This window comes from Pseudomonas sp. Leaf127 (assembly GCF_001423155.1).
Lineage (GTDB): Bacteria > Pseudomonadota > Gammaproteobacteria > Pseudomonadales > Pseudomonadaceae > Aquipseudomonas > Aquipseudomonas ovata.
Map to the genome: position 1 here is coordinate 283,415 of NZ_LMOA01000021.1, position 115,343 is coordinate 398,757.

Here is a 115,343-nt window from a genome sequence, read left to right on the forward strand (position 1 = left end):
CGTGGTGACCAAGGCCAATCTGTCCGATGCCCTGAAGCTGGCGTTGACCCGCCTGGGCATCAATCTCAACAAAGCAGTCTGACCATGGATAAGATCCCGATCCTGCGCATGGGCGAGTTTCTGCTGGTGACCATTCAGGTCGACATGCATGACCAACTGGCCATGGCGCTGCAAGACGACCTGGCCGAATTGATCAGCAAGACTTCGGCGCGTGGCGTGCTGATCGACATCTCGGCACTGGACATGGTCGACTCCTTCATCGGCCGCATGATCGGCACCATCGCCGGCCTGTCGCGGATCATGGACGCCGAGACCATGCTGGTCGGCATGCAGCCGGCCGTGGCGATCACCCTGGTCGAGCTGGGCATGGACCTGCCCGGCGTCAGCACTGCGCTGAACGTCGAGCGCGGCATGCAACGGTTGCGCGAGCGAGTGAATCTTCGATGATCGAGCGCAGCAGCGGTACCCAGCCGATTGCCGTCGAGCAGGACGTGGTCCTGGCCCGCCAGACCGCGCGCAAGCTGGCCACCGAATGCGGCATGCGCCTGGTCGACCTGACCAAGATGGTCACCGCTGTCAGCGAACTGGCGCGCAATACCGTGGTGTACGGCGGCGGTGGCGACATGGACTGGCAGATCCTCGACGACAGCACCCGGGTCGGCCTGCGCCTGACCTTCCGTGACGAAGGCCCCGGCATTCCCGACCTCAAGCTGGCCCTCACCGACGGCTGGACCTCCGGCGGCGGCCTGGGCCTGGGCCTGACCGGTGCCCGGCGGCTGGTGGATGAATTCGAACTGGACACCGCACCCGGCCAGGGCACCCGCATAACGATTACCCGATGGACATGACCCTCAGCGGCACCCTGACCTGGGTCCTGCCGATTGATGACAGCAGCCAGGTCGGCCATGCAAGGCGCAGCGCCCAGGCCCTCGCCCAGGAGCATGGCTTCAACGAGACCGACGCCGGCCGTGTGGCACTGGTGGCCACGGAACTGACCAGCAACCTGCTCAAGCACGCAGCCCGTGGCGAGCTGCACCTGCGCGCCTTGCCGCGCTTCAATGGTTTCGGCATCGAACTGCTGGCCGTGGACCGCGGCCAGGGCTTTGACCTGCCGGCCTGCCTGACCGATGGCTTCTCCACCGGTGGTACCCAAGGCATCGGCCTGGGCGCGGTGTCGCGCCTGGCCGACGTGTTCGATGTGCATGCCGACGCGCGTGGTGCGGTGGTGCTTGCGCGCCTGTACCGACGTGACGACAAGGCCCGCGACCTGGCCTTCGGCGTCAGCCAGCACTCGCTGCACAACGATCCGGCCTGTGGTGATGTCTGGCACCTGAGTCTCAAGGGTGGCGACCTCAGCGTGCTGGTCATCGACGGGCTCGGCCACGGGCCCGACGCCGAACTGGCCGGTCGGGCCGGCGAGTCAGCCTTTGCCCAGGCACCCTTCGCGGCACCGACCCTGCTGATGGACGATCTGCACCATGCCATGGGCGGTACCCGGGGCGGCGCGGTGGCGATCGCGCAATACCAGGCCGCTGACGGACACCTGAGGTTTACCGGCATCGGCAATATCGGTGCCAGCCTGATCAATGCCGAGCGTGCTCGGGGCCTGGCCTCACACCCGGGCATCGTCGGTGTCCAGTACCGTAAAGCGCAATCCTTCGACTTTACCCCTGTGAATGGACACCTTTTGATTCTGTACAGCGATGGCTTGCAGTCACGCTGGAACCTGAGCGATTACCCGGGCCTGGTACATCGCCACCCTGCGGTGATCGCCGCCGTCCTGCACCGCGACTACTGCCGCGGTCGCGACGATGTGACGGTCATCGCGCTGAAACTGGAGACGCAGCATGACTGACCTTGCCAATAACCAGGCCGCGTTGATCAAGCGACTGCAAGCTGAAAACGACGCCCTGCGCGCCGAACTGGATGAGACCAACCAGGGTGTACTGGCGCTGTATTCGGAACTCGACAATCAGGCTGACCAGTTGCGCCAGGCGTCGGACCTCAAGAGCCGCTTCCTGTCGTACATGAGCCATGAGTTCCGCACGCCGCTGGGCTCGATCCTGAGCATCACCAGCCTGTTGAGCGATGAACTCGACGGCCCGCTGGGCGTGGAGCAGCACAAACAAGTGGCGTTCATCAGCACCGCCACCCGCGAACTGAGCAACATGGTCGACGACCTGCTGGACCTGGCCAAGATCGAGGCCGGGCGCATCACGATTTCCCCGGACTGGTTCGACATGCTCGACCTGTTCGCGGCCCTGCGCGGCATGTTCCGCCCCATCGTCGACACCGGTAACGTCGACCTGATCTTCGAAGAACCCAAAGGCTTGCCACAGCTGTTCACCGACGACAAGAAGCTGGCGCAGATCCTGCGCAACTTCATTGCCAACTCACTCAAGTTCACCTCCCAGGGCGAAGTGCGGGTTTCGGCAAGGCTGGAGGGCGCAAACCAGATCCGCTTTGCGGTCAGCGACACCGGTATCGGCATCGCGTCCGAGTTGCACGACACGCTCTTCGAAGACTTCTCCCAGGTCGACTCGCCGCTGCAGAAGCGCCTGCGCGGCACCGGGCTGGGCCTGTCGCTGTGCAAGCGCTTTGCGACGTTGCTTGGCGGCCGGGTCGGTGTCGAGAGCACCCCGGGGGTCGGGTCGACGTTCTTTGTGAGCATTCCGCTGGCGCTCGATGAGGATGGCGCCGATGAAGCGTGATACGCGCCTGCTGATCGTTGACGACAATGTCGCCACCCGCTATGCCCTGCGCCGGCGCCTGGAAAAGCACGGTTACCTGGTCAAGGAAGCCGGCACCGGTGGCGAAGGCCTTGAGCTGATCGACACCGAGCAGCCCGATGCGCTGATCCTGGACGTCAACCTGCCAGACATGAGCGGCTTCGACATTGTGCGGCGCCTGCGCGCCGACCCGTTCACCGCCCTGCTGCCAGTGATCCATGTCTCGGCCGCCTCGATCCAGACCGGCGACATCATCACCGGCCTGAACGCCGGCGCCGACGCCTACCTGATTCACCCGGTCGACCCGGATGTGCTGCTGGCGACCCTGCGCACGCTGTTGCGGGTGCGCGACACCGAATATGCCTTGCGTGAAAGCGAGGCGCGCTTTCGGGAAATCTTCGTCAATGTGTCGGCGCCCATTGCCGTGCTGGACGCGCAACTGAAGGTGCATGAATGCAACCGCGCCTTCAGCCAGTTGATCCAGGACAATCGCAACCCCGTGGGCCTGGAGGAATGTTTTGCCGCCGGCCAGAGCGCGCTGCTTGATGAACTGCGCCTGCGCCTGGCCGACGGCGAACGCTGGCAAGGCTCGCTGACCCTGCGCGTGCAGGGCCAGTTGCGCGAAACCGAATGGCAACTGTCACCCTATCGCACGCCGGGCCTGAGCCTGGTGTTCATCGAGGACGTGACCGAGCATCGCCACCGTGAACGCTCGCATCTTGCACAACTGGACACCGCCAACACCCAATTGGCGATCGAGGTGGCCGAACGTGCCCGTACCGAGGCGCAATTGCTGCAAGTGCAGAAGATGGACGCCCTGGGCAACCTCACCGGCGGCATCGCCCATGACTTCAATAACCTGTTGACCGGCATCATTACCAGCCTGGAACTGATTCAGAAACGCGTTGCCGACGCGCGGCTCGACAAGGTGCAAATCTATGCCGAGGCCGCCCTGAGCTCGGCCATGAGCGCCGCGTCCCTGACCCACCGCTTGCTGGCCTTTGCCCGCAAGCAACCGCTCGATACCCGCCCGGTCAACGTCAATGAACGCGTGCGCTCGCTTGAAGAGCTGCTGCAGCGCACCATCGGTGAACGCATCGCCCTGCAATTGGAACTGAGTCCCCATGCCGCTGTGGCTCTGGTCGACCCCAGCCAGCTCGAAAGTGCCGTGCTCAATCTGGTGATCAACGCCCGCGATGCCTTGCCCATGGGAGGCAATATCTGGATCGCCACCTACATGGCCCACTCCAGCGGCGACCCGAACCTGGCCGATGGCGCCTACGTGGCCCTGAGCGTGCGCGATGACGGCACCGGCATCGACCATACCCTGATCGACAAGGTGTTCGACCCGTTCTTTACCACCAAGCCGCTGGGCCAGGGCACCGGGCTCGGGCTGTCGAGCATCTACGGTTTCGCCCGCCAGTCGGCCGGCAATGCGAGCATTCGCAGCGTGTCCGGGCGTGGCACTGAAGTCACCATCATGCTGCCGGCCAGCGAAGAGCCTGAAAACCTCGCGCGTGTGCCGCAACCAGCCATTCGCCAAAGTGCTGGCGAGCATGTGCTGATCGTCGAGGACGTCGCTCCGGTGCGTCTGTTCGTCACCGAAGTACTGGCCGACGCCGGTTACCGCTGTACACCGTGCGGCGATATCGAGAGCGCATTGCAACACCTGCAGCATGATCCCTCGATCGACCTGCTGCTCACCGATGTCGGCCTGCCGCGCATGAACGGCCGCGAACTGGCCGAACGGGCACGTGTCTGGCGCGCGCACCTGCCGATCCTGTTCATGACCGGGTATGCAGCCGGCGCCCTCAACCGGCAGATGTTTCTGGGCGAGCGCATGGACATGCTGGTCAAGCCGTTCCAGATCAACGAACTGCTGGAAAAGGTGGGTTGCATCCTTACAGAAGGCTGATCAGTCACCGAACCCCACCTTTGCCGTCGTAGGAGCGCGCTTGCCCGCGACCGAGTGCGCAGCGCTCGCAGAAATCTCGGAAACGCTGAGGATTTACGGCTGTAAATCTGCGAAACGCTGAAGATTTACGGCTGTAAATCTACGAAACGCTGAAAATTTACGGCTGTAACTCTGCGAAACGCTGAGGATTTACGACTGCTAACGCAGCCGGTCGCGGGCAAGCGCGCTCCTACAAGCGCCTTTTAACCGTTATCAATGAGGTCGATCCGTGTCAACAGGCAACAACACCGCGCCCAGCGCCGGACTGCGTTTCTGGATTCTGCTGGCCCTGTCGATGGGCAGCTTTGCCATCGGCACCAGCGAATTCGTCATCATGGGCCTGCTGCCCGAAATCGCCCGCGGGCTTGAGGTCAACGAACAGCAAGTCGGCCACCTGATCAGCGCCTATGCACTGGGCGTGGTGGTCGGTGCACCGGTGCTGGCCATGCTGGGCAGCAAATTGCGACGCAAGACCCTGCTGGTCGCGCTGATGCTGTTCTACGCCAGCGCCAACCTGGCCAGCGCCCTGGTCACTGACTACCACGGAGCCATGCTCGCGCGCTTTGTCAGCGGCCTGCCGCACGGCGCCTACTTTGGCGTCGCGGCCCTGGCCGCCGCCTCGATCAGCCCCCTGCACAAGCGCGGCGCGGCGGTGAGCACCGTGCTGATGGGCCTGACCGTGGCCATGCTGATCGGCAACCCGCTGGCCACCTGGCTGGGCCAGTTGCTCGACTGGCGTTATGCGTTCGTGGTCGTGGCCATTCTCGCCGGCCTGACCTGCATCCTGGTGCAGTGCCTGCTGCCGGCCGGCGACAAGCCTCAGGCCAGCAGTGTCCGTCACGAGCTCAAAGCCTTCTGCCAGCCGCAGATCGGCCTGCTGTTGTTGATTGCCGCCATTGGTTTTGCCGGCATGTTCTGCGTGTTCAGCTACCTGGCTCCGACCCTGCTGCAGGTGGCCGGTGCCGCGCAAAGCTGGATCCCCTTCGCCCTGGCCTGCTTTGGCGGCGGTGCGGTGATCGGCAACATCGTCGGCGGCCGTCTGTTCGACCGTTTCGGCGCCCAGGCCATCGGCATCGTGCTGGCGTGGTCGATCGTCGTGCTGCTGGCCTTTCCCTTTGCGGCGCATTCGATCTGGACCCTGTTGCCGGCCATCGGCTGCGTCGGCACCATGATCGCCCTGGGCCCGGTGCTGCAAACCCGCCTGATGGACATCGCCAAGGGTGCACAGACCCTGGCGGCGGCGTCCAATCATGCGGCCTTCAACCTGGCCAACGCGCTGGGACCCTGGCTGGGCGGGATGGCCATTGCCGCAGGCTGGGGCTGGACCTCGACCGGGTATGTGGGGGCCGCGATGGCCGTGCTGGGGCTGGTGGTGTATGTGGTCGGGGTAAGGGGCAAGCAAGGCTGACGCGCATCGAAAACATTTACGCAGGAGCGACCAACGGTCGCGAATCTGCCCATGAATGATGCAGGGGCTTTCGCGACCGCGGGTCGCTCCTGCAGCCGGATTTCAGGCCCGGAATCCGGCGCTACATCCCGTCCCGGTGCACAAAACACAGCTTGTTCCCTTCAGGATCCCGGCAATACGCGCCGTAGTAGTCCGGCGAATAATGCTCGCGGATCCCTGGCTCGCCTTCATCACTGCCGCCCTGCTCGATAGCCGCCTGCCAGGCCGCACGCACCTGCTCCCGGGAACCGGCGGCAAAGCTGACCTGCACACCATTGCCCCAGGTCGCCGGCAAACCGTTGAAAGGCAGTTGCACATAGAACAGCGGGTACTGCGTGCCTGGCGTGTGCCAGCCGGCCCCGGCGGGACCGCCGTCGGATTCTGCGTCCATGCGCACCAGCCCCAGCGGCGCCAGTACCGCATCGTAGAAAGCAATCAGGCGCTCAAGGTCGCGGGCGCCGATCTGAATGTGACTGAACATACGCTCTTCTCCTGGGTGGCAATCTGCCGTGGCAGAGTGATACGGGGCCGGCTTAGAATGACGGCACGGCTTTGTTCACAAGGAATGTCTGCCATGGGCTGTCCACACGTTTGTTCCGGCGCCACGCTGCAATGCAGTTTCGGTGTAGCGCCCTCGATGCTGATGGTGTTGCCGATCAACCGCATGCTGGTGTCCAACATGCCGGCCGCCAACATCATGGACAACATTCCGCTGCTCAATATCCTGCCGTTCGGCATGTGCCAGAGCATGGCCAACCCGATGGTGATTGCGGCCACGGCCGCCGCACTGGGGGTGCCGACCCCCATGCCCTGCATCCCGGCGACAGTGGCACCGTGGATTACCGGCGCGCCGACAATGTTGCTGGGCTCGATGCCGGCGCTGGATGCCAATAGCACATTGATGTGCATGTGGGCCGGGGTGATCAAGGTCGCGTTTGCAGGGCAGGTCCAACTGCTGATTCCGTAGCGGGCCGTGTCACTGCGGTCCCTGCTGCCACTTCACCCACCAGGCCTTCCAGCGCCTCAAGGGCCGGCCATAGGCATCCAGCGGCCGTCCGTCGCGGCTGAACTCACAGGCTCGCTGCAACAGCTTGCCCCGATCATATTCCATCCGCGCTGCCACATTGCCGTTGCTGTGAAAACGCTGGCTGATGCCGTGCATCTGCCCCAGCCGAAAGTGCTCGCGTGCGGCCAGGCTGCCGTCTTCGAAGTAAGTGTTGGTCACGCCATGCAGCAGGCCGGCCTGGTAATTCGCCTCGCGGATCAGCGGCCCCTGCGGGCTGTAGAACTGCGCCGGGCCGTGCAGTTTGTCCAGGCGGTAATGCAGCCGTGCGCTGACCACGCCGTTGCTGTGGTACAGCACCATCGGCCCGTCAAGCTGGCCGTTGCGGTAGGTCAGCGCCGCTTGCGGACGGCCGGTTTCGGTGATGTGCGCCGGGCCTTCCAGGCGCCCGTCAAGCAGTGCGGTGCGCAGGTGGCTTTCGGCGCGCTTGAGGTCGACCTTGACGACGTTGTCCATCACACAGCCCTCAATTGACTTTCACCAGGCCGCCCTTGATGGTCAGCATCGCGCCGCCATCGACAGTCTGCTCGGCGCCGCCCTTGTTGGTCAGGCTGACGCCGGCGTCATTGGTCAGGCTGGTGCCGGCCTTGTTGGTCAAGGTGGTGCCGCCCTGATTGGTGAGGCTGGTGCCGGCTTTATTGGTCAGCGAAGTGCCGGCCTGGTGGGTGACGCTGGCACTGCTCTTGGCAGTCAGGTCACCGTCGCTTTGCAAGGTCAGGGTGCCGGTGACCTTGATGGTCAGGTTGCCCTCGACGGTCAATGAATAATTGCCCGACACAGTGTGGCTGTAGTTGCCTTTGGTGGTGTGGGTCTGGTTGCCGCCGACCTTGAGCGTGCGGTTGGCTGTCACGTCCAGGGTGTCGCTGCCCGCTTGCAGGGTCACGCTGCGGTTGCCCTGCTCCAGCGTGACCGTCTCGTTGCCCTCCTTCACCGTGCGGGTGCGGTCGTTCTGCACGGTAAGGGTTTCATCGTGACCGACCGTGGCGCTGGTGTCGTTGAGGACGTTGATGGCCAGGTCTTTCTGGGCCTGCAGAAACACCTGCTCGGCGTCCTTCTTGTCTTCAAAACGCAGTTCATTGAAGCCTGCACCGCCTTTGGACGACTGGGTCTTGAGGCCGGACTGGGTCTGGTTGGCCGGCAAGGCATACGGCAGCGCATTGTCGCCATTGTACAGACAGCCGGTCACCAGCGGCCGGTCCGGGTCACCATCGATGAAGGTGACCACCACTTCCTGGCCAATGCGCGGAATGAACTGCATGCCAAAGCCCTTGCCGGTCCAGCCCTGGGCCACGCGCACCCAGCACGAGCTGTTTTCGTCGGACGCACCGTCGCGGTCCCAGGGGAACTGGATCTTGATGCGCCCGTTCGCGTCGGTCCAGATCTCTTCGCCGGCCTTGCCCACGACCTTGGCAATCTGGGTGTGCATCACCGGTTTGGGCGTCAGGCGTGGCGGACGATAATTGACGCTTTTGGGGATGGCTTCGAACCGGTTGAGGTAACGCTCGTGGCTGATGTCCTGCGCCACCGAGGTGACCACCCAGTCGATGTTCAGGCTGCTGTCGTCATGCCCGCTCAGGGTGAACCAGTGCCCCGGCACCAGCCAGCGACAGTCGCTTTCACCGACAAAGCGTTGTTGCTGAGTGCGCAAGGCGTCGATGCGCTGTTTGGTCAACGCATCGCCACGGGCCTTGGTGCCATAGCCTCCGGGATGTTCGTACATCACCAAGGGGCCGGCACTGGCCTGGGCCTGGCTGTACAGCGAGGTACTCGGGGTGGCAAAGGCATAGTCGGTGGCGCTGAACACCCCGGACACCGCCTGCAGCACCTGCTGCCCGGAGCGAATACCGTGCAGTTCGCGCAGGCCCGTTCCTTGGCCCAGGTACTTGACGGCAGGCCCGTTGGGGATTTGCACAAAGGCATCGTTGCTGTCGCCCAGCACCAGCGTGTGAACCCCCGATTCATGAGTGAAAAACCAGAAGATGCCCTCTTCTTCGAGCAGGCGCGACACAAAGGCAAAGTCGGTCTCGCCGTACTGCACGCAGTATTCGCGCGGGCTGTAGCTGGCCGTCAGCGACAGCTTGAACGCGGTAAAGCCGTGGGCCTTGAAAATCGTGGTGACGATGTCCGAGGTCGCCAGGTTCTGGAACACCCGGTTATTGCTCGCCAGGGTCAGCCACCACAACCACGGGCGCAGGACCACCTGATAGCGGTCGGCCGTGGCATCGGCAGGCAACTGGCGGATCTGCGCCACCAGCAGGTCCAGCGGTCGCTGCAGGGCATCGTTATGCAGGGTCAGGGTCACATGGCTGGCAATCGCCGAAGCAAGCGTCAACGGCGTATCGCACTGGCCGTGCAGCGTCAGCGACCCCGTCGAATTGAGCGCTTCATCGCCACTGACCGACTCTGGATAGAGCGCGGCCAGGGCCGAAGCCGTCAACGACAGGCTGGTGTTGGTGTCGGTGAAACGGGGCATTGAGAAGGCTCAGACGGCGACTGGGTTGATAATAATGCTGAGCGCTCCTTGAAGCCGGTAGACGCTTGGCATGCCACGTTCAATTGCTGAAATCCATGCCACTGAGATCAAGGCATGGATTATTCAATTCACCGTTGAACAAAGTGTTGGCATAACGGCTCTCGCCGACAAGCCTTTCAGCAGGCAGCACCGGCCTGTGACCTGCGCCCTGACCTTTCACACGAGTATCATTGACAGGCAGTTGCAAACGCACGTCATATTTCATCAGCATCCAACGCTTGTAGAAGTCAATCCATGCTTCACAGAACAGGCAGGTCCTTTTCAAACCGCCCAAGGTATAACGTTGTGTCGTCCGCGAAAGGGCACCGGTCATGTACCCAACCGTCAACACTTTCAACAGTTTCAATTCCGCATGCACCTTGCTGACATCGGTAATAATAAAAATCTCATTCGCCTTTGAGGGGTAGCTCTTGCTCTCGCCCCAACCCTGCAGCGGCAATCGGGTATGAAGGTTCGGTCCAGGGGTTTTCTTTACACCTGCGAATTTTTTCAGAAACCAGGCCAGGCGACGTTTCTCCATATTGGGCGAGACCGAGTCTTGCTGCACCAACGTTTTGGCCTCAATGATCTGAGCATGGGAAAGCTGAGGAAAAATCATGCCGCTGGTTCTTGCAAAACTCAGGGTCAATTTCTCTTGATCACTAAATGTGTAGTCAAAGCCGATCCCGAAGGTGTCCTTTCGACCGCTCTCGGTATTGAGCAACGTGTAGCAGTATTTCAGCAGCAACAGAAACGATGCATGATTGACGACACCAAAAGCACTGAACAGCTTCTGGATTGACAGGTGTTCCTCACCATTGGCAGCGATAAACAAAACCTCGCCAATCTGGAGCATCTGTACCTCTTGCACCGGCGCACCCGGTGACTCTCTGGCATTTTTAGCCAATAACTCTGACCCCCAATCAAGCATGCAGGCCGCTCGTGCAATGATGGTGGAGAAAACAGCAAGTTCTACCGCTTCATATTTTGGTACCGGCATGGTTATCCCCGTCTGTCTGGCCTTCAATCAATTTACTCAGCCTTGGCCGACCTGCCCTGTTGAGCGGAAGGGGCCGAATGCTGACAATTTTTCTTGTGCCCAAGGCTTGGCAAAGGGCCGCCATGGTGTGTGTCAAACAGCGCATGCGCTCACTCCAGCACCCACTGCGCCAACTGGCCTGTCACCTCACGCATCAACACATTCTCGATATCCCGTGCCCCTGCGCCCTGGCACTGCAAAAGCACCGCATGGACGATGCGCGGCTCAACCTTGAACGCTTTACCGGTCGCGGCCGTGTAGCGGGCCTGCAGCTTTTCCAGCCTGGCCAGCACGATGGCCTGCAACGTCGCCTCATCAAGCGGGCGATAAGGCACCACGGTCAGGCGCGCCAGAAAGGCCGGGCGAAAGGTGTGCAGCAAGACCTGATGCAGGCGCAGATGAAAGCCATCGCTGTCCAGCTCGGTCGCGGGCGTGTCGAGAATCAGTTCGGCGCCGGCATTGCTGGTGGCCAGGATCACGGTGTTCCTGAAGTCCACCACCAGGCCGGTGCCATCCTCCATCACGCCCTTGTCGAAGACGTTATAGAAGGCCTCAAGCACATCGGGGTGGGCCTTTTCGATTTCGTCCAGCAGCACCACGCTGTAGGGCTTGCGCCTGACCGCTTCGGTGAGCACCCCACCCTGGCCGTAGCCGACGTAGCCGGGCGGTGCGCCCTTGAGCTGGCTGACGGTGTGCGCTTCCTGGTATTCGGAGAGGTTGATGCTGATCAGGTTGCGCTCGCCGCCATACAGGGCATCGGCCAGCGCGTAGGCGGTTTCGGTCTTGCCGACACCGGTAGGGCCGGACAGCAGAAACACCCCGACCGGCTTGTGCGGGTCGGTGAGGCCGGCGCGGTAAGCCTGCAAGCGTTGGGCGATGGCCGCCAGGGCCACGCCCTGCCCCATGACCCGCTGTCCCAGACGCTGCGCCAGCGTACGCAAGGCGTAGGCTTCGTCAGCGAGCATCTTGCCCAGCGGAATGCCGGTCCAGCCGGCGATCACCGCCGCCACGGTCCTGGAGTCCACCTGCTCGGGCACCAGCGGGTCGTCTTGGCGAATCACCGACAGGCCACTGTCCAGATGCTCCAGGCGAGCGGCCAGTTCATCGAGGCGCAGGTCCAGTTCGACATCGATCAGGCCCGGGTCGAGCGTGTCATTCAGGGCCAGCAATTGCTCGCGGATACCGGCGCGCTCGCGCACGGCACTGCGCTCCTGGTGCCAGCGGGTTTCCAGCTCCAGGACGGCCAGACCGCTGTCGTGTTCTTCACGCTCCAGCGCCTCGATACGCAGGCGATGGTCCTGGCCGGTGACCTGCTCACGGCGCAGGCGCTGCAGTTCATCAAGGGCCGCGGCCTGGCGGTGGCGCAAGGCTTCCAGGGCCGGTGGCACATCGTGCTGGGCCAGCGAAACCCGCGCGCAGGCGGTGTCCAGTACGCTGATGGCCTTGTCCGGCAGTTGCCTGCCCGAGATGTAGCGCATGCTGAGCTTGACCGCATCGACAATGGCACTGTCGAGCACCTCGACACCGTGGTGCTGTTCCAGCCGGGCGGTGACCGCGCGCAGCATCTGCACGGCGGTGTGCTCATCGGGCTCTTCAACGTGCACAAGCTGGAAGCGCCGGGCCAGGGCCGGGTCCTTTTCGACGTACTTCTTGTATTCCAGCCAGGTCGTGGCCGCCAGGGTGTGCAGCTCACCGCGGGCCAGGGCCGGCTTGAGCAGGTTGGCCGCGTCGCTCTGGCCTTCGGCGGCACCGGCACCGATCAGGGTATGGGCCTCGTCGATGAACAGCAGCACTTTGCCGGCGGCCTGGCGCACGCCTTCGATCACGCCCTTGAGGCGTTTCTCGAACTCGCCCTTGACCCCCGCACCGGCCTGCAGCAGGCCCAGGTCCAGCGTGCGCAGGATGACGCCCTGCAACAGCGGCGGTACGTCACCGCAGGCGATGCGCAGCGCCAGCCCCTCGACCACGGCGGTCTTGCCCACCCCCGGAGCCCCGACCAGGATGGGGTTGTTCTGGCGGCGACGCAGCAGGATATCGATGCACTGACGGATCTCGCCATCGCGGCCAATGATCGGGTCAAGACGCCCGGCGCGGGCATCGGCGGTCAGATCGTGGGTGTACTGCTCGAGCACCGAGCCGTGCCAGGCGCCATCGGCAGCCCCTGCACCTGGCAGGTCCCGGCCCGGCACAGCCGACTCGACCGACGGTTCAAGGCAGGCCGGCAACTGCTGGCGCAACGCATGCACCGACACGTTGAGCAGCGACGGCATGCTGGCGGGCAACAGCACCCGCTGTTCGTCACGATCCAGCAAGGCCAGCAGCAGCAAGGCCGAGCGCACACGCGCAAAACCGAACGTACGCGCCTCAAGATCGGCGGCCTCGATCAGGCCCAGCAGCGGCTGCGACAGCACCGGACTGGCGTGATGGCCATCCTTGAAGCGCTCCAGCGTACGCTGGATTTCAGCCCGCAACGGCTCGCGGGCCACACCCAGCACCGGCAGCACGAAACTCAGGTCGCCGCCGGGCATGTCCAGCAGCTCGAGCAGCAGGTGCTCGACCTCGACCACCGCCTGGTTGCTTTGCCAGGCCCGCTGCGCAGCGCGCTCCAGGGCCTGGTGGCAATGTGTATTGAGCTGCGCGACCAGCGTGGCGATGTCCATGTCAGGCGCCCTCGCCGTTCAGGTCCAGATCGATACTGTAGGCGCCATGACGGGGCTCGCGGTTCAGCCGGCTGCCCAGCCCCAGCCCCGGTTGTGGCCAGTGCGCACGCCCCAGGTACAGCCGCCCGCTGTGCTGGACATGCAGGCGCAAACTGCAATGCAGGTCGGCGGCCAGGTAGAAGGTCACCAGCGCCGCCAGTTCCCGATGGGCAGCGCCGTGCGGCATGAAACTGTCGAGCCGCTCAGGTTCCAGCGGGCCGATGTCCAGGCGCACGCCACGCTGTTGGTCCCAGGCGCGGGAACCACACAAGGCGGTGCGGCCCAGGGCAAGATTGCGTCCGCCCAGGCCCAGTACGGTTTGCTTGGCGTCGGGAATCTCGCGCCAGCCCCCCTGAAAGCCTTCGACACGGATGCGCATCTCGAAATGATGGCTGAGTAGGCTTTGCAGGCCGGCCAGCGAGCGGCGACCGTTGGCCAGCAGACCGGTGCGGGAAATCAGCGCTTTTTCCGGCACTACCGGCTTCATGCCTGAAGGCTGGCGCACCAGGCCGCACAGCGCCTGCAACTGCTGGTACACCGGGCTTTTCTCGCCACGGGTGTAGGGCAAGGCAATGCGCTGCTTGAGTTGTACCCGATACAGCAGGCTCAGCAGCCGGTGCTGGAACAGGTCCAGAAACGCCATGGTGCCGCGGTCCTTGACCCGTGCCCGTTGCTGCAGCCACTCCTGATAGGCATAGGGCAAGGGACCGTCCGGGCCGCCGAGACCAAACACCGGGGTGTGCAAGGTCAGCCGTGGCGGGCGGTGACGGTTATGAGGCAACAACGGTGCACGCACCGGCACCAGGGGACCGATCAGGCGCGGCAACAGGCGCAGGCTGGTGATCTGGCTGGCCGAAAAGACCGGCAACAAGGGCCCGCGCAGGCGCACCACTTCCTGTTGCGGGTCGTTGCTGCAGCCCAGCGGCGGCAGCTGCGGCTGCTCGCGCTCGAGAATCTGCAAGGCCTGGAGCAACTCGAAGCGCTGCGGCACCTGCCGCAGCAGCGCGCCTAGAGTGCCAATGTCGGGACGCTGTCGGGCAGCCATGTCTTGATTACCTCATCGCCTTCGATCAGCACCGTACGCACAAAGCAGTTGGCATTGGCGTACAGCGCGAAAAAATGGGCCAGCACCGCGCAGAACATCACCCGGCTGTGACCGGCAGCGTGCCGGGCATCGAGCGTCAGGCGCACCTCCAGGCCATTGCGCCAGCCGCGCCAGGCATCAGGGCCGACGCGGTCGACGACGCGTGTGGTCTGCAGGTCGGTGATGCTCTTGATCAACTGGCTGATCGCCGGGTCGTCACGCAGATTGTGCAGGGTCAGCATTTCCTTGAGCGACGCCAGCGCCCTGGGGCCTTCGACCAGAGAGGTGTGGTTGAGGTTGAGCTGCGACACCAGGCGCCAGCGCGCACCGCCGTCCAGGTCCGGCATCGACTGGCGCGTGGGGCTCTTGAGCAGCAGGATATCGGCCACCGGCCCGCTGCTCTCGAACTGCAGGCGGGTCAGTGGCGGCAAGGTCTCGGCCAGGTGACGGTTGGTGCACAGCACGGTGGCCGTGAAACTGCGCCCGGGCAGTTCGCGGGCCGGCTGGAACTGGCTGTCGACCAGGCTGATCATCAGGTCGGTGCCGGGCCGGTTGGCGCGCAGGCCATTGATGCGCCGCGCATGCCAGAACAGACCGTTGCGCGCGGCACGGTGCTGGTCGCCGTAATACGGCGCCACCGGCTTGATGCCGTCGGCCCCGCTGGACACCAGGCGCTTGATGCTGTGGATTTCCAGGCTGTCGTCGCGGTGTGAGTCTGCCACCAGCAAGTGCTCGCTGTGGGTGCCGTCCGGGCGCAGCGTCTCGGCCGTGCGCGCAAACAGATTGATCAGCGGTGCACAACCCAGGGCAATGTCCTCGCGCTGCAGGCTGACCCGGCGATCAGGCGGCTTGTTGAACGCGACGTACACCAGCAGGCGCTCGCCGGTCTGCACCGGGATCTGCAGCGGAATATCGAAAAAGGCGAATTTTTCGGCAAAGGTGAAATATTCCACCAGCAACCGCAGCGCCGGGTGCACACCGTCCTCTTCGGGCAACAGGCTTTCGTGCTCGGCAAACCCCACCGCCTCGGGCAGCCGATGCTCGGGCAAGACCAGCGGCGGCCCGCCGGGCACGGCGCACACCACCTTGATGCTGTGGGCGGCGAGCAGGTCGTAGAGCATGGCCCGGTGAATCGGCGAGCCGGACAAATGAATACGCAGGTGCGTCAGGGTGCCGGGCAGTTGTGACCACTGGGTTTCGCCGCTGCAGCTCAGTTGCAGGCACAAGGAGGAATGCGCCTCGCTGATACCGGTCAGAAACTGGGTGCGATCGGCATCGAGCAGGGTCACCTCATCGACCACGATCGGCCAGAGCATCACGCTGGCGCTGGTGCGAAAGTAGATGCTCTCGGTGTGTTTCTTGTCCGGCGCCCTGAACACCGAGGTGCCACGGACCAGCGGGTAACCGTTGGCAATGTTGCCCTGGGCGGTGTCGGGCACGAAATGGCCGATGGCGCACGAAGGCATCGGCCGCAGCGCCAAGGGGTAGAGCTGTTCGAGCAAGGCATTGCTGAAATCGGCGTAACCGTCGTCCAGACGCCGTTGCAGGCGGGCAGTCAGCAGCGCAAAGCTTTCAAGCAGACGCTCGACATGCGGGTCCTGGGAGCCGGCGGCGGACAGTTTGAGGTGGCCGGCCAGGGCCGGATGGCTGGCGGCAAAATCCACCCCGGCACGGTGCAGCCAGGTCAATTCACGCTGGTAATAGTCCAGCAGTTCGGCATCAATCGAATCGCTCATGCCTGACCTCGAAGCCACCGTCGCCCAGATTCATCACAAACGCCATGCTTGGCGCCGATTCCAGGCCGCGAACATGCCCGATCGCGCGTACGGTCATGCGGGTTCGCTGGCCGGGAATGGCCTGCACATCGACGCTGTCGAGCACCAGCCGCGGCTCGAAATGCACGATGGCATTGCGCACTTCACGAATCAATTGCCGGTGATCCTGCTCGCGGTCGGCATACAGCGTGCTCCAGTCGGCGATGCCGTAATCGATCACGCTGGGCGTGATGCGATGAACGCGCTCGGTGCGACGGGTGTTGAGCAGGCGCTCAAGCTCCCGACGCACCGATTCGCCGATCCGGCGCGCATCGCTGGCGTCGAAATCTGCGGCCTGACCACCGGCCAGAAGGTCGAAAAGGGCAACACGCATGCAAACACTCCAGCCGGCGCCAGGCGATCAAGCCGTCAGGACTTGATGATTTTGTTGGACGCCAGGTCCCAGGTGGTGGCTGCCGTGCCTTCCTTGGTGCCGTCGTCTTTCTGGGTGGTCAGCTCCCACTTGATCTTGGTGAAGTTCAGCGACAGGGTTTCCACCGGTTTGCCACCGGTGCCGCCGCTGACGCTGACGTTGGAAATGACCACGTTGGTCAGGGTGTAGACGATGAACGGCATGATCTGCCCGTTCTCTTCCGAAGCGTTGCGACCGATGGTGATCTTGGCTTCAGGGATCGGCTTGCCCGAGCAGCAATAGCTGTTGAGGTCAGGCGTGGAAGAGTCGATGAACTTGGTCATCACGAACTCACCGATGTGCGGCTTGCCCGAGGTACGCTCCGAGTTACTGACGTCGTTGGTAACCTGCATGGCCACGTTGTGGCTGTAGGACATGATTTCGATCTTGTCGACGTAGCCTTCGATCAGCGAGTCGCCTTTGATCGTACTGCCCAGGTCCAGAATGATTGCATCCATCGGGTGTATTCCTTAGTACGGCATAGAGAGGTTGATGGCCCGCCATGATCGGCGGGCCTGCGCAATCAGGCAGCAGCCGATGGCGGCAGCGCGGCGACCAGGCGGATCGAGGCGGTCAGCTCTTCAAGCTGGAAGTGCGGACGCAGGAAAACCGTGGCGCGGTAGCTGCCCGGACGGCCAGGCACCTCGGTGACGTCGACACGCGCTTCGCGCAGCGGGTACTGCGCCTTGATGTCCTGCGGCGCGTTGTCGTTGATCAGCACATAGTCGGCAATCCAGTTGTTCAGGTAGCTCTGGACATTGTCGCGGGTCGAGAAGCTGCCGACCTTGTCGCGCATGATGACCTTGAGGTAATGGGCAAAGCGCGAAGCGGCCAGCACATACGGCAACATGCTCGACACCCGTGCGTTGGCGTTGGCCTCGAAGGTCTTGTAGGCCTGTGGCTTGTTGGTGGTCTGGCCACCGAAGAACACCGCATCGTTGCTGTTCTTGCGGTGACACAGGGCAATGAAACCCAGGCTGTCGAGTTCTTTCTCGCGGCGGTCGGTGATCGCCACTTCGGTCGGGCAATTGATGGCCTGGTCGCCTGCGGTGGTCAGGAACTGATACAGCGGCAGGCCGGCCACCACGCCACCGCCTTCAGGGCCGCGAATCGCGGCGCACCAGCGGTAATGAGCGAATGCATCAGTGATGCGCTGGGTCAGCAGCCAGGCCGCATTGCCCCACAGGAATTTGTCCGGGTCGGTCTTGTTCTCGCCGATGTCGGCAAACTTGATGGCATTGCCTTTGTCGTCACGGGTCACCGCGTCGTCACCCAGGTGCACGTTTTCGGTGAAGCTGGCCAGGCCCGGTACCGGTGCATTGATCGGGTCGTAGGGCTGGCGTGCCAGGTAGTGTGGCAGCACCATCGAGACATAGCGCGAATCTTCGGTCTCGCGGAACTTGTTCCACTCGATCAGCGCGGTGCTTTCGAAGACCTTGGCCAGATCACGCGGTACGCCCAGGTCGGCAAAGCTCTTGAGGTCGAACAACAGCGGGCTGGCGGCGGTGATCAGCGGCGCATGCGCGGCAGCGGCGACATTCGACAGTTTGGTCAACAGCTTGATGTCCGGCACGCTGCGGCCGAACTCGTAGTCACCCATCAGCACGCTGAACGGGTTGCCGCCAAAGGTGCCGTACTCTTCTTCGTAGACTTTCTTGAACAGAGCGCTCTGGTCGAATTCGATGGCCTTTTCCAGGTCCTTGGCCAGCTCCTCCTTGGTGGCGTTGAGCAGGCGCAGCTTGAGCGAGGTGCCGGTCTCGGTGTTGGACACCAGTTGGTGCAGGCCACGCCAGGACGCTTCAAGCTTTTGCAGCGGCCTGGCATGCAGGATGCGGTTGAGCTTGGCGCTGATCTGATCGTCGAGTTCCTTGATCCGCTCACTGATGTAGTGACGTGGGTCCTGGCCCGGCTCTGGCTGCCTGTTTTCGACCTGACCGGCCAGCACTTCCAGCATCTCGCGGGCCTGGGATTCTTCGGCCTGGCGCTGGTGGGCATCAGCGGCCATGGTCATGTTGGAGACGATGCGATCGAGCAACAGATCGTTCTGCGTCTGGGTGGTTTCGGATGAAGCGGTGGACTCATTAGCCATGGATTATTCCTCCGTGGATGGGCGCAGATCGGGATTAGGACTGTTTTTCAGGCGTGTCGCTGCTGTCGTCCGCGCCACTGGCAGAGGTGTCCGGCGTGTCCTTGGGAGCGGGCAGTTTGCCCTTGAGTTCGCTCTGGAACTGAGCAATGTTCTTTTTGCTCGACAGGCCGAGCCCCAGGCTCTTGTCCAGCGCTTCGTTGCCGTCGAGCTTGATCAGCAGGTCCTGAAGAATGCGACGCTTCTCGAACAGGTCCTTCAGGTCATCGACCTGACCGACAATGCGCTCCGGGCTGAAGTCATCGATACTATTGAATTGCAGTTTGATGACCGCACTGTCCGAAGGGTCAAGTTTGAAACTCAAGGAAGGCTGAATCTTTGCCAGAACAGTGTCGAAACTGTCGCGATCAATGTCGACGAAGCTGCGTTTATCCAGCGAAGCCCTGTCGACTGGAATGTCGCCAGACAGGTCGGAAATAATTCCAACAACCAATGGCAACTCTTTGTTCTCAAGAGCGTTGCCAATTTCAACGTCGTAGGTAATCTGCACTCGCGGCGGGCGGTTACGGCCCAGATAATGCTGTTTGCTTTCCTGTTTCGCTGCCATGCCTTACTCCTTTGGTGGCCTCGCCGGTCGGCGCCAGGCACACACTGTCGACAATTTCTGACTGCCAGGCGGAAATCCCGTAGGAAAGCTGGCTGTGCAAAACATTAGAAGAAGGCTATAAGAATGCAAGACATTTCTTACAAAACTTGTATTGGAATCGTATGTATTTAATAAAGTTCCTGACAATGAAAAGAGTGCTTGTGATAACGGCCGCTTTTCTGATAAACGGTTGCAGCCTGTTTGCGCCCAGTGTCCAGTTAAATACCGTGCGCATCGATGTCGAACTCAAGGCCAACAATGACACCCCGGTGGCATTGGACTTTGTAGCCGCCAGCGATGTGCTCATGCTTGAACGCCTCAAGTCCACCACGGCCAGCCAGTGGTTCGAACAACGCCAGCAACTGCAACGCGATTACCCGGGCGGTGTGCGGATCTGGAGCCTGGAGGTGGTGCCGGGGCAGTTGCTGGATGTGAGCAACATCCCGCTGCACGGCCGCAAGGCCGAGGGGGTGTTGATTTTTGCCCGCTACAGCACACCGGGTGCGCACCGTTTGCTGCTGCAGGCGCAACACAGCATCTGGCTGAAACTGGGCAACCGCGAGATGCGGCTGCTCGACGCCAAGGGGCAATAACGCCGTTTATCTTCACCAGGAGTCAAGGATGCGCAGTACCCCGGATGCAGTTTGCTGGAGCGATGGCATGCACTTGCTGCCCCAGCATTTCCAGTTGCAGAGCTTGCGCGCCGAAGGCCTGAGTGCCCAACTGGCAGAAAATGCCCGCCCCTGGTACTGGGGCGTGCGGCACCTGCAGATCGACAGCCTGGCGCTCGGCACCGGCACCGTACAGATCAAGGCGCTCAACGCGGTGTTGCCCGATGGCCTGCTGGTGGATTTCGACCCGGTCAAGGACAAGGGTTTTGCCCCGCAACTGAAAATCACCCCGCAGGATTTCGGTGACCAGCGCCAACTGCTGGTGTACCTGGCCGTAGACCCCCTGTGGAGCGCAGGCCAACTGGTTTCGCTGGCAGGCCGCCTGCGGTCGGACAACACCGCAGGCGTACTCGACCTGAGCTGCGGCCTGCACCCTGAAAATGTCACGGTCTGGCGCCCGCACTTGCGCCTGGTGCTGGCCGCCGGGCGTTCGGACTCGGTGTGCCTGCCGCTGCTGCGCCTGGGCTGCGAAGACAATACCATCAGCCTGTTGCCCTACACGCCGCCCTGCCCGCTGCTGCTGCCCGACTCCCCCATTGGCACGCGCATCGGCGAGCTGTGCCAGTTGGTGCGGCGCAAATGCGAATTCCTCAGCGGTCGCTGGCGCCAGGCCCATGAACTCGGCAAGCATAACGACAGTGCCGAACTGCGCTTGCAAATGACCGCGCTCTGGGCGCGCCTGCCGGAATTGCAGGCCAATCTGGAAACCGGCGTTGCCACACCGGCCTCTTTGTACCTGCAACTGACCGGCATGGCCGGTGCCGTGGCCAGCCTGCAACCGGAACTGGGCGTACGTGCCTTCGCACCGCTGGACTTCGAAGACCTGCAGGCCGGTTTCGACGAAGTGCTGCAATGGCTGGAGTCACATGTGCAGATCATCCGCAGCGGCTATGACCGGCGTCCGTTCAGCAAGACCCAGAATGTCTTTTTCATCACCCTCACCGACACCCGCAAAGCGGCCCAGCACCTAGTCATGGGCCTGCGCATGCCGTCCGGCTCGGCCCCCCAGGCGGCGCGCGAGTGGCTGGAACAGGCCAATATTGCCTCGCGCGAACACCTGCCCGTGCTGCAGCGCCAGCGCGGCGGCGGCCTGGCGTTCCGGCCCTTGCAGCGCCAGGACCAGGTGGCCTATGGGGTCGACGAAAACATCCAGTTGTTCACCGTGGATGCCCAGGGCCAATGGTTTCGCCCCGATCATGAGCTGTGCCTGTACATGCCGCCGAACGGCACCAAGGTCGCGCCCGTTGAAATCGTCATGCTCGACAAAAGCCAACCGGACTGAACTGCCTCAGGGATTGACCGCACATGTTTGAGAATGACGCATCGCTGCACGGCACTCCCTACGACAGCGCACCGTTGAGCGCGGCACTCAACAAGGCCTGGATCGAGTGGCTGGTGTTCTGGCAGGACCTGCCTGACACCCTGGCAGTCGAAGACCAGGTCGCTCGTGTGGCCGAGCAATTGAGCCTGATCTCGCGCCGCCTGTGGCGTAACAGTTATGCGGCCGTCGGCGAAGCCCATGGCGACCAGGCCAAGGACACGCTGTCGGCCTTCGTGGCACTGGTCGATGAGTTCCTGCTGTTCAACTCATGGGCCGGGCAATCGCTGTGGATCGAGCAGCCGATGGAGAGCCGGCTGTTCAAGACCCGCATGGCCGGCGATCATGTCCCCGTTAAAATCAAGAAGCTGCTCGACACCCGCGACCCGGCCCAGCGTGACCTGGCCCGGGTCTACCTGTTGTGCCTGAACCTGGGTTTCCAGGGCCGGTTGCGCAGTGGCAACGGCCAGGGCCTGCATGAGAAATGGCGTCGTGCCCTGTTCACGTTCATCTATCAGCGCCCGCCATCGCTTGATGACGTCCAGGCGCAGATGGAGCAACTGGGCGCACGCCCTGCCCAGCAATTGCCACAACGCAGCAGCCTGCCCGACGGCTACCGGCTGGCGCTGGCCTTGAGCCTGGGACTGATCCTGCTGATCCTTTTGGGTCAAGGCCTGTGGTGGAACATCGAACAGCGCGTCGACCCCAGCCTGACGCTCAGGCTGACCCCGCCTGCGACGGAGCAGAGCCTTTGATCAACTACATGGACCTGATCGTGGCCGGCCTGGTACTGCTGGCCATCGTGGCGTTCTTCGTCTGGCGGTTCTGCGCCGTGCACCTGAGCGGCGCCAGCCGCAGCTTTTACCAGGCCGTGCGCGAATGGGAACTCAACCTGGGCGTCAATGACCGCTACGAAACGCCCTGGCTGCTGATGGTCGGCGATGACGAGCTGGCCACCCCTCTGCTGCAAGGCTGGGGCCTGCAAAGCACAGCGCGCCCGGCCTGGTTCGGTCGCTGGTGGTACGGTCCTGACGGTGCGGTGCTGGTGGTCCCCGCCGCCCTGTTCAATCATGGCGAAAACGCCAGCGTGCAACTCAAGCTGTGGCGTCAGTTGGTCGGCCTGTTACTGCAAAGCCGGGCGCGACGCCCGCTGGATGCACTGATCTGGCTCAGCGATGTAGAACGCCTGCTCGACGATCAGCACAGCGTCAACATTGCCCAGGCGGCGCGGCGCAAATTCATCGACCTGCAACAGCGCCTCGGGCTGAGTCTGCCGGTGTACATGGTGTTTGGTGGCGGCGAAGCGGTGCACGGGCTGGTGAACCTGATCCATGTGCTGCCCACCAGCACCCACGACCTGCCGCTGGGCTGGACCTCGCCCCACAGCGTGCAGACCGCCTGGCACCCGAACTGGATCACCCAGGCGGTCGGCCAGATGCAGCACACGCTGGAAAGCCTGATCGTCGAACTGGGCACCCTGCGCGGCGAGATCAATCCGGATCTTTACCGGCTGCCGCAGCACCTGCAGGACCTGCACGACCCTCTGCAAACCCTGTGCGATCCGGTTTTTCAAGGCAATGCCCTGGGCGAGGCACCCCGCCTGCGAGGGATTTATTTCTGTGTGGCCGGCAATGCCGTGGCGCACGCCCAGCGTCCGGATGAAACCGATCCGTTTGCCGATGAAAACGAGCGCACTGCCGAGCCTCCCCTGTTCACCCGACGTCTATGGCGCCAGCGTATCGTTGCCGAACAAGGCCTGGCGCAGCCGATCAGCCGCATCCTGCAATTGCGTGAGCGCTGGCAGCGCGTGCTGGGCGCCAGTGCGCTGGTGCTCGGGGTGATCTGGTTGCTGGGCATGGCCTGGATGTGGAATGTGCGCAGCAACGATGCCGAGCGCCTGGCCCGGATGCTCGATGAGAATCGTGGACTGGTCGCACAAGGCCAGGACGACGAAGTCGCACGCCAGCGCATCAAGGGGTTCTGGCACCTGCTCGAGGCGACACCACGCTGGCAATTGAGCACAGCCGTACTGCCCGGCTCGCGCTTCTACGGCCTGGACCTGCGCCTGGAGCAGACCCTGCAAGAGCGCGCCCGGGAACAATTGTTCGGCCCCCTTCGCCAGCGCCTGCAAAACGACCTGAATCAGCTCGGGATGCCTCAGGGCATTGCCCCCAACAACACGGGCAACAGTGACGATGCCTGGCTGCAAGCAACACGTCTCGTCGATGACGCGCAGAACCTGGAGCGACGCAGCAACCTGTTCAATCAAGGCCTCGAGCTGAGCGAGCGGCCGCTGGACGAAGCCAGCCTGCTGGCCAACGAACTGTTCGGCATGGCCCTGCAACCGCGCAACCTGGCGCTGGACAGCCAATACCAGCGCATACTCAACGATCCCGAGCGCCCCCTGGCCACACCACTGGACCTGACACCGATCAAGAACCAGGTCGCCCGCCGCTACCAGGACGCCATGCGCGTATGGCTCGACACGCTGTTTGCCAGTGCCGACTTCGGCCAACTGGCCAAGGTGCTCACCAACAACCTGGGCAAGCTGCAAGCCGGCCAGCGCGCCAGCCTGGCTGAACTGGAAGAAATCGATGCGTCCATCGACCGCCTGCGCCTGTTGTTGACCCAGACCAGCGCCGCCTGGAGCCAGAACGGTTCGGTGGAGTTGACCTCCGGCTACAAGGAAGTCATGCAGCGTGCCCGGCAAAGCAGCCTGATCGGCCCGGCAGCGGTCGATCAGGTCGAAAACTACGCCAAGGTCACCAAGCGAACCTTTTATGACCGCTGGCTGGAACGCGGCGATCAGCAACAAGGCATTCTGCGCCAGCAGAGCAGTGGCAGCCTGGAGCTGCAAACCAACCTGGAGAAACTCGACCAGAGCATCCAGATCCTGATGCGCGAGGATTTCATCCAGGCGGCGATGAGTCAGACCAACCCGCAGATCAAATCTGCGGAGGGTCTGCGCAATATCGACAGCAATGGCGTGGCAGCGGTCTTGCAGTACTACGCCAGCTACCAGAACTTTATCAATCAACAAATAACCGAGTTGCCGCCGGTGTATCGCAAGGGCCTGCTGGCCTCGGCACGCTGGGCTGTGGATGTGGCCATGTGGCAACGCTTGACGACCCGCGCCGACACGACACGCAACTGGAGTAGCAGCATCGGCCAGAGCTTCGACCTGCCCCTGGACAAAGCCTTGCAACTGCTGCAGGCGGTGGCCGATGTCGGTGATAACCGCCAGGTCGAACTGCTGCGCCAGGAGTTCAACACCCGTGCCCTCAATGAGTTGAGGCGCACTGTCGAGGATCTGCAGAACCTGCCGGTATTGCGTTCGCCCATCGACTTCAGCCGCTGGGACGGCACACGCAACCTGGCCCTGCGCAGTTACCGCGAACCGGACGTGGCGTCGCTCAAACAATCCATGAGTCGCCAGTACACCCTGATCATCGATGCGCTGAGCCAGATCAACCCGTCCATCGAATGGCTCGCCAGCCAACGCGAGTTTCTGTCGGGCAGTGATCTGGACCTGGTCGACAGCATCGGCGACACCGTGCGCTCGATGAAAAAATTCAGCGAGCAGAACCCTACCAGCCCGGCCTTGATGTACCAGCAACTGGTGACCCACGAATTCAACGAAATGGACATGAGCAACTGCAGCACGCTGCTCACCACCTCGTTGCTGCCTCAGGAAACCGGGCGTTTCTCGGTGCTGGCCCGCACCTCCTGGGATCAGGCCCGGCTGCGCTGCTCGGCCCTGCAAAACTACACCTCGGCGGTGGCCTGGCAACAGCTGTCGGTGTATTTCACCACCTACCTGGCCGGACGCTTTCCGTTCAGCAACAAGGAAAGCTCGGTGGATGCCAACCCCGACCGGGTGCGCGAGTTCCTCGAGCTGACGGACAAGTACCTGCCCGATGCCTATAAGGGCCTGCCTGACAGCCTGTCGAGCAACAGTGGTGCTGCAGCCGAGTTTCTATTCAACCTGCAAAAAGCACGCGCCTGGCTGGGACCGCTGCTGATTCGCGATAAGGAAGGCTTGCGCGGCATGGACCTGGAGGTGCGTTGGCGCAGCGACCGTGAAGAAGAACGTGGCGCCGACCAGATCATCGACTGGAGCCTGGAAACCGGCCCGCGCCTGGTCAGCTACCCGGCCGAAGCGATCAGTCACGCCAACTGGACGGTCGGCGAGCCGGTAAGCCTGACCCTGCGCTGGGCCCAGGGCAGCAATCAGCGCCCGCAGGATGACCCACGCCAGACGGCCCTGGCGGTCACCGATCTGAGCGCCCGCTGGTCTTATGAGGGGCCTTGGGCGCTGCTGCGCATGATTCGCGCCAATCAGGCGATCAACCACTTTACCTCACAAGGTGATGGCGACCGGCCGCTGGCCCTGCAACTGCCGCTGCAGACGTCGGGCCGTAACGCCGGCGCCCTGATGTTCATGCGCTTTTCGCTCAAGGCCATCGGTGGCAAACAACCGTTGACCTTGAGTGAATTGCCGGTGCGCATACCACCTTCGCCCTACCCGACCATCGACCCGTTGCCTGCCCTGACGACCACCACTGCCGAGTTCACACCATGACCGACGCCCTTTCCCTTGACAGCCTGCGCGAGGCGCTGCCGGACCTGCTCGCGGCCATTCCCGGCGATGAACCCGCCGGGCACAGCCTCAAGGACTCCAATGAAGTCGATCGGTTGCGCGAGGCGCGCCGTGAAGACGACGCCAGCCTGCCACGAGGCGTGTGGGAGCATGATCTCAAGCGCAGCAACTGGCCCAAGGTCGAACTGCTGGCCAGCGAACTGCTGCGCCGGCGCAGCAAAGACCTGATGGTCGCGGTGTGGCTGGGCGAAGCCTGGCTGCAGCGTTACCGGCTGACGGGCCTGTGCGTGGCGCTGGAGTTGCTTGTCGAACTGGGCGAGCGCTACGGCGGCCATCTGTATCCGCGCTCGGAAGATGCAGACCCCAGTTGGCTCGCGCCGCCGCTGGCCTGGGCTGCACGCAATTACAGTGAAGTCCTCAATGTGCGCATGCCCATGCTGGTGATCCAGGCCCGCGATGTCGAAGGCCTGACCCTGGCGCAGTGGACACATGCGCAAAAGCTGCGGCGCAACACCAGTGAAAACAAGCGCATCCAGGCCGAAGCCAAGCAAGCCGAAGACCTCTTGCGCCAATGGGCCGAGGCGGTACTGCAAGTGCCTGCGCGCGACATTGCCCAACAGATCCAGATGCTGACCATTTGCCTGGTCAACCTGGAGCGTCTCAACCGCTGGAGCGACCAGCATCTGGGCGAGGACGCCCCCAGTTTCATTGCCTTGCAGCACGCCCTGGAGCTTCAGCGCCAGGCCCAACAGGAATTCTTGTCCATGCACCCCGAACCCGTCCCGGAACCCGAGCCGGTGCCTGTCGCCGTGCCAGTGCCGGCCAGCGTCGCCGCACCCGCAGCGGCTGCACCTGCACCCTTGCCGGCCGGCACACCGCAATCACGCGAAGCGGCCTATCAGCAGTTGAAGGTAATTTCCGCTTACCTGGCCAGGATCGAGCCGCACAGCCCGGTGCCTTATCTGATCGACCGTGGCATCGAATGGGGTAACAAACCGCTGCGCGAGCTGCTGGGTGAACTGGTCAATGCCGATGTCGACACAAGGCGTATCTGGTCGGTGCTTGGGGTGTTGCCGTAGCGGACCGGTCGGGTGGCGAGCCGCTTTGGCTGGAAAGCCGGGTGCACACGAAAGGGTGCTGGCACCCTCGCCCGGCTAAAGCGGCCCTCACACCGCATTGACCGACCTGATTATCAACCTTTCCAGTTACCACCCTCGACAATCACATCTTCAGGTCTGGTGTCAGCGGCCAGTTCCTTGCGCACATACTGGTCGTAGAGCTTGAGCAGGTATTTATCCTGGCCGAGCCTGGCCAGTTCGCCATTGACCCAGTCGCGCAGTTCGATGTTGCCTTTCTTTACCGCCGGAGCAATCGGGGCCTCGCCACCGAGTTTCTCTGGCAGGGTGCGGTAGCCGGGGTTCTGTTTGGCCCAGCTGAAAAGCACCAGATTGTCCTGGGCGTAGGCATCGCCACGACCGTTGGCCAGGGCTTGAAGAGACTCGGAGTTCTTCTCGAACTTGAGCAGCTTCCAGTCCGGGTGGTTTTTGGTCAGCCACACATCAGCGGTGGTGCCGGTCGTGACGATAATGGTCTTGTCGGCAAGGTCATCGAGCTTTTGCACCGGGCTGTTGTCCGGCACCAAAGCCTGGACGGCGACTTTCAGATTGGGGTTGGTAAAGTCCACCGCTTCCTTGCGCTCGGGGGTCACGGTCATGTTGGCCAGAATAATATCGACCTTGTCGCTTTGCAGGAACGGAATGCGGCTGGCCGGCTCCACCGCGACGAATTCGACCTTGCTGGCGTCGCCCAGCAACGACCTGGCCAATTCACGGCCAATATCGGTATCGAACCCGGCGTATTGGCCTTTCTCATCGACAAAGCCAAAGGGCGGCTTGTCGGTAAACACGCCAACGATCAGTTTGTCGCGGGCCTTGATCTTGTCCAGGTAGCTGGCCGGTGCCACTGCGGCGACGGGCGTGGTCGCCGCCGGTTTGGCTGGCGGCTCGCCATTGCCGCAGCCGGCCAGCAGGCCAAGTCCGAAAAGGGGCAACAGGAACAGGGATCGAGCGGTTTTAAACATGGCAGTGGTCATGCGATTTCCTTGGGCTCTGGGGGCTTTCAATTGACAGTTGTCCTGGGCGCGGTGTGCTTGCCCGGCAGGTTTTCAACGTAAGAGAACTTCTCCAGAAACTGCTGCGCACGTGCGCTCGAAGGATGGGTGAAGAAAGACTCGGGGTCGCGTTGTTCAAGGATGCGGCCGGCTTCCATGAACACGATGCGGTCGGCCACGGCGCGGGCAAAGCCCATTTCATGGGTGACGATGAGCATGGTCATGCCGCCCCGGGCCAGGTCGAGGATCACCTCCAGTACTTCCTTGACCATCTCCGGGTCAAGGGCGGCGGTGACTTCATCGAACAACATGACCTTGGGATTCATGCACAACGAACGGACGATGGCGATACGTTGCTGCTGGCCGCCTGACAACTGCCGGGGAAAGGCATCGCGCTTGTCCGCCAGACCGACCCGCGCCAACAATGCCTCGGCCTGGGCCAAAGCTTCCTGGCGCGAGCGGCGCTGTACCTTCAACGGGCCGAGCAGGATGTTGTCGAGCACGGTCATGTGTGGAAACAGGTGGTAGCTCTGGAACACCATGCCAATGTCCTGGCGGACCTTGCGCCAGTCAGTGCCGGGAGCCAGCAGTTGCCGTCCGGCAAAATACAGCTCGCCGCCCTGGGCCTGCTCCAGGCCATTGAGGCAACGCAGCAACGTGCTCTTGCCGCAACCGCTGGGGCCCAGGACTACGATGACTTCGCCGGTCGCGACCTGCAGGTCGACCTCTTTGAGCACCTGATGGCTGCCGAAAAACTTGTTGAAACCCTTGAACTCGATCAATGCGCTCATGCTTGTGTCCAGCGCCGCTCCAGCACGCGCGAGGCGAGCGACAGCGGGTAGCAGATAAAAAAGAAAAACAGGAACAGAGCGCCGTAGATCAGCACCGATTCGTAGGTGCGCTCGATGATCTGCTGGCCGACCTTGATCACGTCCACCACCCCGATCAGCACGGCCAGTGAGCTGGTCTTGATGATGCGCGTGTAGATATTGATGGTCGGCGGCGTCATGCGTTTGAGCGCCTGAGGTACCAGTACATGGCCATACAGCTGCACCGCCGACAGGCCGATCGACAGCCCGGCCTCACGCTGACCACGGGGCAATGACTTGAGCGCACCACGGGCCACCTCGCCCACTTCGCTGGCGCCCCACAGGCTCAGCACCAGCACCGCGCACCAGAAGCTGGGGATGCTCAAGCCAAAGAAAATCGGCAGGCCGAAAAACAGCAGGTACAGCCATACCAGCACCGGAATGGCTCGAAACAGCTCCAGGTACACCCTCAGCACAGCGTTGAGCCAAGTGATGCCCAGGGTGCTCAGTGAGCCATACAGCAGCCCGCCGGCGGTGCTGAACACAATGCCCAGCGCCGAAATCGACAAGGTCCGGGCCGCGCCTTCTGCCAGCAGTGGCAGCGAGACCCAGAGCAGCTCAAGACCCGAACTGGCCATGTTGCAACCTCCGTTCCAGGCGGCTGAGCAGCAGCGACAAAGGCAGAAACAGCAATACGCAGATCAGGGTCAGCACCGTGAGCATCTCGTAGGTCTTGTAGTACAGGGCGATGTAGCTCTTGGTCGTGTAGAGAATCTCCGGCACCGCCACGGCCGAGACCACCGTGGTTTCCTTGAGCAGGAAGATAAAGTTGGCAAACAAGGCCGGCAGGCTGAGCAGGCCGGCCTGGGGCAGGATCACATGACGCAGCAGTTGCCAGTCCGACAGGCCGATGGACCGGCCCGACTCCAGCTGCGCTGCAGGCACCGCCTCGATTCCGGCGCGCAGGACCTCGGTCAGGTAGGCACCGCCCAGAAAAGTCATGGTAATGATCGCGGCGCTGAAGCCTGAAACCTTGATACCCAGGGTCGGCAGCGCGAAATAGATGAAGAACAGCTGGATCAGCAGGGGGGTGTTGCGCGCCAGTTCGACATACAGGCCGATCAGGCGATACAGCACCGGGGTGCGAAACATCAGAATGACGTTATTGAGCAGCGCAACCAGCAAGGAGGTACAGATCGCGATAAGCCCTACCTGCAAGGTGACGCCAACGGCTTTTACAAAGGTCGGGAGAGTGCTAAGGATAAAAGGATAATCAAGAGTCATTACAAAGGCTTGGCAGGCATGCGAAGGACGGCTTGTGGCCGGTTACATATAGCCTAATGAAGTTAAAGACATAAAAATAAATAACCTTATCGCATAAGCATAGGCCTGATTTCTTTTCAGCGACCTTGTGCAAGATCGGGGGACGAAGGCGTATTTCCCGATTGCAATGGATCGCTGCCCAACCCGTCCTGCTGGAAGAAGTGTCAGACAGCTTTAATTCCTTAATGGAATTACCAAATGTGAATTCAGTATTTCTAGGACTATCGGTAAATCGCTACTGTGGTTCCACTTACCCCGCACCGAGAGCCTGCCATGCAAGCCACTGCCCGTATCCTGGACCTCACCCGCTACCGCAAACGCCGTGAAGCACAGCGTCAGGCCGAGCTGATGTGGGCGATGTACAGCGCTCGGGCAAACCTTGCCAGCTGGGCGGCGATGCACGCCGAACCGGGTCCGGGTGTTGCCAGGGTCCGGCCATGACCCTGCTGCGCAGGGCGATGGCGGCGCCGCTCGAAACGCCGCCGGCAAGCGAGTGCGCAACCGCTGACGATGACCTGATCGGTGAGCGCGTTGCCCAGAACCTGCAGCGCCTGCGCAGCAAGCGCTACCTGTCGCTGGATGCCCTGGCCCGCGTGAGCGGGGTCAGCCGGGCCATGCTGGCGCAGATCGAATCCGGACGCAGCGTGCCGTCGATCAAAGTGCTGTGCAAGATTGCCAAGGGGCTGAAGGTCTCGGTGGCCGCCTTTCTGGAGACCCGCGCCTTCGAAGGCGTGGAACTGCTGCCGGCGCAACAGAGCAAGCGCCTGGTCAGTCCTGATGGCAGCTTTGTCAGCCGTGCGCTGTTTCCGTTCGACCGTTCGCGCCAGAGCGAATTCTACGAGATCCGCTTGCGCGGCCTGAGCGAGGAAGTCTCTCAGGGGCATGCTGCCGGCGTGCAGGAAAACCTGGTTGTGGCCCAGGGTGTGCTGCAGATCAGCGTCAACGAGGCACGCTATCTGCTGTCTCCGGGCGACTCGATCCTGTTCTACGCCGATCAGCCGCACCGCTATTACAACCCGGCCGACAGCGAGGCGGTGGCGTACCTGGTGATCACCCATCCCGAGCGCCTGGACTGAAAAAACCCCGACGGTCTGTACCGGCGGGGCCTGGGTGTTGCTCAGTATACGATCAGCAGGTGCAGCACATCATCGGCATGCCGTTGCAGCTCATCATCATCGGCATGCTGCAGTCGTTCATCATTTTCATCAGCAGCATGCAGGCGTTGTTCATCATGTCCATGGTCATGCCCGGCATCGGCATCATCATGCACTTCATGCAATCGGCTTCGACGGTGCAGGTCATCATGCACTTCATCATGGGCATGGGCATGCCCATCGGCATCATCATGGGCATGTTCATGCCGCCCATCATGTTCATCATCGCCATGCCGCTCTCGGACATGCACATGATCGACATGTTGGCGCAATGCATCATCATCGGCATGCCGCAGTTCATCATCATCGCCATCATTTCGGCGTTGTTCCTGAACATGGCCATGTCCATGCCGGCCGCAGGCTTCATGGTGCACATCATGGCGTCGGCCATCATTTCGCATTCCATGGTCGCCATCATCATCGGCATGCCCATCATCGGCATCATCGGCATCTGGCTGTTCATCGGCATCTGCATCTGCATGGCATTCATCATGATCGAAACTCCATTATCGAAAGGCGGGGTAACTGCTTGATGGCGCCGATTCTAGAGTCCGGGCGCGATTGCACAAGCCGCCGGCGTTGCAGCCTGGAACACTACATTGGCCTCGCAAACAGGGGCTTTGACAGGCCGATATCACGCCATGACAACCCTATCGCTGCGATTGCAGACCTTTGAGCGGCGTTACCGGCAATAGCGACGTCATGGATATGCCCTTAAGGCATGGTTACCTGCCTTTTGCGCATAAACGGTCTAACCGTTCCAGGATTTAGCCGGCCTACCGCGTCATGCCGGTAGGCCTGCGCCCTGCCCGCGCAAGGCCATGATGTCGCGCTTGGGCGGCACGCCGAACAGGCGACCATATTCACGGCTGAATTGCGAAGGGCTTTCATAACCCACCTTGAACGCAGCACTCGACACATCCAGGTGCTCACTGAGCATCAAGCGCCGGGCCTCGGTCAGGCGCAGCCATTTCTGGTATTGCAGCGGACTCATGGCGGTGAGCTGGCGAAAGTGGTGATGAAAGGTCGGCGGGCTCATCTGCACCCGTGCCGCGAGGTCTTCGACGCGCAAGGCGGCGGCATAGTTGAGCTTGAGCCAGTCGATGGCCCGGGCAATGCGGTGCCCCTGGCCGTCGACCGAGGCGATCTGCCGCAACCGCACAGCCTGGTCGCCTTGTAGCAGCCGGTAGTGGATTTCGCGCTGGATCATTGGCGCCATGACCGCGATCGCCTCGGGTTCGTCGAGCAGTTCCAGCAGGCGGATCAGCGGGGCCAGGATGGTCGGCGTGGCCGAGCCGATGCCCACGCTTCTGCCGGCCGTCTTGTCACGAACCGGTGGCAGCCCATCCTGGGCGATCAGCTCGGCCAGCATGCGCACGTCAAGCTTGAGCGTCAGGCCCAGGCAGGGCCGATCCGGGCTGGCTTCGATCACCTCGGAGTTGGCCGGCAGGTCCAGCGATGTCACCAGAAAGCGCGAGACGTCATAAGGAAACCCTTCACCACCGGCCCACATCTGCTTGGCACCCTGGGCGACCAGCACAATGCTGGGCGGCACCATGCACACCACCGGCGGTGCAGGATGGTCACGACGGTAGAGGCCTACGTCTGCGATGGCCGTGCGGTAATCGCCGGGCTTGTCGATCTGGCGGTCGATCAGCCGTGCGAGGGTGGCCTGGAGGGGCATGTCGTTCATGGAAAGGCCTGGCTGGCGGATGGGTTAAGGTCAATAGTAATCAGCGCTAACGTTCACGGCCCAGGCCGTTCCTGCGCCTATGGCGCTTCGGTTGCCATTGATGGCAGTGGTACAGCCCCTGCGTGTGTGGCGACTTGAAGGACGTCATCGCGGGCAAGCCCCCTCCCACAGGTGCAATGAGCCTTCAGGTTTCACGCCTGGCACAAAACCGGGGGAAGCGGCCTCAAGGGCGCTATCGCGGGCAGAGCCCCCTCCCACAGGTGCAATGAGCCTTCAGGTTTCATGCCCGGCACAAAACCGTCGCAGGCGGCTGGCAGTCGCCACTATAGCTCGCGGCGCAAGGCGCTCCTATGCACCAAGGGGCAAGCTCAGCGGATCAGGCAAGAAATCCAGTGGAATGCGTTATCGCCACGCGGGACATACCCGGAAAATGAGCGATAACCCAATCATGGCAGGAATCTTTCATGAAACGCTTAATGCTCGCCGCCGGGCTGATGATTGCCTCGTTCGCCACCCTGGGCGCGACACCGCCCGAAGGCGCCGACAACTTCTACAAGAGCGACAAGGTGACCGTGGAAAAAGTCAGTTTCAACAACCAGTACGGCATGAAAGTCGCCGGCAACCTGTTCAAGCCCAAGGGCCTGGATCCTCAGGTCAAGAACGCCGCCATCATCGTCGGCCACCCCATGGGCGCGGTGAAGGAACAGAGCGCCAACCTGTACGCCACCAAAATGGCCGAACAAGGCTTCGTGACCCTGTCGCTGGACCTGTCATTCTGGGGCGAAAGCGAAGGCTTGCCGCGCAACGCGGTATTGCCGGACCTGTACGTCGAAGACTTCAGCGCCGCTGTGGACTTTCTCGGCACCCGCCCCTTCATCAACCGTGAGCGCATCGGCGTGATCGGCGTGTGTGGCAGCGGCAGTTTCGCCATCGCCGCGGCCAAGATTGATCCGCGCCTGAAGGCCATCGCCACCGTCAGCATGTATGACATGGGCGCCGCCAACCGTAACGGTCTCAAGAAAGCCGTGACCGCCGAGCAACGCCAGCAGGTGCTGCGCGAGGCGGCCGAACAGCGCTATGCCGAGTTCCAGGGCGGCGCGGTCAAGTACACCGGTGGCACACCGCTGACCCTGACCGGCAATGCCATTGGCGACGAGTTCTTCGATTTCTACCGCACCCCACGCGGCGAGGTGACGCCGGCCGGGGCTTCGAAGCAGACCACCACCATGCCGACGCTGACCAGTAACGTGAAGTTCATGAACTTCTACCCGTTCAACGACATCGAGACGGTCTCGCCGCGCCCCATGCTGTTCATTGCCGGCAGCGAGGCGCATTCACGCGAGTTCAGCGAAGACGCTTACCAGCGTGCCGCTCAGCCCAAGGAGTTGGTGATCATTGCGGGTGCCGGTCATGTCGACCTGTACGACCGGGTCAACCTGATCCCCTTCGATACGCTGGGCAAGTTCTTCCTGACCCATCTGCACTAGGCTCTGTGCGTAAAGTGGCTGCGCTCGGCCATGCTGCGTTAAAAAGCGACTCGCAATGCTCATTGACACATGTCAACTGCGCTTGCTCGCCGCTTTTTGCCTTGCCTGACCTTCGCTCACCGACTTTTCGTACAGAGCCTAGGTCTTTTGCCGTTGCACAGGATTGTTCTGATGACTGATACCCCTGCCACATCAACGCCCGCCTGGGGCGCCGTGCTGGCCATGGCGCTGGCGGCCTTTGCGCTGGTCGCCTCTGAATTCATGCCGGTCAGCCTGCTGACGCCGATGGCTGCCGATCTGAACGTCAGCGAAGGCCAGGCCGGCCAGGGCATCGCCGTTTCCGGGCTGTTTGCCTTGATCACCAGTCTGTTGATTGCAGCCGTGGTCACCCGGGTGGAGCGCAAGGCCCTGCTGCTGTCACTGACGGTGCTGATGATCGTCTCCGGCACCGTGGTGGCCTTTGCGCCCGATTACCGGATATTCATGCTTGGCCGTGCGCTGATCGGCGTGGCCATTGGCGGCTTCTGGTCGCTGTCGGCGGCCACGGCCATGCGCCTGGTGCCCGAGGCGAACGTGCCGCGGGCGCTGGCCATCGTCAATGGCGGCAACGCCCTGGCCACGGTGATCGCCGCACCGCTGGGCAGTTTTCTCGGCGGCCTGATCGGCTGGCGCGGTGCGTTCCTGTGCGTGGTGCCGGTGGCTGTTCTCGCGCTGACCTGGCTATGGCGCAGCATGCCGAGGATCACGCCCCCAAACAGGCCGCCCCAAGGCAACCCGCTGTGTTTGCTGGGCAGGGCACCGATTGCCTTGGGTCTGCTGGCGGCCAGCCTGTTCTTCATGGGTCAGTTCATGCTCTTTACCTACCTGCGCCCGTTTCTGGAGTCGGTGCCGAAGGTCGGGGTTTCGGGGCTGTCGCTGCTGCTGCTGGTGCTGGGCGTGGCCGGTTTCATCGGCACCTTCCTGATCGAAGGCCTTATCAAGCAGGGTCTGTATCGCACCTTGACCCTCATCCCGTTGCTGATGGCGGTCATTGCCCTGGCGCTGGTCAGCTTTGGCACTTCGGTGGCGATCACCACGGTGTTGCTGGGCCTCTGGGGCCTGGTGGCGACAGCGGCGCCCGTAGGCTGGTGGACCTGGCTAGCCCGTAGCCTGCCCGATGACGCCGAAGCCGGTGGCGGCCTGATGGTGGCCATCGTCCAGTTGGCAATTGCCTTGGGCGCCACGCTGGGCGGGCTGCTTTATGACGTCGACGGTTACCGGGCCACCTTCGAATCCAGCGCCGCGCTGCTGGTGATGGCCGGCATCATGGCCGCCCTGGCCGGGCGTGTGGCACTGCGCAAGCAGGCCCTGTCGGCAACGGCTGAAATGCCCGGCTGATTTCACCCGCAGTAGGAGCGCGCTTGCCCGCGACCGGCTGCGTCAGCAGTCGTAAATTTGCAGCGTTTCGCAAATTTTGAATGTATTCACAGCCATGAATTTGTGGCATTTCATCAATTTTGCGACTGCTGCCCACTCGATCGCGAGCAAGCTCCCTCCCACAGGTCTGCTGTTTGATGCGCGACAGCGTGCCGCCTTGGCGCGGTGTCAGTGACACAGGGTAATCTCCTACAGGCCGTATCAGGCAAGGGATCAGAGGCTGTAGGGCTGTGACAGGTCGGCAAGGCATTGCACATCGCGGCAGCGCTTGCCGGGCCGCTTTTCAACAGCGGCCATCAAGGCCAGCAAGACCTGCCTTTCCTGCTCCAGGGCCTGGTCGGCGTCGTAATGCTCATCCTGCTCGTAATGTAGCAGGTCGATGTTTTCCAACTGCATGGCAAGGCTGCGCTCAAGCCCGGCAGGGTCCTGGGTTTGTACAAAGTCCAGAAAGTACATCAGCGCAATCAACAGGTTTTGCGCATAGGCGCCCTCTTGCGCCGGATACACTTCGGTGTCAGGTATGCACTGTTCGACCTGCTGGCGCAGACGCTGCAAGGCCTGGTCATCATCAAGCAACAATGCACTGTACAAGGCCTGGATAAACAGGCCCGTGGCCTGTTCGGCGTAGAGCTGATCGAACGCTTCAATCAGGCGCCGCTGGCGATAGAGGTATGCTGCCATCACCAGTACTTGATGGTACAAATCCAGCGTGGTGAACGCTGCGTTGATCCGAGGGTCGTCCAGCATAAGGCGGCTCCGCAAGGGCTGTCGTTGATCAGACGGCATACCGATCGACAAAGGCGGCAAACACGCCAGGGTCGTTGAGTTGTTCGGCGCAGGCCAGCTCGATCGCTTCGGCCTGGTCGTCATCGGTGGAGGTGACAAACAACACGGCGCCTTCAAAGGCATCCGCGCGCCGGAAGAAGCCTTCCTCCGCCAGTCGTTTCAGCACGCCGGTCATCGCCTGTACCAGCCTGAGCTTGAAGGGCTCGAAGCGGGCGTGCTCCAGCGCGTCCCTGACCTGGCGATTGATGTCCATGAAATGCTCACCGCCACACCCTTCATACACCCACTCCGATGAACACCAGGTGTAATAGGCCGCCGTCTGCAGGTCATCGTCCTCGACCTCTTGCGCCAGCTTGCGCTGCAAACCAGCGGTGGAGTTGACCGCCACGCACACGGTCATGGCACCGCTGTCGGTGTAGAGCGCACAGGCATAGAAGGTTTCGTCCGGGTGCGCCTGGACGAGTTCCGTCAAGGTTTGCCGGGTGGCCTCGTATACACGCTGTTCAAAATCAAGCCAATCCATCGAGTGCCTCACAAAAGAATCCCGGGTTCGCCGCTTTGGCCACATCTGTTGGCCAGCGTTCCCGATGCCCGGCTAAGATAGCGCCGATTCTCGCTCATCAGAAAGGCTGGCGTGATGCAGACCTGTTTCGATCCGCTGATTCACGTCGACTGGAAAATACCCGGCGGCGAACTGCTGACGCTGTTCCAGCATTACTACCCCCAGATGACGGTGTTTTGTGGCCCGGCCTTCGAGGCCTTGCTCGATGAGCTCAGCCATGAAATGCCCGAGGTCTGCTTTCAGGCCCTGGCGCCGCTGCTGGCCGCCCAGGGCCATGACCTGTGGAACCTGGACGCCGGCGCAGATGATTACCGGCCGGTCATCGTGCCGGTCGCACAACGCCAGGCGTTTGCCCGCCACTGGCAGAACGCGCCAGGTGAGCTGCGGTTCAGCGCCATACGGATCGAGGCGCCTGAACCTGAACCTGCCGTAGCGCCTTCCCGGTCCAGAAAACACACGCTCGACTGGTTACAGGACCGACACGACTACCCCGGCCCCACCTACATCAATGACGACCAATACCATCAGGGCATGGCCGCCATCACCGAGCAGGACGAAGACCGCTGGCTGTGTTTTGTCATCGACTACAACCCGTGGCCGCCGGTCGAGCACGACATGCTTGAGCACCGCACCGACGACGTCGATGGCGCCGACCTGCAATTGCTTGATGTCCAGGGTGCGCGCACGCTGTGGAAACGGCGTGTGGTGCGCGGCCAGCGGCACGGCGAGGACCGTTACCGGTACGAAACCTGCGAAGGCCAGACAATTGAGTCGTTCGGTCCGATGCAGGTGCAATGGCCGGAATTCGAGTCCGGCGCCCACGTCATCGACGCCGGGATTTTCGAGCGTCAACGCCTCTATGAACCCGGGCACCTGACCCGCCTCTGGCGGATCACGGCCAGCACCAGCGAAGTCATCTTCGAATACCCGGACGAGCTGACCCTGCTGCCTGTTGGCGAGCGACGCCTGCTGATCCTGCAACATAACGGCCTGCGGTGCTGGCTCTGGCACCAGGACCCGCCCCATGCCCTGGTCAGCCTTCACCCGCTGCCGGTACAGGGCGCCAGACTGACCGACGCGGCAGTGCATCTGGGCGGCGACGAGGTGCTGTTGTTCAGCGAAGGTGCACGGCCGAACCTTGAGGATGCGGGCTACCAGGAAACCGTGCTGCTGGCCTGGCGCTTCAATTTCCTGACCGGTGCACACCGCCGTGCGGTGCTGGACGGTTTTGGCAGCGAGGTGCGTCAGGAAACCCGGATGCTGGTCACCCAGCCCAGCCACCGCATCACCTTGCGCACCTTTCATGGGCAAGTGCAGGCCAGGCGCGGGCACGGTGCCTGGTGGGTCTGGACCTACCACAGCCAGACGCCGGGCACGCAGACGCTGGCCTGGTTCTGGAATCAGGACAGTCACCAGGTGCTGAAACTGTCGAGCCGCGACATTCCACGCATTCGGCCCCATGTGCGCTATGTCGCGGCGCAGGATCGCTACCTGGCCTTCGACACCGACTTTGTCGCACGCCTGCCGCCCTTCGAGCGGATGCTTGAAGCCAAGGGCTGCGACCTACTGACCTTCGAGCCTGTGCAATGAATGACACCGAGCTGAACATGGACGACTGGGCGCCGCTGGCGCTGGAATGGCACGCCGACCTGGCCTTTATGGAGGGTGTGCTGCTGGGCGACGGGCACGTGCCTGACGTGTACATCATGCTCGACCCCGACGGCCTGCCCCCGCAGGAGGTGGTGCAACGTGCCGCTGGCGCAGGTTACCCACCCTCGCCGCTGCTGGCCGGCCAACCGGTCTGGCGCCATCGCGAGCACCCCGGCCTGTTGCGCGATGCCCGCAGCGATTACTACCTGCTGCCGCACTACCCGGAGCGCTACGGCTATCACGTCGTTTGCGCCCTGCCGTTCCGGTTCGGCCCAGGCTTGCAGGACCTGGGCTACCAGTATTGGCGCGACGACCGCCGGGCCTACTGGTTCGACGACTATTCAATCGTGGCCATGACGGACGTGCAGCCGAAGCACCTGGCCCTGCTCGAGGCATCGCCGGCGTCGATCAACCCCGCGTCGGCGCTGTTCAGCGATGGCGCGACGGTGTTTCTCCAGGGCAAGGCCATCGCCAGTGCCGAGGTGCCGGTGCACTATTGCAATCATCCGTCTTATCGCGTCATCGACGGCCAGGTGTGCCGAGGCACCCGGCCACTCTGGCAAAAGGACGGCACGCCGCTGCCGATCGCTCATCCTTACGCGTTTCGCATGCTGGCGCGGCGCTGGGGCACGGATGGCGAGTCGATCATCGTCCAGGCGCAACAAGGCGCCAGCGTGGCGTACGAGTACTTCTACCGCATCGACAAGGCCGACCTGGCCAGCTTTACCGTGCTCAACGAGCGCTACGCCAGGGATCGGCAGCGCGGCTACTACATCACCGGCAAGACCCTGCGCTGCACCGGCGAACTGCGCTTGCTCGAATGCTGGCAGCCGCAGTTCGACGCCTGTGGCCGGTTGACTGGCGCCAGCGTCAGCGAAGACGAGTGGTTTGCCGTGGACGATCAACACGTCTATGCCGCCGGCACGCGCCTGCGCGGCGCGCATGGCCCTGATTTTCGCCACCTGGGCTTTGGTTTCTACCGTGACAACCAGCACGCCTACCAGCAGAACAAACGCCTGGACGTCGACCTCGACAGCTTCGTGGTGACCCAATTGTACCGGGGCGAACAGGAATACTCGCCCGTACTGGTCGGGGACCGGCGCGGGCCGTTGGGCGCCGGCGGCGTCGTGGATGCCACAGTGCAGGCCGAGTGGGCGCCCTTTTTTGAGGCCCATCCGCACTTGCAGGATTACTGGTGGCATCGGCTCCAGGCCCCGCACGCCAATACCAGCGAAGAGAAACAGGTGCTGGGCAGTGGCTTTGAGGTGGGGGCACAGGTGTACTTTCACGGCCGTGCGGTCACAGGGCTGGATGCCGCCAGCTTCAGGCTGCTCGACACCCATCTGTGTGGCGATGCCAACGGCTTGTACCTGATCCCGTTCCATAACGCCGAAACCCGCGTACCCGAGCGGTTTTCCGCCGCACCAGCCGAGCAATACCGGTCCTTGGGCGCGCCGTATCTGACCGACGGTGAACGGGTGTTCTGCCACGGGGTGTTCTATCAAGCCCCGGAACCGATGCACAAGGCCGACCTGGCCAGCTTCGAGTCCTGCGGGCATGGCTGGGCCAGGGACCGGCAAACGGTGTATTACTACGGCCAGGCCAAGCAACGGCTGGACCCGGCCACGACACGCATCCTCGGCACCTACGCCATCGGCCCCGAGGTGATCTTGGCGCAAGGCAAACCGCTGGACGTGCCGTTCAGCCCCGAGGAAGTGCGCGTGCCGCACCCGGCCTTTCTGCAGTTAGGGACGCGCAAGTTGTTCTTCCTGCGCAAGCCCATCAGCGCCAAGCGGGTCGACCTGCACAGCCTGGTGTTCGTGAGCGATCGGTATGCGCGTGATCAGTATCGACGCTATGAATATGACGGCTACGCTGGACTGAACGAGGTGTCCGAGGACGCCTGGCCCAACGACCTGGAATAACCTTCGCCTTATCAGGATGCGCCCATGCAATCGCCCTTTTTATTGACGGTCGTCGACCATGAACACTCCACCACGTTGCGAGAGCGGATGGACGCCGCCGGCTGTGTGTTTGAGTTTGTCGTCTTCAGCCCGGCCCCCGGGGCGCCGGTGGATGAAACACTGCACCGGCAGGCGCTGGCGGGCATGGGCTGTTTTCTGGCGGCCAGCCGTGAAAACCGGCAGGCCGCCCAGACCGGCCACTACCTGCCCGAGGTCTATGACCCGCAAGCCGACAGCGATTGGCAAGTGCACAAGGCCAGCGCAACAGCGCTTTCCCCTGCCCAGCGACGCAACCTGACCCTGAGCGAGGATTACGCCAACGATTTACTCGCCCTCTACGCCCCCTTCAGCAACCCGCCTTATGGGACGCGCTTCAAGGACGGTGAAGCCCAGTCCCGCGCGACCTTTCAAGAGTGGCTTGATGTGCTCGGGCTGCAAGACCGGGACAATGTGGTCGTGCTCGACTGGGTCAACGGCTATACCTTCAACTGGATTGGCACGACCGAAAGTCCGTTGCCGGAGTGGGAACCGTGGTCCGAGTATTTCGAGGATGGACTCGAATGGTGGGGCATCTGGTGCCTGACCGTGTGGAATCCAGAGCGCAATACCTTGAGTGTGCTGGTGGCCAGTGCTACCGATTGAGTCGCTGGGACCTGGCCAGGATCAAGACACAGCTTCATGCCTTGATCCATGGACGTCCAGCGCCTGCATTACAGGGTCACTTGTTCATCATGCTCACGGCCTGCTCGGTTGCCTCGGTGGTGCGTGTCGCCAGCTTGCGCACTTCATCGGCCACCACGGCAAAGCCGCGACCGGCTTCGCCGGCACGCGCCGCTTCAATGGCCGCGTTCAGCGCCAGCAGGTTGGTCTGGCTGGCGATACTTTGAATCGTGGTCACGATCTGCGAGAGCTGGGCCAGGTTTTCTTCCAGCTCACGCTGATGCAGTGTCTGCGACTCGTGCAGTGCTTGCTGCTCATGCTGTAGGTGCACATCGACCAGCGCACCGACCACCCGCAGCGGGGCGCCCGAAGGGTCGCGCCGCGTCTGCCCGCGGGCGCGGAACCAGCGGTATTCGCCGCTTTTCATCTTCAGGCGGTATTCGATGTCGAAGGGTGTCTTGCCGCTGCGGTCCATCAGGTGCGCACCGAACGCATCCAGGCTTCGCGCCTTGTCCTCGGGGTGCAGCCTGGAGGCCCAGCTGTCGAGCACATCCGGAAACTCCTCGACCGTTTCAAAGCCCAGCAGCCGGCGAAACTGCGGCGACCACCAGAAGGGGTTGCGCGGGTTGACCGGGTCGCCGGCAATCACTTCCATGTCCCACAGGCCATCGGAGAGCATCTCACGCGCCAGTTCGAAGCGGGTGATGATCACATCGTGCAGGCGGTCGCGCTCAAGCTCTTCATGAATATCACGCAAGGAACCGGCGACACGCACCGGCGTGCCACGCTCATCACGCAAGGTTTCGCCCTGGGCATAGAACCATCGATAGGTGCCATTCTTCATGGCCAGGCGGTTCTTGACCTTGTAAGGGGTGTGGCCAGACTTGTCGTTGAGGTGCCGGGCAAAGGCATCCAGCGTGGCCTGCTTGTCTTCGGGGTGCAGCCGGTCGGCCCAGCTCGCCAGGACGTTGGGGAAGTCACGTTCGTCATTGAACCCCAGCAGCTTGCGAAGCTGTTGCGACCACCAGAACCGGTTCTTGGGATTGACCGGATCACCGGCAATCACCTCCATATCCCACAGCCCCTCACTGGAGGCGCGATTGACCAGATCGAACCTGACCTCATGAACGGCCGCGCTGGCAGCCGCCTCACCGAGCAGCAGACGGGCGGATTCGAGTTCGGCTTCCAGGGCATGGGTATGTTCTTGAGCCCCCTGCCGGCTCGCCTGCACGGCTCTCCAGGCTTCAAGCACCTTCGGGGCTTCGGCACAGCCGGCCACCTCAGGTTCACGACCGGTATGGATGGCTGAAATCAATTGATCCAGCGCGGCGCGATCACGTCGCGAAAAGGGCAAAAATGACATGGCAGACTCACTGAATTGGCGGGAGGGCCTCATCCATGGCACCTTGCCATTTCTATCGGCGGCGGCTCATAAAGCTTAAGACCCCGCGCAGACATTCAGGACGATGCAACATCCCCCGCGCGCATGCCCGGCTGTAGGAGCGCGCTCTGCCCGCGACCGAGCGCGTAGCGGTCGCAAAATCTATGAAACGCCACAAATTTACGACTGCTAACGCAGCCGGTCGCGGGCAGAGCGCGCTCCTACCGCCCCCCAGAAACGCGTGATTGGCGGGCCTTGGGTGGTGGTGGTTGAGGAAGACGGCTATGACATCGCGACACTGGATGAAAACGCATCACGCTTTTTCGATGGCCTGACCGCCTGAGCCTTCATCGCCGGCTCAGGCCGGCATGAATGCCATCCATTGCCGCCCCAGGAACAGCCAGTCGACCCAGAACGCCTGATGGATGATCACGATCAGCCAGAACACCGCCTGATACGACAGTTTGCGGGTCTTGTGGCGAAACAGCTGCTGGGCCAGCAAGGCGCCGGGCCAGCCGCCCAGCAGCTCGACGGCATGCAGCGCATTTTCCGGGGTGCGCTGGCCACCCTGCCCGGCCTGGCGTTTATCGTGGCGGTACAGCGCCACGGCCAGCAGGCTGGGCACCACGTAGCCCAGGGCGGCCAGGGGCAGGCCGTGCTCGCGCCAGAGGCTGAACAGGCCGGCCGCTGGCAGTGCGCACAAAACCAGCCATACCAGCAGCTTGAGGGTCGGCGCGCGCAGGGGCTGGCGCGCCGGTGTGGCAGGACGCGGGCGCGCCATCAGCCTTGCGCCGTGGACCAGTCGACCCAGCCGAACAGCCAGGTGGCCAGGATCAGCAGGCCGAAGGCAATGCGGTACCAGGCGAACAACGCGTAGCTGTGGCTGGCGATGAACTTGAGCAGGCCGCGCACGGCAATCATGGCGAAAATGAACGACACCACGAAGCCAACGGCAAACACCGAGAAGTCGTCCGGCTGGAACAGATCGCGGTACTTATAGCCCGAATACACCGCAGCACCGACCATGGTCGGCATGGCCAGAAAGAACGAGAACTCGGTGGCCGCCTTGCGCGACAGGCCGAACAGCAGGCCGCCGATGATGGTCGAGCCGGACCGCGAAGTGCCGGGAATCATCGCCAGGCACTGGGCGAAGCCGATCTTCAGGGCGTCCTTCCAGGTCATGTCGTCGACCTCTTGCACCTTGATCACATGCTCGCGGCGCTCGGCCCAGAGCATGATGATGCCGCCGACCACCAGTGCCACGGCCACGGTGATGGGGTTGAACAGGTAATGGTGGATCCAGTCGGCCAACAGCACGCCCAGCACCACGGCCGGCAGGAACGCCAGCAGCAGGTTACCGGTAAAACGCTGCGCCTGGCGCTGACGGGGCAAGCCCAGCACCACTTCGAAAATCTTGCTGCGAAATTCCCAGACCACGGCCAGGATCGCGCCGAGCTGAATAATGATGTTGAACGCCATCGCCCGTTCGCCACCGAAGCCGATCAGGTCGGCCACGATAATCTGGTGGCCGGTACTCGAAATCGGCAAGAACTCCGTCAACCCTTCCACAATGCCCAGTATCAACGCCTGGACAGCGACCCATGCATCCATTTTTCCCCCGTTACGGCGCGGCCATCGGCGCACCGGTCAGTCTTGTGGTTGGTCAATCGATCCGCGAAGACGATGCGTTTCGCGAAGGGCGCAAATGCTAGCAGACCCCGTTCAAGCGCGCCTGTCTGTTGCCTGTACGGTGCGCCCTGCCGCCCGGGCTCCCCGCGCGGCGCAGATGCGCTTACAATCGCCGCCCTATCGTCTCCCCCTACTCAGGAACCCCCATGTCAGAGGTTGAACTGTTCGGTGCCGCACTGGGCGTGCTCGCGGTCATACTGACCATCCGGCAGAATCCGTGGTGCTGGCCGATCGGCCTGGTCATGGTGGCGATCTATAGCTGGCTTTTCTTCGGCGTGAAGCTGTATTCGCAGGTGCTCCTGCAACTGATCTACGCGGTGCTGCAGCTGTATGGCTGGTGGCAATGGACCCGTCATGGCGACAACGTGCCTGCCCGCGCGGTGACCACGTTGCAGGACCGCTCGGTCCTCGGCGGCCTGGCTGTGGGTGCCCTGCTCGGTGCCGCCCTGGGCGCGGGTATGGCGCACTTCACCGATGCCGCCCAGCCATGGCTGGATGCAGCCCTGACCAGCTTCAGCCTGGTGGCCCAGCTATGGATGGCGCAAAAACGCCTGCAATGCTGGCCGTTGTGGATCGTGCTGAACGTGATTTCCGTCGGGCTGTTCCTGCACCAGGCGCTGCACGCGATGGCGGCGGTGTATGCCCTGTTTACCCTGCTGGCCATTCTGGGCTGGCGTGAGTGGCGCGTGGCCCTGGTGCCGGCCCGATGAAAGTGCTGGTCCTGGCAGGCCCTGAATCGAGCGGCAAGAGCTGGCTGTCCACGGAAATCCGCAATCGTTTCGGCGGTGTGCTGGTCGGCGAATACGTGCGTCATTTCATCGACGAGCAGGCACGCGACACCGTGTATGCCGACATCACGCCCATCGCCCAGGGACAACTGGCCTGGGAAGATGCCGCCCGCGCTACCGCCCCCGAGCTGCTGATTCTCGACACGCACTTGCTGAGCAACATGCTCTGGAGCCGCACGCTGTTCGGCGATTGCCCGGCCTGGCTGGAAGCACAGTTGCTGGCACGGCATTACGACCTGCACCTGCTGCTCAGCCCGCAAGGCGTGCACTGGACCCAGGACGGCCAACGCTGCCAGCCGGCGCTTGAGGACCGCATGGCGTTCTTCAAGGCCAGCCGCGACTGGCTGCAGGGCCATCAGCAGCCGTATCAAGTGATCGAAGGTGACTGGGCACAGCGGCTTGAAGCGGTGATGCAGGCGGTCGAACAGTTATTGATCACGCCTGCGCAGCACTGACAAAACGCCATTGCCCGGCAAATACCGGGCTGGGTGTAGGAGCGCGCTTGCCCGCGACCGAGTGCGTTAGCGCTCGCAAAATCTGCGAAACGCTGCAAATTTACAGCTGTAAATCTGCGAAACGCCACAAATTTACGATTGTAAATCTGCGAAACGCCACAAATTTACGGCTGTAAATCTGCGAAACGCTACAAATTTACGGCTGTAAATCTGCGAAACGCCACAAATTTACGGCTGTAAATCTGCGAAACGCTACAAATTTACGGCTGTAAATCTGCGAAACGCCACAAATTTACGGCTGTAAATCTGCGAAACGCTACAAATTTACGGCTGTAAATCTGCGAAACGCTACAAATTTACGGCTGCTAACGCAGCCGGTCGCGGGCAGAGCGCGCTCCTACAGGGCTGGATTTAACACTCAATAAAATCGGTCAACTGTCTCATCTGATCTGGTGCTTGTGCAATAACCGGTAGAACGTTGGCCGGGAGATGCCCAGCACCTTGGCGGCCACGCTGAGGTTGTCGCTGTGCCGGGTCAGTACATCACACAGCGCCTGGCGCTCGGCGCGGGATTTGTATTCGTCCAGGGTGCTCATGCTGCTGGTCAGTTCCTCTTCGCCCAGCAACCCCAGATCACTGGCTTCGATCTGTCGACCCTCGGCCAGCACCAGCCCGCGGCGCACGCGGTTGGCCAGTTCGCGGACATTGCCGGGCCAGTCATGCTTGCCCATGGCAATCAGCGCATCCTGGCTGAAGTTGCGTGCCCGACGTCCGGTTTCCTGGCTATAGAAATGCGCAAAATGATTGGCAAGCATCGCCAGGTCACCGTGGCGCTCACGCAAGGGCGCGGTGCCGACCTGCAGCACATTGAGCCGGTAATACAGGTCTTCGCGAAAGCGCTTCTTGCGAATGGCCGCTTCCAGGTCGACATGCGTGGCAGCGAGCATGCGTACATCCACGGCAATCGGCTCGCTGCCACCGATGCGCTCGATCTGGCGGTCCTGCAGAAAGCGTAACAGATGCCCCTGCGCCTCCAGTGAGAGGTCACCGATTTCATCAAGGAACAAGGTGCCGCCATCGGCCGCTTCGATACGGCCGATACGCCGCTCTTGTGCACCGTTGAACGCGCCTGGCTCATGGCCGAACAGTTCGGCATGGATCAGGTGCTCGGCAATCGCACCGCAGTGCACGACCACGAACGGCTTGTTGCGTCGCTGCGACTGGTTATGCAGGGTGCGCGCCACCAGCTCCTTGCCGGTGCCACGCTCGCCGCGGATCAATACGGGCGATTCGGTGGGCGCCAGCTTGCTCAACAGGCGCCGCAGCTCACGAATCGGCCGGCTTTCGCCGAGCATTTCCTGATCCGGACCTGGCGGCACCGGCACCGTCCCCTGGGCGCGCAGGCGGGCCATGCCGTACGCACGGCCCAGCGTGACCTGCATGCGTGCGACATCGAATGGCAGGGTATGAAAGTCAAAGAACCATTCGCAGACAAAATCACCGATCTTTTCGCGGCGCAGGTCATCAGGCGTCAGCACCGCAATCCATTCGGTGTTGCTGCGGGTAATAAGCTCGCGAACCACCTCGGGGTGCTCGAAGTGATAAGGCATCAGACGAATCAGACCGACATCACACCCCATATTGAGTGCCGATTCCAGCGAGCTGCTGTCGACCGACCAGCCAGCGGCGTGCAGCACGGGAATCAACTGGTGACAATCGTCACAGGGGTCCACAATCAAAAGACGTCGCGAGGGGGCCGTTTCAGGCATGAGGGTCTTCCTTGGCGCACGGCGGCGATGCAATTGATCTAAAAACGTTTATAAACAGCGTGTTGGCGTTTACGCCTGTTACGTTAGCAAATATTTGACACTGCCTTGTACCGTTTGCGTCTAAGCCCTATAACCAGACACGCGTCAAACGTTACAGCGAACTTTTCGCCGCTGCTGGCGACTGCCGGAAAGTGCCCGGGACAGGCCATAAAGTTGCGTAGGATTACTACATTGCGCCATACCTGTAAAAAATCATGAAATTATCGAGCAGGTGTGTGACTCCTCTTCTCGCGCCGGCATCAACACAAGTAACCAGCCGGACGGTAAGCCCGCCGACGAGACTGTACTGGACTGAATGGGCACCTTGAGGAAATGACCATGAACGCCCCACTGCGCTTCAATGATGCACTGCTGATCGCTGGCAAAGCCTTCCATCCCTTCCAGTGCGTGGCCTGGGCCCCACAGGATGGCAACGGCGAACTCAGCCTGACCGTGCTCGACCGCTTCAGCGCACGCATTGGCCGCCAGCAACTTCCGCGTGGCACTTATTCTGACCCTGTGCAACTGGCCAATGCCTTGCAACAGGCGCGCGAAGAACTAAGCCGCGAGGGTTACAGTCTTCAGCCGTGGACCATGCCGGCCTGATCATTCGCGTTGCACTGCACTGTCTTTTTGCATGAATGTGGCTCTTTGCTTGATCAGGCGGAGCCACTTTCTTTTATAAGTCCGCCGGCTTTACCAGACCCGTAAAGATCACGGTAGTACGTCGTTGACTGCCATTTTTCACGCGAAAACTGGATAACCACCCAGTCCTTCTTGTACCTTTGCTCCTCTTGCCGCCCAGGCCAGTCCAAGGAGCACTCCCTTGCTGCATACCCTTGCCGTCGAAAACTATCGCTCCCTGCATGATCTGCAGCTGTCGCTGGGCCGTCTGACCGTGGTCACCGGGGCCAATGGCAGCGGCAAGTCCAATCTGTATCGCGCTTTGCGGCTGCTGGCCGACACCGCCCGGGAAGGCGTGGTGCAAGGCATTGCCCGTGAAGGTGGGCTGGACTCATGCTTCTGGGCAGGACCCGAGCAGTTTTCAGCCGCCGTATTGCGCGGCGAACAGCCGGTGCAAGGCCTGCATCGGCGCACGCCACAGCGCATGCGTCTGGGCTTTGCCGGTGAGCATTTCAGTTATGCATTGAGCCTTGGCTTGCCTGAGCCCAGCCCCGGCGAGTCGCCGCAGCGGCCCTCGCTGTTCGGGCGCGACCCGCAGATCAAGCGTGAAGTCATCTGGGCCGGACCGGTCTATCGACCCGCCAGCGTGCTGGTCGAGCGCAAGGGGCCGAGCGTGCGTATGCGCAACGCGCGCGAATGGCGCACCCTGACCACACGCCTGCCCGATTTCTACAGCCTGTTCGACACCGGCGGCGCCCTCGACTGCCCGGAGATTGAAACCCTGCGCAGCAGCGTGCGCGACTGGCGCTTTTACGATCACTTTCGCACCGATGCCACAGCCCCAGCACGTCAACCACAAGTAGGCACACGCACCCCGGTGCTGCACCACAGCGGGCGCGACCTGGCCGCCGCCCTGCAGACCATCCGTGAAATCGGCGACCCGCAGGCACTGGATGCCGCCATCGACGACGCCTTTCCCGGCTCGAGCATGCACATTGACGTGCGCGACGGGCTGTTCGGCCTGGCCCTGCAACAACCCGGCATGCTGCGACCCTTGCTGGTCAGCGAACTGTCCGACGGCACCTTGCGCTACCTGCTGCTGGTCGCCGCCCTGCTCACCCCGCGCCCACCGGCACTGATGGTGCTGAACGAACCGGAGAGCAGCCTGCACCCGGACCTGCTGCCGGCACTGGCACGTCTGATCGGCCAGGCCGCCGACCGTGGGCAGGTGTGGGTGGTGTCGCACGCCAGTCGCCTGGTCGCGGCACTCGAACCGTTACCGGCGTGCGTAAGCGTGGTGCTGGAAAAACCCTTTGGCCAGACTCAGGTCAGGGGCCAGCAAGGCCTGCTGGACGGGCCGGCATGGCAGTGGCCCACGTAGGAGCGACCAACGGTCGCGAAAGGGTTATTGCAGGCACGACATTGTCCGCGCCTGGCCATCCACCTTCGCGACCGCTGGTCGCTCCTACCGTGTCAGGCCAGAGGACACAAGGTCTGCAGGGCCCCTCTAAAAACTACCTGCGTTGTCAGTACCGGAAAAATATTTCGGCCAGATCAGATCAGGGACCGGCATGGCAGTGGCACTCGTAGGCGCGACCAACGGCCGCGAAAGGGTTATTGCGGGCACGACATTGTCCGCGCCTGGCATCCATAAGGGCTGCCGGGCTTGATCAGGCCGTCACTTCACGATTGATGGCAACCATCTGCTCATGTGTGAGCTGACCGCCAGAAGCCATGTACCTGGCCATGAATGCATCCAGGTTTCCACGCGCCCTCTTCTTGTCGGCCGCCTGCAAGGCCACTTTCAACGCTGGCATCGTGAGTTCCGTGCAGTAGCCAGGCGTTCCCGGCTGCTGGCGCCATGAGTCCTCAAGACGACCTGCGGCCAGCGCGGTAAAGCCGGTTTCCTCCACCAGGTCCTGTGCAACGGCCTCAGCCTTGACGTCATCGCCAGCCACAGGCAGGGCGATGCGCGAGTCAGATCCAGCGGGTTGACCGTTATTGGCAAGCGTCGACGCGAGGACGGCATTCCATGCCTTGATGACCGGACGGCCAATCTGCTCGCTGACCCAAATGCTCTCGGGCTTGCCGTCGTCCACCTCCTTGATCGCCCCGTCGCGTGCCGGGTAGTAATTGGACGTATCAATGACAACGACGCTCTGCGGTACATCCTTCAGGATCTGGCGCAGGTCCGGATACCTGGCAAAGGGAATGGAGAGAATGACGACTTCAACATCAAGCACCGCCTCCTCCCGGGTCACGGCGCGTACGCCGATCTCATCGGCCAGCGCCTGAAGGGTCTGAGGGCTTTTGGAGTTTGCCAGTTTGACGTCATGACCGCGCGCCGCAAACTTGCGGGCCAGGGTAGCGCCAATATTGCCTGCACCGATAATGCCGATTTTCATTTGACTGACCTCTTAGGTAAATACGTTTGAAGTGAAGGATGTTTCAGTCAGTGGCGGGATGGCCGAGCGCATCCAGGGTGTGACGCAACTCATCGATACCTTGCTCGTCGAACTGGCAGGCTGACTTGATCTGCCGGGTCACGCCACGGATCTCGGCTTCCAGTTGGCGGCTGTGGGCCGTCAGGTCAACCATCACACGGCGCTCATCGGCAGGATCGCGTGTGCGGGTCACGAATCCGGCCGCCTCAAGGCGCTTGAGCAGCGGCGTGATGGTGCCTGCGTCCATCGCCAGGCAGGTGCCGAGCGCGCCCACGGAAAGTGGCGAACCGTTCAACAGCTCCAGAATGACCAGATACTGTGGAAAGGTCAGGCCCAGCGGTTCAAGAAAAGGCTTGTGCAGTCGCACCATGCGATTGGCCGCCGCATAAAGCGAAAACGACAGTTGGGTGCCTACCCGTTCCCGGCTCGAAGACATTAGATAGCTCGCTATTGCATAGTGCGCTATATATTCGACAAGCCTGCTGCTGATGTCAACCGCCGTCTCGGCCGGCAGCGGATACAGCGCCCTGAATGAATTTATACGACCGGCAGTGCTTCCACATGCTGATAGTCGATGCCCAGGCCTTGCGCCAGCGCCTTGGCCCTGCCCAATCGGATGGGCCCGGTTTCGATATCGATCAACACGCCGGGGCAATCGAACACAGGCAAGGTCGGCAGTGTTGCCAGGCGGCCGTCGGTCAGCACCAGTAAACGCTGGCTTTCAGCGGGGTAGCGTTTACGTCTTTCTATCAACCATTGCGCGGCCTGCTGCAACGCCTGACCCAAAGGTGTGCCGCCACCGGCGCCCAGACTGTCGAGCCAGGGCTGCAAGGCACGCGAAGCCTTGAGGCCCTGGTGCTGCCAGCGCGGCTGGTTGCCGCTGGCAGTAAGCAACGCCAGACGGGCACGACTGCGATAGGCGTCGTCGAACGCCTGGGCCAGCACCCCTTTGGCCAGGCTCAGGCCCTGATTGCGCCGGGTGGATGCCGAAGCATCAACCACGACTAACAGTAGTTCTTGCGGGCGCTGGCTACGCGGCTGGCGAATCAGGTCGCGGAGCTTTTGCGGCCGGCCACGCAGCAAGGTCGGCGGCCAGGCAATCGGGCCGCCCTGCCCGGGCCGCGTCGCCCCCAGTCGACCGCCAGCGAGCTTGCCTTGTCGAGGGCTGGCATCCGCCCCCTTGGCTGGACGGGGGCGGATGCCTAGGGCTTTTTTGGCCAGTTCGGGATCTGGCGGCGCGAAGCCGTGGCAACGCTTTGGGCTGGCAGCTCGCCCCAGTTGCCCTGCCCCTCGTTTTGATGACTGCTTTGTGTGTCAGTAGAAGGTGGCCGTTGTTCAGGTGGCATTGAGTTAGGGGTGGTATTGTTTCGACGATGACGCAAGGCAAATTCGGCCACCGCGTCAATATCTTCCAGCGCAATGGCGTCGCTGCCGCGCCAGGCCGCATGGGCGCGGGCGGCACGCAGCCACACAAGGTCAGCACGTAGCCCGTCGACACCAGCGGCGAAACAGCGCTCGTTGATCAGGGTCAGGCTGGTCTCGTCCAGCGGGATGCTGGCCAGACGCTGACGGGCCTGGGCGCAGCGTTGCTGCAAAGCCTGCTGTGCGGGTTGCCACTGTTCGATAAAGGCCTGCGGGTCGCTGTCGAAGGCCAGGCGGCGACGAATGATCTGCCCGCGCTCGGCCGGCAGGGTCTGTCCGCTGAGGGCGACATTGAGGCCGAAGCGGTCAAGCAGTTGCGGGCGCAACTCACCCTCTTCAGGGTTCATGGTGCCGATCAGAATGAAGCGCGCCGCGTGACGATGGGAAATACCGTCACGCTCGACCAGGTTGGTGCCGCTGGCGGCGACGTCGAGCAGCAGGTCGACCAGGTGATCGGCCAGCAGGTTGACCTCATCGACATACAACACACCACCATCGGCCTTGGCCAGCACGCCTGGAGAAAACGTTACCCTGCCCTCGCCCAGTGCCGCATCCAGGTCCAGCGTACCTACCAGTCGTTCTTCGCTGGCGCCCAAGGGCAAGGTGACGAAAGCGGCACCCTCGATCAGGTCGGCCAGGCCACGGGCCAGGGTCGATTTGGCCATGCCGCGCGGCCCCTCGATCAGCACCCCGCCGATCTTCGGATCGATGGCGGTCAGGCACAGCGCCAGCTTGAGTGCGTCGGCGCCGACAACGGCCGCCAGGGGAAAATGCGCAGCATCATAGGGGGTGGTATCAGACACGATTCAATTCTCTTCAATGTCCAGCAGCAAGGTTTCCAGCGCCTCGCGATACTCGCCCGGTTCCTGCCACAGGCCACGTTGCTGGGCTTCGAGCAAGCGCTCGGTCATGTCGCGCAGGGCATCGGGGTTGTGCTGCTGGATAAACTCGCGGGTGTCGCCATCGAGCAGGTAGGCGTCAGCCAGCAGTTCATACTGGTGGTCGTCGATCAGTTCGGTGGTGGCATCGAAGCCAAACAGGAAGTCCACCGTGGCGGCCATTTCGAAAGCGCCTTTATAGCCGTGGCGCTTGACCCCTTCGATCCACTTGGGGTTGGCCGCCCGCGAGCGGATCACCCGGTTGAGCTCTTCCTTGAGGGTGCGGATTTTCGGCAGGTCCGGCTGGCTGTGATCGCCGTGATAGCTGGCGGTCTTTTCGCCGCTCAGGCTGTCAGCTGCGGCGAGCATGCCGCCCTGGAACTGGTAATAATCGTTGGAATCGAGCAGGTCATGCTCGCGGTTGTCCTGGTTCTGCAGCACCGCCTGTACCCTGGACAGGCGCTGGGCGAAGTGCTGACGCGCCGGAGTACCATCGTCCTGGCCGCCATAGGCGTAGCCGCCCCAGTTCAGGTAAACCTCGGCCAGGTCTTCGCGGCTTTGCCATACGCGGCCATCAATGGCGCCCTGCACGCCTGCACCATAGGCGCCGGGCTTGGCGCCGAACACCCGCCAGCCGGCCTGGCGCCGGGCATCGTCTTCACTGATGCCCTTGGCTTGCAGCTCAAGGCGCTCCTGGCGCACGCGGGCCGCCAGTGGATTGAGGTCGTCTGGCTCATCAAGGGCCGCCACCGCTTGTACCGCGGCGTCAAACAGGCGAATCAGGCTGGCGAAGGCGTCGCGAAAGAATCCTGACACCCGCAGGGTCACATCGACACGGGGCCGATCCAGAAGGCTCACCGGCAGGATCTCGAAATCGTCGACCCGCTGGCTGCCGGTCGCCCAGACCGGGCGCACGCCCATCAGGGCCATGGCCTGGGCAATGTCATCACCGCCGGTGCGCATGGTCGCAGTGCCCCACACCGACAGGCCAAGCTGGCGCAAATGATCGCCATGATCTTGCAGGTGACGTTCCAGCAACAGGCTGGTCGAATGAAAACCGATGCGCCAGGCCGTAGGGGTCGGCAGGTTGCGTACATCGACGCTGAAAAAATTGCGCCCGGTGGGCAGCACGTCCAGCCGCCCGCGACTCGGTGCCCCACTGGGACCGGCCGGTACGAAACGCCCGGCCAGGGCATCGAGCAGACCCTGCATCTCGGCCGGGCCGCAGGCGTCCAGACACGGTGCCACGATCTCACGCAGGTGCTCGATGATCAGGTGCAAGTCTTGGTGAGCGGGTACGTCAGCCAGGCTTTCATTTCTGATGACACGCTCGATCAACTGCGCCGCATACAGCTCCAGCCGCTCACGGCTGTCACCCTGTGTGCGCCAGGGCTCCTGGCTCACCGCCTGCAAGAGCGCCGGTTTTTCCGGGGCGCATGGCTCGGCGAGGGCGCAGTCCAGCGGGTCGAAGTCCAGGGCAAAGGCCTTGGCCAAGGCCCGCAGCAGGCTCGAATGCGCCCCGCGGCCGTCGCCACGCGGGATGCGCAGCAGGGCCAGCAAGGTGTCGATGCGCAGCCGTCCGCTCGGCGACTCGCCGAACACGTGCAAGCCGTCGCGAATCTGCGATTCCTTCAGGTCACACAGGTAGGTGTCCAGGCGCGGCAGCCAGACGGCGGCATCGGCGTCGGCATTGAGCGAAGCATCCAGTTGCAGCTCCAGGTCGAGCCGGCTGTCGCGCACCTGTTGCAGGATTTCACGTTGCAGCTCACGGGCGCGGCGCGGGTCGAGCAACTGCGCTTCGTAATACTCGTCGGCCAGTCGCTCCAGGTCGCGCAGCGGTCCGTAGGTTTCGGCGCGGGTCAACGGTGGCATCAGGTGGTCGATAATCACCGCCTGGGTACGGCGCTTGGCCTGGGCGCCCTCGCCCGGGTCATTGACGATAAATGGGTAGATGTTGGGCAACGGGCCAAGGATAGCGTCCGGCCAGCACGTCGCCGACAGCCCGACCCCCTTGCCCGGCAGCCACTCCAGGTTGCCGTGCTTGCCCACATGGATCACCGCCTGGGCGCCATAGGCAAAACGCAGCCAGAAGTAGAACGCCAGGTAACCATGGGGTGGTATTAAATCGGGGTCGTGGTACACCGCACTGGGGTCGACCTGGTAACCGCGGGCCGGCTGGATGCCGACAAAGGTCAGGCCCAGGCGCAGCCCGGCGACCATCATGCGCCCGCCACGAAACATCGGGTCGGCTTCAGGCGCCCCCCAGCGCTGGATCACCGCCTCACGATTGGCCTCTGGCAAGGTGGCAAACGCCGTCAGGTAGTCTTGCAGTGCCAGGCTTTGCTGGCACGGCCGCAGATCGAGGCTGTCCAGGTCGTTGGTCACCCCGCCCAGCAATTGCTGGATCAGCGCGGTGCCGCTGTCGGGCAGCCCCTCGACCGGATAGCCTTGCTGTTGCATGGCGCGCAGGATATTCAGCGCCGCCGCTGGCGTGTCCAGCCCCACCCCATTGCCGATACGGCCGTCGCGGGTGGGGTAGTTGGCCAGGATCAGGGCGATGCGCTTGTCGGCATTGTTGCGCCGCGCCAGCTCGATCCAGTTGCGCGCCAGGTGCGCGACGAAGTCCATGCGCTCGGGCTGGGCGCGGTAGCAGACCACGTCCGACTGGCTGCGCTCGCTGTGCCAGGCCAGGTCCTTGAAGCTGATCGGCCGGCTGATGATGCGCCCGTCCAGCTCCGGCAAGGCGATGTGCATGGCCAGGTCACGGGCACCCAGGCCCAGGTCGCTGGCCTGCCAGGCCGGCTCGTTGTCCTGGGCGCAGATGGCCTGGATCACCGGGACATCGCGCCGGAACGGCCGCAAGTGCGGCGTTTCCGGGCTCGACTGGGCAAAGCCTGTGGTGTTGAGAATCAACGCGGCATCGGCCTCGTCCAGCCAGTCTTCGACGGCCGTCAGACAGCCGGCTTCCTTGAGGCTGGCCACGGCGATCGGCAGCGGGTTGAGGCCCTGGGCCTGCAAGCGCTGGCAGAACACGTCGATGAACGAAGTGTTGGCCGCCTGCAAGTGCGAGCGGTAGAAGATCAAGGCCGCTACCGGTGCGTCGGCGGCCCAGTCGGTTTGCCAATCGGCCAGTTGCGCCCGGGTCTTGTGCGGATGGTAGATGACGGCACGTGGCAGGGCCTGGGGCTCTTGCCAGGCGTAGTCGCGCCCCAGCCACTGGCTGGCCATGCAGTTGAACAGGTTCAGGGCATTGTCCAGCCCGCCCTGGCGTAAAAACTGCCAGAGCCGCTCGCCCTCGGCGGCCGGCACCGTGCTGAAATCGGATAATTCCGGGTCCGGGCGATCGCAGCCCGGCACCAGGATCACCTGCACACCACGCGCCGCCAGCTCCAGCAGGCGCTGCACGCCGTAGCGCCAGTAGCCGATGCCGCCGTGCAGCGAGAGCAGGATGACCCGCGCATGCTGCAGCACTTCTTCGACATACAGGTCGACCGAGGCGTGATTCTGCACCTGCATCGGGTTGGCCAGGCGCAGGCTCGGGTAGTCGTCCGGCAATTGCTGCGCAGCCTCGGCCAGCAAGGCCAGGCTGGAGTCGCCGCTGCAGAGAATCACCAGGTCGGCGGGGGTTTGCCCCAGGTCGGCAATGCTGTCGTCCGTTACGAAACCACCGGGCTGGGTTCTCAGCAGGTGCATGGCTTAACCGGCCAATGCCGCGTGCAAGCGCGCTTCAAGCACCGCCGCATCCAGTTCCTGGCCGATCAGCACCAGGTGCGTGGCGCGCTCTTCATCTGCGCGCCAAGCGCGGTCGAAATGCTTGTCGAAGCGGGTGCCGACGCCTTGCACCAACAGGCGCATCGGCTTGCCGGGGATGGCCACGAAGCCCTTGACCCGCAGGATGCCGTGCTCGACCACCAGTTGCGTCAGGGCCGCGAGCAGGCGCGCTTCTTCAGCCTCGGGCAGCTTGATCGAGATCGAGTCGAAAGCGTCGTGATCGTGGTCGTCGTGGTCATCACCTTCGTGATGGTCATGATGGGTCTTGCGCCCGTCGATGTGCCGCTCGGACTCGGCGCCGACCCCCAGCAGCACGCTCAGTGGCAAGCGGCCGTTACTGGCCTCGATCACCTTGACCGCCGGCGGCAGCTCTTCGGCGACTTCGGCGCGCACGGCGGCCAGGCCCTCGGCGTCGATCATGTCGGCCTTGTTGAGGATCACCAGGTCGGCGCTGGCCAGTTGGTCGGCGAACAGCTCGTGCAGCGGCGATTCGTGGTCCAGGTTGGGGTCCAGCTTGCGCTGCGCGTCGACCTGGTCCGGGTAGGCGGCGAAGGTGCCGGCCTTGACTGCCGGGCTGTCGACCACGGTGATCACGGCATCAACGGTGCAGGCGGTGCGGATTTCCGGCCACTGGAAGGCCTGCACCAGCGGCTTGGGCAAGGCCAGGCCGCTGGTTTCGATCAGAATGTGGTCCAGTTCGCCACGGCGCTCGACCAGCTCGCGCATCACCGGGAAGAACTCTTCCTGCACGGTGCAGCACAGGCAGCCGTTGGCCAGTTCGAAAATGCGGCCATTGGCTTCTTCTTCGGTACAGCCGATGGTGCATTGCTTGAGGATTTCACCGTCGATGCCCAGCTCGCCGAACTCGTTGACGATCACCGCGATGCGCCGGCCTTCGGCGTTATCAAGCATGTGGCGCAGCAAGGTGGTTTTGCCCGAGCCCAGAAAGCCGGTGACGATGGTGACGGGAAGCTTGGACTGCGTTTTCATCGGATGCCCTTTGGTCATGCGGCGGGCAAACAGGACGACAGCCGCGCGCCGGGCGCACAGTGCGAATCGCCACCGGATCACCCCGCCCGGTTGTAGTGAGAATTCGGTTGAGGCAGGTCTCCTGGCTGGCGGCGTGGCCATGGCCTGCTGGCCAGGCCGTTCGCCGCGCCTTCCCGCCCAGGGCAGTGGCTGTGCGACGAACAGGACCGTTTACAGTTGCGGGGGCAGCTACGGCTCGACCGTATTCCCGTCTTAGCCTTGCGCCATTTGCACAAGGAACCTCAGACCGGCAAGGCTACGCAGTGGCTGGGCAAGGGTCAATGTCAAGATTGACGTCATGCATGGCTCATGCTCTGCTACACACCTTGTTACGGGTGCCCTTCACAGGGTGAAACGGGAAACCGGTGCTGTCGTCCGCCTGCCAATGGGCTGACACAAAGTCCGGTGCTGCCCCCGCAACGGTAAGCGAGCGAAGGGTCTATCCACTGTGCCACGGCATGGGAAGGCGATCCTTGCATGACGTCCTGAACGTCCCTCGCCAGCCCGGAGACCGGCCCGCTATCTATTTCTCTGACAACCCCGCGGTGGGCGGGCGCAGTCGATACGGGCCGATGTTCGTCGCCCCGCGTCCATGCGCCTGCCTGCCCTTTTGAAAACAAGAGGCAAGCCGTATGTCGATCATCAGCAGCAGCCACCCCGCCGCCACTCCCACCACCCTCAGCCAGCGCCTGACGGCCGCCATCGGCGCGGTATTGCTCGGTTGCAGCCTGGTGTATTTCGCCGGCTTCTCGCACATCGACGCGGTGCACAATGCCGCCCACGACACCCGGCACAGCGCCGCCTTTCCTTGCCATTGAGGCCTGACCATGTTCAAGCGAATTGTGCAGACCGCAGGTTTCAGCGGCCTGCTGGCCGCCCTGCTGCTGACCCTGGTGCAGAGCCTGTGGCTGACGCCACTGATTCTTGAAGCGGAAACCTTCGAGCAGGCACCGGCCACCCAGGAACACACCCACGCGCCGGGCGCTGCCGCCCATGTGCATGCGCACGACGACGAGGCCTGGGCACCGGCCGATGGCTGGCAGCGCTTGCTGTCGACCACCGGTGGCAATCTGGTGGTGGCCGTGGGCTTTGCCCTGATGCTGGCCGGGCTCTACACCCTGCGTGCGCCGGGCAGCACGCTGCAGGGCCTGTTCTGGGGACTGGCCGGGTTTGCGGTGTTTGTCCTGGCGCCTACCCTGGGGCTGCCTCCGGAATTGCCGGGGACGGCAGCGGCCGAACTGGGCCTGCGCCAGAACTGGTGGATTTCCACCGCCGCCGCCACGGCTGCGGGCCTGGCGCTGATCGTGTTCGGCCGCGGCACCTTGCTCAAACTGCTGGGGGTGGCCGTGCTGGTGGTGCCGCATGTGATCGGCGCACCTCAACCGGAACAGCATGCGAGCCTGGCACCCGAGGCGCTGGCGTCGCAGTTCATCGTTGCGTCGTTGGTGACCAATGCACTGTTCTGGGCCGCCCTGGGGGCCATCAGCGCCTGGCTGTTCCGCCGCAGCCGGCATGCCGGTCAGTACTGACCGGCCGTGGCTGGCCCTGGGCCTGGGCTGCCGACACAGCTGCCCGGCCGAGGTGCTGCTGGCGCTGATCACACAGAGCCTGCATGACCATGGCCTGGGTATCGGGGCGGTCAGTGCGCTGGCTTCCATCGACAGCAAGTGCGACGAGCCGGGCTTGTGGCAGGCTGCCGAACAACTCGGCCTGCCGCTGGTGTTTTTCAGTGCAGCACAGCTCCAGGCCTATGAAGGCCAGTTGACTCACCACTCGGCGCTGGCCTTCGAGCGCACCGGCTGTCGTGGCGTGGCCGAAAGCACGGCGCTGGCACTGGCCAGCCAGTTGAGCGGCAAGCCTGCCTGGTTGCGCATCACCTACCGGAAAAACGATCAGGCCACATTGGCCTTGGCCAGCAGCCCTGTTACAGGCAGATAATACCGGCTTTATTGCGACCTTATTTCTTGCACGTCTCTGGAGTGTTCATTGACTGTTTATTTCATCGGTGCCGGCCCCGGCGATCCCGAGCTGATCACCGTCAAGGGCCAGCGCCTGATTCGCACGTGCCCGGTCATTATCTATGCCGGCTCGCTGGTCCCCCTGGCCGTGCTGGAGGGCCATAGCGCCCATCAAGTGGTCAACAGCGCCGAGTTACACCTGGAACAGATCATCGCCTTGATGAAATCGGCTCATGCACAAGGCCAGGATGTGGCCCGGGTGCATTCCGGCGACCCGAGCCTGTACGGGGCGATCGGCGAGCAGATTCGCTGCCTGCGCGAACTGGATATTGCGTTTCAGATCGTTCCCGGTGTCACCGCCACGGCCGCTTGCGCGGCCCTGCTGGAAAGCGAGCTGACCCTGCCGGACGTGGCCCAGAGCGTGATCCTGACCCGCTTTGCCGACAGCAGCCCCATGCCGGCCGGTGAAGCCTTGGGTGACCTGGCACGGCATGGCACGACCATGGCCATTCATCTGGGGATCAAGCATATCGGGGCGATCGTGGCCGAGCTGTTGCCACATTACGGGACCGACTGCCCGATTGCCGTGGTGCACCGCGCCAGCTGGCCGGACCAGGACTGGGTGCTGGGCACGCTGGCCGACATCGAAGACAAGGTAAAGGCCAAGGGCTTCAGGCGCACGGCGCTGATTCTGGTCGGGCGGGTACTGGCAACGGACACGTTTGCCGAGTCATCGCTGTATCGGGCGGGGCATGCGCATTTGTACAGGCCAGTGTAGGAGCCCGCTTGCCGGCGACCGAGTGCGCAGCGCTCGCAAAAATCTCGAAAACACCACAAATTTACGACTGCTGCGCAGCCGGTCACGGGTAGGAGCGCGCTTGCCGGAATGCCGGACCACCGCGACCGAGTGCGCAGCGCTCGCAGAAATCTCGGAAACACCACAAATTTACGACTGCTGCGCAGCCGGTCGCAGGTAGGAGCCCGCTTGCCGGCGACCGAGTGCGCAGCGCTCGCAGAAATCTCGAAAACACCACAACTTTACGACTGCTGCGCAGCCGGTCGCGGGTAGGAGCGCGCTTGCCCGCGACCGAGTGCGCAGCGCTCGCAAAAATCTCGAAAACACCACAACTTTACGACTGCTGCGCAGCCGGTCGCGGTGGTCCGGCATTCCGGCAGAGCGCGACCAGGGAGTGCGCGAGTTGATCAGTAGTAGGCGTTTTCTTTCTGGGTATGGTCGGTTACGTCACGCACGCCGTGCAGCTCGGGGATGCGCTCGAGCAGGGTGCGCTCGATGCCTTCCTTGAGCGTCACGTCGGCCTGGCCGCAGCCCTGGCAGCCGCCGCCGAACTGCAGGACGGCGATGCTCTGCTCGCCCTCCTCGACCACGTCGATCAGGCTGACCTGGCCGCCATGGCTGGCAAGTCCCGGATTGATCTCGGTTTGCAGGTAGTAGTTGATGCGCTCGTTGATCGGGCTGTCGGCATTGACGGTCGGCACCTTGGCATTGGGGGCCTTGATGGTCAACTGGCCGCCCATGCGGTCGGTGGCGTAGTCGACCACGGCATCGTCCAGGAAGGCCTCGCTGAAGCCGTCGATCCAGGCGGTGAAGCGCGCCAGGCCGATGGCCTTGTCTTCGGGCTTTTCTTCGCCCGGCTTGCAGTAGGCAATGCAGGTTTCAGCGTATTGGGTGCCGGGCTGGGTAATGAATACCCGGATGCCGATGCCTGGGGTGTTCTGCTTTTCCAGCAGATCGGCCAGGTAGTCGTGGGCAGCATCGGTAATGGTGATAGCGGTCATGAAATTTCCTCGCAGACGTGCTGGCAGTTTACGCCAATCGGTGGCGCCGCACAAAACCCAGTATTTTTGTCAGGATAGCGCAACCGAGCGGCGCGCGGCCCTGCGCGCGTCCAGCCAGCCCTTCATGCGCACGTACAACCCCTTCTCGATCCACTCGTAACTGATCCAGGCACCAATGGCGATCACCGGTACACAGAAGGCAAACACCAGATACGGGTCGAGCCCGTAGCGTTGCGCCACCAGCAGGCCGCCATAGAGCACCAGCACATGCAGCAGGTACACCGAATACGAACAATCCCCCAGCACCTTGAGCAGCTTGCTGCCGCGAAACAGCGGCTCCAGCGAAATGCAGCACAGCACGATCAAGGCGCTGGGCAGGCCCCAGTTGAGCAACCGTTGGCTGTTGTCCAGATGCTGGATCAGCATCAGCGCCGCCACGATACCGGCCAGGGGCAGCCACACCGCCTGCCGGATCCAGCCGCGCTGGTAGATCATGGCAATGGCAATGCCGAGCAGGAATTCATAAATGATGTCATTGCCGTAAAAACGGCTGATCAGCCCCGTGCCCGCCAGCACCTCGGTGACCACGAACAGCGCGCTGGCAATGATCAGCACCCGGTGCCGGCGCTCGAACAGAAACACCAGCGAGAACAAGACATAGAACAGCATCTCGTAATTGAGCGTCCAGCCCACGTTGAGTGTGGGATACAGGCCATAGCCGCCGGGGTTTTCCGAGGGAATGAACGCCAGCGACAGCAGGAAATTCTGCCAGCCGATCACCTGGTGCGGCAGCCACGGCGCGGCCCACAGCAACAGCAGGCCCATGGCCAGGGTGTACAGCCAGTACGCCGGCACGATACGAAACAATCGATAGGCAATGAAGCGCGAGGCGGGGATGTCGCGCTCGCAGGTGGACAGGTAGATCACCAGGCCACTGATGACGAAGAAGATGTCGACGCCCACGGCGCCCTTGGAAACAAAAAACTCACCAATCGGCCCGCTGGCCTTGAAGTCGAAAAAGATCTGCATGAAGTGATGGCACACCACTACCCATGCTGCAAATGCCCGCAGGGCCTGAACCGAAATCAGCATTCCTGAACCTCTTTTTTACGTGTCTTTCACTGGTCGTCCACACCCGAACCGGGGGAACACGCAGAGAAACAGACCGTAATAACGCGCAAAAGATCGGCAGAAAGGGGCTTGATCACGATGACAGATAATGGCTGCAGGCCACATCCGGTGCGGTCTGCAGCCTGAAAGCCCTTTGTCAGAGGTTCTCGTAGCGGTTCATGTCCAGCACACCCGCCTCACGCGGATCCTGCTCCTTGATGTAGCGATTGAGGTCATGAAACCAGGTCCAGAACTGCGGATGAGTGCGACGGATGCCCCAACGCTCGACGATTTTTTCAAAGGCCTGCGGGTCGCTGGCCTGCTGCATGGCGTCGACGAACGCTGCCACCTCGGCGGCCGGCACATTGAACATGAAGTTCGGGTAGCTGCTCAGTACGCCCGGGTAGATTGTCAGCGTGTCGAGCCGTGACTGGTAGCGGTACGACTCGCCCAACAGAAACGCCACGTTGCTGTGCGCCCGGTTGCGCAACAGGCTGTAGACCTCACGCCGCCCGCTGCTGTCTTCGATGCGCAGCATCGTGGCTTCCGGCAATTGGTCAATGACCTTGAGCCGGGCTGCCGGCAGCGCCGCCAGACGGCTGAGGCGTTGCTCGGCGTCGGCCAGGGCGGGCGACAGGCCCGGCCGCGAGCATTGACCACCAGCGGCCAGGTAGCAGCGATTGATCGGGTCAGGCGCGGCATTGAGCGCCCCTGCGTGGCGCAGCAATTGTTCGGCAAAATCGCGCATCGGCCGCTTTTTATCGAGTCCGAGGCTGCTGGCGGTGTCGTCGTCGATGCGCTGGTAGTCCAGCCACAGCTTGATCTTGCCGGCGTTTTCGTAAAGACCATCGAGCAGGTCCTCGCGGCGCTCGGCCGGCATCAGGCGCAGGAAGTTGATCTCCGCGCCGTTGCGGATCAGGTCGAAATACAGCCGGGTCTGCGCCTGATGAGCCACGTTGCCGTACACATCGAAGTTGACCACCAGTTGATAGTAGGTGCGCTCCAGCAGCGGGTAATCGAACAGCCACATCGATTGCGGTACATCGCCGATCAGGCCCTTGTTTACTGTGGCGCTGTCGTAATGGCGAAAGACGGTCAGCCAGGCATTGTCGTTGCCGGCCCACAGGCTCGGCCAGTCCGGTGTCGGGGCCTTGGCGTAGTGGTCGCGGCGCAGGTCTTCATAGGCATTGCGCCGGTCGCGGTACGACAGCCACAGGCTCAGGATGCTGCCGACATTGTCGTTCTGTCCCGGCATGGCCAGCAACGGCGTGGCCTGGCCCTGATAACGGGCATCGGACAGGTACAAGTCGCTGGACGGGTCCTGGAACAGCACCCAGAACTGGTCGCGAATCACATCGGTCGCAATCTGCCCGCGGCACACCGGGCCGCGAATGAAGCTGCGCACGAAGTACTCGGCGTTATCAAGCATGAACTGGTAGCGCGCCTTGGCCGGGATGGCCTCGAAGGTCAGGAACGGGTTGGCGCGGTGCCCGGGGCCATAGCCGGGCACGGCCTGGGCTTGCCAGTCATTGGCGTAGAACAGCTCGCGTACCCGTTGCAGTTTTTTCGGCCCCACCGGGTAGGTGATGTGGGTCTTGTGCACGATCACGCCCTGTACCGGCACCAGGCGGTAGTAGAACTCGCGACGACCCGGATCATCGTTGGGGCGGCGGGTGGCAATGATGTCGACCGGCTGGCCGCTGGGCGTGCGCGAGCGCACCCACTGGAAGAAGTGCCCAGGCTCGCCGCCCTCGAAGTAGATATGCGCCAGAAACAGATGCTCATAAAGCCAGCGCCCGACCAGCGCCTGGCGGGCACCGGGCAGGTTCAACTGCGCTTCCCATGTGGCGATCTGCGAAGCTTCGGCAGCGTTGGGCTGCAGCGGCTGCTGGTCCACCGGCGCCCCGGCTGCCATCCAGCGTTGCAGGGTCTGATACTCGGCCTCGCTCAGCCCGGTCACGGCCAGCGGCATGCCCTGGGTGGCGTGTGCAGCGGCGTAGGCGTTGAATTCTTCGGGCAACGGGCAGACGTTTTCGCGGTTGATGCCCAGCGCAATGCTGTCGGGCAGCTTGCTGTTGGGCGGCAACGGTGCCTGCTGGCCCAGCTCCAGCATACGGGTCATCAAGGCGGCCTGGCCGCCACGTGGTTCAAGCACCGAATAGAAGCCCTTGCGTTGCCAGGCCGATACGCCATTGGCGTCGTAGAACAAGCGCGTCGGGTCAACAGCCTGGGAGCGTTCGCCCTGGTAGACCGGCACCTTGTTGGCGCCGCGCAGCAGGCCCTCGGCACTGCCCAGGTTGAGCTGGCACGGCGCATCGTTGCAGGCATGGCAGGCCACGCACTTTTCAGTGAGGATCGGCTGGATGTCGCGGGTATAGGAAACAGGCGCAGGCAGGTCACCGGCCTGGAGCGTGCAGCAGGACAGCAACAAGGTAAGGCCTGCCAACAGACGGTACGGCATATCCGGTGTATTCCCCAGGGCAAATGGCCACGAGTTTATCGTGGTTGGCGCGCCGCAACATGAGCGTTTTTCATGCAAAAGCCCAGGCAACACTAAAACGGTTGGGGTTTGTTATGATTTCGGCCTTCCCAGGCGGCACCAAAACCGGGTCGAGCGCGCTTGCCAGCCCCTCCCCGGTTTTTCCGCCGCCCGTTCTGTTTAGGCCTTTTCAAGGTAATACGTCCCATGTCTGATCGCAGCGCCCGCCATCAAGCTCTTCTGAATGCTCTCCAACAGCGGATCCTGATCCTCGATGGCGGCATGGGCACCATGATCCAGAGCTATCGGCTTGAAGAAAAGGATTACCGAGGCGAGCGCTTCGCCGACTGGCCAAGCGACGTCAAGGGCAACAACGACCTGTTGATCCTGACCCGTCCGGATGTGATTGGTGCCATCGAGAAGGCCTACCTGGACGCCGGCGCCGACATTCTGGAAACCAACACCTTCAACGCCACCCAGGTCTCCCAGGCCGACTACGGCATGGAAGCGCTGGTGTATGAGCTGAACGTCGAAGGCGCGCGCATCGCCCGCCAGGTCGCGGACGCCAAGACCCTGGAAACCCCGGATCGTCCGCGCTTCGTCGCCGGCGTGCTCGGCCCGACCAGCCGCACCTGCTCGATCTCCCCCGACGTCAACGACCCCGGCTATCGCAACGTGACCTTCGACGAACTGGTCGAAAACTACATCGAGGCCACCCGCGGGCTGATCGAAGGCGGCGCCGACCTGATTCTGATCGAGACCATCTTCGACACCCTCAACGCCAAGGCGGCGATTTTCGCCGTGCAGCAAGTGTTCGAAGACGACGGCATCGAATTGCCGATCATGATCAGCGGCACCATCACCGATGCCTCGGGCCGCACGCTGTCCGGACAGACCACCGAAGCCTTCTGGAACTCGGTGCGCCATGCCAACCCGATTTCGGTGGGCCTGAACTGCGCGCTGGGCGCCAAGGACCTGCGTCCGTACCTTGAGGAGCTGTCCGTCAAGGCCGGCACCCATGTCTCGGCGCACCCCAACGCCGGCCTGCCCAACGCCTTTGGCGAGTACGACGAAACGCCTGCGCAAATGGCCGAAGTGGTCGAAGAATTCGCCGCCAGCGGCTTTCTCAACATCATTGGCGGTTGCTGCGGCAGCACGCCGGCACACATCAAGGCCATCGCTGAAGCGGTGGCCAAATACCCGCCGCGCGCCATCCCCGAGATTCCCAAGGCTTGCCGCCTGTCGGGCCTGGAGCCATTCACCATTGATCGCAACTCGCTGTTCATCAACGTCGGCGAGCGCACCAACATCACCGGCTCCGCCAGGTTCGCCCGGCTGATCCGCGAAGAGAACTACACCGAGGCGCTGGAAGTGGCGCTGCAGCAGGTCGAGGCCGGCGCCCAGGTGATCGACATCAACATGGACGAAGGGATGCTCGACTCCCAGGCGGCCATGGTGCGCTTTCTCAACCTGATTGCCGGCGAGCCGGACATCTCGCGCGTGCCGATCATGATCGACTCCTCCAAGTGGGAAGTGATCGAGGCCGGCCTCAAGTGCATCCAGGGCAAGGGCATCGTCAACTCGATTTCCATGAAGGAAGGCGTCGAGGCGTTCAAGCACCATGCGCGCCTGTGCAAGCGCTACGGGGCCGCTGTGGTGGTCATGGCCTTCGACGAAGCCGGCCAGGCCGACACCGCCGCACGCAAGCGTGAAATCTGCCAGCGCAGCTATGACATCCTGGTCAATGAAGTGAACTTCCCGCCGGAAGACATTATCTTCGACCCGAACATCTTTGCCGTCGCCACGGGTATCGAAGAGCATAACAACTATGCCGTGGACTTCATCGAAGCCTGCGCCTATATCCGCGACCACCTGCCCTACGCCCTGACCTCGGGCGGGGTGTCCAACGTGTCGTTCTCGTTCCGCGGCAACAACCCGGTGCGCGAGGCCATCCACTCGGTGTTCCTGTACCACGCGATCCAGAACGGCCTGACCATGGGCATCGTCAACGCCGGCCAGCTGGAAATCTACGACGAAATCCCGGCCAAACTGCGTGAAAAGGTCGAGGACGTGGTGCTCAACCGCACCCCGGAAGGCACCGACGCGCTGCTGGCGATTGCCGACGAATACAAGGGCGACGGCAGCGTCAAGGAAGCCGAGACCGAAGAGTGGCGCGGCTGGCCGGTCAACCAGCGCCTGGAACATGCACTGGTCAAGGGCATCACCGCCTACATCGTCGAAGACACCGAAGAATCGCGCCTGTCGTTCAAGCGCCCCATCGAGGTCATCGAAGGCCCGCTGATGGCGGGCATGAACACCGTGGGCGACCTGTTCGGTTCGGGCAAGATGTTCCTGCCACAGGTGGTGAAGTCGGCGCGGGTCATGAAACAGGCCGTGGCGCACCTGATCCCGTTCATCGAGCTGGAAAAAGGCGACAAGCCCGAGGCCAAGGGCAAGATCCTGATGGCCACGGTCAAGGGCGACGTGCACGACATCGGCAAGAACATCGTGGGCGTGGTGCTGGGCTGTAACGGCTATGACATCGTCGACCTGGGCGTGATGGTGCCGGCCGAGAAGATCCTGCAGGTGGCCCGCGAGCAGAAATGCGACATCATCGGCCTGTCCGGGCTGATCACGCCGTCGCTGGACGAAATGGTTCATGTGGCCCGCGAAATGCAGCGCCAGGACTTCCACCTGCCGTTGATGATCGGTGGCGCCACCACCTCCAAGGCGCACACGGCAGTGAAGATCGAGCCGCGCTACAGCAATGACGCGGTCATCTACGTCACCGACGCCTCGCGCGCCGTGGGCGTGGCGACGCAGTTGCTGTCCAGGGAACTCAAGCCGGCCTTCGTGGAGAAAACCCGCGAAGAGTACGTGCAGGTTCGCGAACGCACCTCGGCGCGCAGTTCACGCACCGAACGCCTGCCCTACGCGGCGGCGGTGGCCAACAAGCCCAAATTCGACTGGGCCGGCTACACCCCGGTCAAGCCGACTTTCACCGGCACCCGGGTGCTGGAAGACATCGACCTCAACGTGCTGGCCGAGTACATCGACTGGACACCGTTCTTCATTTCCTGGGACCTGGCCGGCAAATACCCGCGCATCCTCACCGACGAAGTGGTCGGCGAGGCGGCCACGGTGCTGTTTGCCGATGCCCGGGAGATGCTGCGCAAGCTGATCGACGAAAAGCTGATTCGTGCCCGCGCCGTGTTCGGCTTCTGGCCGGCCAACCAGGTCGATGACGACGACCTGGAAGTCTACGGCGACGACGGCCAGCCGATCGCGCGCCTGCATCACCTGCGCCAGCAGACCATCAAGCCCGATGGCAAGCCGAACCTGTCGCTGGCCGATTACATCGCGCCCAGGGACAGCGGCGTCACGGACCATATGGGTGGTTTTATCACCACCGCCGGCATCGGCGCCGAAGAAGTGGCCAAGGCCTATCAGGACAATGGCGACGACTACAACTCGATCATGGTCAAGGCCCTGGCCGACCGCCTGGCCGAAGCCTGCGCCGAGTGGCTGCACGAGCAGGTGCGCAAGGAGTACTGGGGTTATGCCGGCGACGAGCACCTGGACAACGAGGCGTTGATCCGCGAGCAGTACACCGGCATTCGCCCGGCCCCCGGCTACCCGGCCTGCCCGGACCACACTGAAAAAGGCACGCTGTTTACCCTGCTCGATCCGCTGCCGGTGGATGCGGCGCCGCTGACCGCCGGTCGCAGCGGCGTGTTCCTGACCGAGCACTACGCCATGTTCCCGGCCGCCTCGGTCAGCGGCTGGTACTTCGCCCACCCGCAGGCGCAGTACTTTGCCGTGGGCAAGGTCGACAAGGATCAGGTCGACAGCTACACCGCACGCAAGCACCAGCCGCTGAGCGTCACCGAGCGCTGGCTGGCCCCGATCCTGGGTTACGACGAGTAAAACGCCGGCCAGCACAGGCACCTGCCGTCGCCTCGCGCGGCGATGGGTGCCTGATGGGGCTACCCTGCGTAACACATGCTTGCGCAGGTCAAGCCCATGAACCGCTCACCTGATAAACCCAGGCCTCCCACCCTCTGGCAGATGCTGTGCAGTGTCGCGGCCGCAGCGCTGGGGGTGCAAAGCAGCAAGAACCGCGAGCGCGACTTCAGCCACGACAAGCCCTGGCATTTCATTGTGCTGGGCATCGGCTTTACCCTGGTGTTCGTGCTCGGCCTGCTATTGATCGTGCGCCTGGTGCTTTACTTCATGGTTTGAGGGGCGGGCAACATATGCCGCAGGGTAAAGGGTGAGTCTTCGGCCGTGTCCGGCTTCTGGAAGGCGTGCGGATCAATCCGGTAGCGATCGACCCTGGCGGCGTCCAGAAAACGTGCAGTGTCCTCGGGCTCGACCAGTTGCAGTACACGGATCTTTCGCTCCCCCAAGAACGCGGCGCCTTCATGGCCGGCCTGGCCGTGCTCGTAATCATTGAGCAGCACCAGTGCCCAGCCGCCCAGGGTGAAGTGACCGCTGGCCACCACGCTCAGGCGGCCGTCGAGTTGCGCCTGCAATGACGCCGGGGTGCCATTGATGGCACTGAACAGCACATCCTTGCCGGGCACGCCGCCGATTTCGGTCAGGGCATCCATCGCGCCAAAGGCCATTTGCTCATTGGCCGACCAGATCAGCGACACATCCGGGTAGCGCTTGAGCAAAGTGCGCGCCTGTTCCAGCGCCCGGTCGCGGCGCCAGACACCGAGTACCACTTGGCGCAAGCGCACCTGAGGGTGTTCGGCCACCGCACGGCGCATGCCTTGTTCACGCAGCTGTGACACCGGCGTGGCATCGGTGCCGGAGAAGGCCAGCATGTCGATGAACTGGCCGGGCGCGATGGGCGGGTGCAGGCTGATCAGGCGCTGGGCGGTGAGGTAACCACCCTCCTCGTCGTTGCCGACCAGACTGCCCAGGCGGTTCGGGTACCGCGTGGCCAGATCGCCCAGAATGCGCACCTGGTCAGCGGTCAGAATGTTATTGACCGCGAACAGCTTGACCCCGCTGCCTTCGGACAGGCGCAGGATTTCCGGCGCCACATTGAGCTCGTTGGAGAACATCAGGTAATCGGGGCGTGGGTCGCTCTTGAGGGCTTTTCTGGCCAGCTCGATCAGGGTGCGGGTGTCGCGGTCGGAGAAGGCCACGGTCAGTTGCATGCCCGTGGCCTCGGCAGCGGCCTGCATGACCCTGGCGTAGCTGTTCCAGTACCCGTCCGACTCAGGCCCGGGACTGAGAAACACCACCGATGCCGCACTGACCGTACAGCACCACAGCCCGCAGCCGAGCCCGCCTACCATTGCCAGTGCCTTGACCCACCTGCCTGTCATGTCATCCGAAGCCTTGAACGCTTGCCTGATTGCGTACCGGCCGATTGCTCTTTGGGTACCTGCACAACTCAAGGGTATCGGCTGTAACCTGTGAAAACTGGAGCGGCGCTGGCGTTTAAATCAGTGCAGGCCTCGCAAGGCACGGCATCACTGGCCGCTGACCCAGAACACAGCAGCGCCTACCACCAGCAGAATCAGGAAAAAGATGGCCCAGGCGTCTACGGCACTGTCGGATTTTCCGCCTTTGGAAGGGTTGCGCATGGCATCGCCTCTTGTCGGTTTCAGGGGTGATTGCTCACCGGGCTGCACCTGCAACCCCGGGATTACACCCAGTAAAGCCGAGCCTTGACCCTGCTTCAAGCAAGGGTATGGATCGAGGCGACGGGCATTATCGCTTTTAGCGATTTGCTTATATATAAACATCACTTTTACCGATAACGGCAAGCTGGTATCTTCGCCACCGCTCCGCAGGGAGTAGCGCGACCGTGCGCGCAGAATTGTCCAGATGATGCCGGCGCCAGGACAGCAAAACCACCTGAATGTGGCGCACCCGGCAACCTGGCATCATCACCGAAGCCTGAGAACAGGACTTATATGTACGTATACGACCAATACGATCAGCAGATCATCGAGGACCGCGTAAAGCAGTTCCGGGATCAGACCCGACGCTACCTGGCAGGGGAACTGAGCGAAGAAGAGTTTCGCCCGCTGCGCCTGCAGAATGGCCTGTATGTCCAGCGTTTCGCACCCATGCTGCGGGTGGCCGTGCCTTACGGTCAGCTGACGTCGCGGCAGATGCGCATGATGGCCAAAATCGCCCGCGACTACGATAAAGGCTACGCGCACATCAGCACCCGCCAGAACGTGCAGTTCAACTGGCCGGCGCTGGAAGACGTGCCGGACATCCTGGCAGAACTGGCCACCGTGCAGATGCACGCGATCCAGACCAGCGGCAACTGCCTGCGCAACGTCACCACCGACCAGTTCGCTGGCGTGGCCGCCGATGAAGTGGTCGATCCGCGCCCCTGGTGCGAGATCATCCGTCAGTGGACCACCTTCCACCCCGAATTCGCCTACCTGCCGCGCAAGTTCAAGATTGCAGTCAACGGTTCGGCCAGCGACCGGGTGGCCATCGAAGTCCACGACATCGGCCTGGAGCCGGTGCGCAACGACGCCGGCGACCTGGGCTTTCGCGTGCTGGTCGGCGGCGGCCTGGGCCGCACGCCGGTGGTCGGCTCCTTCATCAATGAGTTCCTGCCATGGCAGGACCTGTTGAGCTACCTGGACGCCATCCTGCGGGTGTACAACCGCTATGGCCGTCGCGACAACAAGTACAAGGCGCGCATCAAGATCCTGGTGAAGGCCCTGACGCCCGAGGTCTTCGCCGAGAAGGTCGAGGCCGAGATGGCTCACCTGCGCGGCGGCTCGACCACCCTGACCGAAGCCGAACTGCAGCGCGTGGCCAGGCACTTCATCGACCCCGACTACAAGGCCCTGGACAACCAGGACGCGCAACTGGCCGCCCTGGACGCCGAGCATGCAGGCTTTGCCCGCTGGCGCCAGCGCAACACCACCGCGCACAAGAAGCCCGGTTATGTGGCCGTGACTCTGTCGCTCAAGCCGACCGGCGTTGCCCCGGGTGATGCGACCGACAAGCAGCTCGATGCCATCGCCGACCTGGCCGACCGCTACAGTTTCAGCCAGTTGCGCACCTCCCACGAGCAGAACGTGATTCTGGCCGACGTCGAGCAGGCGCGCCTGTTCGAGCTATGGGGCGAGCTGCGTGACAACGGCTTTGCCACGCCGAACATCGGCCTGCTGACCGACATCATCTGCTGCCCGGGCGGTGATTTCTGCTCGCTGGCCAACGCCAAGTCGATCCCGATCGCCGAATCCATCCAGCGTCGCTTCGACGACCTGGACTATCTGTTCGACATCGGCGAGCTGGACCTGAACATTTCCGGTTGCATGAACGCCTGCGGTCACCACCACGTCGGCCATATCGGCATTCTGGGCGTGGACAAGAAAGGTGCCGAGTTCTATCAGGTATCGCTTGGCGGCAGTGCCAGCCGTGACGCGAGCCTGGGCAAGATCCTGGGCCCGTCCTTCGCCCAGGAAGCGATGCCGGATGTGATCGAGAAGCTGATCAACGTGTACATCGAGAAACGTACCGAAGACGAGCGCTTCATCGACACCTATCAACGTATTGGCATCGACCCTTTCAAGGAGCGCGTCTATGCAGCGAATCATTAAGAACAACGAAGTCATCGATGAAACCTGGCACTTGCTGCCCAAGGACACGACCTTCGACAGCCTGTCCAATTGCGACGACCTGATCGTGCCGCTTGCGCTGTGGCGCGAGCACGGTCATGCCTTGAAAGCCCGTGACGGCGGCCTGGGCGTGTGGCTGGACAGCGACGAGGAAGCCGAGGAAATCGGTGATGACGTCGATCAGTTCCAGGTCATTGCCCTGAACTTCCCGGCCTTCACCGACGGTCGCAGCTACTCCAATGCCCGTCTGTTGCGCGACCGCTACGGCTACAAGGGCGAGCTGCGGGCCATTGGCGACGTGCTGCGCGACCAGTTGTTCTACCTGCGCCGTTGCGGGTTCGATGCCTTCGCCATCCGCGCTGACAAAGACCCCTACGAAGCACTGGAAGGCCTGAAGGATTTCTCGGTGACCTACCAGGCCGCCACCGACGAACCGCTGCCGCTGTTCCGTCGCCGCTGACACCAGCATGAATGAAAAAAGCCCGGCTCTGCATGGAGACCGGGCTTTTTCATGAGTTATGCATGTGCTTGGGCAAGATGGCATTCGCGACCGTGGGTTGCTCCTACGGACCTTGCATGGACGTGCAGACTCCAGGCTTGTGCACGACTCTGCAGGAGCGACCACCGGTTGCGAAAAGCCGTTCCTACGACCAGAAACGCTGCTGGGTCAGGCGGCCCCACCATTTGATCGCCAGGCTGTCGGCCGAGGCGGCGGCGGCCATGCCGACGCGCTCCTGCAGACTCTTGCGCTGGGCGTAGTGCAAATGGAAAACATCGGCGGTCCTGGCCTTGTCTGACAGGTATTCGTCACTGGTCTTGAGTTCATCGACCAGTTGCTTGTCCAGTGCGGCCATGCCCAGCCAGACTTCACCGGTGGCCACTTCGTCGATGCTCAACTGCGGCCGGTAGCTGGCCACGAAGCCCTTGAACAGGTCATGGGTGATTTCCAGGTCCTGCTGGAATTTCTCCCGGCCTTTCTGGGTGTTTTCGCCAAATACGGTCAGGGTGCGTTTGTATTCGCCGGCAGTCAGCACTTCAAAATCAATGTCATGCTTCTTGAGCAGGCGGTTGACGTTGGGCAACTGCGCCACCACGCCGATCGAGCCGAGGATGGCAAATGGCGCACTGATGATGCGGTCACCGATGCAGGCCATCATGTAGCCGCCACTGGCCGCCACCTTGTCAATGCACACGGTCAGCGGAATGCCCGCCTGACGGATGCGCGCCAGCTGTGAGGACGCCAGGCCATAGCTGTGCACCAGGCCGCCGCCGCTTTCCAGACGCAGCACTACTTCGTCCTTGTCGGTGGCCAGGGTCAACAACGCGGTGATTTCATGGCGCAGGCTCTCGGTGGCGGACGCCTTGATATCACCGTTGAAATCCAGCACATAGACCCGCGCCTTGGGCTCGGCCTGCTTCTTGTCCTTTTTCAGGGCCTTGGCCTGCTCCTTGCGCAGCGCCTTGAGGCGCGTCTTGTCGAGCAGCGAACCTTCCAGGCGCTCACGCAGCCCTTTATAGAAGTCGTTGAGGCGCGTGACCTGCAGTTGCCCGGCGGGACGGGCGCGCCCCTTGCTGCGCATGGCGGCGATGGCGACCAGCACGACCACGATGGCAATCACCAGCGTCACGGTCTTGGCCAGAAAGCTGGCGTATTCAGCAACAAAATTCACGGACACTCCTCGATAACCTGGCGCTCTTCATTCAAGAACGCGATGGCCCAGCATACCGAGCAGGCCCGCTGACCACCAGTACAGAGCATGCCAGCCAGGTTTAAACGACTAATTCAAACAGACGTATGATTTGCGGTTGACAGGCACACGGCATCCTCATAACCTCGCCTGCACCTGCACATTGCGGGACGTTGCCGACGGCACCCTTTTCCATCGGCACCCCATGCACGCAGACCCTCATCTATAAGGATCGACCCATGACCTCAGTAGCCGATGCAGTCCAAGCCATGAAAGCCAAATTCAATCCTGCCGCCGCCACCGGCCTGGACCTGGTATTCGGTTTCAATATCACCGACGAAGACAAGCACTACGCGCTGATCGTCAAGGACGGTACCTGTGAACTGCAGGAAGGCGAGAATCCGGACGCCAACGTCACGCTGGTGATGGACAGCGAGACCCTCAAGGGTATCGTCAGCGGCGAGACCGACGGCATGCAGGCTTTCATGGGCGGCAAGCTGCGCACCGAAGGCGACATGATGCTGGCCATGAAGCTGAGCGAACTGTTTCCGGTCTGATCCTGGAACCATCCCCCGCCTGCCCCCCAAAAACCGAAGCCTGCGTGCTTCGGTTTTTTTTGCCTGCTTGCTGACCCAGGAGTTTCCGATGTCCAGAACCACCCTGTTCGACCTCGATGGCAAGATCGCCCTGGTGTCCGGTGCCAGTCGTGGCATTGGCGAGGCCATCGCCCGGCTGCTGGCCAGCCAGGGCGCCCACGTGATCGTCTCCAGCCGCAAGCTCGCGGCCTGCCAGCAGGTGGCCGATGAGATCATTGCCGACGGTGGCAAGGCCAGTGCGTTGGCGTGCCATATCGGTGAAGCCGCGCAGATCGAAGAGGTCTTCGCCGAAATCCGTGCACGCTTTGGCCGGCTGGACATTCTGGTCAACAACGCCGCGACCAACCCGCAGTTCTGCCACATCCTGGACACCGATCCCGGCGCCTTCCAGAAAACCGTGGACGTGAACATTCGCGGCTACTTCTTCATGTCGGTACAGGCCGGGCGACTGATGCGCGAGCATGGCGGTGGCAGCATCATCAACGTGGCTTCCATCAACGGTGTTTCGCCTGGCGAATTCCAGGGCATTTACTCAGTGACCAAGGCCGCCGTGATCAACATGACCAAGGCTTTTGCCAAGGAATGCGCACCGTTCGGCATTCGCTGCAATGCCTTGTTGCCGGGGCTGACCGACACCCGCTTTGCCTCGGCACTGGTCAACGACGCGGCCATTCTCAAGACCGCGCTGGCCCGCATCCCGCTCAAGCGCGTGGCGGCACCGCAGGAAATGGCCGGTGCCGTGCTGTACCTGGCCAGCGCTGCCTCCAGCTACACCACGGGTGCCATCCTGAATGTCGACGGTGGCTTCCTGTCCTGAGCCAAAACCAACAGACAAGAATTTAATTTCCATCAATTAAAAATTCAGAATATATTTTCCGCATAACAACAATGTCTATCAGGAGACTGTCATGCGGAAAACTTCCACCCACGGCCAGGCCGAGGTCGGTATCGGTCTGATCGGCACCGGCTTCATGGGCCGCGCCCATGCGCTGGCGTTTCATAGCGCCCGCGCAGCCCTGGACTTGCCGGTGCGCATTCGCCTGGCAGCCCTGGCCGATGCCGACAGTGCACGCGCCGAGCAGTGCGCACAGGCCTGGAGCTTCGATCACAGTCACAGTGACTGGCAGCAACTGGTGCAAGACCCCGAGGTCCAGGTGGTGGCCATCACCACGCCCAACCATCTGCATTTTCCCATGGCCATGGCCGCCATTGCCGCCGGCAAGGCGGTGTACTGCGAAAAGCCCCTGGCCGTCAGCCTGGAGCAGGCCAATGAAATGCACCTGGCCGCCAAGGCCGCCGGCGTGGTGACCCAGGTGGGCTACAACTACCAGCACAACCCCATGATCGGCCTGGCCCGGGAGATGATCCGGGCCGGTGAGCTGGGTGAGATCATCAGTTTTCAGGGCGAGTTCTGCGAAGACTTCATGGGCGATGCCGCCTCACCCTGGTCGTGGCGTTGCGAGGCGGCGCATGCCGGCGGTGCCCTGGCCGACCTGGGCAGTCACCTGCTGGCCATGGCCCGTTACCTGCTGGGCGATGTCGAGGCGGTGTGTGCCGACGCCAGTACCGTGCATGCCAAGCGACCGGCCAGTGCCGGCAGCGCTGAACTGCGCGCCATCGCAGTGGACGACCAGACCCACGCCCTGCTGCGCTTCGCCAGCGGTGCGCGTGGCGCGATCAGCACCAGTTGGCTCAAGCACGGCTACAAGAACCACCTGAGCTTCGAAATCAGCGGCACTCGCGGCACGCTGGCCTTCGACCAGGAGCGTCTGAACGAATTGCGCCTGTACCGCCCCGGCAACCCGGGCCGAGATGGCTTCCAGCGCATCCTGGCCGGCCCGACACAGGCAGGTTATGCCGCCTTCTGCCCGGCACCGGGCCATCAACTGGGTTACAACGAACTCAAGGCGCTGGAAGTGCGCGATCTGATCCTGGCCGTGGCCGGCCTTGAGCACCAAGGCCCTGACTTTACCGAAGCTTGGCAGGTCGAGCGGCTGGCCAGTGCAATCCGGCTGGCCGCCCGCGAACAGCGCTGGGTGGCGCTGGGCGAAATCTGAGGTCTGACAACCGGCAGCGATGACGGTAGAATGCGCGGCCTTCGGGCAGCCATTCTGCCCCCCTGCCGAACAAGTCCTCCGCCATGCCCTTTGAACTCAGTGTCGAACCCACGACCCTTGCCATTCTCGCCGTCGTCGCTTTCGTGGCCGGCTTTATCGATGCCATCGCCGGCGGTGGTGGCCTGCTCACCACACCGGCCTTGATGACCGCCGGCCTGCCGCCGCATCTGGTGCTGGGCACCAATAAACTGTGTGCCACCTTTGGTTCGGCCACTGCCAGTTTTACCTATTACCGGCGCAAACTGTTCGATCCCGGACAATGGAAACCGGCGTTGTTCGGTACCGCCGCGGGTGCCTTGATCGGTGCTATTGTCGCTCATTACCTGCCGGCCGAATGGATCAACCAGATGTTGCCGGTGGTGGTGTTCGCCTGCGGCATCTACCTGCTGTTCGGCGGCACGCCGAAGGCGCCGCTGCTCAGCGATGCGCCGATCAAGCAAGGTCGCCAGTTACCACAAGGGCTGGGCCTGGGATTTTATGACGGTATAGCCGGCCCTGGCACAGGCGCTTTCTGGACCGTCAGCACCCTGCTGCTCTACCCCGTCGACCTGGTCAAGGCCAGCGGCGTGGCGCGCAGCATGAACTTTGTCAGCAATGCCGCGGCGCTGTCGGTGTTTGCGTTCTCCGGCCAGGTCGATGTGGTGATCGGCGTCAGCATGGGCCTGGCGGTGATGCTGGGTGCCTATTTTGGTGCCGGCACCGCGATCAAGGGCGGGGCCAGGTTCATCCGCCCGGTGTTCATCACCATGGTATTGCTACTCACTGTCCGACTGGCCTGGCAGCACTGGTTCGGGGGCGCCTGAGCGGCGCGCCAGGTACAACTCGATCAGATGCCGGGCAATCGAGCGGCTGGCCGGCAGCGGCGGCATGTCGTGGATGCTGAACCAGCGGGCATCCTCGATCTCGTCGGCTTGAGGCACGATGTCGCCACTTTCATATTCGGCATGAAACCCCAGCATCATCGAGTGCGGGAACGGCCAGCACTGGCTGCCCACGTACTGAATGTTGCGGATCCGCACCTGCACTTCTTCCATCACCTCGCGGCGCACGCAATCCTCGGCCGACTCCCCCGGCTCGGCAAATCCGGCCAGGGTGCTGTAGACCCCGGTCACGAAGCGCGGCGAACGGGCCAGCAGCACCTCGTCACCGCGGGTGATCAACACGATCATGCTCGGGGAAATACGCGGATAGAAACGCAGGTTGTCGTCGGTGCAGTACATCGCCCGCTCGCCAGGCACCTGCACCGTCGGCTTGCCGCACGCGCCACAGAAACGATGTTCCCGGAACCAGGTGGCGATCTGTGCGGCATAGCCCAGCTTCTGGTAGACGGCGTAATCGCCCTCGAGCATGAACTGGCGCAGGCCCTGCCAGGCCAGGCCTTCGACCTCTACCGGGTGCTGCAGCACCCAGACATATATAGGCTCCCCCTCGAAATGGCCGATACCGTGCTCGCCCAACAGCGGCAGGTCGAGGCTGGCCAGCCATTGCCGGGAAAACAGCACCCCTTGCTCGCCCAGCAGGAAACCCTGGGGGCTGTACACCACGGCGCGCCCGCCCGGGGTTTTAGGGTCCAGCACGGCAGTGGTCCAACGGCGTGTCATGCAGTAACTCCTGTGTGAACCGGGCTCAATCGTCGAACACCGGCTTTTGCTTGCTCATCGAAGCCATCATGGCCAGCTTGAGATCGGCTGATTGCAGCATGGACGCGTTCCAGATAGCAACGTGTTCCAGGCCATCATCGATGCGATGGTCGCGCATGTAGTCGATCATGCGCTTGCTGCCTTCGATGGCAATCGGTGATTTTTGTGCGATCTGCCGCGCAATGGCCAGTACCCCGTCCAGCAATTGCGCATGATCGTCGTAGACCCGATTGACCAGGCCGACCTGTACGGCCTCCTGTGCGTGAACGCTGCGCCCGGTGTAGGCCAGCTCTCGCAGCAGGCCATCACCGATGATACGTGGCAAGCGTTGCAGGGTGCCGACATCGGCTGCCATGCCCATGTCGATTTCACGAATGGCGAACTGCGCATCAACGGCGGCATAGCGCATGTCGCAGGCGGCAATCAGATCGACCCCGGCGCCCAGGCAGTATCCCTGCACGGCTGCCAGCACCGGCTTGCGGCATTGAGCAACGGCTGTGAACGAGGCCTGCATCTGCTCGATCTTGCGCCGCAGCAGACGCGCATTGCGCCCGGCATCAGGCCCCAGCTCGCTGGCCACCGCGCCCAGCAGGGCCAGGTCGATACCGGAGGAAAAGTGCTTGCCGGCCCCGCTGATGACCACCGCGCGGATGCCGTCGTGCTCATCGATCCATTGGAAAATCGCCCTGATCTCGTGCCAGAACGCCGCGTTCATGGCATTGAGCTTGTCAGGGCGATTGATCTGCACATGAGCGACCTGCTCATGCAACTGGACGATGAAGGCTTGATAGTCGGACACGGCAGGTTCCTTTGCGTACGGGACTGAGCGCCGGACTATAACAAGCCTGCCGCCAGCGTCGTAAGGCGGCGCAAGTGCCATTTGCCGGACCGGCCTGGCGTCCACCAACCTTTCGGCACAATCCCAAAAAGTCCGAAACGGCCGCTACCTGACCCCGGACCCGATCAACCTCGCCGGCGGACTGAACACCTACCAGTACGTGCCCGACCCGACGGCGTGGGTTGACCCGCTTGGACTTGCAAATGTCCCAGGCGGATGTCCGGGCGGGAAAAGCGGTCCAGCGGCGGGAAGAGATTGAAAAACGCACCGAAGCCAACGCCAACGATGTGTGCATGACGATGAGAAACGGTACAACCTGCCTACCATCGGTAAAACATGGCTCGAGATTCCGGATGCGGTGATGAGGCAGCGGGCGATTGATGGGACAGCCCCAATCACAGGAAAAAGACCTTGAAAACCCAGACTTCGATTTGCGCCTCTATTTGACAACGACGATGAGGACGATTACACAAGCTGCGCCTGGAACTCAGAAGAAATCGACAGCCCTCGTGGCTTTTTTGAAGACATCTACAGAGTCGCCTGTGACGTGTGGAAAGAAGACATTGAAAAAGCAGAATCAGAAAATCAATAACCCCTGTAAATGACCGGGCGCAAGATAACCGACAGCACACCGTCAAAGAGGAAAAAATGCTGGAGACCCTCATACCCAAGGCCGTCTGGTGGGGGCTGGATGGCCAGGGCTACACCGAGATCGGCCAGGAAATTTCTGATCCGGACAGTGGCAGCCGGACGTGGATCATGATTTACGCCCTCTACAAACCTGTCTTTTTCGAACGACCGGCGCATCTCTATCATGAATTCATAACCCGCCTGCTCGGGCACAGGTATGGCGTATTCATCATTGAAATCCCCTGCGCCAGGCTCGGCGAATACGACAACCTGTATGCCGAGGATATCCGGGTGCTTTTCGCCAAGGGGGCAGACAGCGAAGAGGATCTGCGCGCGATAATAGAGGACTGCAAGGTCGACCCCGGTCTCTTCACCTACCCGTGGCGCTGTCACTATCCGCTATGAGGAACAGGAACCCCTTGGAAATGACGAAACCCTGATCTCACAGATAATCACCGAACCAGAATTCGACCGCCTCTTCATTGACGCCATCCCTGCCCGTCCAGAAGTCCACCGGATAACTCCAGTCCGAGGAGTGACTTTTCCTCGGCGCAAGGCCGATGTAGGTGTAGTGATGGACGAACCCTTTGTGCTCAGGGGTTTCCAGCACCCCCAGATGCCCCAGTAAATCGAGCAAGGCGCGGGACTGTTCTTTATCCATGCCGATGCCCGGAATCGCCCTGAGCTTTTTCTCCAGGGTCACCGGCCTGTCCTGAAGATCGGCGGTCCGCAACACCGACAAGACGTTCTTCAACATGGAAACTGACTGTACGGCGGGCACAGCGGTCTTGTTGTGCTCCTTCAGGAACACATACAACTGTTCAGGCGCTCCGCTGTAGGTGGCTCCGACCGAGTAGCGCGCCAGGTTGCACAGGGTAAAGTCGCGGCTTCTGCTCTTGAACACCCCGCAGACATTACATTGAATGCCGTGGGTCGATGCAAAACCATGCGCCGGAAAGTTGAGCATGATGACATACGCCGACAATGCGGCTCTTTTTTGCGCCTGGCCGGTTTCCAGGCCTATCAGAAAAGACGCCACGACCGAGGCCTGGTCAGCGATGCCTTTCTCATGGAACAGTTTTTTGATCAACTCATCGTGCGTCAGGTCTTCGGCCGGCACGATCATGCCGTTAGCGTGCAAGAGGCCGATCAACCCAGGGTCGGTCATGGCGGCCAACGAGCCACTTCGATAGTAGTGTTTTATGGCCTTGTTCAACTTGCGGTCCATGGTGCTCTTTACCTTAAACGACGATCAATTTGTCACCGGCATAGCCCACCGGCCAATGCCCCAGGCAATACACCGCCACCACCCTTTCCCAACGATGCCCCAGACCTGAATGGCGCTCGGTCACATGCTGCCTGAAGGCAAAGCCGATCGCGTTTTTCGCGGCCAGGCTGAAGTCATGTTGGTCGACGATGAATGCGCGCCTGTCGACGTTTTTCATCGCCTTCATCACCGCCCTGGTGACTGTCAGCCGGCGTTCGACCAGGGCTGCGTCGGGCGTGTCCAGTCTGTAGAAGGGATCGTGCTGGGTCGGTGATGTCGGCAGCCATTCAACGTGCGGGTAACCGTCCTTCAAGGATGCCGCAGTGGGCGCTGTGAACACCTCGCGCAGCGTATCGACATAAATCAGATCATCCGCTTGCGCCGTGCGCTTTCCCATGGCCGAAAAGAAATGACTTTTCTCTATTTCAGCCAGTATTGCATCGATAGGCATACTGGATTTCCACCTCGTTATTACGCCATGCTCGCTTATATGGCAAAAGCGCCGGGCAAGACGCTTCATCCCATGTGCAACGGGAAAAAGCCTGCCGCTGCACACCCGTTGTCCAGTCCGGGTCTAGACTGGTAAAACGTCCGAAAATTGCCCTCCATACTGCAAAAACTCTGAACCCGGCCCCCTCTTTCGAGGTCCAGTATCTGGACACTGCGGCAATTGGCCAGACGCCAGAACCCATGTCCTGTTTTCCCACATGAGGGTTTTCATTGACTACATCCAAGGCAGCAACCGGTATCGAAGGGCTGGATGACATCCTGAGCGGCGGGTTCTCCCGCGGTCATGTGTTTCTGGTCGAAGGTGAGCCTGGTACAGGCAAGACCACCGTGGCGCTGAAGTTCTTGATGACTGGCGCGCAAGCGGGTGAGTCGTGCCTGTACATCACGCTATCGGAGACAGAGCGTGAGCTGCGCGACAGTGCCCGCTCCCATGGCTGGGAGCTGGATGAGCACATCCATGTGTATGAACTGACACCACCGGAGAGCCTGCTCAGTGCCGAGCAGCAGCAAAGCCTGCTGTATTCCTCGGACCTGGAACTGGGCGAGACGATTGCCAAGCTGTTCGAGGCGGTCGAGCGCACCCGCCCTACACGGGTGGTGATCGACAGCCTTTCGGAGATTCGCCTGCTGGCGCAAAGCTCCTTGCGTTACCGTCGCCAGGTACTGGCGATGAAGCACTATTTTGCGCGCTTCGACACAACCGTGCTGTTGCTCGACGACCTGACCACCGACACGCTGGACAAGACCGTGCACAGTGTGGCCCACGGGGTGATTCGCTTGCAGGAAATGACACCGGCCTACGGTGGCGAGCGGCGACGGTTGAAAATCATCAAGTACCGCGGCCAGAAATACCGTGGCGGCTTTCACGACTTCACCATCCTCGAAGGCGGCGTGCAGGTGTTCCCGCGCCTGGTGGCCGCCGAGCATCGCAACCTGTATGAGCGCCGCCAGTACAGCAGTGGCATTGCCGAGCTGGATGGATTGCTCGGGGGCGGTGTCGACAGCGGCTCCAGTACCCTGGTGCTGGGCCCGGCCGGTACGGGCAAGTCGCTTATTTCCCTGGTGTTTGCGGTACAGGCCATGGCCCGTGGCGAACGCGTCGGGCTGTTTGTCTTCGATGAAGAACTGGGCTTGCTGTATGCACGCATGCAAGCGATGGGCATCGATCTGCAGGCGTTTCAGGACAGCGGTCAGCTATGGGTCGAGCAGGTGGATGCAGCGGAACTGTCGCCGGGCGAGTTTTCCCATCGGGTTCGGCATTGCGTGGACAAGCAACAGATCAAGACCGTGATCATCGACAGCCTCAACGGCTATCAGGCGGCCATGCCGGAAGAAAATGCCCTGGTGCTGCATATGCACGAGCTGTTGCTGTACCTTAACCGCCAGGGCGCCTCGACCTTCATGACCGTGGCCCAGCATGGGCTGGTGGGCGACATGCGCGCGCCGGTCGATATCACTTACCTGGCCGACACCGTCATCCTGTTGCGTTACTTCGAGGCGCTGGGCAAAGTACGCCGGGCCGTTTCGGTGATCAAGAAGCGCACCGGCGCCCACGAAACCACGATCCGCGAGTACCGTATCAGCGACAAAGGCTTGCGCATCGGGGCACCTTTGCATGATTTTCAGGGTGTGCTGCGTGGCGTGCCCAGCTACCGAGGCGATGGGCAACCCCTGTTGCAGGATGATGAGACGTGATACCAGCTTTTTCCGAACGGGCAATCATCCTGGCCCCCCAGGGCCGCGACAGTCAGATCGCCTCGGCGATTCTCAACGAAGCCGGGCTGCGCACAAAAGTCGCCAGGGATACCACTGAACTGGTCAGGGAGCTGAACATCGGTGCAGGGTTGGCCATCATTGCCGACGAAGCCCTGCGCGGTACTGATTTCAACCCTTTGCTCAACCTGCTGGCCAGTCAACCGGCCTGGTCCGACCTGCCGGTGGTCTTGCTCACCCGGCATGGCGGCCCGGACCAGAACCCATCGACCCGGCTGGGCACCCTGCTGGGCAATGTGACCTTCCTGGAGCGCCCGTTTCACCCGATGACCCTGGTCACGCTGGTAAAGACCGCCGTGCGTGGCCGGCGCCGTCAATATGAGGCGCGGGCGCGCATGGAAGACCTGCTGGAGGGCGAAAGGCGCTTGCAGAACGCCCTCACCGCCGGGCGCCTGGGATCGTGGCAACTGGAAGCCGAGTTTCTGACCCTGACCTGTTCGGCCATCAGCAAGGCCCACTACGGGCTCGATGAAAATGCCACGTTTGGCTATGAGGACTGGCTGGCTTCGGTCTATGCCGCCGACCAGCCGCGCATGCAATCGGCCTTGCAGCGCAGCCTGGACACCGGCGTCGACTTCATTATCGAATACCGCAACCTGTGGCCCGACGGCTCGCTCAACTGGGTCGATGTGCGTGCCCGGGCCATTTATGGCAAAAGCGGCCAGGTCATTGCCCTGGTCGGCGTCACCTCCGACATCAGCGAGCGCAAGCAGGCCGAAGCCGAGCTGCGACGGCTCAACGAGACCCTCGAACAACAGGTCGAAGAGCGCACCTCGCAATTGCGGCACAACGAGGAGGTGCTGCGCCAGTCACAGAAAATGGAAGCGGTGGGCCAACTCACCGGCGGCATCGCCCATGACTTCAACAACATGCTGACCGGCATCATCGGTAGCCTCGAGCTGATGCGCCGGCGCATCGCTCGCGGGCGGGTCGATGACCTCGACAACCTGATCGACCTGGGCGTGACTTCGGCCAACCGTGCTGCCGCCCTCACCCACCGGCTGCTGGCTTTTTCCCGGCGTCAGTCACTCGACTCAAGGCCGGTGGAAATGAACCACCTGGTCAAGGCCATGGACGAACTGATCCTGCGCAGCCTGAGCGAAAGCATTCATCTGGACATGCGCCTGGACACTGACCTGTGGACGGCTGAAGCCGATCCCAACCAGCTTGAAAGCGCCCTGCTCAACCTGGTGCTCAATGCCCGCGACGCCATGCCCGGTGGCGGCCTGCTGCGCGTCGAGACGCGCAACGAGCGGCTGGAGCGCAGCTTTACCGATGCGCACGAGAACCTGCTGCCGGGCGACTACGTGCTGCTCAGTGTCAGCGACACCGGCTGCGGCATGCCGGAAAACGTGGTCAGTCGCGCGTTCGATCCCTTTTTCACGACCAAGCCGATCGGCCAGGGCACCGGCCTTGGCCTGTCGATGATCTATGGCTTCAGCAAGCAATCGCGTGGCCACGTGATGATCGACAGCGAGGTGGGCCGTGGCACCACGGTCAAACTCTACCTGCCCCGCCATCAGGGCGTGCAGGAAGATGAGCAGATGACTTTCCAGAGCAACGCCACCTTTGCCAAGGCCGGCGAAACCGTGTTGATCGTCGAGGACGATCCGGCTGTGCGCACCCTGGTCAGCGAAGTGCTCAGTGAGCTGGGTTATGCCTTTATCGAAGCGGCCGACGGCCAGAGCGCCGTGCCGCTGCTGCAGTCAGCGACACGCATCGATCTGCTGATCAGTGATGTAGGGCTGCCAGGCATGAACGGTCGGCAACTGGCCGAGATCGCCCGGCAGTTGCGCCCGGGCCTGAAAGTGCTGTTCATCACCGGTTACGCCGAGCATGCTGCCGTGCGTGCTGATTTTCTGGGCAGCGATATGCAGATGATCACCAAACCCTTTGCGTTCGACCACCTGACCTCGAAAGTGCGGGAGATGATCGAAGCCTGACAGCGTCAGGCCGCAGGATCAGGCCAGCAGGGACTCGATCTGGGAGTGCAGGGTTTCCATGGTGAAGGGCTTGGCCAGGATGGGCGCCCTGGAGGCGATGGGGCTGCCGGAGTCGACGATCTCCGCCGGGTAGCCGCTGATGAAAATCACCTTCAGGTCCGGGCGCAGCTTGACGGCAGGCTCGGCAATCATCACCCCCGAAATGCCGCCCGGCAGGCGGTAATCGGTGATCATCAGGTCCAGGTGCGGTCGCGTGGCCAATATTTCGAAGGCCTGCTCGCCATTTTCGGCCTGCAGCACACGATACCCCACGCCCGACAGGTAGTCGGCCAGCAGCATCATGATCAGGGGTTCGTCTTCAACGATCAGTACAACGTCTTGGGCATCAGCGCTCATGGAACGGCCTTCAATCTTCTAATAGCTGCCAATACGACCACGGCATGCACGGGAGGTTGCGCGAAATGCAGGACAATTCGTGCGTTGCTGGAATTTATCGTCATCAGGGTCACGCCGGCACTTGCAAGGGCAGGCGCACGATGAAGGTCGACCCCTTGCCCTCTTCGCTTTCGACCAGAATCCGGCCGCCGTGAGCCATGACAATCTGCTCGGAAATGAACAGCCCCAGGCCCAGCCCGGCCACGGCATGATTGGCCGTGACCCGCTCGAACTGCTGGAAGATCCGCTTCTGGTTGGCCTCGCAAATCCCTATGCCGTGGTCAATGACCTCGATGCACGCCTGCTGCTGATCGGCGTCGGCATACACCCGGACTTCGACCGGCTTGCCGGCACCGTAGCGCAAGGCATTGGTCAACAGGTTCACAATGACCTGCTCGATGCGAAATTCGTCCCACACGCCAATCACCGGCTGTTCGGCGCTGAGGCTTATGGAGCAGCGGGCGGCCGCACTCTGGGCGGCAAAGTTTTCCAGCAGCTGACTGGCCAGCTCCGACAGGTCGAACGGGCTGGTGCGAATCGACAGCTTGCCGGTGCGGATGCGCGACACATCGAGCATGTCTTCGATCAGGCGGATCAGGCTCTGGATCTGGCGCTCGTCCCGTTCGACCATGCCACGCAGCTTGTCCATGCTGAACGCGGCTTCGTTGTTCTTGGCCAAATGCAACTTGCGCAACTGGGTTTCCAGGATCAGGCCGTTGAGCGGCGTGCGCACCTCGTGCGAGACGATCGACATGAAGTCGTCACGCATGCGCACAGCATGCTCCAGCTCGGCCTGGGTGGCCTGCAGGCGCTGCAGCAGCACCTCTTGCTCCTGGCGGCTCTGCTCCAGCGCCTCGACCTGCTGCTTCATGGCCTTGCGCTGGCGGTACAGCTCGACGAACACATTGACCTTGCTCTTGACCGCATGGATGTCCAGCGGCTTGTGGAGAAAGTCCACCGCACCGCTTTCATAACCCTTGAAGGCATAGTTGAGCTCGCGGCCAGCCGCTGTGACAAAGACGATGGGAATATGCTTGGTCTTTTCCGTGCTGCGCATCATCTCGGCCAGTTCGAAGCCGTTCATGCCGGGCATCTGCACATCGAGCATGGCCAGGGCGAATTCGTGCTGGAGCAGCAACGACAACGCCTCATCGGCCGACAGCGCCTTGTAGACGATGCGATCTTCGCGCTTGATCAAGGCTTCCAGGGCCAGCAGATTTTCTGGCAGGTCGTCGACGATCAACAGTTTTGTCTGGGTACTACTTAGCATGCGATTCGTTCCAGCTGGACCAGCAAGTGACCGATGTCCGACAAGGGCAACAGGTAATCGGGCGTGTGCAACTTCAACCCGGCTTCGGGCATGGTGCGCACCTGGGCGCATTGCGGATCCTGGATCACGGTCAGCCCCCCTGCAGTCTTTATGTGCGCCAGCCCCCGGGCGCCGTCGTTGTTGGCACCGGTCAGTAATATACCCGCCAGCCCGGGACCCAAGGCGTCGGCCGCAGAATCAAAGAGAATGTCGATACTGGGGCGTGAATGAAACACCTTGTCTTCCTGGCTCAACGACAGGCTGAGGTCATCCTCGACCGACAGGTGATAACCGGACGGCGCAAAATACAGCGTGCCGGCCTTGATGCTTTCTTTGTCGCGGGCCTCGTGCACCGGAATCGGCAAACGGTTCTGAAACACCTGCGCCAGCTGACTGCTGCGTGTTTCAGGCAGGTGCAGCACCACCAGGATCGGCAGTCGAAAGCCCGGCCGCACGTGACGCAGCACCGTCAGCAATGCTTCTACCCCGCCGGCCGAAGCGCCCATCACCACCGCATTGACCCTTGGCAGGTCGCCTGCGGCTTGCCCCTCGAATGATGTCTTCATGACTTGCGATAAATCCGTTCGGGCTTGACCAGGGTTTCGAAGGCATCGCTGTATCCGGAAAAATCCAGGGTTTCCTTGCTGCCCAAGGCCAGGAAGCCTCGATGACAAAGGGAGTTGTGAAACAGTCCGAAGGCGCGATCCTGCAATTTTTTATTGAAGTAGATCAATACGTTACGGCAAGAAATCAAATGAGTTTCGGAAAATACGCTGTCGGTGGCCAGGCTATGATCGGCAAACGTTACCGTCTCGCGCAGGGTCTTGTCGAAAATCGCATAGTTGTAGCCTGAGGTGTAATAGTCGGACAACTGACCGAGCCCGCCGGCAAGCCGGTAATTCTCAGCCCAGCCATGGACGCTGTCCATCGAGAAAATGCCCTGCTTGGCTTTCTCCAGTGAATGGGGATTGATGTCGGTGGCGTAAATGATCGTACGCTCCAGCAGTCCTTCTTCACGCAGCAGGATGGCGGTCGAGTAGACCTCTTCACCCGTGCTGCAGCCGGCAATCCAGACTTTCAGCGAGGGATAGGTGCGCAGCAGTGGCACCACTTCACGACGAATCGCCAGGAAGTGCGAGGGGTCGCGAAACATCTCGCTGACCGGAATGGTCAGCAATTGCAGCAACTGCATGAAGGCCGCCGGGTCGTGCAGCACACGCTCCTGCAACGCCGAGATGGTGCTGCACTCGAACTGGCGCAGGGCGTGCTGCACGCGGCGCTTGACCGAAGCGCCGGAGTAATCGCGAAAATCGTAGCTGTACTTGAGGTAGATCGCCTCGATCAACAGGCGCAGCTCGATATCGGCATTCTTGTCGTAAGACATGCTAGAACCTGACGAGGTGTCTCGGAATGCTGCTTGGGCCGCAGACACTCAAATACGTTCCATTTTCGGCAGCCAGACGCGGATCAGGGAAAACAGCCTGTCCAGGTCGATGGGCTTGGCCAGGTAATCGTTGGCACCGGCCTGCAGGCAACGCTCCTGATCATCCTTCATGGCCTTGGCGGTCACGGCAATGATCGGCAGCTTGCGCCAGCGCGGGTCCTTGCGAATCTCCATGGTCGCTTCGAAACCGTCCATTTCCGGCATCATCACATCCATCAGCACCAGATCGATGTCCTCTACCGCATTGAGCCGTTCGATGGCCTCCAGGCCATTGCGCGCCACTTCGACCACCGCACCCTTGTGTTCCAGGGCACTGGTTAGGGCGAAGATATTGCGCACATCGTCATCGACCACCAGCACTTTACGGGCCTCGAAGACCTTGTCGCGGCTGCGGGCGGTCATGAGCATTTTCTGCCGCTCGTTGGACAATTGCGATTCGACCTTGTGCAGGAACAGGGTGACCTCATCGAGCAGCCGCTCCGGCGAGCGGGCACCCTTGATGATGATCGAGCGCGAGTACTTCATCAACTCGGCCTCCTCATCACGGGTCATGTTGCGGCCGGTGTAGACGATGACTGGCGGGAAGGCACAGATGTCTTCAGTGGCCATGCGCTTGAGCAGCTCGTTGCCGAGCATGTCGGGCAGCTTCAGGTCGATGATCATGCAGTCGTAGACGTGCTCGCGCAGCAGGTCCAGCGCTTCCTGGGCATAGCCTACGGCGGTGATCTCGATATCATCATCGCCGATCAGGCGCGCAATGCTGTCGCGCTGAAGGGCATCGTCTTCGACCAGCAGGATGCGCTTGACCTTCTGGGTCAGCTTGGCTTCGAGCTTGGCGAACACGTCCTTGAGCTCTTCGCGGGTCGTAGGCTTGACCGCATAACCGATCGCGCCCATGTGCATGGCCGCTTCCTGACGGTCTTCGACCGAGATTACATGCACCGGAATGTGCCGTGTTTCGGCCTGTTCCTTGAGACGCTGCAGCACAGTCAACCCGGAATGATCCGGCAGGCGCATGTCGAGCAATACGGCATCCGGGGTGTAGGCCAGCGCCAGGTTGAAGCCCTCGTCGGCGGCGTGCGCCACCAGGCAGTGGTAGCCCAGCTCGTGGGCCAGGTCGAAGAGGATCTGCGCAAACGACACGTCATCTTCAATCACCAGGATGCAACGGTGCTCGAACGGCGCCTTGTGCCGGTCATCGGCAAAAGGTGCCGCCGCCACCTCGACCGGCAAGGCCGGCGGCGCAGGCTCGGCCCGACGCGGGAGCAGCGTGCCGACGCCTGGGGACATGGCCGATACGGCAGGCGACAACGGCATCACCGGCGCCTCACCGTCGCCGCTCCAGGTCTGCGGCAGCACCAGGGTAAAGATACTGCCCTGGCCCGGTTCGCTGACCACGCTGATCGAGCCGCCCAGCAAGGCAGCCAGGTCACGGGAAATGGACAGGCCCAGGCCCGTACCGCCATAGCGACGGTTGGTGGTGCCATCGGCCTGATGGAACGCCTCGAAGATACTCTGCAGTTGATCAGCCGCAATACCGATGCCTGAATCGCGCACCGCAAAGGCGATGCCTTCGCCAGGCTGGCACGAGACGATCAGGCTGACCGTACCGTTCTCGGTGAACTTGACAGCGTTGGACAAGAGGTTCTTGAGGATCTGCTCCAGGCGCTGGAAGTCGGTGTACAGCAAGGCCGGCGCACCCTCTTGCAGTTCGACGCTGAACTGGAGGCGCTTTTGATCGGCCAACGGCTGGAAGACGTTGTGCAGGTTCTCCACCAGACGGACAACGCTGCCGTTTTCAGGGCGCACTTCGAGCTTGCCGGCCTCGACCTTGGCGATGTCGAGGATATCGTTGATCAAATTGAGCAGGTCATTGCCCGCCGAATAGATCGACTCGGCAAACTTGACCTGCTCATCGGTCAGGTTACGGGTGGGGTTTTCCGACAGCAGCTTGGCCAGAATCAATGAACTGTTGAGCGGCGTGCGCAGCTCGTGGGACATGTTGGCCAGAAATTCCGACTTGTAGCGGCTGGAGCGCTGCAATTCATCGGCACGGGCCTGCAACTGCACCTGGGCATGGCTTAACGCTTCGTTGTTGCGGTCCAGCGCATCGCGCTGCTCGGACAGCGCCTGGCCCTGCTCGGCCAGTTGCTGGTTAGTCTGCTCAAGTTCGGCCTGCTGGGTTTCCAGATAGGCCTGGGATTCCTTGAGAATCCGCGACTGCTCTTCGAGTTCTTCGTTGGCGGTGCGCAGCTCTTCCTGCTGCACCTGCAATTCCTCGTTGAGCTGCTGGGTCTCGCTGAGCACTTCTTGCAGGCGCTGGCGATAGCGTGCAGCTTCGACCGACGTGCCGACGTTGTCGGACACCAGTTCGAGAAACTCCAGGTCACGCTCGGTCAAGGGACGCAAGAAGCCCAGCTCGACCACGGCGTTGACCTGATTGTCATTGCTGGTCGGCACGATCGCCACGCTGCACGGCTCGCTCTGGCCCAGGCCTGAACTGACCTTGAAGTGATCACCCGGCAGATTGTCCAGGGTGATGATACGGTCTTGTTGTACGGCCTGGCCGATCACGCCCTCATCGGCATAGATCGATTGTTCATGCTGCTCTTGCTCACGGGAGAAGCCATAGGAGGCGACCCGTACCAGCCCGCCGTGCTCCTGGCGCACGTAGACCGCAGCCACCACGGCGCCCAGGTACTGGGCAAAAAATTGCAACACATTGCGCCCGACCAGGTTCAGGGTCAGTTGCCCCAGCACTTGCTCGGCCAGCGCGCTCTGGCCGTTGCGCAGCCATGCCACCTTTTCCAGGCGCTCGGCGTTGACCTGTTGCAGCTTGAGGTTGGCGTCATAGGTGGTCGACAGCGACAGCAGGTCACGCCGTCCCACCCAGGCCAGCGCGCCACTGACACTGAGCACGAAAATCAGGTACAAGGTGACCGACAGCACCGTGGTACGGGTCACATCGGCATTGCGGTTGAGGCGCAGCTGCTGCTCCATCGATACGGCCAGGTCGTATTCGGTGCGCATCTGGTCAGTGATGCGCTTGCCGCGCCCGGACGCCGTAGGCGTCAGGTAATCACCGTTGTCGCGGCGCAGGTTGATCATCTGCTGGGCGAAGTTATCCCACTCGGCCTGCAGGGTAGACAACCGGCGGATGCGGTCCTGCTGGGTCGGATTGTCCGCCACCAGCCCCTGCAACCCTTCCAGTTCGGCCTTGAGCAGCGGCCGGGCCACCTCATAAGGGTCGAGAAAATGCTCGTCACCGACCAACAGGTAACCGCGCATGCCGGTTTCCATGTCGATGGACAGCTTCATCGAGCGGTTGATGTTGTTGATCACCCGGTCGGTGTGCTCGACCCATTGGATGGCCTGCAGCAGGTAGTTGATCAGAATGATGAAAAACACGGCGCTGAGCACGCCGACACCCAGCGGCAGACCGACGTTACGCCCCAGCAGCTTGCGAAAGCGCTGCGCGTCGATGTTGGAAAGGCGGTTCATGAAAAGTCCCTGATGGCTCAGTGAAACTACGGAGTTTGCCGCAAACTTAACAAAAAGACTCGCCTTTCGGCCGTACGGGATTGAAATTCCAGACATAAATCGGCGATAAGCTCGCCCACATCACAGAAAGCCGACTGTTTTAGAGCAGGCATGCATGGCGCAGGCTACTTATGGAACTTCTTGAGGTGTTTTACTTACAGATTCAGAAGGCAGCACGATAACGCCGCCTTCATGACCATTTCCAGGGGAGTTAACCATGTCCGATCCAACCAGCACGATTCTAGTGGTCGAAGACGACGACATCGTGCGCATGCTGATCGTCGATGTCCTTGAAGAGCTGGAGTACAAGGTGCTTGAAGCCGCCAACGCCGAAGAAGCACTGACCACGCTCGAAAGCGACACCCCTATCGACCTGCTGATGACCGATCAGGGCCTGCCTGACATGAAAGGCACGGACCTGGCGGTGGCCGCTCGCAGGCTGCGGGCACAACTGCCGGTGCTGTTCGCCAGCGGTTATTCAGAAAACATCGACGTACCGGCCGGTATGCACCTGATCGGCAAGCCGTTTTCCATCGATCAATTGCGTGACAAGGTGGTCGCCATTCTTGGCCAGGCCATGACTTACCCCACGTGATTGCTGCCTCCTCCCGCCCTGTACGCCTGCTGTTGATTGGCTATGTCTGGCCGGAGCCTCGCTCTTCGGCCGCCAGTGGGCATGTGATGCAACTGATCCAGAGCTTTCTTGATCAGGGCTGGCAGATCACCTTCGCCAGCCCTGCCAGCGAAGGCGCCCACAAGGCCGACCTGGCCAGCCTTGGCATTGATGAGCAGACCATCGAGCTCAATAGCAGCAGCTTTGATGAGTTTGTCTGCCAACTGGCGCCCGATGTCGTAGTGTTCGATCAGTTCATGATTGAGGAGCAGTTCGGCTGGCGCGTCGAGAAACACTGCCCCGGCGCCTTGCGCATCCTGGAAACATCGGACCTGCAGAGCTTGCGCCACGCACGCCATCAGCACCTCAAGGACTTGCTAAAGGATCCGCGGCAGGCCGATGAATGCCCAGGTCTTTTCAACCAGCCATTCGAGGCGTTGTTTGAGCAGATGGCCGGGACTGATCTGGCGCAGCGCGAAATCGCGGCGCTGTACCGCTGCGACCTGAATCTGATGACATCCGATGTGGAAATGCAGTTGCTGACCGAGCAGTTCGGCCTGCCAGAGGCGCTGTTGCACTGGTGCCCGCTGATGGTCGAAGACCCGGTGATCGACACGCCGATCTTCGAAGACCGCGCGCACTTTCTGAGCATCGGCAATTTTCGCCATGCGCCCAACTGGGACGCGGTGCTGTGGATGAAACAGGCCATCTGGCCGTTGATCCGCCAGCAACTGCCGGGGGCGCAATTGCACGTGTATGGCGCCTACACCCCGCCCAAGGCCACCGCCTTGCACAATGCCGCGCAAGGTTTTCATGTGATGGACTGGGCCGAAGACGCCCTGGCCGTCATGAGTCAGGCGCGGGTCTGCCTGGCACCGCTGCGCTTTGGTGCGGGGATCAAGGGCAAGCTGATCGACGCCATGCTGTGCGGCACACCCTCGGTCACCACGCCAATCGGCGCGGAAGCCATGCAGGGCACCTGGCCCTGGCCGGGCCTGGTTGAAGGCAGTGCCGAAGCCATCGCTGCGGCTGCCGTGCGGCTGTATCAGGATCAGGCGTTATGGGAGCAGGCCCGGCATGCAGGTCATGCCCTGTTGCAGTCGCGTTATCGCTACCGCGATCACGCAAGGCAGCTGATTGAACGCATCGAAGCCCTGCGCCTCGACCTCCCCCGGCATCGCCTGCGCAACTTTACCGGGGCCATGCTGCGCCATCATCAGCACAAGAGCACGCAGTACATGGCCCAATGGATCGAAGCGAAGAATCGCGCTTCCTAGATCCACCCGGACGAATCTGACGCCTGGAGGCCTGCGTTCGCGACCGCTGGTCGCTCCTACGGGTTTTGGGGCGAGCGCTTGTTGAGGGCTCGACCCAATTCCCGCAAGTGTCCGCGTGGAGGCCAGCCATTAACCGATCAAGCCGGCCTTGAGCGCCTTGATGCGCACATTGATGTCCTGCTGGGCGACTTCCTGCTGTTGCTTGAGCGCGTCCTTGAATTTTTCGTCCACGCCGCGCTTTTCTTCGGGACTCATGGCCTCGTATTCTTCCTTGCTGACGCCAGTCAACTGCTCGCGCAGCCGGTCTTCGGCCGGCAGCTTCATGTAGTCGAGAAACTGCTGCTGGGCCGACGTGTAGGTCGTGTCATTGGCGGCCAGTGCCGTATCGCCACTGGCCGTGTTGTCGCGCTCGGCGACAGCGTCCGACACTGTTGTTTCGGTCTGGGTCTTGAGCCCGAGCATCATCCGGGCAAAAGACTCGTCATAGGCGGTACTGCCACCGGCGCCCTTGTGCGAGGCACTGTGGTCGGCACTTGAGCTGAGCGTTGCGGCCGCCGCCTGGACAGGGGGTGGTGCAACCAGACTGAACGACGCCTGTGAAAGTTCGTCAAGCGCCCCGCGCCCGACAGCAAACCTGGAGGCCAGGTTTTCGATCGTGCTGTTGCTGACTAGCATGTGAGTAATCTCCTGCTGTAGCGGGGCGATCCAGCCCCGGCCTGTAGCGCAGCAAGATGGATGCCATCGCCCTCAAGAGCATCATCCTGTGCATGGGCAGGCCCTGGCAGATGATGGCCAATGACCAGGCCCGGACAGCGGTTGCCAGAGGCGGCAAGGGCTTGCCGATCAGAGGGTGGTGTGCAACTGCAGGTCATCCTGTGGCATGGGCACGGAGAAAAAGTACCCTTGCGCCTGCCCGGCGCCAATGTCACGCAACAACTCCAGGGTGGCCTGGTCTTCGACCCCCTCGGCCACCACGGTCAGGTCCAGCGACTCGGCCATGCGCACAATGGCGCGCACGATGGCCCGGCTACGGGCACTGGTGCTGAGCTCGAAGATGAACGACTTGTCGATCTTGAGCCCGCTGAAGTGGTACTGGTGCACGTAGCTGAGGGACGAAAATCCCGCGCCGAAGTCATCGAGCACCACCGATACGCCGTTATCGGCCAGGTGCTTCATCGTCTGGCGCGCCTGCTCGGGCTCGGACACCAGCGCACCTTCGGTCAGTTCCAGGCAGATGCGCGAGGGTGCCACGCCCTGCCCGGCCAGCATGGCCAGCACGTCGGCGGCAAATTCCGGCCGGGTAATGCTGTAGCTGGAGCAGTTGACGTGCACCGTCGGCCAGTGGGCGTTGGCCGGCAGTGCCAGGATGGCAATGACTTGCTGCAACATGTAGACGTCAAGACGCCCGATCAGGCGCAAACCCTCAAGCGCCGGCAGGAAGTGCCCCGGCGCGATGATCCGGCCATCGGGCTGGTGCCAGCGAATCAAGGCTTCCAGCGCCAGCAGCTTGCCGCTGTTGAGGCAGACAATGGGCTGGAAATACGGAATCAGCTCGTCAGTGCGCTTGAGCGCATTGCGCAGCGCACCTTCCTGCTCGACCTGGTCGGACACTTCGCGGCGCAAGGCCTGATTGAACAGCGCAAAGCTGTCGCGCCCGGCGTTCTTGACCCGGTACATGGCGATGTCGGCATCACGCAGCAGATCGGCAGGCTCGCGATGGAACTGGCTGTCGGCACCGACCACACCGATGCTGCATGAAGAAAACACCGCATGGCCATCAATGAAGAACGGCAGGTCGAAACTGGCCAGGATACGCTCGGCAATCCCGCTGCCAATCTCCAGCGAGGCGCCCACCGCCAGCACGGCAAACTCGTCTCCCCCCAGGCGCGCCAGCAGGTCGCTGCCACGCATGCAACTGCGTAAACGCTCGGCGGCCTGGATCAGCAGGTTATCGCCACAATGATGGCCAAGGCTGTCATTGACCAGCTTGAAGCGGTCCAGGTCGATGAACATCACCACCAGTGGCCGCCCCTGTTCGCAGAACTCATGCCAGCACCCTTGCAGGCGCTGCTGCAGGTGACTGCGGTTGGCAAGACCGGTCAGGGCATCGTGCGCGTTTTCGTATTGCAGCTTGGCGTTGGCGTGGTCCAGCGCCCGGGTGCGGTCCTGGACCCGCGCTTCCAGTTGCAGATTGGCCGCATGAATGGCTTCGGCTGCGCTGCGCCGCGACAAGGCCGTGTCGATATGTCGCGAGACGAAGGTCAGCAATTCCTGGTCGCGCAGGGTATAGCTGACATCGGGCGAGTAGCTTTGCACCACCAGGATGCCACGCACCTGATCGCCCTCGAACAACGGAATGCCCAGCCATGACCAGGAGCGTTGCGACTCTTTCTGCACCTCGATTTCACCCAGTGCCTCCAGCCGCAAAGCCTCTTCACGGTTGATCAGGCACGGACGTCGCTGACGGATCACGTATTCGGTAAAGCCCCGCTGGCCACGCCGCGAACGGGGCCGTGCGGTTTTCTCATCGACGAAGTACGGAAACGCCACCTCCCCGGTGGTGTTGTCGTACAGCGCAATGTAGAAATTCAGCGCCACCAGCAGCTCGGCCACAATCCGGTGCAAGCGCGGGAACAGTTCGGCCATGTCACCGGGCTGGCTGGACAATTCAGTGATCTGGAACAAGGCACTTTGCAAGTGCTCGGCACGCTCGCGCTCGGCGATTTCCTGACGCAAGGCATCGTTGGCCGCCGACAGTTGCTGGGTGCGCAACAATACGGTCTGCTCAAGGTCGGCGCGGTGCAGCAACCGGTCCAGGGCCATGGCAACATGCCGGGACACCACCTGGAACAGCGCACGGTCTTCGAGGCTGTAGATTCGACTGACATCGTAGACCTGCATGGCCAGCATGCCGAACACTTCGTCGGCGGCGTTCTTCAGCGGGGCGCCCATCCAGAATTGCGGACGATGCCCGACACACTGGAAGCGCCCTTCGCGCTCGGCCTGTTCGATGCCTGGCGCATCGACAAACAATGAGCGGCCATGGGTCAGCACATAGCCGGTCAGGGACATGCGGGTGCGGTCGAGAAATTCAAAGGCATCAGGCGTGGGCGCCTCGCCATCGATGCTGTCGACATAATAGGGATAGGTGATCGTGTTGTGCACCCGGTCGTACAAGGCCAGGGCAAAATTCTCGGCATTGATCAGAGTCGACAACTGCCGATGGACCCCCTTGATAAAGGTGCTGCGATCACGCGTGGAGCTGGCCAGATGGCTGATCTGGTAGAGCACCCGCTGAGTGCTCTGGGTACGGATCAGGGCAGCCGTCTGCAGCAGCGAGCCCAGGCGCAGGGCCATGTCTGCCAGCCACGGTGCATGGGCCTGGGCGTGCGGTGCCAACACCCAGCCCAGTACATCCTCACCCATTCCGGCGACCCAGCGATGCAGGCCGCGCGCCTGGCAGAATGCGTCAAAGTCTGCGCTGGCAATCGATTCTGGCCAGTCGGACCCTGCAGCATCCTGGCCAAGCAGACGCTTGTGCTCACCGACACCATAGACAGCCCAGCAGGCATTTGGGTAATGACTGCGTATCGCTTGCAGCAGGCCGCCGATCGCTGCGAGGACCGAGGGCAGATCGCCGGCCAGGCTCAGATCAGGCAACTGGAAGGGGTGGCGCATTTCAACGACCAAAGGAGGAATATTCATTCAAGCATCACACCCGCTAACCTTCTGCGCCCACTGCCGAGGGACCCGTACCCCACGCTGCGGGGCAAGCGCAGTCATTCTATGCGACTGCACGCCCTGCACAAGACCGGGCAGGCCCGTATTGACCTGACGAACGTCAGCGCACCTCGTCTCCCGGCGTTTGACTCCCCAGTCCTGGAGGCGCGCAATATGCGCCTGCTCAAGAACAAGGAGAAATGAACATGGCTAAGATCAATGTTTTAGCAGGGGATTTTCTTCAAGGTGACGGGGAGTATCGCGCTGGCACCCTCACGCTCGTAACCCCACTGTTTCCATGGCCCGGTATCAGTTTCAAGCACAGCGATATCAAGTCCATGGAAATCGCCAGCCAGGGCAGCAACAAGAAAATCGACGGTGCCATCGGTCTGGGACTGGCCGGGGCACTGATGCTCGGCCCGGTCGGTGCAGCGGCCGGTGTGATGCTCGCCCGGGAAGAAAAGGAAGTCACGTTCATGGTCAACCTCAAGGAAGGCCGCACCTTGCTGGCCGCCACCGATGACAAGACCTTCCGGCGCATGGCCCGCCATGTCGGTATGCCTTAGGCCCTGTACGAAAAGTCGGTGAGCGAAGGTCAGGCAAGGCAAAAAGCGGCGAGCAAGCGCAGTTGACACGTGTCAATGAGCATTGCGAGTCGATTTTTAACNCAAGGCAAAAAGCGGCGAGCAAGCGCAGTTGACACGTGTCAATGAGCATTGCGAGTCGATTTTTAACGCAGCATGGCCGAGCGCAGCCACTTTACGTACAGAGCCTAAGGGGCACCGCTAAAGGCCTCGCCGGTGGCAAGCCAGGCGCGGTGCTGCTGTTCATTGCTGTGCTGGCGAAAAAAATCATTGAGCGTGATGCAGCGGCCTGGATGAATCAGGCACAGGTGGTCAGGGGTTCTGGCGTATTCAATGGCCAGTTGATGCCGCTGCTCGGGGGTCAGGCCCAGATAACCTTTTTCGTCTGTGCGGCCTTCGAACAGAAAATGCTCCGGGTCGAGCCGCGACAGATGCTCAAGCCCGGGCCTGGCCATGCGCACGATGTACCACAGGCAGTGGGCGGGCGGCTTGCCTTCGGGGGGCAGGTGCAAGTCAGGCAAAGGCTCAGGCACGGTGCCTGCCGCAGGCAGAACCGGATGGCCAAGCTGCAGGCTGTCGCGGCTCGTGACAGCAATGCCCTGCCGCCCGACCTGCACCGTTCCCAGACCCAGCAGGGTGACGGGATCATTGCTCTGCACCCGCACGGTCTGCCCGTCCTGCAGCGTCAGGGCCTGCGGTAGTGGCTCCAGCACCTGGTCATCGACCCACCAGCGGGTGGCAGGCTCCTCGGGTGCCGGTGGCAGCACGGCGCAGATCAACGGCCGGTCGGGATCATTATCCAGATAGCCGATCTGCACCCGGCACCCACTGCGCAAGGCATAAGCCGGCAGGTCGGGATTGACCAGCAAAGCCCTGATCGCGAGCCCCGGTTCAACGGGTTCCGCTTGCCAATCCATGCGAATCGGCAGGCAACCCTGCGGATCGACCTCGCTGCCCAGCAAGGTGGCCGCTTGCAACCCGTGCACGGTCGGCTTGGGATGGCGCAGCGCCGGTCTGAACGGTTCGGTCCACAAGGTCACGCCGAAACGGTTGCGATAGCCGCTGTCGAACCGGTCATGCACTGGCGCATCCGGCAGCGGCGCGCTGGACAGCAGCCGGCTGATGGCGGCGACGTCATGCGGGTCGTGGCCTTCAAATACCTCGGGCTGTTTGCCTGCATGACGAATCCAGGTCAGCAACCAGTGGTCATTGAGGCGCAATTCTGGATGCCCGAGCACCTGTATGACCTGGCCACACACCAGCGTTGGCAACTGGCTGCAACCGCTGATCTGTCGACGCTCGGTGCGCAGGCACTGGAGTTGACGAGCGCTGCGCTGACGTTGCCAGGCACTGAGGGGATCCTGTGCCGGCAGGCCTGAAGTCTTCGGGTAAGGCTGGTTATCGGCTTGCCTGGCAGACGGTGCTTCGGCATCCGTACTGGCCGGCAGCCACGTCGACGAAGGCGGGGCCGGCAGGTATGGCTGCGCCGGTTGCAGCCTCAGTGATTCGGCAAGGTGGCTGATCTGCTCCACCGCCAGGTCCTGGCCGCTGTCCATGAAATACAGTGCGCCACTGCGCTCGGGGAAACTGGCGCAATCATCGGCAAATACCAGTTGCTGGCCGTCGAAGCGAAAGTGAATGCCTTCTTCCTCACACAAGCGTTGCAGCAAGTGCAGATCACTTTCCTGGTGCTGCATGCACAGCGGGCGAGGCGGGTAAACGCCATACAAGGGCTCGAAACGGTAATCGGCATCACCCAGGCCGCGCTCGCGCAACAGGTGCTCGATCAGTTGCGGAACACTCAGGTTCCGGAAGGCGTGCTGTCGACGCGGCTGTGCCAGGCGTTGCAGACGTGGCCACAGGCTGAGCCGGTAATGGCTCAGGCAGGTGCCGGCATACACCTGGCTGGCACTGCCGATTTCACCCTGCACGCCGGGGTGCCCGGGACAGGGTTTGAGGCAGGCGCGGCGTTGCAGCAGGGCGCCGACATCAAGGTGCGGGTCGCGGCTGATCAGGTCGATGTCGAAGCGCCAGGTTTCATTGAGGGCTTCGCGACCTGTAAAGCCGACCACCTGCAGGGCTGATGGGCAGTCGGCAATTGCCAGGGTTATCGACCCGGGTTGATCGTTGGGCATTCGCGGACTCTCTCTCCATGAGGTTCATGGCTGCGAAGGGTACGGAATGCCACGACGCAAAAGCAGGTCTGCCCGGTTTTTCAGAAAAGGACTACAGCTTTGCGCGCTCACAATGTAATTGTCCGACATGCAAGCGCCTGACTGGACAGGGGTTTCAACTGCGCTGCGGGCGTATAGAATGCATGCCCTGTGTCCGGAGCGTTCCGGACCCTTCCTTTTCAACGCCTTGCCTGTACACGGCAAGGCGCCAGCGAATCAAGAGAGCAGACATGGGCGCACAGTGGAAAGTCAAACATAGAGAAGCGGCCGCCAATGCCAAGGGCAAGATCTTTGGCAAGCTGTCCAAGGAGATCATGGTCGCTGCCCGCGCCGGTGCCGATCCTGAAATGAACTCGCGCCTGCGCCTGGTGGTAGAGCAGGCCAAGAAAGCCTCGATGCCGCGCGACACCCTGGAACGGGCGATCAAGAAAGGCGCAGGCCTCCTGGGCGAGACCATCAGTTTCGAGCGTGTGACCTACGAAGGGTTCGCCCCGCATCAGGTGCCGGTGATCGTCGAGTGCCTGACCGACAACGTCAACCGCACCGTGGCGCAAATCCGCGTGCTGTTTCGCAAGGGGCAATTGGGCGCTTCGGGTTCGGTGTCCTGGGACTTTCTGTATCAGGGCATGATCGAGGCCGTAGCCGACAAGCCTGACCTGGACGCCGAAGAGGCCGCCATCGAAGCCGGTGCCCAGGACTGCGAGCCCGGTGAAGACGGTGCCGTGTTGTTCCTTACCGAGCCGACCGACGTCGACGCCGTGTGCAAGGCGCTGCCCGAGCAGGGCTTCACCGTGCAGTCCGTGCAACTGGGCTACCGCCCGAAGAACCCTGTCGAAGGCCTCAGCGAAGAGCAACTGGCTGAAGTCGAAGCCTTCCTCGAAGCCATCGACGAGCATGACGACGTACAGAATATGTATGTGGGCCTGGCGGGCTGACATTCATAAGTGTGCAAGTGCCGGGTGATCACCCGGCCAGCTGGCGATAGACCTCCTGCATGGCAGGTCGGGCCTTCACGTCAGGCTGCAGGCATTGCCCGGCCAGCGTGTACAGTTCAGGCTGCGTCGCGCTGTCGGGGCAGCGGTCCAGCAATTCGCTCAACAGGATGCCGAAGGCCCGGGTCTCGATCCGTTCCAGTGCCCCGGCCGCCTGGCTTGAGGGGTGAAAGGACGCTGCGCCAAAATCGCCCAACAGGCACTCGCCGTTGGCCTGCCACAGAATGTTATGACCATACAGATCACCATGGGTCATGCCCTGTGCATGCAGATGGGCGGTGACCGACGCGATGCCGGCTGCCAGCGCCCGCAGGGCCGCAAGGGTCAGATGCGTATCGGCGCGATAGATGTCACGGGTGCAGGAGTCCAGGCTCGGTGGTCCGGCCAGGTTGGCAAATGCAGGATCAATCAGGTCCATCACCAGCCCGCGCCGTGCTTCAGGATGTTGATCAACCTCGCCCAGCACCGTGATCAGATGCCGGTGCAGGCCGGCCTTGATGCAGGCCTGCATTTCATCCAGAGGCGAGCCATCGCTGGTCAGCTCGCCTTTGTAGAGTTTGATCGCCACCGGCCGCTCGACCTCGCCATCGTGCCAGACCCCTTGTTGAATCACTCCTGAGGCGCCTTCACCCAGGCGTTGGCGCACGTCGAGTCGAGTCCAGTCGATGTGTGCAATCGGCAGCGTGTCAGGGTTGTGGCTGAACGGGTTGCCCGAGTGTGCCAGCCAGGCCAGTGCCGGCAGGTCCAGCAGCCAGTCGGGCAGCTCAGGCAATCGGTTGGATGCGATGCGCAACAGTTCCAGCTGGTGACAGTTGGCCAGGGTGTCGGGCAAACGGGTCAAGCGATTGCCGGCCAGCATCAGCTTTTGCAGCTGCAGGCATTCACCCAGGGCGTCGGGCAGTGTTTCGATCCGGTTATCAGTGAGGATCAGCCAGCGCAACTGCGGCGGCAGCGCCTGGGCCGGTACATGAGTGATGCGGTTGGCCTTGAAGCCGACCATGCGCAGCTGCTGGCAGCGGCCCAGGCAGGCGGGCAGTTCAGTGAAGCGGTTGTCGGAGACGAACAGCACTTCCAGGTGGTGCAGGCGATGGAGGTCGTCAGGCAACTGGCTCAGCGCGTTGCCGCTCAGGTTGAGTACCTTGAGCGAGTCAGCCAGGTCGAAGATTTCGGTCGGAAAGGTTTCCAGGCCGCAGCCCAGATCCAGACGTTGGATGCCGGCCAGCGTGCCGGCGCGCAGATCTGCAAGGGTGTGCATGTGAACAGAGGGCCATTGATCGGACGGACGTGCATGATAGCCCATTGACGCTTTGCGCCGTCCTCGGGAAGGCCGGACAGTCCTTTTTCCGGCCACGGCAGCGCGTGCAGTGTTGCAGGCTCAACGCACGACATGCACCAGGCGCGACAAGGTCGTCAGTACGTCGCGCCCCAGTGCCTTGGAGCGTTGGCCCGACCAGCCGGTGACCGGGTCTGGTGCGCTGTCATGATCCTTGAACGGCATTTCCAGGGTCAGCGCCAGGCATTTGTAACGCTCGCCCACGCTGTTGCAGGCCAGGGCCATGTTGGCCTGGCCGGGTGCGCTGCGCGGGTAGCCATGGACACTCTGGAAGTGTGGTGTGATGCCTTCCAGGGTGCTGCGAAACAGGGCCTCGAGTTCGGCCTGTTGGGCCGTGTAGCCAGGGTTGCCCTCACAGGCGGCGGCGAAGACGTAGGGAATTTCCTCGTCGCCGTGCACATCGAGAAACAGATCGACGCCGTAGTGCTCCATCTGCTGCTGGATAAAGAACACTTCCGGGGTGTCCTGCGCGTTGCTGTCCTGCCAGGCGCGGTTGAGGTCCTTGCCTTGGGCATTGGTGCGCAGGTGACCATGCCAGGCGCCATCAGGGTTCATGTTCGGCACCAGGTACAGGTCGGCCGCCGCCAGCAAGTGCTGCAGCGCTTCGTCCCCGGTCTGCTGCAAATGCTCGATCACCCCTTCCATGAACCATTCGGCCATGTGCTCGCCCGGATGTTGCTGGGCGATGATCCAGAGCTTGCGCTTGCCGGGTGCCCCATCGCCCTTGCGCAGCAGCGGGATGGCCCGGCCTTCGACGCTCGCTCCGCTGGCCAGCAGCTCGCAACCGGCGGCGTCCACGGCCTGGGCGACCAGCGCATCATGGCGCTCGCGGCTGTAGGGTTCGAAGTAGGCAAACCAGGCCTGGGGCTGTTCGGCCTTGAAGGTAAAGGTCAGTGCCTGGCCGTCGAAGTCGGACGCAACGCGAAACCAGTGGGTGTGGTCGACCGAAGCCACGGCGTTATAGCCACTCCAGGCGTGCTTGTAGCTGGAGTTGCCGACATTGCCCAGCCTGAAGGTGTAGTGATCGCCCGGGACCAGTCCGCTGGCCTTGAAGTGGAACCACTGGAAATGCGCGCTGCGGGTGTCGGGGCGGATGGCCAGTTCGATGCAGGCAGGGTCGCTGGCGTCGATGACTTGAATATTGCCGCTGTCGAAGTCGGCGCTGATGTTCAGACTCACGGTGTCTCCCTGTGTGCGCAAGTATCGGGTATGACACTTACTTTACAGGGCTTGCCCGTCGTGTTCTGTCATGAATCGGCCATCTATGGTCAGCTGAAAGCCTCGGCGGTCATCATCAGGCTGCAGACGAAGCCGGTGGCCAGGTACCAGCCCAGGTAGGCCCGACGCTTGCGTTGATGCCAGCCCGAGGCGCCCAGCAGGGCGGCCGGCGCCTGTAGCTGGCGCCACAGACGCTCACTGGCCTGGAAGGCGGCCAGATGACCGGGATGGGCATCCAGCCAGTGGCGAAACTCGATGCGCTGGCTGGCGGTGGCCGCCGGGCTTTGCAGGTGGATATACCAGGCATCGGCCTGATCGTGCGCCGCCAGCAAGGCGTCGGTGTCGGACAATGGACGATGGGTATGGCGCATGACACGCAGCATGGCGCGCTCGACCTTGCCGACATCGACGCCCAGGAAACCGGCGATTTGTGCGTATGACTGATGTTCAAGGCGGCTGAGCAGGAAGATTTGCCGGGTGCGGCGTGACAGTTTGCGCAGGCGTCGGGCCAGCTCGAATGTGTGTGCGTTCACGTCGCAGGCAGGTTGGGCGGGCAGGGGCAGCAAAGGCGAGAGCTGACTACTCATGGTGGATCGCTCGCAGGTCGTCCATAAAGGGAGGGTATCCTTGAGTGCCGTAGGGCGCATCGGCAATGCTCCTAGACTAATGAGTTCAAGAATCATTCTCAAGTGAAAAGCGTCAACAATTACAGAATTTGATCAACCGGCAAGGCAAAATCTATGGGGCGGCCCGATGTTGTTTTGCTATGATGCGCCCCATACGCAACACGCACCGACTTCATTAGCCTGAAGCAGCGAGAAACACCCAAAAAAAAGACCCGGCAAAAAGCCGGGTCAAAAACCGTGATTAGCCTGATGAGGAGATAATCCGGGAGTCGACCTAAGACTCCGGGGTTACCAGCCAGTCTCTCGACCGGCTGATGCAATAATAATCATTATCATTTGAGCGTCAAGCTCTTTTTTGCGCTCCTCTGAAATAAAGAGGCCATCCGTGTCCGCCTGTCTTGTGAGGCCGGCATCAGTACCGCGCTGACGACCCCGTCCCGGGCTTACTTCAGCATGAACTCATCAAAGAATTGACTCAGCTCTGCATGGGCCTCAAGCGGCAGGATGGTGGCGACGTGCTGATCCGGACGTACCACCACCATGCAGCCCCGTGCCCGATCAATGCCGCGCCGGGCGAAGAGGTCGTATTCTGCGCTGCTCTGAAAGACCTTTTCGTAATCGCGCAGGCCGTACCGCCCCTTGGCAGGCCAGAGGAAGTCCGGCATGTCTTCGATGGTCAGAGCCTGCTGCTGGAATACGGCATAGACATCGATCACTGAGTCAATATCCGCCTCGATCGGGGTGTATTGCCTCACCGGAGAGGTCGCCGCCTCAGCCAGGAACCTGACCAGTCTGATCGACTCGGAGGTCGCGTCCAGCGGGCTTGCTGCATCGCCAAAGATAAAGATGCGCCAGCGACCATCCGCCTTGTTCAGGTGCCCCAATTGCACCGGGCAGGCATCGGCCACGCGCACGGCTCTGGCGGAGTGGAAACGCTGCCCGATGGGGAATCCGCTCGCCAGCGCCTGATGCTCATGCCCTGTACAGAGCCAGGAGGGGTCATAGCCAATCGAGGTGCCGGCGATGAAGCCGTTCTGACGGGCGATGAACCTTTCGATGTCGGCGGTACTGGTCCTGGCCGCTGCGGCGTCCTTGCTGGCGCGAGTGGCGACCAGCGCCGACATTTCCCGGTCGGCGTTGATCAGCATGAGCGCCACCTTGCGGCGCTCGGCTGCGTAGGTCTGCAACAGCTTCGGATGCGACTTGCCCTGCAGCACTGCCGCCAGTTTCCAGCCCAGGTTGAAGGTGTCGGGCAGGGACGTGTTCAGCCCCCAACCCCCTTTCGGGCTGTGGGTATGGCAGGCATCACCGGCGACGAAGGCGCGCGGAATCAGGCCCTGCGGGTTGTCCGCCGGAGTGTCGTCGAAGCGTTCGGCGACGCGCTGTCCGACTTCATAGACAGACCACCAGGCCACCTCTTTCACGTCCAGCCGATACGGATGCATGATCCGCCTGGCCTTGTCGACAAGGTCCTCTGCGTTCAGCGCCAGCTGTGAAGCGCGCTGGTCCCTGGCCAGCAGATCGAGCTCGACATACAGGCGCACCAGATAGCCGCCTTCACGCGGTACCAGCATTACGGCGCCGCTGTCCCTGGACTGGATGAAGCTTTTCACCCGGATGTCCGGAAAATTGGTCACGGGCAGCACATCCATCACGCCCCAGGCCTTGTTGGCCGAATCACCTTGCAGTTTGATTCCCAGGCTCTTGCGCACCGCACTGCGGGCGCCGTCACAACCTACCACATAGCGTGCCTTGATAATTTCGACCCTGCCTGACTGGCTGGCATCATTGCGCTCGAAGGTCGCGGTGACCGGATGCGTGTGCAGGTCCTGAGTCAGGCGCTGATCCACCACCAGCTCCAGCAAGCGGCGGTTGTAATGCGGCACCAGGTGCGTGACCGAATGCGCCATGCCGTCGAGCAGAATGTCGTGCAACCGCGCCTGGTTGACCACGCAGTGGGTAAACTCGGACAGCCCCAGCCGCGCATCGGCAACCTTGTGCGTGCGCTTGATCTGCTGCGGATGCTGCGCATCCGGTTCCCAGAAGGCGTTGCTGTGCAACTGATAGGCTTCCTTCTCCAGCAGGTCGCTGCTATTGAAGGCCTCCATGATTTCCAGGGTGCGGCAGGAAATACCATCGGCCTGTCCGAACAGCATTGGCCCGGACTTCTGCTCGACGATACAGGTCTTTATACCGTCAAAGTCCGCCAATTGGCGTGCCAGCGCCAGGCCGGCCGGACCACACCCGACGATCAGCACATCGACCTCTTTCGGCAGATCGACCATTGGCGGCGGTGATGCAGGCTTACGTGCCTCATCGGTAATCTGGTAGTTGCCGGGCTTGAAGCCGTTCAGGTGGTACTGCATGCGCAAGCTGCTCCTGTCATGGGTGGAGGCACCATGATGGAGCGGGGCAGTGGATCGCTGAATGCAGCTTTCGCCTTTAAGCTTGGACTTTTCGCAAGGCTCAGGAGCAAGCGCCCCCTCTCTCCAGGCGTGGCTGGAGGGCTTGCAAAGGGCGTGATGCTTTTCTGCGCACTGCGCCTGTCCTGGCGAGATCGGGCCCGGCAACGCGGCTCGTGCTGAAACGGCAACAGACCCTAGGCTGAGCGACTGTCGCGGTAGTCGCTTGGCGGTGTGCCGACATGGCGGCTGAAGAATCGCGAGAAATAGGCAGGGTCACGAAAGCCCAGGGTAAAGCAGATCTGGCTTACCGATTGGCCGCTGTGCAACAGCAGGCGCTTGGCCTCCTGCAATTGGCGCTCGAAGACCATCTGCTTGGACGACATCCCGGCCAGGCGGCGACAAATCAGGTTGAGCCGCGCGGTGGTCAGGCCCAGTTCGGCGGCATAGTGTTGCAGCGGCCAGTGCTCGGCATGGTGAGCCTCCACCAGGTGGTTGAAGCGATGAAACTGCAGCAGGTCCTGGGCGGGCACCGGACTGTCGCGCTGCGCCCGTTCAGCCAGGCGCAGAAGGTTGGCCAGGATCAGCCGCAGCAGGGCCATCAGATTGGCTTCGCGACCGCCGCGCTGGCGGGTGAACTCATCGGCCACTTGCTGGAACAACGAGGGCAGGTACGCAGCGATGCACGCGTTATCGCCTTGCTGGTCGCTCAGGTCAACGCACAGTGGCTGGTTCAACCGAGGCGACAAGGCAGCCTCGCCCTCAAACAACTGCCATACCCTCTGTTGACGCACGGTAATGACCTGTCCCTCGCAGGCTTGCTCGGTGATGAAGGCGTGAGGCACGCCGGGTGGGGTAAAGAAGCACAGCGGGCCATCCAGGCGATACTGGTGATCGTCCAGATAGAGGTGGACATGGCCGTTGTGGATGTAGTGGATCTGGAAAAGCCGGTCGTGGCGGTGCACCGCCACGCTGCGACCGAAGAATTCGCAGAGCCGGCCATGGCCATCGTAGTGGAAGTCAGCGTCGGCGTAGCGCTGGTCGTAGACCTGGCCGAGATCAAGGACCGGGATGCTGGCCAAGGGTTGCCTGGAGCTCATGCCCGGTACTCCTGCGTATCGGCTTGTGGTGTAGGGGGTGGGCGCAGTACGTCGTGCCAGTGAAGTGGCGGTCCAGTCAGGCAGTCAGCGTCTTGTCAAATCCCGGAAAGCACGAAGGGGAGCCTGGGCTCCCCTTCAAGGTTTCTTTGTATGCTCTTTTTATTTTTCGGGGCGGCCTGTTGTTGTTTTTGGTGACCGGGCCCGTTACCGCTTTTGGCGATCCTCATTCAGGATCAAGAGCAAACGTATTTTTTTGAGCGCTGAGTCGCTTTTATCAATGATCCAACCTGTCTGTCAGCTGCTGATGCAGTCTTGTTGTGAGTGACCGGTTGCGAGGGCAAGGCCTCGAAAAGCTATCTACTCCAAAAAAATCTGTTGGCTGCGTCTCTGTCCGTGTTGTTCTTGTTATGTCAGAGCCGTTACGTCTTGTTTTTATTGGGTTGCTGCAATTTGTTGTTCTTGTTGTACGAAAGATATAGCAGGAGCCGTGCCAGGTTTTGCAAAGCCCCGTAAATCGGGCTTCTGGCTGAAATGCCATAAGGTGACGGCCAGTCAGTGGCCCTGAAAATGTTTCCGTGCTACCCGCTTTTTGAAATGATTTCGTGCAGGGTAACACCGCGTGACAACATGTCGCACTGGCTGCCCGACGAGCGTCAAGCTGTCAAGAGTCGGGAGAGGGTCGGCCAGTCAATGCACCCAGACTTCGACCCGGCGGTTACGGATCCGTCCGTCGTCGACCTCGTTGGTGGCCACCGGCATTTCCTCGCCCAGGCCCAGCACATCGCGCAGGATGACGCCGTGACGCAACAGCTCGCGGCGCACGGCCATGGCGCGCAAGCGTGACAGCAGGGTGGCCCGCTCCGGGTCATCCTTGGCATCGCCGAAGCCGACCAGCGTGACCTGGCGGGTGAGTTTGTCGTGACTATTCAGGTAATCGACCACCCGTTGCACGTCAAACAGCGCCTTGTTGTCCAGCCGCGCGCTGCCCTGGGCAAAGCGAAAGTTGATCGACAGGCGCTGGGCTTCCCGGCTCAGTGCCTGATAGCGGGCAGGCATTTGTGCTGTCGGACGGACGGTGATCGCTTGCACGCGCTGGGCGACAAAGCCGCTGTCGGCCACGATGGCCTGGCCTTCGGGGCTCTGGGCAAAACGCACCAGTGCCTGGGCCCAGGGCTGTTGCAGGTGCGGCGGCAGGTACAGGTACAACCGGCGTGACAGCGGGTAGTCTTCGGTGGCGATCAGCGCCAGGCTGGGCAACATCGGTTGCGAGTCGCCATCGGCAATGGCCAGGGCCCGGGTGTGTCGAACATAAGGCAGGCCGATAAAGCCGATAGCGTTGGGGTTGCGGCTGACGGCGTCGGAGAGCTGTTGGCTGGACTCCAGGCGCTGTGCGTGCGGCGACAGGTGTTTGCCATGCCTGGCCAGCACCCGATCCTGAAAGGTTTCCCAGGTGCCGGACTGATCGTCACGCGCATACAGGACAATGGGCCCGGGTCGGCCACCCAGGGTTTGCCAGTCACGGATTTCACCGCTGAACAGTCGCGCCAGGGTCTCGGTGTCCAGATGACGCAGCGGGTTGGCTGGGTGCACGATCACCGCCACCCCGTCGATGGCAATCACATGTTCGGCCTGGGCGCTGCGCAAGTCGCCAAAGCCTGCCAGTGCACGCACTTCTTCGTCCTTGATCGGTCGCGAAGCGGCCGCGAGATCGGCCAGCCCGTGCGCCAGTGCGGTAAAGCCGGTGCCCGATCCATGCGCGGCGACGACCGCCACGTAAGGCGTGCCGCTGAGGTCCCGGCCCTGTACCTGCATTTCATTGGCCGCAGCCCCCGGCAAGGTCTGCACCTGATGCAGGCCGCGCTGGCGCATCAAGCCCTCGATCAGGGCAGGGCCCAATTGTGCATTGAGGGTATTGGAGCCCGACAGCCTCAGGACCGGGGCATCGGTCGTCACTGCCGAGGCGGCCAGGGCCGGTGGCGTGCCGGCCAGCAGAAGCGCGTAAAGCAGGGCACGCAGCATCTGCATCACCGTGAGTCATCAAAGGTGTCGGCAGATTAAGAAACAAATATGACGGGGCGATGACGAGATGGCGTTGGTATCAGTTCAGCTCCAGCCAGATCGGCGCATGGTCGGAAGGCTTTTCCATGCCGCGCAGGACGTAGTCCACGCCGGCAGCCTTGATGCGCGGTTGCAAGCCCTTCGAGGTCATGATCAGGTCAATGCGCAGGCCACGCTTGGGTTGGTCTTCAAAGCCGCGGCTGCGGTAGTCGAACCAACTGAACTGGTCATTCACCTCTGGGTGCAGGTAGCGGAAACTGTCGACCAGCCCCCAGTTCTTGAGGCGTGCCATCCATTCACGTTCTTCGGGCAAAAAGCTGCATTTGCCGGTTTTCAGCCAGCGCCTGGCGTTATCGGCACCGATGCCGATGTCACAATCCTCGGGCGAAATGTTCACGTCGCCCATCACCACCAGTGGCTGCTCATGACTGAAACGACTTTCCAGCAGGGTTTGCAGGTCGTTGTAGAAGCGTTGCTTGGCCGGAAACTTGGTGGGGTGGTCGCGGCTTTCACCTTGAGGAAAGTAGCCATTCATGATGGTCACCGGCTGGCCGTGTTCATCGGCGTAGGTGCCCCAGATAAAACGCTTCTGGGCTTCGTCGTCATCGCTGTCGAAACCCTTGTGCAGCGTCAGTGGCGCCTGGCGCGAAAGCAGGGCAACTCCATAGTGGCCTTTCTGGCCATGATAATGAACGTGATAGCCCAGAGCCTCGATCTCGGCCTGGGGAAACTGCTCGTCGGATACCTTGGTTTCCTGCAGGCCGATCACGTCCGGCTGGTATTTCTCGATCAGGGCCGCCAATTGGTGCGGCCGGGCGCGCAGGCCGTTGATGTTGAACGAGACGATTTTCATAAAGCGACCATCCTGAAGCGAAAACGAGACGGCGATGCTAGCCGACCTGCCTGATAACGACCAGCTTGCAAGCAGTCATTGGATTGCCATCATTATTTCCGGAACTGTCGAGAACCTCGATGACTCTGAGGCTGTGCATGCCAGTTGCGCATTTTTTGCACGGCCGCTAATACGAGGTTTTGCCGTATGCCTGAGTCATCCATTTCCCAGATCGATATTCGTCAGCTTGATAGCGGTTATTCGCGTGAAACCCGCAATCTGCTGTTTCAGGTCTACCGCAACGACCCGAACTTTGCCTATGTTTTCAATGCCAAGCGCGCCGGTTACGAGCAGCGTGTGAAGGCCACGGTCAATGCGCTGGTCAAGCAGCATTTCCTGCAGGACTTGCCGGCGCTGGGTCTGTTTGTCGAAGACCGCCTGGCAGGCGTGGCCCTGATTGCCCCACCGCAGCGTCGCCTGGGCATTACCGAAAGCTGGGCCTGGCGTCTGCGCATGGTACTCAGCACCGGCCTGAGCTGTACCCAGCGCTACCTGGACTATTACAACGCCGTACTGGCCTGCCTGCCTTCGCAGCAAGTGCATGTCCTGCCGCTGGTGGGGCTGGACCCCGCTTACCAGGGCCAACGCATGGGCCAGCATTTGAGTGAGAAATTGTTGCAGACATTGCATGAGTGGTGTGCGGTGGATGAGCATTCGCGTGGTGTGGTCCTCGACACCGGAAATCCCCGCTATCTTGAGTTCTATAAACAGCAGGGTTACGAGGAAATCGGTGAAGTGACGGTCGGACCGATTCGTGAGCATGTGTTTTTTCATCCCAGCCCCCGGGCTGTGACCCACGCCACGACGTGAGTGGTAAACCCCGGCTTCATGCGCGGCAGGCCTGTTCGCCTTTGAGCGGCGCCGCCATTGAGTCGTGTTAGCATCCGGACCCATGAAGCCCTTAAGACTATTCAGCAGCCTGTTCGTCCTGTCGTTGAGCGCCACGGTCCATGCCGAGGCGCGCCTGCAGGTCAATGTCACGCCCGCCAATGCGGCACTCAAGGAAAATATCGAAGGTTATATAGGCAGCCTTGGCGAGCGCGATGCGGCGGCGCTTGAGCAGTTCAGCCCGGGCGCCGTGCAACAGGCCCGGACCGCTGCCCAGGCCTTGGGCTATTACCAGGCGCGTATCGACAGCGAGGTCAAGGATGGCCAGCAGCCGCAACTGATCCTGCGTATCGAATCCGGCGAGCCTGTGCGCCTGCGCCACGTCACAGTGCGGGTCGAAGGGCCGGCGGCATCGATGGCAGCCTTCAAAGTGCCGAAAAGCACGGCGCTGCAACCTGGGCAGCCGCTCAATCACGGGCTTTATGAAGACGCCAAGAAGCTGATCCAGAACCAGGCCTCGCGCTACGGTTTTTTCAGCGGGCGCTTTACCCATCAGCAACTGGTCGTCGACCCGCGTGGTGGTGTAGCGGATATCGACCTGGTCTATGACAGCGGCCCGCGCTACATCCTGGGGCAGGTGACCTTCAGTGGCGATACGCCGCTTGACCCTGACTTGCTGCGGCGCATGGTGCCGTTCAAGGAAAACACGCCTTACGATTCGCAGCTGATCGCCGACCTGAACCAGGCCATGCAATCAAGTGGCTATTTCGAAGGCGTGCGCGTCGATGCCACGCCGACCACGGCGGTCGAGCAGGCCATCCCGGTCAACGTCCAGCTCGAAACCCGCAAGCCCCGGACCATGGGCCTGGGACTGGGGTTCTCCACCGACGTGGGGCCGCGTGGCAAGGCCAACTGGACTCGCCACTGGGCCAACCCGCAGGGGCACAGTTACGGTTTCGAATCGGAGCTGTCCGCGCCCCGGCAGAACATCGGGTTGTGGTACGACATTCCGCTCGACCCGCCGCTGACCGACAAGCTGCGCTTTGCCGGCGGCTATCAATATGAAGAAATCGCCGGCACCGATACCCTCAGCAAGCTGTTGACGCTGGGGCCGGAATGGCACAGTAAGCTGCCCAGCGGCTGGGAACGGGTGCTGTCGCTGAAGTGGCAGCGCGAGGAATACCGCCTGGGTGACGACTCCGGCCTGAGCACGTTGTTGATGCCAGGCGTGAGCTATTCCTTCCTGCGCAGTGATAACCGCATCGACCCGCAAAATGGCTACCGCCTGCAATTGGATGCGCAAGTGGCCGCCGAGGGCGCACTGTCGGACACCAACCTGCTGCGCGGCAGCGCGTTGCTCAAGGGCCTGACCACGATCGCTCGTGACCATCGCCTGCTGGGGCGGGTACAGGTGGGGGGCAACTGGACCAACGGCTATGCATCGATTCCGCCGTCACTGCGGTTCTTCGCCGGCGGCGACCAGAGCGTGCGCGGTTATGACTACCAGACCCTGTCGCCGACCAACTCCGATGGTGACCGCATTGGTGGCCGCTATATGGTGGCTGCCAGTGCCGAGTACCAGTATTCGATTGCAGAAAAGTGGCGGCTGGCGGCGTTCATCGACCAGGGCAATGCGTTCAACTCCCTGGATATGCCCAGCCTGAAGACCGGCGTCGGCTTTGGCGTGCGCTGGGTCTCACCGGTCGGGCCGATACGCGTTGACCTGGCCCATCCACTGGACGGCGATGGCGGCGTTCGCCTGCACTTTTCCATGGGACCGGAACTATGAATACGCGCCGCTTTTTGCGTGGTTTGATGATTACCGCGGCCAGCTTGCTGGCCGTTCTTTTATTGGCAGGCTTGATCCTGGTGAGCCTGCTGGGCACCCAGCGTGGCAGTCAATGGTTGCTTGATCGTGTGCCTGGCTTGCAAGTCGAACAGTTCAACGGCCATCTGGGCGGTCACTGGCAGGCCGAGCGCCTGGTCTGGCAGCAGGGCGAGCAGCGAGTGGCCGTCGAGGCGCCGCAGCTGGACTGGTCGCCATCCTGCCTGTGGCGCATGACCCTGTGCATCGACACCCTGCATACCGGAGCGATCAGCCTGCAATTGCCAGCCAGTGAGCCGAGCGAGCCGGCCGGCCCCCTGACCTTGCCGGACCTGAACCTGCCCCTGGCCCTCGAAGTGCAGGACATCCAGATTGCCAGCGTGCAACTCGATGGCGTCGATCAGTTGCAGGACCTGCAACTGGCCGCGCACTGGACGGCCGTAGGCTTGAAGATCGACCGGGTCTACCTGCAGCGCGACGACCTGCGCCTGGAGCTGGCCGGCCTGCTGCAACCGGCCGGCGACTGGCCGCTGAACCTGACCGGGCAGGTGCAATTGCCGCCCCAGGGCGGCCAGGACTGGGCCCTGGCGCTGGAGGTACAAGGCGACCTGCTCAAGACCTTGCAGCTCAAGGCGCAAAGCAGCGGTTATCTGCAAGGCCTGCTGACCGGCGAGCTGCAACCGCTGGCCGATGGCCTGCCGGCCCGGGTCAACCTGCGGGTCGACCGCTTCAAGGCGGCGCCCGACCTGCCGGACACCCTGACCCTGGAAAAGCTCGACCTGGTGGCCGAGGGGGATCTGGCGGCGGGCTATCAATTGCAAGGCAATGCCAGCCTTCCGGCTGAAAAAGGCCCGATTGCACTGGCATTGCGCGGCCGGGTTGATGCCAAGGGCGCCGACATCGCTGCGCTGGACCTGACGGCCAGTGAGCAACAGCATGTTGCGCTCAAGGGCACCCTGGGGTGGGCAGAGGGCTTGAAGGCCGATGCCACGCTGGACTGGCTGGATTTTCCCTGGCACCGCCTGTACCCGCAGGTG

General features: G+C 62.2%; 98 protein-coding genes, 3 pseudogenes and 2 riboswitches (2 of these 103 running past the window's edge). Of the genes and pseudogenes, 48 read left to right on the plus strand and 53 right to left on the minus strand.

All coding sequences use genetic code 11. The features are described 5' to 3' along the window. From ASF84_RS14615 to ASF84_RS14645, 7 genes are all read left to right on the plus strand, one after another. Window positions 1-82 carry the 3' end of an STAS domain-containing protein gene (locus ASF84_RS14615; RefSeq protein ID WP_056839550.1) on the plus strand. It extends 770 nt beyond the left edge of the window, so 82 of the gene's 852 nt are visible here — the last part of the coding sequence; its start codon lies beyond the left edge, outside the window; the stop codon is at window positions 80-82. A 2-nt stretch (window positions 83-84) separates the two neighbouring features. After that, entirely contained in the window at window positions 85-447 is a 363-nt protein-coding gene (locus ASF84_RS14620) for an STAS domain-containing protein (protein WP_056839551.1), read from the plus strand. Further along, on the plus strand, window positions 444-848 hold the full coding sequence (locus ASF84_RS14625) for an anti-sigma regulatory factor (RefSeq protein WP_056839552.1): 405 nt from the start codon (window positions 444-446) through the stop codon (window positions 846-848). Before ASF84_RS14620 ends, ASF84_RS14625 begins: the two co-directional genes overlap by 4 nt. Further along, complete coding sequence (locus tag ASF84_RS14630; protein WP_056840153.1) at window positions 845-1,855, plus strand: ATP-binding protein; 1,011 nt, start codon at window positions 845-847, stop codon at window positions 1,853-1,855. Before ASF84_RS14625 ends, ASF84_RS14630 begins: the two co-directional genes overlap by 4 nt. Further along, window positions 1,848-2,711, plus strand: coding sequence for a sensor histidine kinase (locus ASF84_RS14635; protein ID WP_056839553.1), 864 nt, complete (start codon window positions 1,848-1,850; stop codon window positions 2,709-2,711). The genes ASF84_RS14630 and ASF84_RS14635 overlap by 8 nt, the downstream gene beginning before the upstream one ends. Beyond that, window positions 2,701-4,644, plus strand: a complete 1,944-nt coding sequence (locus ASF84_RS14640; RefSeq protein ID WP_056839554.1) for a response regulator — start codon at window positions 2,701-2,703, stop codon at window positions 4,642-4,644. Before ASF84_RS14635 ends, ASF84_RS14640 begins: the two co-directional genes overlap by 11 nt. A 334-nt stretch (window positions 4,645-4,978) precedes the next feature. Beyond that, entirely contained in the window at window positions 4,979-6,091 is a 1,113-nt protein-coding gene (locus tag ASF84_RS14645; RefSeq protein WP_082481665.1) for an MFS transporter, read from the plus strand. A gap of 121 nt (window positions 6,092-6,212) precedes the next feature. Here ASF84_RS14645 and ASF84_RS14650 read toward each other — a convergent pair whose 3' ends face one another. Further along, the gene (locus ASF84_RS14650) at window positions 6,213-6,611 is read right to left on the minus strand and encodes a VOC family protein (RefSeq protein ID WP_056839556.1); all 399 of its coding nucleotides are present in this window, start codon (window positions 6,609-6,611) and stop codon (window positions 6,213-6,215) included. 93 nt (window positions 6,612-6,704) lie between these two features. Between ASF84_RS14650 and ASF84_RS14655 the strand changes: the two genes are divergently transcribed. Further along, the gene (locus ASF84_RS14655) at window positions 6,705-7,097 is read left to right on the plus strand and encodes a DUF4280 domain-containing protein (protein ID WP_056839557.1); all 393 of its coding nucleotides are present in this window, start codon (window positions 6,705-6,707) and stop codon (window positions 7,095-7,097) included. Window positions 7,098-7,106: 9 nt separating this feature from the next. Here the strand turns inward: ASF84_RS14655 and ASF84_RS14660 are convergent, their stop codons facing one another. From ASF84_RS14660 to tssB, 10 genes are all read right to left on the minus strand, one after another. After that, complete coding sequence (locus ASF84_RS14660) at window positions 7,107-7,649, minus strand: toxin-antitoxin system YwqK family antitoxin (RefSeq protein ID WP_056839558.1); 543 nt, start codon at window positions 7,647-7,649, stop codon at window positions 7,107-7,109. Window positions 7,650-7,659: 10 nt separating this feature from the next. Further along, complete coding sequence (gene tssI, locus ASF84_RS14665; protein WP_056839559.1) at window positions 7,660-9,666, minus strand: type VI secretion system Vgr family protein; 2,007 nt, start codon at window positions 9,664-9,666, stop codon at window positions 7,660-7,662. A 79-nt stretch (window positions 9,667-9,745) separates the two neighbouring features. Then, a complete protein-coding gene (locus tag ASF84_RS14670) occupies window positions 9,746-10,705 on the minus strand; it encodes a hypothetical protein (protein ID WP_156684240.1) in 960 nt (319 codons plus the stop codon). Between the two features lie 149 nt (window positions 10,706-10,854). Continuing rightward, window positions 10,855-13,404 carry a type VI secretion system ATPase TssH gene (gene tssH / locus ASF84_RS14675; RefSeq protein ID WP_056839561.1) on the minus strand — a complete coding sequence of 850 codons (2,550 nt, stop codon included), beginning with the start codon at window positions 13,402-13,404 and terminating at the stop codon, window positions 10,855-10,857. 1 nt (window position 13,405) lies between these two features. Next, a complete protein-coding gene (tssG, locus tag ASF84_RS14680) occupies window positions 13,406-14,488 on the minus strand; it encodes a type VI secretion system baseplate subunit TssG (protein ID WP_056839562.1) in 1,083 nt (360 codons plus the stop codon). Continuing rightward, a complete protein-coding gene (gene tssF / locus ASF84_RS14685; protein WP_056839563.1) occupies window positions 14,452-16,263 on the minus strand; it encodes a type VI secretion system baseplate subunit TssF in 1,812 nt (603 codons plus the stop codon). The genes tssG and tssF overlap by 37 nt, the downstream gene beginning before the upstream one ends. Then, window positions 16,247-16,675 (minus strand): type VI secretion system baseplate subunit TssE, encoded by a 429-nt coding sequence (gene tssE / locus ASF84_RS14690; protein WP_056839564.1) that lies wholly within the window; start codon window positions 16,673-16,675, stop codon window positions 16,247-16,249. The genes tssF and tssE overlap by 17 nt, the downstream gene beginning before the upstream one ends. A gap of 35 nt (window positions 16,676-16,710) precedes the next feature. After that, the gene (locus ASF84_RS14695; protein ID WP_056839565.1) at window positions 16,711-17,211 is read right to left on the minus strand and encodes an Hcp family type VI secretion system effector; all 501 of its coding nucleotides are present in this window, start codon (window positions 17,209-17,211) and stop codon (window positions 16,711-16,713) included. 65 nt (window positions 17,212-17,276) lie between these two features. Next, window positions 17,277-18,842, minus strand: a complete 1,566-nt coding sequence (tssC, locus tag ASF84_RS14700; RefSeq protein ID WP_056839566.1) for a type VI secretion system contractile sheath large subunit — start codon at window positions 18,840-18,842, stop codon at window positions 17,277-17,279. A 34-nt stretch (window positions 18,843-18,876) separates the two neighbouring features. Further along, a complete protein-coding gene (gene tssB / locus ASF84_RS14705) occupies window positions 18,877-19,446 on the minus strand; it encodes a type VI secretion system contractile sheath small subunit (RefSeq protein WP_082481600.1) in 570 nt (189 codons plus the stop codon). Window positions 19,447-19,631: 185 nt separating this feature from the next. Here tssB and ASF84_RS14710 point away from each other — a divergent pair, with 185 nt between their 5' ends. The 5 genes from ASF84_RS14710 to tssA are packed head-to-tail and all read left to right on the plus strand — an operon-like array spanning window position 19,632 to window position 27,153. Next, window positions 19,632-20,078, plus strand: a complete 447-nt coding sequence (locus ASF84_RS14710) for a hypothetical protein (protein WP_056839567.1) — start codon at window positions 19,632-19,634, stop codon at window positions 20,076-20,078. A gap of 28 nt (window positions 20,079-20,106) precedes the next feature. Beyond that, window positions 20,107-21,438 carry a type VI secretion system baseplate subunit TssK gene (gene tssK / locus ASF84_RS14715; RefSeq protein ID WP_056839568.1) on the plus strand — a complete coding sequence of 444 codons (1,332 nt, stop codon included), beginning with the start codon at window positions 20,107-20,109 and terminating at the stop codon, window positions 21,436-21,438. Window positions 21,439-21,461: 23 nt separating this feature from the next. Continuing rightward, window positions 21,462-22,229, plus strand: coding sequence for a DotU family type IV/VI secretion system protein (locus ASF84_RS14720; protein ID WP_056839569.1), 768 nt, complete (start codon window positions 21,462-21,464; stop codon window positions 22,227-22,229). Then, window positions 22,226-26,056, plus strand: a complete 3,831-nt coding sequence (locus ASF84_RS14725; RefSeq protein ID WP_056839570.1) for a type VI secretion system protein — start codon at window positions 22,226-22,228, stop codon at window positions 26,054-26,056. Before ASF84_RS14720 ends, ASF84_RS14725 begins: the two co-directional genes overlap by 4 nt. Next, window positions 26,053-27,153, plus strand: coding sequence for a type VI secretion system protein TssA (gene tssA, locus ASF84_RS14730; protein ID WP_056839571.1), 1,101 nt, complete (start codon window positions 26,053-26,055; stop codon window positions 27,151-27,153). The genes ASF84_RS14725 and tssA overlap by 4 nt, the downstream gene beginning before the upstream one ends. Window positions 27,154-27,266: 113 nt before the next feature. On the opposite strand, the gene ASF84_RS14735 is transcribed toward tssA, so the two are convergent. Genes ASF84_RS14735 through ASF84_RS14750 form a run of 4 tightly spaced genes read right to left on the minus strand, consistent with a single transcriptional unit; the run spans window position 27,267 to window position 30,277 of the window. Further along, window positions 27,267-28,166: a transporter substrate-binding domain-containing protein gene (locus ASF84_RS14735; RefSeq protein WP_056839572.1), complete on the minus strand. Its 900-nt coding sequence runs from the start codon at window positions 28,164-28,166 to the stop codon at window positions 27,267-27,269. A gap of 26 nt (window positions 28,167-28,192) precedes the next feature. Continuing rightward, on the minus strand, window positions 28,193-28,975 hold the full coding sequence (locus tag ASF84_RS14740) for an amino acid ABC transporter ATP-binding protein (RefSeq protein ID WP_056839573.1): 783 nt from the start codon (window positions 28,973-28,975) through the stop codon (window positions 28,193-28,195). Beyond that, window positions 28,972-29,631, minus strand: a complete 660-nt coding sequence (locus ASF84_RS14745) for an amino acid ABC transporter permease (protein WP_056839574.1) — start codon at window positions 29,629-29,631, stop codon at window positions 28,972-28,974. Before ASF84_RS14745 ends, ASF84_RS14740 begins: the two co-directional genes overlap by 4 nt. Continuing rightward, window positions 29,612-30,277, minus strand: coding sequence for an amino acid ABC transporter permease (locus ASF84_RS14750; RefSeq protein WP_056839575.1), 666 nt, complete (start codon window positions 30,275-30,277; stop codon window positions 29,612-29,614). The genes ASF84_RS14745 and ASF84_RS14750 overlap by 20 nt, the downstream gene beginning before the upstream one ends. Before the next feature lie 312 nt (window positions 30,278-30,589). Here ASF84_RS14750 and ASF84_RS29480 point away from each other — a divergent pair, with 312 nt between their 5' ends. From ASF84_RS29480 to ASF84_RS30000, 3 genes are read left to right on the plus strand one after another with little or no spacing between them, the layout of a single operon-like run. Continuing rightward, window positions 30,590-30,757, plus strand: coding sequence for a hypothetical protein (locus ASF84_RS29480; protein WP_164708453.1), 168 nt, complete (start codon window positions 30,590-30,592; stop codon window positions 30,755-30,757). Window positions 30,758-30,774: 17 nt separating this feature from the next. After that, window positions 30,775-31,392, plus strand: a complete 618-nt coding sequence (locus ASF84_RS14755; protein WP_161959149.1) for a helix-turn-helix domain-containing protein — start codon at window positions 30,775-30,777, stop codon at window positions 31,390-31,392. A gap of 59 nt (window positions 31,393-31,451) precedes the next feature. Further along, window positions 31,452-32,003, plus strand: a complete 552-nt coding sequence (locus ASF84_RS30000; protein ID WP_056839577.1) for a hypothetical protein — start codon at window positions 31,452-31,454, stop codon at window positions 32,001-32,003. A gap of 251 nt (window positions 32,004-32,254) precedes the next feature. Here the strand turns inward: ASF84_RS30000 and ASF84_RS14765 are convergent, their stop codons facing one another. Then, on the minus strand, window positions 32,255-33,163 hold the full coding sequence (locus tag ASF84_RS14765; protein ID WP_056839578.1) for an AraC family transcriptional regulator: 909 nt from the start codon (window positions 33,161-33,163) through the stop codon (window positions 32,255-32,257). 464 nt (window positions 33,164-33,627) lie between these two features. Here ASF84_RS14765 and ASF84_RS14770 point away from each other — a divergent pair, with 464 nt between their 5' ends. Next, a complete protein-coding gene (locus tag ASF84_RS14770; protein ID WP_056839579.1) occupies window positions 33,628-34,650 on the plus strand; it encodes an alpha/beta hydrolase in 1,023 nt (340 codons plus the stop codon). Window positions 34,651-34,821: 171 nt separating this feature from the next. Beyond that, window positions 34,822-36,027 carry an MFS transporter gene (locus tag ASF84_RS14775; protein WP_056839580.1) on the plus strand — a complete coding sequence of 402 codons (1,206 nt, stop codon included), beginning with the start codon at window positions 34,822-34,824 and terminating at the stop codon, window positions 36,025-36,027. 252 nt (window positions 36,028-36,279) lie between these two features. On the opposite strand, the gene ASF84_RS14780 is transcribed toward ASF84_RS14775, so the two are convergent. Both ASF84_RS14780 and ASF84_RS14785 read right to left on the minus strand, forming a co-directional pair. Then, window positions 36,280-36,813 carry a hypothetical protein gene (locus tag ASF84_RS14780; RefSeq protein WP_056839581.1) on the minus strand — a complete coding sequence of 178 codons (534 nt, stop codon included), beginning with the start codon at window positions 36,811-36,813 and terminating at the stop codon, window positions 36,280-36,282. 28 nt (window positions 36,814-36,841) lie between these two features. Continuing rightward, complete coding sequence (locus tag ASF84_RS14785; RefSeq protein WP_056839582.1) at window positions 36,842-37,375, minus strand: DUF4303 domain-containing protein; 534 nt, start codon at window positions 37,373-37,375, stop codon at window positions 36,842-36,844. A gap of 114 nt (window positions 37,376-37,489) precedes the next feature. Between ASF84_RS14785 and ASF84_RS14790 the strand changes: the two genes are divergently transcribed. Genes ASF84_RS14790 through ASF84_RS14800 form a run of 3 tightly spaced genes read left to right on the plus strand, consistent with a single transcriptional unit; the run spans window position 37,490 to window position 41,670 of the window. Then, the gene (locus ASF84_RS14790) at window positions 37,490-39,004 is read left to right on the plus strand and encodes a hypothetical protein (protein ID WP_056839583.1); all 1,515 of its coding nucleotides are present in this window, start codon (window positions 37,490-37,492) and stop codon (window positions 39,002-39,004) included. After that, complete coding sequence (locus ASF84_RS14795) at window positions 39,001-40,989, plus strand: DKNYY domain-containing protein (RefSeq protein WP_056839584.1); 1,989 nt, start codon at window positions 39,001-39,003, stop codon at window positions 40,987-40,989. The genes ASF84_RS14790 and ASF84_RS14795 overlap by 4 nt, the downstream gene beginning before the upstream one ends. Before the next feature lie 24 nt (window positions 40,990-41,013). Beyond that, window positions 41,014-41,670 (plus strand): hypothetical protein, encoded by a 657-nt coding sequence (locus ASF84_RS14800; RefSeq protein ID WP_156684242.1) that lies wholly within the window; start codon window positions 41,014-41,016, stop codon window positions 41,668-41,670. A 103-nt stretch (window positions 41,671-41,773) separates the two neighbouring features. On the opposite strand, the pseudogene ASF84_RS30225 reads toward ASF84_RS14800, so the two are convergent. The 4 genes and pseudogenes from ASF84_RS30225 to ASF84_RS14815 form a co-directional block, all read right to left on the minus strand. Then, window positions 41,774-42,040 (minus strand): annotated as a pseudogene (locus ASF84_RS30225) (methyl-accepting chemotaxis protein); the annotation flags it as partial. Beyond that, a pseudogene (locus ASF84_RS30005) lies at window positions 42,041-43,084 on the minus strand (PAS domain-containing protein); the annotation flags it as partial. It abuts the pseudogene before it with no gap. Window positions 43,085-43,427: 343 nt separating this feature from the next. Next, window positions 43,428-43,850 carry a DUF1294 domain-containing protein gene (locus tag ASF84_RS14810; protein WP_056839587.1) on the minus strand — a complete coding sequence of 141 codons (423 nt, stop codon included), beginning with the start codon at window positions 43,848-43,850 and terminating at the stop codon, window positions 43,428-43,430. Further along, the gene (locus ASF84_RS14815; RefSeq protein ID WP_056839588.1) at window positions 43,850-44,680 is read right to left on the minus strand and encodes an undecaprenyl-diphosphate phosphatase; all 831 of its coding nucleotides are present in this window, start codon (window positions 44,678-44,680) and stop codon (window positions 43,850-43,852) included. The genes ASF84_RS14810 and ASF84_RS14815 overlap by 1 nt, the downstream gene beginning before the upstream one ends. A 224-nt stretch (window positions 44,681-44,904) precedes the next feature. On the opposite strand from ASF84_RS14815, the gene pnuC reads away from it, so the two are divergent. Together pnuC and ASF84_RS14825 are read left to right on the plus strand one after the other, a co-directional pair. Further along, a complete protein-coding gene (gene pnuC / locus ASF84_RS14820) occupies window positions 44,905-45,468 on the plus strand; it encodes a nicotinamide riboside transporter PnuC (RefSeq protein ID WP_056839589.1) in 564 nt (187 codons plus the stop codon). Beyond that, window positions 45,465-46,001 (plus strand): AAA family ATPase, encoded by a 537-nt coding sequence (locus ASF84_RS14825; RefSeq protein ID WP_056839590.1) that lies wholly within the window; start codon window positions 45,465-45,467, stop codon window positions 45,999-46,001. The genes pnuC and ASF84_RS14825 overlap by 4 nt, the downstream gene beginning before the upstream one ends. 440 nt (window positions 46,002-46,441) lie before the next feature. Here the strand turns inward: ASF84_RS14825 and ASF84_RS14830 are convergent, their stop codons facing one another. Further along, entirely contained in the window at window positions 46,442-47,770 is a 1,329-nt protein-coding gene (locus ASF84_RS14830; RefSeq protein ID WP_056839591.1) for a sigma-54 dependent transcriptional regulator, read from the minus strand. A gap of 378 nt (window positions 47,771-48,148) precedes the next feature. Here ASF84_RS14830 and ASF84_RS14835 point away from each other — a divergent pair, with 378 nt between their 5' ends. Further along, on the plus strand, window positions 48,149-48,415 hold the full coding sequence (locus ASF84_RS14835) for a hypothetical protein (RefSeq protein WP_056839592.1): 267 nt from the start codon (window positions 48,149-48,151) through the stop codon (window positions 48,413-48,415). Between the two features lie 220 nt (window positions 48,416-48,635). Further along, entirely contained in the window at window positions 48,636-49,814 is a 1,179-nt protein-coding gene (locus ASF84_RS14840) for an AAA family ATPase (protein ID WP_056839593.1), read from the plus strand. A gap of 289 nt (window positions 49,815-50,103) precedes the next feature. Here ASF84_RS14840 and ASF84_RS14845 read toward each other — a convergent pair whose 3' ends face one another. The 6 genes from ASF84_RS14845 to cobW all read right to left on the minus strand — a co-directional run bounded on the left by ASF84_RS14845 (window position 50,104) and on the right by cobW (window position 57,938). After that, complete coding sequence (locus ASF84_RS14845) at window positions 50,104-50,838, minus strand: NADPH-dependent F420 reductase (RefSeq protein WP_056839594.1); 735 nt, start codon at window positions 50,836-50,838, stop codon at window positions 50,104-50,106. 43 nt (window positions 50,839-50,881) lie between these two features. Further along, entirely contained in the window at window positions 50,882-51,313 is a 432-nt protein-coding gene (locus ASF84_RS14850) for a MarR family winged helix-turn-helix transcriptional regulator (protein ID WP_056839595.1), read from the minus strand. Between the two features lie 101 nt (window positions 51,314-51,414). Next, entirely contained in the window at window positions 51,415-52,011 is a 597-nt protein-coding gene (locus tag ASF84_RS14855; RefSeq protein WP_236709440.1) for a vWA domain-containing protein, read from the minus strand. A 68-nt stretch (window positions 52,012-52,079) separates the two neighbouring features. After that, window positions 52,080-53,102 carry an ATP-binding protein gene (locus ASF84_RS14860; RefSeq protein ID WP_056839597.1) on the minus strand — a complete coding sequence of 341 codons (1,023 nt, stop codon included), beginning with the start codon at window positions 53,100-53,102 and terminating at the stop codon, window positions 52,080-52,082. 3 nt (window positions 53,103-53,105) lie between these two features. Then, window positions 53,106-56,870 (minus strand): cobaltochelatase subunit CobN, encoded by a 3,765-nt coding sequence (gene cobN / locus ASF84_RS14865; RefSeq protein WP_056839598.1) that lies wholly within the window; start codon window positions 56,868-56,870, stop codon window positions 53,106-53,108. 3 nt (window positions 56,871-56,873) lie between these two features. After that, window positions 56,874-57,938, minus strand: a complete 1,065-nt coding sequence (gene cobW / locus ASF84_RS29140) for a cobalamin biosynthesis protein CobW (RefSeq protein WP_056839599.1) — start codon at window positions 57,936-57,938, stop codon at window positions 56,874-56,876. Window positions 57,939-58,032: 94 nt separating this feature from the next. Then, window positions 58,033-58,237: riboswitch (cobalamin riboswitch) on the minus strand. A 56-nt stretch (window positions 58,238-58,293) separates the two neighbouring features. Further along, window positions 58,294-58,511: riboswitch (cobalamin riboswitch) on the plus strand. Window positions 58,512-58,609: 98 nt separating this feature from the next. Here cobW and ASF84_RS14875 point away from each other — a divergent pair. The 4 genes from ASF84_RS14875 to cobM are packed head-to-tail and all read left to right on the plus strand — an operon-like array spanning window position 58,610 to window position 60,713. Next, window positions 58,610-58,795, plus strand: coding sequence for a CbtB domain-containing protein (locus tag ASF84_RS14875; protein WP_056839600.1), 186 nt, complete (start codon window positions 58,610-58,612; stop codon window positions 58,793-58,795). Between the two features lie 9 nt (window positions 58,796-58,804). Continuing rightward, entirely contained in the window at window positions 58,805-59,506 is a 702-nt protein-coding gene (locus ASF84_RS14880) for a CbtA family protein (RefSeq protein ID WP_056839601.1), read from the plus strand. Then, a complete protein-coding gene (locus tag ASF84_RS14885) occupies window positions 59,490-59,915 on the plus strand; it encodes a cobalamin biosynthesis protein (protein ID WP_056839602.1) in 426 nt (141 codons plus the stop codon). The genes ASF84_RS14880 and ASF84_RS14885 overlap by 17 nt, the downstream gene beginning before the upstream one ends. Before the next feature lie 48 nt (window positions 59,916-59,963). Next, window positions 59,964-60,713 (plus strand): precorrin-4 C(11)-methyltransferase, encoded by a 750-nt coding sequence (gene cobM / locus ASF84_RS14890; RefSeq protein WP_056839603.1) that lies wholly within the window; start codon window positions 59,964-59,966, stop codon window positions 60,711-60,713. Between the two features lie 425 nt (window positions 60,714-61,138). Here cobM and nfuA read toward each other — a convergent pair whose 3' ends face one another. From nfuA to ASF84_RS14905, 3 genes are all read right to left on the minus strand, one after another. After that, a complete protein-coding gene (gene nfuA, locus ASF84_RS14895; protein ID WP_056839604.1) occupies window positions 61,139-61,732 on the minus strand; it encodes a Fe-S biogenesis protein NfuA in 594 nt (197 codons plus the stop codon). Window positions 61,733-61,801: 69 nt separating this feature from the next. Further along, window positions 61,802-62,824 carry an acyltransferase family protein gene (locus ASF84_RS14900; protein ID WP_056839605.1) on the minus strand — a complete coding sequence of 341 codons (1,023 nt, stop codon included), beginning with the start codon at window positions 62,822-62,824 and terminating at the stop codon, window positions 61,802-61,804. A gap of 175 nt (window positions 62,825-62,999) precedes the next feature. Beyond that, the gene (locus ASF84_RS14905) at window positions 63,000-65,303 is read right to left on the minus strand and encodes a fatty acid cis/trans isomerase (protein WP_056839606.1); all 2,304 of its coding nucleotides are present in this window, start codon (window positions 65,301-65,303) and stop codon (window positions 63,000-63,002) included. 225 nt (window positions 65,304-65,528) lie between these two features. Here ASF84_RS14905 and metH point away from each other — a divergent pair, with 225 nt between their 5' ends. After that, entirely contained in the window at window positions 65,529-69,248 is a 3,720-nt protein-coding gene (gene metH, locus ASF84_RS14910) for a methionine synthase (RefSeq protein WP_056839607.1), read from the plus strand. 96 nt (window positions 69,249-69,344) lie between these two features. Continuing rightward, a complete protein-coding gene (locus ASF84_RS14915) occupies window positions 69,345-69,563 on the plus strand; it encodes a DUF2970 domain-containing protein (protein WP_056840154.1) in 219 nt (72 codons plus the stop codon). On the opposite strand, the gene ASF84_RS14920 is transcribed toward ASF84_RS14915, so the two are convergent. Further along, complete coding sequence (locus ASF84_RS14920; RefSeq protein ID WP_442963053.1) at window positions 69,548-70,663, minus strand: ABC transporter substrate-binding protein; 1,116 nt, start codon at window positions 70,661-70,663, stop codon at window positions 69,548-69,550. The two genes, ASF84_RS14915 and ASF84_RS14920, sit on opposite strands and share 16 nt — an antisense overlap. Before the next feature lie 594 nt (window positions 70,664-71,257). On the opposite strand from ASF84_RS14920, the gene ASF84_RS14925 reads away from it, so the two are divergent. Both ASF84_RS14925 and ASF84_RS14930 read left to right on the plus strand, forming a co-directional pair. Further along, window positions 71,258-72,916 carry a nitrite/sulfite reductase gene (locus ASF84_RS14925; RefSeq protein WP_056839609.1) on the plus strand — a complete coding sequence of 553 codons (1,659 nt, stop codon included), beginning with the start codon at window positions 71,258-71,260 and terminating at the stop codon, window positions 72,914-72,916. After that, entirely contained in the window at window positions 72,900-73,394 is a 495-nt protein-coding gene (locus ASF84_RS14930) for a DUF934 domain-containing protein (RefSeq protein ID WP_056839610.1), read from the plus strand. The genes ASF84_RS14925 and ASF84_RS14930 overlap by 17 nt, the downstream gene beginning before the upstream one ends. 184 nt (window positions 73,395-73,578) lie before the next feature. Here ASF84_RS14930 and sohB read toward each other — a convergent pair whose 3' ends face one another. Then, window positions 73,579-74,604 (minus strand): protease SohB, encoded by a 1,026-nt coding sequence (gene sohB / locus ASF84_RS14935; protein ID WP_056839611.1) that lies wholly within the window; start codon window positions 74,602-74,604, stop codon window positions 73,579-73,581. A gap of 257 nt (window positions 74,605-74,861) precedes the next feature. Here sohB and ASF84_RS14940 point away from each other — a divergent pair, with 257 nt between their 5' ends. The 4 genes from ASF84_RS14940 (at window position 74,862) to ASF84_RS14955 (ending at window position 78,138) form a co-directional block, all read left to right on the plus strand. Then, on the plus strand, window positions 74,862-75,179 hold the full coding sequence (locus ASF84_RS14940; RefSeq protein WP_056839612.1) for an SCP2 sterol-binding domain-containing protein: 318 nt from the start codon (window positions 74,862-74,864) through the stop codon (window positions 75,177-75,179). Between the two features lie 88 nt (window positions 75,180-75,267). Continuing rightward, a complete protein-coding gene (locus ASF84_RS14945; RefSeq protein WP_056839613.1) occupies window positions 75,268-76,035 on the plus strand; it encodes an SDR family oxidoreductase in 768 nt (255 codons plus the stop codon). Between the two features lie 91 nt (window positions 76,036-76,126). Next, window positions 76,127-77,275, plus strand: coding sequence for a Gfo/Idh/MocA family protein (locus tag ASF84_RS14950; protein ID WP_056839614.1), 1,149 nt, complete (start codon window positions 76,127-76,129; stop codon window positions 77,273-77,275). Window positions 77,276-77,358: 83 nt separating this feature from the next. Then, window positions 77,359-78,138, plus strand: coding sequence for a TSUP family transporter (locus ASF84_RS14955; protein ID WP_056839615.1), 780 nt, complete (start codon window positions 77,359-77,361; stop codon window positions 78,136-78,138). Here the strand turns inward: ASF84_RS14955 and nudC are convergent. Together nudC and ASF84_RS14965 are read right to left on the minus strand one after the other, a co-directional pair. After that, the gene (gene nudC, locus ASF84_RS14960) at window positions 78,091-78,936 is read right to left on the minus strand and encodes an NAD(+) diphosphatase (RefSeq protein WP_056839616.1); all 846 of its coding nucleotides are present in this window, start codon (window positions 78,934-78,936) and stop codon (window positions 78,091-78,093) included. The genes ASF84_RS14955 and nudC overlap by 48 nt on opposite strands. Window positions 78,937-78,961: 25 nt before the next feature. Continuing rightward, on the minus strand, window positions 78,962-79,774 hold the full coding sequence (locus ASF84_RS14965) for a crotonase/enoyl-CoA hydratase family protein (RefSeq protein ID WP_056839617.1): 813 nt from the start codon (window positions 79,772-79,774) through the stop codon (window positions 78,962-78,964). Window positions 79,775-79,913: 139 nt separating this feature from the next. Between ASF84_RS14965 and ASF84_RS29925 the strand changes: the two are divergent. After that, window positions 79,914-80,054: pseudogene (locus tag ASF84_RS29925) on the plus strand (RHS repeat-associated core domain-containing protein); the annotation flags it as partial. 407 nt (window positions 80,055-80,461) lie between these two features. After that, entirely contained in the window at window positions 80,462-80,848 is a 387-nt protein-coding gene (locus tag ASF84_RS14970; protein ID WP_056839618.1) for a hypothetical protein, read from the plus strand. Window positions 80,849-80,885: 37 nt separating this feature from the next. Here ASF84_RS14970 and ASF84_RS14975 read toward each other — a convergent pair whose 3' ends face one another. Together ASF84_RS14975 and ASF84_RS14980 are read right to left on the minus strand one after the other, a co-directional pair. After that, a complete protein-coding gene (locus ASF84_RS14975) occupies window positions 80,886-81,671 on the minus strand; it encodes a hypothetical protein (protein ID WP_056839619.1) in 786 nt (261 codons plus the stop codon). 13 nt (window positions 81,672-81,684) lie between these two features. Beyond that, the gene (locus tag ASF84_RS14980; protein ID WP_122702242.1) at window positions 81,685-82,161 is read right to left on the minus strand and encodes a hypothetical protein; all 477 of its coding nucleotides are present in this window, start codon (window positions 82,159-82,161) and stop codon (window positions 81,685-81,687) included. A gap of 269 nt (window positions 82,162-82,430) precedes the next feature. Between ASF84_RS14980 and ASF84_RS14985 the strand changes: the two genes are divergently transcribed. Both ASF84_RS14985 and ASF84_RS14990 read left to right on the plus strand, forming a co-directional pair. Next, on the plus strand, window positions 82,431-83,915 hold the full coding sequence (locus ASF84_RS14985) for an ATPase domain-containing protein (RefSeq protein ID WP_056839621.1): 1,485 nt from the start codon (window positions 82,431-82,433) through the stop codon (window positions 83,913-83,915). After that, window positions 83,912-85,936 (plus strand): response regulator, encoded by a 2,025-nt coding sequence (locus ASF84_RS14990; RefSeq protein ID WP_056839622.1) that lies wholly within the window; start codon window positions 83,912-83,914, stop codon window positions 85,934-85,936. Before ASF84_RS14985 ends, ASF84_RS14990 begins: the two co-directional genes overlap by 4 nt. 18 nt (window positions 85,937-85,954) lie before the next feature. On the opposite strand, the gene ASF84_RS14995 is transcribed toward ASF84_RS14990, so the two are convergent. From ASF84_RS14995 to ASF84_RS15015, 5 genes are all read right to left on the minus strand, one after another. Then, window positions 85,955-86,332 (minus strand): response regulator, encoded by a 378-nt coding sequence (locus ASF84_RS14995; RefSeq protein ID WP_056839623.1) that lies wholly within the window; start codon window positions 86,330-86,332, stop codon window positions 85,955-85,957. Window positions 86,333-86,441: 109 nt separating this feature from the next. After that, window positions 86,442-87,641 carry a hybrid sensor histidine kinase/response regulator gene (locus ASF84_RS15000; protein WP_056839624.1) on the minus strand — a complete coding sequence of 400 codons (1,200 nt, stop codon included), beginning with the start codon at window positions 87,639-87,641 and terminating at the stop codon, window positions 86,442-86,444. After that, on the minus strand, window positions 87,635-88,246 hold the full coding sequence (locus ASF84_RS15005) for a chemotaxis protein CheB (protein ID WP_056839625.1): 612 nt from the start codon (window positions 88,244-88,246) through the stop codon (window positions 87,635-87,637). Before ASF84_RS15005 ends, ASF84_RS15000 begins: the two co-directional genes overlap by 7 nt. Further along, on the minus strand, window positions 88,243-89,064 hold the full coding sequence (locus ASF84_RS15010; protein ID WP_056839626.1) for a CheR family methyltransferase: 822 nt from the start codon (window positions 89,062-89,064) through the stop codon (window positions 88,243-88,245). The genes ASF84_RS15005 and ASF84_RS15010 overlap by 4 nt, the downstream gene beginning before the upstream one ends. 48 nt (window positions 89,065-89,112) lie before the next feature. Continuing rightward, on the minus strand, window positions 89,113-92,625 hold the full coding sequence (locus ASF84_RS15015; protein ID WP_056839627.1) for a response regulator: 3,513 nt from the start codon (window positions 92,623-92,625) through the stop codon (window positions 89,113-89,115). Window positions 92,626-92,881: 256 nt separating this feature from the next. On the opposite strand from ASF84_RS15015, the gene ASF84_RS15020 reads away from it, so the two are divergent. Beyond that, window positions 92,882-93,259: a response regulator gene (locus ASF84_RS15020; RefSeq protein ID WP_056839628.1), complete on the plus strand. Its 378-nt coding sequence runs from the start codon at window positions 92,882-92,884 to the stop codon at window positions 93,257-93,259. Continuing rightward, window positions 93,256-94,554 carry a glycosyltransferase gene (locus ASF84_RS15025; RefSeq protein ID WP_056839629.1) on the plus strand — a complete coding sequence of 433 codons (1,299 nt, stop codon included), beginning with the start codon at window positions 93,256-93,258 and terminating at the stop codon, window positions 94,552-94,554. Before ASF84_RS15020 ends, ASF84_RS15025 begins: the two co-directional genes overlap by 4 nt. 129 nt (window positions 94,555-94,683) lie before the next feature. Here the strand turns inward: ASF84_RS15025 and ASF84_RS15030 are convergent, their stop codons facing one another. After that, complete coding sequence (locus ASF84_RS15030) at window positions 94,684-95,229, minus strand: hypothetical protein (RefSeq protein ID WP_056839630.1); 546 nt, start codon at window positions 95,227-95,229, stop codon at window positions 94,684-94,686. Window positions 95,230-95,397: 168 nt separating this feature from the next. After that, complete coding sequence (locus tag ASF84_RS15035) at window positions 95,398-98,259, minus strand: sensor domain-containing phosphodiesterase (protein WP_082481608.1); 2,862 nt, start codon at window positions 98,257-98,259, stop codon at window positions 95,398-95,400. Window positions 98,260-98,480: 221 nt separating this feature from the next. On the opposite strand from ASF84_RS15035, the gene ASF84_RS15040 reads away from it, so the two are divergent. Further along, window positions 98,481-98,840 (plus strand): hypothetical protein, encoded by a 360-nt coding sequence (locus ASF84_RS15040; RefSeq protein WP_056839632.1) that lies wholly within the window; start codon window positions 98,481-98,483, stop codon window positions 98,838-98,840. Between the two features lie 206 nt (window positions 98,841-99,046). On the opposite strand, the gene ASF84_RS15045 is transcribed toward ASF84_RS15040, so the two are convergent. Next, window positions 99,047-100,993: a type VI secretion system Vgr family protein gene (locus ASF84_RS15045; protein WP_056839633.1), complete on the minus strand. Its 1,947-nt coding sequence runs from the start codon at window positions 100,991-100,993 to the stop codon at window positions 99,047-99,049. A gap of 269 nt (window positions 100,994-101,262) precedes the next feature. Here ASF84_RS15045 and ASF84_RS15050 point away from each other — a divergent pair, with 269 nt between their 5' ends. Next, window positions 101,263-101,967: a YebC/PmpR family DNA-binding transcriptional regulator gene (locus ASF84_RS15050; protein WP_056839634.1), complete on the plus strand. Its 705-nt coding sequence runs from the start codon at window positions 101,263-101,265 to the stop codon at window positions 101,965-101,967. 28 nt (window positions 101,968-101,995) lie between these two features. On the opposite strand, the gene ASF84_RS15055 is transcribed toward ASF84_RS15050, so the two are convergent. The 7 genes from ASF84_RS15055 to xthA form a co-directional block, all read right to left on the minus strand. Beyond that, window positions 101,996-103,279, minus strand: a complete 1,284-nt coding sequence (locus ASF84_RS15055; protein WP_056839635.1) for a leucine-rich repeat-containing protein kinase family protein — start codon at window positions 103,277-103,279, stop codon at window positions 101,996-101,998. Between the two features lie 120 nt (window positions 103,280-103,399). Further along, window positions 103,400-104,536 (minus strand): M14 family metallopeptidase, encoded by a 1,137-nt coding sequence (locus tag ASF84_RS15060; protein WP_056839636.1) that lies wholly within the window; start codon window positions 104,534-104,536, stop codon window positions 103,400-103,402. Between the two features lie 89 nt (window positions 104,537-104,625). Next, complete coding sequence (locus tag ASF84_RS15065; protein ID WP_056839637.1) at window positions 104,626-105,162, minus strand: sigma factor-like helix-turn-helix DNA-binding protein; 537 nt, start codon at window positions 105,160-105,162, stop codon at window positions 104,626-104,628. A gap of 482 nt (window positions 105,163-105,644) precedes the next feature. After that, complete coding sequence (locus ASF84_RS15070) at window positions 105,645-107,567, minus strand: FAD-dependent monooxygenase (protein WP_056839638.1); 1,923 nt, start codon at window positions 107,565-107,567, stop codon at window positions 105,645-105,647. Window positions 107,568-107,800: 233 nt separating this feature from the next. Further along, a complete protein-coding gene (gene hpaA, locus ASF84_RS15075) occupies window positions 107,801-108,703 on the minus strand; it encodes a 4-hydroxyphenylacetate catabolism regulatory protein HpaA (RefSeq protein ID WP_056839639.1) in 903 nt (300 codons plus the stop codon). Between the two features lie 687 nt (window positions 108,704-109,390). Further along, window positions 109,391-110,722, minus strand: coding sequence for a substrate-binding domain-containing protein (locus ASF84_RS15080; RefSeq protein WP_056840155.1), 1,332 nt, complete (start codon window positions 110,720-110,722; stop codon window positions 109,391-109,393). Between the two features lie 79 nt (window positions 110,723-110,801). Beyond that, entirely contained in the window at window positions 110,802-111,614 is an 813-nt protein-coding gene (gene xthA, locus ASF84_RS15085) for an exodeoxyribonuclease III (protein ID WP_056839640.1), read from the minus strand. Between the two features lie 186 nt (window positions 111,615-111,800). On the opposite strand from xthA, the gene ASF84_RS15090 reads away from it, so the two are divergent. From ASF84_RS15090 to ASF84_RS15100, 3 genes are all read left to right on the plus strand, one after another. Continuing rightward, a complete protein-coding gene (locus ASF84_RS15090; protein ID WP_056839641.1) occupies window positions 111,801-112,463 on the plus strand; it encodes a GNAT family N-acetyltransferase in 663 nt (220 codons plus the stop codon). Between the two features lie 82 nt (window positions 112,464-112,545). Beyond that, the gene (locus tag ASF84_RS15095; protein ID WP_056839642.1) at window positions 112,546-114,270 is read left to right on the plus strand and encodes an autotransporter assembly complex protein TamA; all 1,725 of its coding nucleotides are present in this window, start codon (window positions 112,546-112,548) and stop codon (window positions 114,268-114,270) included. Then, window positions 114,267-115,343, plus strand: the 5' end (the start) of a protein-coding gene (locus ASF84_RS15100) for a translocation/assembly module TamB domain-containing protein (RefSeq protein WP_056839643.1). The gene runs 2,613 nt beyond the window's last position; the window shows 1,077 of its 3,690 coding nt (coding positions 1-1,077); the start codon lies at window positions 114,267-114,269; its stop codon lies off the right edge, out of view. Before ASF84_RS15095 ends, ASF84_RS15100 begins: the two co-directional genes overlap by 4 nt.

What these genes read in the sequence shown, in the direction of transcription:
- ASF84_RS14620 (WP_056839551.1), top strand. Translation starts at nt 85, where the DNA reads ATGGATAAGATCCCGATCCTGCGCATGGGCGAGTTTCTGCTGGTGACC.
- ASF84_RS14625 (WP_056839552.1), top strand. Translation starts at nt 444, where the DNA reads ATGATCGAGCGCAGCAGCGGTACCCAGCCGATTGCCGTCGAGCAGGAC.
- ASF84_RS14630 (WP_056840153.1), top strand. Translation starts at nt 845, where the DNA reads ATGACCCTCAGCGGCACCCTGACCTGGGTCCTGCCGATTGATGACAGC.
- ASF84_RS14635 (WP_056839553.1), top strand. Translation starts at nt 1,848, where the DNA reads ATGACTGACCTTGCCAATAACCAGGCCGCGTTGATCAAGCGACTGCAA.
- ASF84_RS14640 (WP_056839554.1), top strand. Translation starts at nt 2,701, where the DNA reads ATGAAGCGTGATACGCGCCTGCTGATCGTTGACGACAATGTCGCCACC.
- ASF84_RS14645 (WP_082481665.1), top strand. Translation starts at nt 4,979, where the DNA reads ATGGGCAGCTTTGCCATCGGCACCAGCGAATTCGTCATCATGGGCCTG.
- ASF84_RS14650 (WP_056839556.1), bottom strand. Translation starts at nt 6,611, where the DNA reads ATGTTCAGTCACATTCAGATCGGCGCCCGCGACCTTGAGCGCCTGATT.
- ASF84_RS14655 (WP_056839557.1), top strand. Translation starts at nt 6,705, where the DNA reads ATGGGCTGTCCACACGTTTGTTCCGGCGCCACGCTGCAATGCAGTTTC.
- ASF84_RS14660 (WP_056839558.1), bottom strand. Translation starts at nt 7,649, where the DNA reads ATGGACAACGTCGTCAAGGTCGACCTCAAGCGCGCCGAAAGCCACCTG.
- tssI (WP_056839559.1), bottom strand. Translation starts at nt 9,666, where the DNA reads ATGCCCCGTTTCACCGACACCAACACCAGCCTGTCGTTGACGGCTTCG.
- ASF84_RS14670 (WP_156684240.1), bottom strand. Translation starts at nt 10,705, where the DNA reads ATGCCGGTACCAAAATATGAAGCGGTAGAACTTGCTGTTTTCTCCACC.
- tssH (WP_056839561.1), bottom strand. Translation starts at nt 13,404, where the DNA reads ATGGACATCGCCACGCTGGTCGCGCAGCTCAATACACATTGCCACCAG.
- tssG (WP_056839562.1), bottom strand. Translation starts at nt 14,488, where the DNA reads ATGGCTGCCCGACAGCGTCCCGACATTGGCACTCTAGGCGCGCTGCTG.
- tssF (WP_056839563.1), bottom strand. Translation starts at nt 16,263, where the DNA reads ATGAGCGATTCGATTGATGCCGAACTGCTGGACTATTACCAGCGTGAA.
- tssE (WP_056839564.1), bottom strand. Translation starts at nt 16,675, where the DNA reads ATGCGTGTTGCCCTTTTCGACCTTCTGGCCGGTGGTCAGGCCGCAGAT.
- ASF84_RS14695 (WP_056839565.1), bottom strand. Translation starts at nt 17,211, where the DNA reads ATGGATGCAATCATTCTGGACCTGGGCAGTACGATCAAAGGCGACTCG.
- tssC (WP_056839566.1), bottom strand. Translation starts at nt 18,842, where the DNA reads ATGGCTAATGAGTCCACCGCTTCATCCGAAACCACCCAGACGCAGAAC.
- tssB (WP_082481600.1), bottom strand. Translation starts at nt 19,446, where the DNA reads ATGGCAGCGAAACAGGAAAGCAAACAGCATTATCTGGGCCGTAACCGC.
- ASF84_RS14710 (WP_056839567.1), top strand. Translation starts at nt 19,632, where the DNA reads ATGAAAAGAGTGCTTGTGATAACGGCCGCTTTTCTGATAAACGGTTGC.
- tssK (WP_056839568.1), top strand. Translation starts at nt 20,107, where the DNA reads ATGCGCAGTACCCCGGATGCAGTTTGCTGGAGCGATGGCATGCACTTG.
- ASF84_RS14720 (WP_056839569.1), top strand. Translation starts at nt 21,462, where the DNA reads ATGTTTGAGAATGACGCATCGCTGCACGGCACTCCCTACGACAGCGCA.
- tssA (WP_056839571.1), top strand. Translation starts at nt 26,053, where the DNA reads ATGACCGACGCCCTTTCCCTTGACAGCCTGCGCGAGGCGCTGCCGGAC.
- ASF84_RS14735 (WP_056839572.1), bottom strand. Translation starts at nt 28,166, where the DNA reads ATGACCACTGCCATGTTTAAAACCGCTCGATCCCTGTTCCTGTTGCCC.
- ASF84_RS14740 (WP_056839573.1), bottom strand. Translation starts at nt 28,975, where the DNA reads ATGAGCGCATTGATCGAGTTCAAGGGTTTCAACAAGTTTTTCGGCAGC.
- ASF84_RS14745 (WP_056839574.1), bottom strand. Translation starts at nt 29,631, where the DNA reads ATGGCCAGTTCGGGTCTTGAGCTGCTCTGGGTCTCGCTGCCACTGCTG.
- ASF84_RS14750 (WP_056839575.1), bottom strand. Translation starts at nt 30,277, where the DNA reads ATGACTCTTGATTATCCTTTTATCCTTAGCACTCTCCCGACCTTTGTA.
- ASF84_RS29480 (WP_164708453.1), top strand. Translation starts at nt 30,590, where the DNA reads ATGCAAGCCACTGCCCGTATCCTGGACCTCACCCGCTACCGCAAACGC.
- ASF84_RS14755 (WP_161959149.1), top strand. Translation starts at nt 30,775, where the DNA reads ATGGCGGCGCCGCTCGAAACGCCGCCGGCAAGCGAGTGCGCAACCGCT.
- ASF84_RS14765 (WP_056839578.1), bottom strand. Translation starts at nt 33,163, where the DNA reads ATGAACGACATGCCCCTCCAGGCCACCCTCGCACGGCTGATCGACCGC.
- ASF84_RS14770 (WP_056839579.1), top strand. Translation starts at nt 33,628, where the DNA reads ATGAAACGCTTAATGCTCGCCGCCGGGCTGATGATTGCCTCGTTCGCC.
- ASF84_RS14775 (WP_056839580.1), top strand. Translation starts at nt 34,822, where the DNA reads ATGACTGATACCCCTGCCACATCAACGCCCGCCTGGGGCGCCGTGCTG.
- ASF84_RS14780 (WP_056839581.1), bottom strand. Translation starts at nt 36,813, where the DNA reads ATGCTGGACGACCCTCGGATCAACGCAGCGTTCACCACGCTGGATTTG.
- ASF84_RS14785 (WP_056839582.1), bottom strand. Translation starts at nt 37,375, where the DNA reads ATGGATTGGCTTGATTTTGAACAGCGTGTATACGAGGCCACCCGGCAA.
- ASF84_RS14790 (WP_056839583.1), top strand. Translation starts at nt 37,490, where the DNA reads ATGCAGACCTGTTTCGATCCGCTGATTCACGTCGACTGGAAAATACCC.
- ASF84_RS14795 (WP_056839584.1), top strand. Translation starts at nt 39,001, where the DNA reads ATGAATGACACCGAGCTGAACATGGACGACTGGGCGCCGCTGGCGCTG.
- ASF84_RS14800 (WP_156684242.1), top strand. Translation starts at nt 41,014, where the DNA reads ATGCAATCGCCCTTTTTATTGACGGTCGTCGACCATGAACACTCCACC.
- ASF84_RS14810 (WP_056839587.1), bottom strand. Translation starts at nt 43,850, where the DNA reads ATGGCGCGCCCGCGTCCTGCCACACCGGCGCGCCAGCCCCTGCGCGCG.
- ASF84_RS14815 (WP_056839588.1), bottom strand. Translation starts at nt 44,680, where the DNA reads ATGGATGCATGGGTCGCTGTCCAGGCGTTGATACTGGGCATTGTGGAA.
- pnuC (WP_056839589.1), top strand. Translation starts at nt 44,905, where the DNA reads ATGTCAGAGGTTGAACTGTTCGGTGCCGCACTGGGCGTGCTCGCGGTC.
- ASF84_RS14825 (WP_056839590.1), top strand. Translation starts at nt 45,465, where the DNA reads ATGAAAGTGCTGGTCCTGGCAGGCCCTGAATCGAGCGGCAAGAGCTGG.
- ASF84_RS14830 (WP_056839591.1), bottom strand. Translation starts at nt 47,770, where the DNA reads ATGCCTGAAACGGCCCCCTCGCGACGTCTTTTGATTGTGGACCCCTGT.
- ASF84_RS14835 (WP_056839592.1), top strand. Translation starts at nt 48,149, where the DNA reads ATGAACGCCCCACTGCGCTTCAATGATGCACTGCTGATCGCTGGCAAA.
- ASF84_RS14845 (WP_056839594.1), bottom strand. Translation starts at nt 50,838, where the DNA reads ATGAAAATCGGCATTATCGGTGCAGGCAATATTGGCGCTACCCTGGCC.
- ASF84_RS14850 (WP_056839595.1), bottom strand. Translation starts at nt 51,313, where the DNA reads ATGTCTTCGAGCCGGGAACGGGTAGGCACCCAACTGTCGTTTTCGCTT.
- cobN (WP_056839598.1), bottom strand. Translation starts at nt 56,870, where the DNA reads ATGCACCTGCTGAGAACCCAGCCCGGTGGTTTCGTAACGGACGACAGC.
- cobW (WP_056839599.1), bottom strand. Translation starts at nt 57,938, where the DNA reads ATGAAAACGCAGTCCAAGCTTCCCGTCACCATCGTCACCGGCTTTCTG.
- ASF84_RS14875 (WP_056839600.1), top strand. Translation starts at nt 58,610, where the DNA reads ATGTCGATCATCAGCAGCAGCCACCCCGCCGCCACTCCCACCACCCTC.
- ASF84_RS14880 (WP_056839601.1), top strand. Translation starts at nt 58,805, where the DNA reads ATGTTCAAGCGAATTGTGCAGACCGCAGGTTTCAGCGGCCTGCTGGCC.
- ASF84_RS14885 (WP_056839602.1), top strand. Translation starts at nt 59,490, where the DNA reads ATGCCGGTCAGTACTGACCGGCCGTGGCTGGCCCTGGGCCTGGGCTGC.
- nfuA (WP_056839604.1), bottom strand. Translation starts at nt 61,732, where the DNA reads ATGACCGCTATCACCATTACCGATGCTGCCCACGACTACCTGGCCGAT.
- ASF84_RS14900 (WP_056839605.1), bottom strand. Translation starts at nt 62,824, where the DNA reads ATGCTGATTTCGGTTCAGGCCCTGCGGGCATTTGCAGCATGGGTAGTG.
- ASF84_RS14905 (WP_056839606.1), bottom strand. Translation starts at nt 65,303, where the DNA reads ATGCCGTACCGTCTGTTGGCAGGCCTTACCTTGTTGCTGTCCTGCTGC.
- metH (WP_056839607.1), top strand. Translation starts at nt 65,529, where the DNA reads ATGTCTGATCGCAGCGCCCGCCATCAAGCTCTTCTGAATGCTCTCCAA.
- ASF84_RS14915 (WP_056840154.1), top strand. Translation starts at nt 69,345, where the DNA reads ATGAACCGCTCACCTGATAAACCCAGGCCTCCCACCCTCTGGCAGATG.
- ASF84_RS14920 (WP_442963053.1), bottom strand. Translation starts at nt 70,663, where the DNA reads ATGACAGGCAGGTGGGTCAAGGCACTGGCAATGGTAGGCGGGCTCGGC.
- ASF84_RS14925 (WP_056839609.1), top strand. Translation starts at nt 71,258, where the DNA reads ATGTACGTATACGACCAATACGATCAGCAGATCATCGAGGACCGCGTA.
- ASF84_RS14930 (WP_056839610.1), top strand. Translation starts at nt 72,900, where the DNA reads ATGCAGCGAATCATTAAGAACAACGAAGTCATCGATGAAACCTGGCAC.
- ASF84_RS14940 (WP_056839612.1), top strand. Translation starts at nt 74,862, where the DNA reads ATGACCTCAGTAGCCGATGCAGTCCAAGCCATGAAAGCCAAATTCAAT.
- ASF84_RS14945 (WP_056839613.1), top strand. Translation starts at nt 75,268, where the DNA reads ATGTCCAGAACCACCCTGTTCGACCTCGATGGCAAGATCGCCCTGGTG.
- ASF84_RS14950 (WP_056839614.1), top strand. Translation starts at nt 76,127, where the DNA reads ATGCGGAAAACTTCCACCCACGGCCAGGCCGAGGTCGGTATCGGTCTG.
- ASF84_RS14955 (WP_056839615.1), top strand. Translation starts at nt 77,359, where the DNA reads ATGCCCTTTGAACTCAGTGTCGAACCCACGACCCTTGCCATTCTCGCC.
- nudC (WP_056839616.1), bottom strand. Translation starts at nt 78,936, where the DNA reads ATGACACGCCGTTGGACCACTGCCGTGCTGGACCCTAAAACCCCGGGC.
- ASF84_RS14970 (WP_056839618.1), top strand. Translation starts at nt 80,462, where the DNA reads ATGCTGGAGACCCTCATACCCAAGGCCGTCTGGTGGGGGCTGGATGGC.
- ASF84_RS14975 (WP_056839619.1), bottom strand. Translation starts at nt 81,671, where the DNA reads ATGGACCGCAAGTTGAACAAGGCCATAAAACACTACTATCGAAGTGGC.
- ASF84_RS14980 (WP_122702242.1), bottom strand. Translation starts at nt 82,161, where the DNA reads ATGCCTATCGATGCAATACTGGCTGAAATAGAGAAAAGTCATTTCTTT.
- ASF84_RS14995 (WP_056839623.1), bottom strand. Translation starts at nt 86,332, where the DNA reads ATGAGCGCTGATGCCCAAGACGTTGTACTGATCGTTGAAGACGAACCC.
- ASF84_RS15000 (WP_056839624.1), bottom strand. Translation starts at nt 87,641, where the DNA reads ATGCTAAGTAGTACCCAGACAAAACTGTTGATCGTCGACGACCTGCCA.
- ASF84_RS15005 (WP_056839625.1), bottom strand. Translation starts at nt 88,246, where the DNA reads ATGAAGACATCATTCGAGGGGCAAGCCGCAGGCGACCTGCCAAGGGTC.
- ASF84_RS15010 (WP_056839626.1), bottom strand. Translation starts at nt 89,064, where the DNA reads ATGTCTTACGACAAGAATGCCGATATCGAGCTGCGCCTGTTGATCGAG.
- ASF84_RS15015 (WP_056839627.1), bottom strand. Translation starts at nt 92,625, where the DNA reads ATGAACCGCCTTTCCAACATCGACGCGCAGCGCTTTCGCAAGCTGCTG.
- ASF84_RS15020 (WP_056839628.1), top strand. Translation starts at nt 92,882, where the DNA reads ATGTCCGATCCAACCAGCACGATTCTAGTGGTCGAAGACGACGACATC.
- ASF84_RS15030 (WP_056839630.1), bottom strand. Translation starts at nt 95,229, where the DNA reads ATGCTAGTCAGCAACAGCACGATCGAAAACCTGGCCTCCAGGTTTGCT.
- ASF84_RS15035 (WP_082481608.1), bottom strand. Translation starts at nt 98,259, where the DNA reads ATGAATATTCCTCCTTTGGTCGTTGAAATGCGCCACCCCTTCCAGTTG.
- ASF84_RS15040 (WP_056839632.1), top strand. Translation starts at nt 98,481, where the DNA reads ATGGCTAAGATCAATGTTTTAGCAGGGGATTTTCTTCAAGGTGACGGG.
- ASF84_RS15045 (WP_056839633.1), bottom strand. Translation starts at nt 100,993, where the DNA reads ATGCCCAACGATCAACCCGGGTCGATAACCCTGGCAATTGCCGACTGC.
- ASF84_RS15050 (WP_056839634.1), top strand. Translation starts at nt 101,263, where the DNA reads ATGGGCGCACAGTGGAAAGTCAAACATAGAGAAGCGGCCGCCAATGCC.
- ASF84_RS15055 (WP_056839635.1), bottom strand. Translation starts at nt 103,279, where the DNA reads ATGCACACCCTTGCAGATCTGCGCGCCGGCACGCTGGCCGGCATCCAA.
- ASF84_RS15065 (WP_056839637.1), bottom strand. Translation starts at nt 105,162, where the DNA reads ATGAGTAGTCAGCTCTCGCCTTTGCTGCCCCTGCCCGCCCAACCTGCC.
- ASF84_RS15070 (WP_056839638.1), bottom strand. Translation starts at nt 107,567, where the DNA reads ATGCAGTACCACCTGAACGGCTTCAAGCCCGGCAACTACCAGATTACC.
- hpaA (WP_056839639.1), bottom strand. Translation starts at nt 108,703, where the DNA reads ATGAGCTCCAGGCAACCCTTGGCCAGCATCCCGGTCCTTGATCTCGGC.
- ASF84_RS15080 (WP_056840155.1), bottom strand. Translation starts at nt 110,722, where the DNA reads ATGCTGCGTGCCCTGCTTTACGCGCTTCTGCTGGCCGGCACGCCACCG.
- xthA (WP_056839640.1), bottom strand. Translation starts at nt 111,614, where the DNA reads ATGAAAATCGTCTCGTTCAACATCAACGGCCTGCGCGCCCGGCCGCAC.
- ASF84_RS15090 (WP_056839641.1), top strand. Translation starts at nt 111,801, where the DNA reads ATGCCTGAGTCATCCATTTCCCAGATCGATATTCGTCAGCTTGATAGC.
- ASF84_RS15095 (WP_056839642.1), top strand. Translation starts at nt 112,546, where the DNA reads ATGAAGCCCTTAAGACTATTCAGCAGCCTGTTCGTCCTGTCGTTGAGC.